The following is a 111238-nucleotide window of genomic DNA, read 5'->3' as shown; positions in this document are numbered from 1 at the left end:
GTCTTGGCGCCGGGTTCAAGCCAGATGGAATTGCCGATGCTCAAGCCAGTCGGATTTCCGCTACTCATGAGAGCACGCATCGTCGGCACGTCGTTCGCATCCGTTGCAAATGATGTCCACTGTCCGCCCGAGCAGCTGCCGTAGAGCGAGTCGTTGGTGATCTGAAATGTATAGGCTTGCCCAGTCGACGGATCGATCGCCGGCGCCCCAGTCTGGGCATTCCAGTACAGGTCGAAAAGGCATTTGTCCAGCGCCACGGGGAACAAACCACCTGGCCCCACATAGCCCGGCGCCGAAACCACCGCCACCGCAGTCGCAGTCACGGCGGTGGTGTACACGCCGAAAAGGGGAGCAAAGAAAAATACCAGTTGCCCGCCATTCAATCCTGTCGCGCGCGAAACGGTGACTTGCACCGCCGGGCTATCGTACGCGCCGGGTGTGATAGTCGAAGACTGCATGCCGGCGGGAGACCGGGTCAAATTCCAGTAACCGCTCTGTACCGTCGCATTAGCCAAAACTATGTGATCCGAAGCATTGAGCTTGACAGCGCTGGCGGCAGCGGCAACAGCGGCGCTCCAGCCAGGCGCCGACGTTCCGGAAGACAGCGCGCTTGCTCCCGCGAGGGCGGCGGCATCCGCCGCGGTCTGCAACTGGTCCTGGGCGAGATAGTAGTGCCCGATATCCACTGAAAACGCTGCGAAAGCCAGCGCCATGAATACAAAAAAAACCAGCACAAAGCTTATCGTCCCACCCTGACGGCGACGCTGGGCAAGCCTGCTGGTGGCCCGGTTGTGTGTGACGCAAGGCGCGTGGCGCGCGGGAAGCATCGGGGTGGTCATGGCCTATTCGTAAATCATGACGGCTGTTGCATTCAGAACGACGGGGGCAACCAGGGCACTAAACTGCGAGCCGAGCAGCAGACCCTGATAGGTGTACGAAACCGCGACCTGAAGTGTGCTTCCGGAGGTCGCTCCGTTCGATTGCGTCACCGTGACGGTTGGCGAGGTTGCGCTCCCGCCAGAGACCAGGCTGTTCTGCGCGTAGGAGACTGTGAGGGAGGCGATCTGGCTCGTCGTCAGCGGTGGCACCTGGACTACGATGCCGGCTCTGGCGCCCGCACGGGCCGCGTTCGTAATGACGGCGTCGTCATAAAAAATCAGATTGACGTCGATGATTCCCACCAGAATCATGACCAGAAACGGCAGCAGAATGGCGAATTCGATTGCCGCCGATCCTCGGCTCGCGCGAGGCACCCGGCTTGCACGGTTAGGGTAGGGCATCGACATTCCGGGTTTCATCGCACGGTCATAGATGGATTCGTGCCGGACGCGGTGTCGCTCGACGTCGCGCCTGAGCCTGTCGACGCCGGCGTCGCCGGCCTTGCCATCCGGTCGCGTTGAATCTCATAGAAGCGAAGGTTGTCCTGTACGGAGGCTTTCGGCAGATCCTGTCCGAGGATGGCCGCCGCTGCTTCCGGATTGCCGAGCAGGCCGTACGCGAGCGCGAGATCCTGGCGCGCCTGAGGCGGCGCACCGGGATAGCGCGTCACGTCGAGCAATACATTCGCGCCGTCACGCGGATTGCCCCCCAGCGTCAGCGACAATCCAAGGTTGACGCTCAGGCCCGGATCGCCAGGGCTGGCCTTGAGCGCCTGCCGCAGCACGGCTTGCGCCGCGATGTGATCGCCCTTCAGATCGAGCGCCGCACCGAGGCCCGCTGAAGCGAGCGGCTCGTCAGGCTTCAGGGCCAGTACTTTTCGATAGATCGAGATCGCATCGTCAAAGCGCCGCTGACGAATGGCCACGCGCGCGGTGCCGATCATCGGCGCGGTCGCACTGGGGGCGCTCTGCAGTGCCCGCTCGTAGTAGACGGCCGATCGAGTGAAGTCGCCCACAGCGTAGAGTGTGTCGCCGAGGCCAGTCAGGCCGGCAACCGAGTGGGGGTCGGCGGCCACGACCTTTTCGTAGAGCGTCGTGGCCAGCTCCACGTTGCCCGAGTCGAGTGCCGTGCCGGCAATGCGAAGCTCGCCCATGCGGTCAGGCATCTGGTTGCGGGGCTCCACATGCGCTTCTGAGACGCGATATGTCGTCGTGCAGGCGCCCGCCGCGACAAGTGCGCCGGCGCAGCAGCAAGCCAGCCTGACAAGCCGTGCCACCCGGCGCACCGCGCGTCGGTGCGCCGCGAGCACACGAAGGTCGATTCGCAGTTCTATGGTTTTCATTGTTTGGCGAAGAACTCCAGAACTTGAATAACTGCCGGACCGGCTGCAATGACGACAACCGCCGGCAGAATGAACACCATCATCGGCAGCACCATTTTCGGTGCGAGCTTGGCGGCCTTCTCCTCGAGCCCAACGATATGGGCCAGTCGCTCGGTACGAGACAAGGTTCGCAGCGCCTGAGTGATCGGCGTGCCATATCGCATTGACTGTGTCAGCGCGGAAATCAGCGCGCGAATTGACGGCAGGTCGATCCGCTCGGCAAGCCCGCGCAGCGCACGCTCGCTGTCGCCGGATAATTTCAGCTCGTCGGCGGTCAGCGAAAACTCCTCCGAGAGCGGCGGGCAGATGGAAGCCAGTTCATTGGCGACCCGGCGAATGCTCACCGCCAGGCTGTTGCCGGCATTGGTGCAGATCACCAGCAGGTCGAGCGCGTCGGGCAGACAGGACGCCATGGCGCGACGGCGCCGTTCGGCAAGCAACGCGAGCACATATTCCGGGACGATCATCCCGACCATGAATACGAACACCATCAGGATTGCGCGCGCGGCGGCATAGCGGCCGACGACGGGCATGTGCGAACCCAGCATGACCGCCAGCGTCGCACACACAATGCCAAACAGGAACTTGACCGCGACCAGAACGGGAACGGCAAGTTTTCCGCGGTGACCGCCGCGGACCATCTGTCTGCCGAGTTCTGCGCGATACTTCGCGTCGAACAGCGGCAGCTTGTTCCCCAGCGTCGCCAGGCGTCGCATCAGCTGCGCGCGCAGTCTGGGATCGTCGCCATCCACGTCGACCGGCGCACTGTCCAGGCGCTGGCTGAATGCCGCCTCGCGCGCGCGTTCGGCTATCCTGCCGCGCCTGCCGCCGCGCTTCACGGCCCACCATAGCGCTAGCACGCCGAACCATGCCAGCAGCATCAGAAGGTTGAGCAGTGTCTCGAAGCTGGCTGGGCTCATCGTGAGGTATTGAGTTTGGACATCCCGTTGATCACAGCGATGCCGACCACGACTGAGATCGACGCGAACGTCAGCAGCTTCTGCCCGGTGGGCCGGTCGAACAGCACCATGACGTAAGCGCGATTCAGGCCGTACAGGCCAAGCATGATGACAACCGGAATGGCGGCTAGAATCCGGGTCGTGATCCGCGCTTCCGCGGTCAGCGCCTTCGTTTTCATGCGGATCTCGCCGCGTGTGCGGACAATGGCGGCCAGGTTTTCGAGCGTTTCCCCGAGTTGGCCGCCCGTCTCACGCTGCAAAAGCAGGCACACGCAAAAGAACGAGAAGTCAGTGACTTCGATTCGACGCATGGCCACCGCTAGCACTTCTTCCAGGTCGATCCCAAGCTGCAGCGCGTCGCCCATCAACCGGAATTCGTGACGAAGCGGCTCGGGACATTCGTTGGCAGCCGCACCGATGACGTGGGTGACAGGCACGCCCGCGCGCACCGCTCGCACGATCATGTCGATCAGGTCCGCGAAGCCATCCAGGAAGCGTCGCCGGAAGCGGGCGACAAGAAAACGATAGGCTTGCACCGCGGCAATGAGGGAAAGTGCGGGCGGCATCAACAGTTTGACGACGCCGGGAAGCGGCATGAAACGCGTCATTGCCAGCGCGAGGAGCGCACCAGCGATCGCGGCGCCGATCACGATACGAAGGCCGCTCGCACCGGCGACCGTCCTGATGCGGGTGATTTTTGGCGCGAGCCAGCGGCTGACGGCATTGCCGCGCCGGTTCACCTTGAAGAGGGACGCGTCAAAGCGGCCTGCAGCCGGGGCGAGCCCCCCGTCCTGAACCAGAAAAGATCGAAGCATGCGCGCCCTGATCCGCGCGTCGGGCCGGTTGTTTCGCATCTCCTGAACGGTAAGCACAAGCAGGCCGAGCAACAGCGCGCAAGCGAACGAGGAGAGGGTGACGAGGTCGATCGGCGTCATGGTGCCATGGCCTCCAGCAGCGCGTCTTCGACGCCGTAATAGGCGGCACGCTCGCAAAAAGCAGGTCTGAGCGCCGCCGTTTCGAAGACACCCTTGACTTCTTCGTTGTAGGCGCTCGCGTCGTACCGGAATGTGAAGAGATCCTGGGTGATGATGACGTCGCCTTCCATGCCGACCAACTCCGTGATGCGCGTCACGCGCCGCACGCCGTCGCGCATCCTTTCGATCTGCACGAGCAGATGGACCGCACTCGCAATCTGCCGCCGGATCGACATGAGCGGCAGATTGCCGTTCGCCATCATGACCATGCTCTCGAGCCGGGTGATCGCGTCGCGCGGGGTGTTCGCGTGGATCGTCGTCATCGAGCCGTCGTGGCCAGTGTTCATTGCCTGCAGGACGTCGAACGCCTCCGGCCCCCGCGTTTCGCCGAGGATGATCCGGTCTGGCCGCATCCGCAGCGCGTTGCGCACCAGATCGCGCTGGGCGACGCCGCCAAGCCCCTCCGCATTCTCAGGGCGCGTTTCGAGGCTGACGACATGCGGTTGCTGCAGCTGCAGTTCGGCTGCATCTTCGATCGTAATCACGCGTTCGCGATCGCCGATGAAGTGGGACAGCGCGTTCAGCAAGGTGGTCTTGCCCGAGCCGGTGCCGCCCGACACGATGATGTTGAGGCGGCACGTGCTGGCGAGCTTGAGAACATTGCTCATCTGCACCGACATGTTGCCCTGCTGCGCCATCCGATGCAGCGTGATATTGCGCTTCGAAAACTTGCGGATCGCGATACAGGCGCCGTGAATCGCCAGCGGTGGCAGGATGACATTGACCCGGCTGCCGTCGGCAAGGCGCGCATCGACCATCGGACTGCTTTCGTCCACCCTGCGGCCCACGCCGGCCGCGATGCGCTGTGCCACGTTGACGACGTGGGCGTTGTCGCGGAACTTGTACGGCGTCAGTTCCAGCCGGCCATGGCGTTCGACATAGACCTGATCGGGGCCGTTGACGAGCACGTCGGTCACGCTGTCGTCCGCGAGAAGCGGCTCGATCGGACCCACGCCGAACATGTCGTTGAGCAGTTCGCTGACAATCTGGCCCTGCTCCGAAATCGTGATATTCAGCCGCTCATGCGCAGCGATCTCCAGGACGAGCTGTTCGACGCCGGGTTTCATCTGCTCGCGCGTCTTCCCGACCGCGGCAGACGCGTTCATCGAGGTGAATACGCCATTGCGGATGATCCTGAACAGGTCCGAGCGGACCAATGCCTCGTTACCCTCCGCTAACGCCGGGCGCTCCGGCAAAGTCGCGAGCGCTGCGTCCGCCCGGACGGGAGGCACAGCAATTAGCCTCGCGCCTGTATCTGCCTGGGTCTCAAGGGCGTCTGGCTGGGGTGGCTGCTTTTGCCCGAACATCAGCGTCTCCTGATTCCGAGCTTCTGGAGAAACGTGCGCTCGGCGGCCATATGCTGGCCGGTGAGATCACTGCCAATACGCCTGATCGCCTGATTGAAACCGTTGGCCGCTTTTTCGTCGGGCGCCTCGCCGAGATTCTCGGCGATCGATACGGCCTTCACTTCGAACGGCACTTCATACAGGACGGTGCGTCCGACGGCCGCCATGAAATCGGCGGGCTGCACCTTGCCCGCGGTCACGGCATTGGGGCTATTGAGCAGCAGCGAAGCAGCCGGATTGTTGTCGCGGTCCTCGATGTAGCGCAGCAGGCGGACTGTCTCGCGTGCGGAATGCACCGAGCGGTCGGCAACGAGGTAGACACGCGATGCGTGGTTGAACGCTTCGCCCGCGAGCGGATCGGCGTGGTTTCCCACATCGAGCATCACATAATGGAAACTGTCGTGAAGCACCTCGAGCACGCGCTTGAGCGCGCCAGCCTGGAACGGCCTTGGGGCACCGTAGTCCAGTTCGGAAGACAGGACGAAAAGCCGGCTCCCCTTCGCGACGAGCGTGCGTTCCACATACTGCGGATCCAGCCGGTGCACGTTCTGCAGCACGTCCATCAGGCCGTTGTTGCTCTGGATGCCAAGCATGCTGTTCGCGGCGCCGCCGTACACATTCAGGTCGACGTAAGCGACCCGGCGATGCGTGTCTTCGGCCAGACGGCGGGCGAGATTCAGGCCGATGGTCGTGACTCCAACGCCGCCTCGCGATCCGACGAGTGCAATCGTCTTGCCGGCACGGTTCTGCACGACGGGATTGATCTTGCCCTCGGCGACGCTGACCGTCCGCTTGAGCAGTTCGACGGTCAGCGGCTTGACCAGATAGTCGCGTACCCCGAGCTTGAGCAAATTGCGAAAGAGCCCGACGTCGTTGCGCTCACCCAGCGCCACGACCTGAACCGATGGTTCGCACACTTCGGCGAGCCGCCCCAGGTCCGAGAGCGGCATCGCCGAGGCATGCAGGTCGACCAGCAGGAATAGTGGCGAGCGTTCGATCTTCGAGAGGTAGAGAATCGCGTCTTCTATACCGCCGATCGCCACGTGCGCGTGCGGCATCGCCTGCTCGAGCACATAGTTTTTTAGCACCTGTTCCGTGTTGTGATCCGCTACGAACGCAATGAAGTCGACGGCCCGAATCGCTGTCGTGCCTTTGCGGAAACTGAAATCTGTGCTCATGTTGACCTTAGGTGAGTTTCACACGCATCAACGGGAATCACGCGTCGTCGTCTTGTCGAGCGGTGTCACGTGCTCGGTCTGATAACGGTGCACCGCGCTTGCCGCCACGGCGGCGTCGGCCGGTCCGAGCGATTCGGGCTTGACGATGTCCTGCGGATAGGCAAGCTGTGCCGCGAGGTTCGTATAAGTCGCGCAGCCCCACGCCATGTCAGGGCGCTTCCAGCCGGCGTCGGTCAGGATCGATGGGCGAGCCAGACTGGCACAATCGGGCGGCACGGCAAGCTGCCCGTCGAACCGGATGACCGACGCGTCAGGCATCGATCTCGGTGCCCTGAAGCATCCGCTGACGCCGGCCGTGACACTGCAAACCAGCATGAGCGCAATTAGTCGTGCAGAAATCATGGCTGTTTCGCTCAATATCAATAGACATACCCGGCTGCACCGACGAGGCGCGGTTGCCCGGACGGGGTAGAAGCCTCGCCGGACTCATGTCTGAAGCTGTACTCGACATCGCTGCTCGGCGACATGAGTGAATCGAGTGGCGTACGAAGCCTGGCTGGATCTGTCGGTTCGACGAGATAGGGCGTCACGATGATGACGAGCTCGGTCTTGTTGTTCAGGTAATTGGTCGACGAAAACAGCTTGCCGAGAATCGGAATCGATCCCAGGCCCGGCACCTGCGAAACGATGTCGGTCGTGTTGGTTTGCAGCAAACCGCCGATGGCGAAGCTTTGCCCGCTTGCGAGCTCGACGGTGGTGTCGGCTCGGCGCACGCTCAACCCCGGCACCGTGATGCCATTGGTGGTGACACTCGCGGTCGTGTCGATCTGACTGACTTCCGGGCGGACTTTCAGGCTGATGCGGTGCTCGTTGATCACCGTCGGGGTGAAATCGAGTTTTACGCCGAACTGTTTGAACTCCACGGTAACCGAGCCGTTGTTGGTCTGCGCTATCGGAATTGGAAATTCGCCGCCTGCGAGAAAGCTGGCCGTTTGCCCGGACAAGGCCACGAGGTTTGGCTCTGCAAGAACAGTCAGCAAGCCCTCCTGGCTCAATGCGTCGACCATTGCCTGAATGCTCGTGCCACGGCCCCTCTGAACCGTACCGAAGCCGAAGACAGCAGCTGCGGAGAATTGCCCGACCGTCGAGCCGACCGATGCCCAGTTGATCCCCAACTGCTCCGTGACGTTCCGGTCTACTTCGGTGATGCGAACGCGCAACTGCACCTGAAGCGGCCGATCGATTGTGATGCGATTGACGAGCACTTCCTTGTCGGCCAGATAGGGCGAAATCGTCTGCACCACGGCATCGGCATCGGCGGCCGACGGCGCCTCGCCTGAAACCAGCAACGAACCGGGACTGGCTGTCAGTTTCACGTGCAGGTTCGGAAAGCGCGCGGCGATCGCGCTGCGCAGCGAATCCATGTCGCGGCCGACAACCACTGTCCGTTGAAGCAGTGTCTTGTTGTCCGCACCTAGCACGTACAGTGTCGTTGTACCTGCCTTCTTGCCCAGCACGAAGACCACCTTCGGAGAGGGCACGTGGACATCCGCGATCGTGGGGTCGGCGACGAACACAGCGGTCGCGTTCTCGCCTAGACGCACGAGGGTGCCCTTGCCGGCGTCCACGGCCAACGCTCCCTGTGAACGCAGAGGCCTGTCAGCCACGGTGGGGTCCGGTCCCGGCGGCAGGGCCGCGCGAACAGGCGCCTCCTCGCCGTAGACGGCAAGCGCGCTAGCCCCGCTTATCACGGCGCAAGCCGTGAGCTTCAAACCGATGCCACCAGGACTCAAACCCGGACTCAACTTTGTTGTCATGGCGTTCCATCCTTGCGAGTGGACGCTATGCCCTCTCGGCGCGTCAGTGCAGTGCTGGGAGAGACGGCAGTGGCGGTACGTTGTTTCCTGCGGTACCGCTTGACTGTGCGACGCTGGACGGCGCGTCGCTCCTGTCGGAACCTCTGTATATCGTCACGGTGGGCGGTAAGGCCGATCCGGAACGGGTGGCAATGAGCTGAGGGCCTCGTGCTCGCGGCAGATCGCGCACGGCGCGTGAAATGTCTCCGGCCCAAACGGGCGGCGGCAGTGAGTCGGCCGGCACGGACGCGGCAGGATCCCGGGAAACGGTCGCGAAGCTGCGCAAGGCGAGCGACAGGCTGCCGAGGCGCGCGGCGACGGCAACGACTTCGCCCATCCGTGGCGTGACCTCAAGCGTCACAGTGCGGGCGCGGTTGGTGACATCCGGGGTATCGCCGCTCTTTGGACGCTGTATTTCCGAGCCGACCGCAAGCACCCGAACATGCTCGACGACGGTTTCGCTCGACACGGCGAGGTCTGGCGAATCAGTCCGGCGGTCCATCTGCTGCGTCAGCAACAGGTCCACGTAGTCGCCGGGCTGGATCAGTCCGGCATTACCCGATACGTCGTCGACGGCGACCGACACTGCTCGCATCTCAGGTTTGAGCGTGGCGGCAAGAAAGCCGGGGGCGCTTGGCAGGATGACGTCGTCAGCGACAACCAGGGTCCCGTTCGTTATCGGGCGACGCAAAAGCGCCCCCTTGAGTTCAACCGCGCCGGGTGCCCCGTAGACAACGGCATTGGGGGGAGTGTCGGTGACGGGCAACGGCTTCCAGGTAAGATCCTCGTCCCGTAGAAGCAGGCCCTGCGGAAGATCGGCGGCACTGACACGGACCTTTTCGGTGCTGGGCACGGCCGTCGGCGCACGCGCCACGCTTGCGACCACGACCCGAACGATCAGGGCGATCAGAGTGGCGCAGGCAATAAGCAAACCCACTTTGATGATGTTGGACATAGAGACGCCGTCCTACCGCATCGAAAGCAAGGGCAGCACGGAAGGCAACACGATGAGTGAGCCGCCCCCGAGTGCAAGCGCTACACCATAGGGCACGCCTCGCGCTCCCGAAAACATGGCGAGCGTGCGCATCGAGGGCGAGTTCTGCTTCGGGTCCATGTGCCGCGTGGCAAGACTGATCAGGGAAATGCCCAGCCCGATGACCGAGATGAGGGTCAGGGCTGGCAAAGCGAGACTCCGTCCAAGCCACAGGAAGACAATCGACGCCAGCTTTGCGTCGCCTCCACCCAGCACATTCGCCGCGAACAAGGCGGCGCAGACCACCAAAACGGCAAACGCCAGCAGCAGATGGGCAAGCACATCGCCGATGGGCATGCGGATGACGACAGCGTTGATAAAAAACAGTGTGCCGATCATCAGGATCATCCTGCTCGGGAGGCGGCGACAACGCACATCGAAAGCCGCGAGCCACAGCAGCACGCAAAACACGACGAGGCGGATGGCGATAGATAGTAGCGACACAATCAGCACGGCTCCCGAGAACATGAAGATTGGGTGGAGGCTGCGAAAAGCAGGTGCGTCGAGCCTCCCGGTTGCGTGAATTACGCTTTGTTCTGGGATGCCGTGACACTCGTGAACAAACTGGTAAACATTGTGCTGACGTTGGTGTTGAAGGCGGCCGCCATGCCCCCGAGTGCGAGGACGACGATGCCCGCCAGAACCGCGTATTCCATGGCGCTGACGCCACGCTCGTCACGAACAAATGCTTTCAGAAAGGTGTGCATTTTTTTCTCCTGTAACAAGAGGGAGGGGCAGCCTAAATGAATGAGTAACTGGCCCGACGTGAAAAATCGAACGGTCTATTAAAACAGTCTGATCCCATGAGTAAGCGGCGTATGGCGCCATTCGACGGTTAATGGAACAATGAGCATGCGCGAAGGGAAACACCTCCCGGATTAAAATTAGACATCCTTATTTATATGCGTGTTGAATATTATTCGGTCATGTCTACATCCGGCGCTCTCCTGGGTGCCTATGAGAAATAAAGAATGCTTACATTATGTCCGCACATTGGCCGCAGCCAGGAAGCCAGCGTCTTGCCTGTTCTCATCGTATAGTAGGACAATTTGTGAGAAAGAGAACATTTCTGTTTATAAAACGCTTGCTCAACAGAAGTCTCGAGTTCCGGGCGGAACTACACGGACCTTGAACCGGGTACTGTAGTGATTCACGTGGTAGCCGCCGGCAGCGTGGCTCACTTAAAGCCGCGGGAACGACACCCGACTCGCGCAGCCAGCCTTGCACCGCTTCGACCATCGCGGCCGGTGGATGATCCCAAGCTTGTTTCGCCCATCATCGTGAGCATGCGGATGCTCTACGAGTCGGCGGATATTCGGGCGATGCTGGAGCTGATGTACGGACTGTACGATGAGGAAGAGATGACCTGCATGCCGCCGCACGGCGGGTGAGGGCGAGATTTGCCCGTTGCCGTATCCGCCTGCCGCACCCGCCTGAAGCAGGCTGCGGCAGGCAGCTGGCTATTACTGCTTGATGCCTTCCGTCTGAATATGCAGCGTGGTCTGCATCTTGAAGCCATAGGTCTTGCCGAAGTCGATGCCGAAATCGTCGCGATTGAACGTCGCGGTCGACTCGGTGCCGCACACTTCGCGCTTGATCATCGGGTTCATGACGCAATTGAACGATACGATCTTCAGGTTGACCGGCTTGGTCACGCCATGCAAGGTCAGCGTGCCGATCACTTCCACGGGCTTGCCGCCGTCGAAGCGGATCTGCGTGCCCTTGTAGGTGGCGGTCGGGTACTTGGCGACGTCGAAGAACTTGTCGCTGACCAGTTCCGCGTCGAGCTTGTCGTTACCGATATCCACCGAGCTCAGATCGATCGTCACGTCCGCCGTGCCGGTCTTCGCCGCGCGATCCAGCACCACGGTGCCGCTGTTCTTGTTGAACTTGCCGCGCCAGATCGACAGTCCGCCGAAGTGGTCGGTTTCGAAGCTCGGGTAGGTGTGCATCGGGTCAAGTTGATACGTATCGACGGCGGCCATTGCGTTGAACGACATGGCTGCGGTCAGCGCGCCTGCGGCGAGCAAAAGTTGCTTTTTCAAGTGATTCTCCAGGTTTCAGAAAGGGATGCGACGCTTCGCTGTGTCCAGTTATTTCTTCGAAGCGACAATATGAAATTTGATGACGACTTCGTCGGCGACAACCGACGTGTCTTTCCATTCGCCCGTACCGACATCGAACTGCGAACGTTTGATCGGCAATGCGCCGTCGAAGGTTTGCGTGTTGCCCAGGCTGGCGATGGTGACCGGCACGACGACGATCTGCGATTTACCTTTGATGGTGAGCTTGCCGGTGACCTTGTACTGGTTGCCGCCCGCCGGCGCGATCGCGCTCGAGACGAACGTCGCGGCCGGATAGGCCGCGCTATCGAACCATTCCTTGCCCTGGGCCTGCTTGTTGTAGTCGTCCGCGCCGAGGTCGTAGCTGCCGGTGTCGATCGACACATTGGCGTTGCCGGCGGCCGGCTTGGCCGGATCGAAATTCAGCTGCGCCGAAAACTTCTTGAATTTGCCGTCCACCGGCACATTCATCTGCTTCGTCGTTGCAATAACGCTGCTTTTGCCCGTGTCGACATCGGCGTGCGCGAGACCTGCACCGAAGAAAGAGACGGCGGCGACGCCGGCCAGAACGGCGTGATAAAAATTTGATTTCATAGTGGTACGCATCCTATCGAATCCAGGCGCGCAAATTGCACGCCGATGGGAATTAGATTGCCAACAGGCTGTAGCTAATTGCCGGCTACTCGCCGGTCATTCGTATGTTATTTGAGGAACGGAATCATCCGTGCGAGTAATCCGTCGCGGTCGACGAATTGATGCTTGAGCGCCGCGAGTACGTGCATGGCCACGAGTGCCAGCAACGTGTAATTGAGCAGCACGTGGACCGTGCGCAGGCCTGCCTTGAGCGCCTGGTCAGGGCCGATGAGGGTGGGCAGCGGCACGATGCCGAGGTACACCACCTGAATGCCCGAGGCCGAGCTATAGAAGTAGCCGGACAGCGGAATCGCCAGCATCAGAACATAGAGCGCGCCATGCACGAGATGGGCGGCAGCCTTCTGCCACGTGGGCGTAGCGCTATCGAGCGCCGGCGCGCGGTGAGTGGCGCGCCACAGCACGCGTGCCACGGCCAGCACGAAGACGGTCACGCCGATCCACTTGTGCCACGAGAAGTACTTCAGCTTGGTCGGCGTGAAGCCATGGATATCGGTCATGATCCAGCCGATATAAAACCCGCAGATGATCAGTAACGCGATGAGCCAGTGCAGGGCGACGGCCGGGCCGCTGTAATGCTCGATATCTGAAGGACGGGGTTTCATGGGTTCATGCTCGCTATTCGTGGTGCTGGCCGCGTGCGGTGTGTCGCGTGTGAATGCGGATAGTAGAGATGTCAATAGGAGCCGACTAGCCGGGGAGAAGAGAACAGATTGTTCTAGCAGTGACGTTAATGTGGATGGAGTGAACGTGCGCGGCGGCCTGAATGGGATGGCACACGAGGCGCCCCACTCCCCGGCGGCATTTCGGTCATGGGTTATGCTGCAAACTTCACTACCGCGCTCGCGCGCCATCAGAATCCAGGGACCTGCTTGGTGAATTCCGTCTTCCTGTCTTGGGGTATCGCCATGGCCGCCACGGCCGGCGTCATCACCCGTCCGTTCAAATGGCCCGAGGCGGTGTGGGCCGTCGCCGGCGCGTTATTACTTGTGTCGTTGAAGCTGCTTCCCGTCGATCTGGCAATCGAGGCAGTCGGCAAAGGCACGGACGTCTACCTCTTCCTGTGCGGCATGATGCTGCTCTCGGAAGTCGGGCGTCGCGAGGGTCTGTTCGACTGGGTCGCTGTATTCGCGGTCAACCACGCCAAAGGCTCGCCGAGGAGGCTCTTTCTGCTGGTCTATCTGGTCGGCGTGGTCATCACCGCCTTCCTTTCCAATGACGCCACCGCGGTCGTTCTCACGCCGGCCGTATTTGCCGCCGCTAAAAAAGCGAAGACCCATCCACTGCCCTTGCTCTTCGTCTGCGCGTTCATTGCGAACGCTGCGAGCTTCGTGCTGCCGATCTCGAACCCGGCCAACATCGTGCTGTACGGCAATCACACGCCCGCGCTCGGCGCCTGGCTGATGCGCTTCACGCTGCCTTCGCTGCTGTCGATCGCTGCGACCTATGTGCTGCTGCGGTGGACCCAGCGCGAGGCGCTCGCCGGCACCTGCGAGGCCGATCTCGAGCCGCTCGAGTTGTCGTCGAGCGGGCGCGTTGCGCTTGCGGGTATCGCGGTGACGGCCGTTGTGTTGCTGACGGTTTCCGCCTTCGATGTCCCGCTTGGCCTGCCCACCGCGATACTCGGCACGCTGACCGCCGCGGTCGTGCTGATTCAGGAGCGCAAATCGCCGTTGCCGATGATCCAGGAAATATCATGGAGCGTGCTGCCGTTGGTCGCAGCCTTGTTCGTGCTGGTCGAAATGCTCGATCACACCGGCGTCATCAAGACATTCGTCAATCTGCTGCAAGACGCGACACAACGCAGCGAGCTCGCGACGGCCGGCTGGGCGGGCAGCATCATCGCGATCGGCAGCAATCTGATGAATAACCTGCCGGCGGGTCTGATCGCGAGTTCGACCGTGACGCAGGCGCATAGTCCGGAGCGCGTGATCGATGCGTTTCTGATTGGCGTCGATCTGGGGCCGAACCTGTCGATCACCGGCTCGCTCGCAACGATCCTCTGGCTCAACGCAATTCGCCGTGAAGGCGAAGACGTGAGCTTCATGAAATTTTTGAAAGTAGGCGGAGTGGTGATGCTGCCGGCCCTCACGCTGGCGCTTGCCGCGCGAATCCTGATTTTCTGATGAATCGGGCGCAACACGCGGCGGCGGCCTTGACGCCGCGTGTCATCCGCGCCCGCTCAGCGATTGCCGTCGATCGCCGGTGGTGCGCTGGCGGTCAATCGCGTCTTCGCTCTTCGCCGTCACCGTCACCGTCACCGTCACCGTCACCGCCAGCGTCATGGCCAGGTGCCCGTCGAACGCATGCGCGGCATGGCCGCCGGCGTTTGCGCGGACTGCTCGAGTGAGCGCAGCGCGGCATCAAGCCGCGCGAGGCGTGCGCGCTGGATCGGCATCAGCGATGTTTTAGGAAGCGTGCCCAGCCGATTGCGCCAATACGACAGCGGAATGCGATCGTTGGCGGAGATCAGCTTGAATACGTGTTCGAGATGGGCAATCTCTTTGTCTATATCTTGATAGCTCATCTAAATTCCCGAAAATGAAGTGGATGGACGATGAACCATGCAGGCGGGATGCCGCCAGTTGGACAGATATGTCTAACCAATGGATGCGCCTGGCGTTGGTGAAGGTTCCAGCAAGTGCCGTGCCCGCACTCCGCGAGGGTGAGTCGGCATCCAGATTTCAAATGCCCCTTCGACACCAGCGCGCCGATGGTCCAGTTCATTGCGCAACTCAGTGCGCTGCGCAGGCAGAACAAGGTGTTATCGCGCGGCACGGGGATGGCCTGTCGGGACTTGCATTCGGCACATTTAACATTTAACGCGGCACCGCCATGACGGGCTGCGCGTAGCTGACGGCAGGAGCGGGCACGATCGCGTAGCTGGTCGGCTCGGGCACCACGACCGTCGTGTACGCGGTGACAGGTTTTGTCGGCAGCGGCACGGGCGTGCCAACCGCGACAGCAACGGCAACGGGAGCCGGCGGGGGCGCCACCACATAGACCGGCCTGACCGGCGCGTAGTAATAGACGGGGCGTGGCGGCGGCGCGTAGACCACGGCAGCGGGCATATAGACGACCACCCGGGCGAACGCCGTCGACGACCAGGCGAGACCGATGGCGGTGAAGGTAGAGGCGCAGACGAGGCGAATACTCACTTGATGCTCCTGAGACGTTTTGAACGGCGCGGCGCGTCTTCCGGTGAAGAGGCAATGCGGCTGGTTCGGATTGCTTGAGAGTCCGCCCGAACCGTTGAGGCGTTTGAGGCGCTTGAGCTGCTTGAGCTACTTGTTGCGCCGGCAGACGAAAGATACGCAAACCGCGTTCGAAACGGCAGCGCGAACTTATTTCATTCAATGTCGCGCGAAAGTGGGGCAGGAGATAAGCGTGCAGGTGTATGAAGCGCATGTTGTGTTGCGGCGCCGGCGCACATGCCTGCCGCGTCGGCGCTACGAAAACCATGACATACGGCGACATGATTCTGAAATTGCCTTGCGCCGGTGCTTCCTCAAGAATTCGGCCTGTCATCGAACGGATCGCGGCGGTTTGCAGGCGACGCACGATGGCTCAATCGAAGGAGTCAGTCATGAAAAAATTTCTCGCCGTTGTGCTGCTGTGCTGCGCATCCACCGTCACGTTCGCCCAAACGGCCGCACCGCAGGGCGCCAATCCCCAGCGCATGGAGCGCATGGCGCAGCAGCTGCAATCGCGCTTTGCGAATGCCAACACCACGCACGACGGCAAGCTCACTAAAGAGCAAGCCGCCGCGGGCATGCCGATGGTCGCCAAGCATTTCGATGAGATCGACACGCAGAAAGCGGGCTACATCACCTTGCCGCAGATCGCGGCATTCATGCAGGAACGCGGGGCAGCGCACTGAGCCGCGCGAGCATCGGCGGGATCGTAGGACCTTTGACGCCCCAACTCAAGCGGCCTGGTGGACCGCGTTCAACGATCCGGTGCTGAGCGTGCTGGCCACCTAATACCCAAGCTGGCTGCTGCCGGTGGCGGTGGTGCTCGCCGTGCCGCGGGCCTTGCCCGGTACAGCCGGTACGTTTGCCGCGCTCGGTGCGGCCAATAATCTGTACCCGCAGATTGGCCTCGTGCTGTTCATCCCGTCGTTCTATGTGCTATTGCATCCCCAGGCCGAACGGCACGCGGCGCGTCATACGCCGCCCGACGCTTAAACCGAGGAGCTTTCATATGGATCGCCCCGCCAAAATCATCGTGCTAGACGACGAAGCCGAACTGCGCAACATGCTGCAGCGTTTCCTGCGCAGCCACGGCTTCGACGTGCGGGTCGCGGAGGACGGCAAGCGGCTCGACCGTTATCTGGAGCGTGAGCCGTTCGATCTGCTGGTGCTCGATCTGATGATCGGCGAAGAAGACGGCCTCGCCATCTGCGCCCGTTTGCGCGAGCAAGGGCAGACGTTACCGATCCTGATGCTAACCGCCAAGGGCGATCCGCTCGACAAGGTGGTCGGCCTCGAAACCGGCGCCGACGACTATCTCGCCAAACCGTTTCTCCCGCGCGAACTGGTAGCGCGGATCAATGCGCTGCTGCGCCGCCAGAAGATCGCCTCGGGCGACGTCACCGTCACCGCGCAGAACGTGCGCTTCGGCGATTTCAGTCTCGACGTCGGCAAGCAGCAATTGTCGCGTGCTGGAGAGTTACTGGAGCTTCACTCGGCGCAGATGCTGCTGCTGGTCGCGCTGGCTTCTTCGCCAAACCGGCCTGTGAGCCGTGACAACCTGCTGGCACGCGCTCGTGGGCGCGAGCACGATGCGCTCGATCGCAGCATCGACGTGCAGGTGCTGCGGCTCAGGCAGATCGTCGAGGACGATCCGTCGAAGCCGCGCTTCATCAAGACCGTGTGGGGCGTCGGCTACATGCTGGTCGCGGACGTCGACTCATGACGCGCGCGTGGCTGCAAAGGGCGCTGCCGAAAACGCTGTTGGCGCGCAATATCGTCTTGCTCATCGTGCTGGTCATGCTGAGCCAGGTGTGTGCGCTCGGCGTGTTGCTGCACTATGTGCAGCGGCCTCGCGTCGAACGGGCGGCCGCGGTGTTCGCCACCTACGTGACGACGCTCGATAACCTGCTTCAGGCTACGCCGCCGGACGCGCGCGCCAAATTGACCGCACGCCTCGACGCTCGCGCGCAACGACCCGCCGAAGCCGCCGTTGAGCCGCCGCCCAGTCTTTTGCGCGCCTATCGCACTTATCAGCGCAACGTGTTTCTCGACAGCTTGCGCGAGCATCTGCCTGCCGACATGCCCGCGCTCTGGCAGTCCGAGGGCGGTCAACGCTTGTGGATTCGCATGCATGCGCCGGCCGATGCGCCGCACACGCCGTACTGGATCGCGCTGCCGATTCCTGATGACGCGCAAGGCGCCGGACTCGACGCCGCGATCCTGCTGTCGCTCGGTTTGGGCGCACTGGCGGCGCTGACCGGCTACGTAATCCAGCGCCACCTTAACGAGCCGCTCCAGCGGTTGACGCGGGCGGCGCGCCGCGTGAGTGCCGGCGAGACGCCCGCGCCGCTGCCGACCGACGGGCCGACCGAGATCGCCGCGGTAAGCAGCGCATTCAATCAGATGACGCATGCGCTGCAACAAGCCGAAGCGACGCGCGCACTGATGTTGGCAGGCATCTCGCACGACATTCGCACGCCGCTCACCAAACTGCGGCTCTCGATGGCCATGGCGATGCCGGACGGCAGCGACAGCAGCTTTGTGGTCGCCGCCGAGTCATATCTGGACCAGATCGAAACGATCTTGCAGCAGTTCATGGACTACGCGGGCAGCGGCGAGCGCGAAGCGGCCGAACCCGGCGATCTCAATGCGCTGATCGAACGGCTCGCCGGCGATTTCGCAGGGCTGGGGCACGAGTTCGCGCTGTCGCTCGCGGTTTTGCCCGCGATTGCGTATCGGCCGATCAGCATGCTGCGGCTCCTGATGAACCTCATGCAGAACGCGATCGTATATGGCGGCACCGGGCTCGCCGTGCGGAGTTGGGCCACGGGCGAAGCCGCGTATGTCGCAGTCGGCGATCGCGGCAAAGGGCTTTCCGCAGAGGAATTGGAGCAGCTCAAAGCGCCGTTTCAGCGTGGCCGCAATGCTCGCGCGCATAGCGGCGGTACTGGGCTTGGGCTTGCGATTGTCGAGCGGATTGCGCGGCTGCACGGCGGCAGCCTGCAGTTTCATGCGCGCGAGGGCGGCGGCCTGGAGGTGTGGGTGGTGTTGCCGCTCATTCCCTATCCAGCCACGCGTCCAGCCCCACCCGGAAAGCTACGCCCGCGATAACCGGCACGGTTAGCATGAGAATGATGCCGAAGTTGGGAATCTCGTCGCCGTAAGTGATCGGACCGTAGAGCACGACCGTCGCAACGATCGCGAAGACCGCGACGCCGACCGCGACCATCAGAAGATTGCGCGACACAATGGACAGATCCTTGCGTTTCGCCTTGCCCGGCGTGGCGCTGGCAGTGGGGACTTCGTCGTGTTGGGCGGGCATGATGGTTCTCGTGACTGGAAGAAGGGCGGCAAGTGCGCTGAGCCGGTAGCCGCGTTGAGGCAGGCACAGCCCTAACATCAATATAAGCCGCATCGCCATCTTACCCAACGGTCAGTTACTGCTTGCCCGAAGCGAGCTGCTCGTTGCGCTCAGCGAGAAACCGGATCAGACCGTCCACACCACTTTCCTGGATCTTGTCGCTGAACTGCTGCCGATATGTCTGGATCAGCCAGACGCCGAGCACGTTCAGGTCATACAGGCGCCAGCCCTGCGGCGTGCGGTACAACCGGTAGTCGATCTCTGCTGGTTCGCCGTTCCTGATTGCAATCGTGCGCACCACCACGTCCGTATCGGTTGGAGCGAAGTGTATCGGCGGGTACTCGATCCGTTGATCAGGACGGAGCTGGCCGATAGCGCCCGAATAGGTGTGGATCAGGAGCATCTCGAACTGTTCGACCATTTGCTGCTGCTGCGCCGGCGTTGCCGTGCGCCAGTAGCGGCCCATCGTGAGCGACGTGGTGCGGCGAAAATCGGTGTAAGGAATGATGTCGCGGTTCACGATATCCATGATGCGGGGAATATCGTCCGGCTCGATCGCGCGGGTGCGCACCTCGTCGAGGATCTGCTGCGTCGCGGTCTTGATCAGAACCTGCGGCTCCGATTGGTCGACTTGCGCGTACGCCGCACCGCCAAACGAGAGCAAGGCTGCGCAAAAAGTCACTAGAAAAAGAGTCTTCATGTCGAGAATCCTGGCTGGGTGCATTGGCGTGCTGCTACGCAAGTATCGTCTATCTACGCCAAACATGTCGCGCCGGCACTCGTCACTGTTGAGAGTCGGAGGCTGGCCGGCCCGCTGATACAAATTTTTACAATCTCTCAAACGCACGCCCCTTGAGCCTTCTGGTCCCCGTCGGAAGACAACCGAAAGCAACCCTTCACAGGACTTTCCCATATCAATCCTTACCTTTCGTAGGGCACGGTCGTTCCCAATCAACATACGAGGCGAAGAATGGACAAGATCAGGAAGTGGGTTGGAGTCGGTGCAATATTCAGCGCGAGCGTGCTGGCGTTCGCGAGCATGGGCGCGACAGCGCAGGATCATGATGGCGATCACCACAACCAGCAGTACACACATATCTTGCTGATCAGTGTGGACGGGATGCATGAGGCCGATCTGGTCAATTACGTCAGGACACACCCGGGATCGACCTTCGCGAAGCTCGTCAAACATGGTGTCGAGTACACCCATGCTTCGACCTCCAGGCCCTCGGACTCGTTTCCAGGGCTTCTGGCCTTTGCAACCGGCGGCAGCCCCCTTAGCCACGGCGTATTCTATGACGATACCTATGACGCTACCCTGTATCCCCCGGGCAGTAATTGCATCGGCACGCCCGGCACGGAAGTAAGCAACTTCGAAGCACTCGATTGGGATCTCACCAAGCTGGACGGCGGATCGCCGCCACCCGGCGCAACGTTCGATCCACGCAATCCTCACATCAATCCCGCGAACCTCGCGCTGCGCAAGACCGCCAACGGCTGCGAGCAGGTCTGGCCGCATCTATACATGAAGCACCATACGAACACGATCTTCGAGATCATTCATGAGGCCGGTTTGCGCACCGCATGGTCGGATAAGCACCCGGCCTACGAGATCCTCAACGGGCCGTCGGGGTTGGGACTGGACGAACTCTACGCCCCCGAGATCAACTCGACCTCCCTACAAGCGAATGGCTATCCGAACGCGCCTGCGACCGCGGATTGGACCGCCGACCCGACCTATACCCGGACGTACGACGGCTTCAAGGTCAAGGTCGTCCTGAACTGGATCCACGGACTGGATCAGACCGGGACGAAGCAGGTCGGTGTGCCGGCGATCTTCGGCATGAACTTTCAGGCGGTCAGCGTCGGACAGAAGGTCACGGCGGCCATGGAAGGCACCACCACGACCCGTGGTGGCTATCTTGACGCAGCCGCGACCCCGACAGTGCCGTTGGAGCAATCGCTGGACTTTGTCGATGCCTCGCTGGGTCAGATGTACGATGCACTCAAAGCGGGCCATCTGCTGCAATCGACACTGTTCATCGTCGGCGCCAAGCATGGCCAGTCGCCGATCGACGTCACGAAGCTTCACATGCTTAGTGGTTCGAAAAACGCTTATGCGACCGCCGACGTGAGCGACCCCGCCACCCTGCTCACCAATGGCGGCGTAGCGGTCGCCCAGGAAACGGCCGACGACGTGTCGCTCTTATGGCTCAAAAACCACGGCGATAGGGATCAGGCAGTATCGATCCTCAGCGCTGACCAGGGGAGCGTCAATTCCACCCGCATCCAGACGCTCTATGACGGCGCAACCTTGAAGTCGATCTGGGGCAATCCTGCGGAGGGCCGTGTTCCCGACATCATCATCCAGCCGATCCATGGGACGATTTACAGCGGGAGCGCGGCAAAGCTCGCCGAGCACGGCGGCCTTTCGGATGACGATACGAACACGCTGTTGGTGGTCTCCAATCCGAAGCTGGAAAAGAAGGAGGTCGATACGCCTGTGACGAACATGCAAGTGGCGCCGACCATTTTGAAAGCGCTCGGCCTCGACCCACACAAGCTCGTGGCCGTTCAGCGTGAAGGCACCCATAGCCTTCCGGGCCTCGAGACCAATGGGGACGACGATTCGGAGTAACGGCAGTGCAAGCGCCGGCAGTCACTTTTAGCTTCAGGCTGCCGGCGCAACTGTCTCTTCATGGCCGGCCACTACCTGACGACGCCAGCTTCAAACTGCCGCAGTTCACATCATGCCGCCGGCGGCGCTGCCTGTGCCGCCAGTGCCGGCTGCAGGTGTGGACGTCGTTGTGAGCGGATGGGCGAGACCCGCCGCGGACAGCAGCGCGACGGCAACCGGATCGGGCATGCCATTGACGTCGATGGCGCCTGCTGTCGCCAGCGCGCCGAGATCGCTGTCGACACCTGCTTGCCCGACGATAAACGGCGTCGTCAGAAACGCCGGAGCTGTCAGCGTGACTGCATAACGCTGCTGCAGATTCGTGACGACTGCCGATTGCGCAGCCAGTACATCGGTTTGATTTGCCAGCGCCCGCTGGAACTGTGAGTTGCTCGGGAAGCCCGCAATCAGACTGGTCTCGCTCGTGCCAAGTTGCGCAGCGAGGTAGACGAGCATCAGTTCGGTCTCGGGCGTCGTATTGGACGTGCCGTCGACAAATGCCAGCGAATGCAGAGTCGTGCCGCCGGAGGTCACGGTGAGGATGCAGGGAAGCGTGGCGTTGAACGTAATGCTGTAGTGTCCACCACCGTCTGACAGGGTGGAGCCCGAACCCGACGCACAACTGAAGCTAACCATTGCGCTTGCGAGCGCCTTGCCGATGGCGGCCGTGCCGGATAGGGCGACGTTTGGCATCCCGTTTCCGCTGCCACAGCCGTCGAGGCCGAAGCAGCTGCTTCCGCTGCACGCGACGAGTGTTGCGAGCGAAGCCCCGCAAAATGCGGCCAGCACCGGACGAACGAAACGCGCATCGTGAGTGTTCATGGCCGCCTGCCGTTGATAGAAGGGGAGAAGGCGAGCCGCCCCACGCAAAGGGACTGGCGCTATTTTCAATTTTAGCGCCTTATGCCCGGAATCGTTTGTCGCATCAATGACATTCACCGCGTTATCCGCCACTGCGGTTATTCGCGATCGGTCGTTTCAGCGTTCTGCGAATCAGCCGATGCGCTGTACTACACCGACGGCAAAGGCAACGTGGCGATGCCGCTGGTAACGAGATCAAAAAACCGCATCCATCGCCGCCGCAGGGCCAGGTCAAAAGCAGGACTCAACCTCGCCGTCCGAGCTCGACGCGATTCGGAATACTCTTTCATCACCCGCGCTCCCGCCCGGCTTGAGCGTACCGCTGTCATTCATCGGCAAGGCTCTCCTGAGAGAGGCCTGCTGCCACGTGTGCGGCTCACAGATTCAACATTAATCGGTACCGTGATTGCTGGCGGACGTGGGGCGTAGCCGCTTTGCATGGCACAATTGTCCCGGGCTGCCGCTTCTCGCTAAACTTACGACCCGTTGTCATGCGTACCAACCAACTATCAGGCCGTGTTGCCACCGTAGCTGTCGTGTTGTCGCCAGCTCTAATGTTGTCAATTAGAGGGGGCACTGGCTATTGCTTTTTCGTTATTTTCGCGCTTGCTCTAGCCTATCTTGGCCAAGCCGAGCATCGGCGTCGCGCGGCGGCGCTGTTTCGCGAGCACCGGCTCTTCGTCCTGGGTCTGATCGGCATGCCGGCCGTCGTGCTGTTCCAGATAGCAGTTTTGCGAAGCGGCACGTTCCCAGCGCTCGATCCATTCCTGCGGCTGGCTCTCGTCGTCCCGAGTTTTTTCTATCTGGGGTCGCTGGCGTTCCGGCAACTCCGCCTTGTGCAATGGGGATTTGTGGCGGGCGCGCTGGGCGCCGGCACCTGGGCCATTTACGCGCACTTTCATCCAGCCGTCTGGGTCTTTCCCGATCGCCTCGGCAATTCGTTTACCAACCCGATCCCTTTCGGCGACACGGCATTGCTGCTCGGCTTCCTGTCGATTGTGTCGATTACGCGAGGCAGGCGTGCGCACGCAGCTGAGGTGGCGATCAAGATTGCGGCGTTTCTGCTCGGCGGATACGCGTCATATTTATCGGGCTCGCGCGGCGGCTGGATTGCGGTGCCGTTGCTCGTATGGGCATCCGTCGGCGGCCGGCACTGGCTAGCCGGCAGGTGGGCACGCATTGCATTGGGCTGCGCGATCGTGGCGTTTTCCGTGGCACTCGCGTCGACCAGCATTGTCCGTCAGCGGGTCGACGCGATCGTGTCCGACGTCAAGGGGATACAGCAAGGCGACATCGATACTTCAGTTGGCCTGCGCCTTGAATTGTGGCGCGCGTCCGCGCTCCTGTACTCGCGGCATCCGGCGTTTGGCGTGGGGCGCGGCCGTCTGGAGGAAGCGCTGAACGCGCTCGCCCAGCGTGCCGAGGCGCCGCGAGCGATCGTCAACGCGGGAGCACATAGCGATTTCTTCTCGACGCTTTCCCAAATGGGAACTGTCGGTGTGGCGGCACTGCTGCTTCTGTACGTCGGGACCTTCACGCCGTTCTGGCGGAACCGGCTTAGTGCGGACGGCGAAATCGCTACCGCATCGTATCTGGGACTCGCCGTGGTTGGCAGTATGATCATCTTCGGATTGACGATCGACGCGTTGACGCTCGTGATGAGCGCAGCCTTTTTCGCGCTGAGTGTCGCAACACTGGCTGCGTGGATCGAGGCGCGAAAGCGCGAAATCGGCGAAGCGGACAACTCAAGTCCGCTGAAGCTGAAACGGCCTCCGCGAACGATTCTCGTGGCCTGCCCGCGTCGCATAGGCGATGTGTTGCTGGTGACGCCGCTTGTCCGGTCGATGAAGACGCAATGGCCCGAGGCCGAGATCGATATGATCGTGTTTCGCGGCACGGAGGGGGTGCTTGAGCACAATCCAGACCTGCGCCGAGTCATTACTTGCGCCCGGCGCGCCCCGCTGCGTGAGCGAATTGCCGACGCTGCGCGGATATGGCGGCGTTACGATCTCGCCTGCGCAGCCATCGACTCCGATCGCGCACTCTTTTATACGTGGTTTGCCGGCCGCAAGCGGATCGGGCTCGTCAATGCCGATCGTGTGACGTGGTTCGCCCGCGCCATGCTTCACCGTATCGCGCTCGACCGGCAACTGCAGGCACACGTGGTGTCGAGCACCCTCGAACTCGCGCCGCTGGTGGGCGTGACGCCGCGCGGGGAGGTGGTCGCACCGGGCATCCGTCTCGATCCCGAGCGCAGAGCCCGGTTCGAGGCGCGCTTCAATGCGCCTCCCGGCGCGATGCCGGGGCAGCCAATGGTCGTGCTGCACGTGTGCCCCATGTACAGGTATAAACAATGGACCGTCGACGACTGGGCCGCAACGATCCGCTGGCTGCGTGCGCAGGGCTTTGCCGTCGCGCTGAGCGGAGGGCCGGCGCAGGCCGAGCGCGAATATGCCGGGCAGGTGGTCGCGGCGGCTGGCGAGCTGGTCCTGAACCTTGTCGGTGAGCTGACGTTCGGCGAAACGGCGGAAATGATCCGGCGTGCGAATCTCTTTATTGGCCCCGATACGGGGACCACACATGTTGCTGCCGCATGCGGCACGTTGACGATCGCGCTGTTCGGCCCGACGGACCCCGTTCGGTGGGGGCCGTGGCCATGCAACTGGCCGGTGGGTGAACAACCATGGGCTCGACGCGGCTCAGGCCTGCGCGGCAACGTGTACCTGTTGCAGGGGGAGGGCGAGTGCGTTCCGTGCCGGCAGGAAGGGTGCGGCGGGCATACGGAAAGCACAAGCGATTGCCTGACCGGCCTGCGGGCAAGCCGCGTGGTTGCTGTCGCTGCGCAACTGCTTGGTATACCCGCGCCGACACAGATTCAGATCGTCGACATCAGCCGATAGATACGCCGCGTGGGCGTCGGCGTTCGGCAGGTCACACCTTGCGCAATGAACGCCGCCAGTTAGGCAGTCCGCGCTTGCACGTCGCCAGGGCAAACACGATCACGTACATACCGTGCCCTGGCTCTTCGGCACAACAGTTTCGGCGAACGTCACGCAATGCAGGGTCGCTGCGGTCGCGCGAAAATCGTCGCCTCCTGGTAACTCGTTCAATGAATCGAGTCCCAGGTGCTGACGAGACTATGCGAATCCATCCAGTCGTACGACTCACTGCTGTGCGCCCACGCCCAGTTCCTTGCCGCCTCGCGTTTTTTTCCGACCGCCTGTGCGGCCTCTTCGGATGGCGAACCTTCGTCATGCTTATCGTTCATGCGCTCGCCGCGGCCGATGTTTATCGAGTTTGATGAGTCGTATTTCATTGAGCTTCCTGTTTGAGAGTGCTGTCAACACGCATCAATCCTGCTCCACCAGTTCGTCGCGCATCAACGCGGCGAGAAGCTCGGCGAAGCGCTCAAGCGCCGCGACGGAGCCGTGCACTGTGCGGTACTCCTGACGTCCAATCTTCGCGTCAAGAACCACCGTCATTCCCGATTTCCGAGCCAGATCAAGGATGTCCATCTGCTGCTCCACATCGTTGAATCATGCGATTCACTTAGCACTCTGATGCGTGTGAACGGTTTGTCCACGCAATGCATTCTAAGCACTATGCGCTGGACATCAACGCAGCCACGATGAATTCACCGTTTTCAAAACAACAACAATAGAGACGGTAGCCGGATGCTGCGAGGTTCCATCCGCATGCCGAATGCGATGAAATATAAATCGTCGGAAGATTGGCCGCGAAGTTATCCGCGATTGGATCGGCCACGGTCATCGCTTTCTGGCGGTGGCGATCAGTCGTGCCGTTCGCTGGCACTTTCGGTTTCAGTTCATTCCGAGAGTTCGCGCCGCAGCTGCGAGATATCGAGCGGCTTGCCGAGCAGCCGTGCGCCTGGGATGGTGTCGCCGATCTCGGCGCTCTCGCCGTAGCCCGACACCAGCAACACGCGGATGTCCGGCTGCTGACCTAGCACCGCGCGCGCCAGGTTGTCGCCGGACATGCCGGGCAAGATCAGGTCCGTAAACAGGACGTCGAAACGTTGCGCGGGCACGAGCCGCAGCGCTTCTTCGGCGCTCGCGACCGCGGTGCAGTCGAGACCCAGCGTGCCGAGCAGGTCGCTGAGTGCGTCGCGCGAATCGGCGTCGTCTTCGACCAGCAGCACGCGAGCCGGCGTGCCGGGTTGGCGTGCCGGCGGACTGGCCAGGGAATCCGCCAGCGCACTTGCCGGGGCGTTGGCGAGCAAGGTTTCACCCGAAGAGGACGGCTCAGTCAGGCCTTCGCGCGGACCGGAAGCTTCGGATGCGCTGGCCGGATCGTAGACCGAGCGCGGCACGCAAGCGGCGATCTGCCCATCGTTCACGCTGGCGATTCCAGCGCGCAATACGCTGCGCACCTTGCGCGCGAGATCGTCGCGCCGGTATGGCTTGGAGAGCAGTGTGATGCCGGCATCGAGCTTGCCGTGATGGACGATCTCGTCGCGCGTATAGCCGGAGGTGAAGAGGGTCGGCACGGTGGGCGAGCGCGCCGCCGCACGCTGCGCCAGTTCCACGCTTTTCACCTGGCCGGGCATCACGACATCGGTAAACAGCAGATCAATCGGCACGTCGCTATCGATGAATTCGAGCGCCGCGTCGCCGCTGGATGCGGTCAGCACTTTATAGCCGAGTTGCGCGAGCATTTCGACGGCGGTCAGGCGCACATCCGCATCGTCTTCGACCACCAGAATTGTTTCGCCGCCGCCCACCGGCGCCGCGGTCTGATCGACGGTTTCGGCTGTTTCCGGCTCGCAGCAACGCGGGAAAAACAGCGAGACGGTGGTGCCGCGTCCCACTTCGCTGTCGATCACCGTATGGCCGCCGCTCTGCTTGACGAAGCCGAACACCATGCTCAAGCCCAGACCGGTGCCATGGCCGTCGGGCTTGGTCGTGAAGAACGGTTCAAACACGTGCTCCAGGATTTCGGGCTTCATGCCGGTGCCCGTGTCGGTCACCGAGAACACCACGTACTCGCCGGGCGAGAGCTCCGGCTTGCCACGGCAAAACGCGTGGTCCAGCACGCGGTTCGCCGCGCGCACAGTGAGCGTGCCGTCCGCTTGCATTGCGTCGCGCGCATTGATCGCGAGATTGAGCAGTGCGTTTTCGAGTTGATTGCGATCGGCCTGCACATGCCAAAGGTCGTTGCTCAACACCGTTTCGATCTTGACGGTCTCGCCGAGCGCGCGGTGCAGCATCTCGCTCATGCCGGCGAGCAGGCGGCGCGGGTTCAACACGGTAGGCGAGAGCGGCTGGCGGCGCGCGAAGGCGAGCAGATGCGCGGCCAGTTTCGCGCCGCGTTTGACGGCATCGGTCGCGGCGGACAAGCGCCGCAGCGTGGCCGGACTGCCATTGGCATCGGCGGCGAGCATCTGCAGATTGCCGTTGATCACTTGCAGCACATTGTTGAAGTCGTGCGCGACGCCGCCTGTGAGGCTGCCGATCGCTTCCATCTTCTGAGCCTGGCGCAACTGCTCTTCGGCTAGCGCCCGTGCCGCGACCTCGTCGGCGACGCGTTGTTCGAGCGTTTCGGTCAGTTGGCGTAGCGATTGTTCGGCGATCTTGCGTTCATGGATGTCGATCAGCACGCCGGGAAAGCGGGTCGGCTCCCCATGGTCGTCGAACTCGCACTGGCCGTTCGCCTGCACCCACATATAGTCGCCATCGGGGCGGCGAATCCGGTACTCGGCGCGAAACGGCTGGCCGGTGCGCATCGCTTCGACCGTCAAGCGGTCGTTGAGCGGCTGGTCGTCCGGATGGATCACTTGCGCCGTGGCATTGCGTTCGAGTCCTTTCGCGGCCTCTTCCAGCGGAAAGGAAAAGGTGCGCGCGAAACGTTCGTCACCGGTGACGATGCCGGTGCGCACGTCGAGCACCCATGTGCCGAGCACGGCGCCGGTATTGAGCGCGAGTTGCAGCCGTTCGTTGGTCTCGCGCAGTTCTGCCTCGGCATGTTGCCGCCAGCGTTCTGTCAGTACGCGCGTGGTGGTTTCGACGACCATCGCGAGTACGCCCGCGGGTGCGCCGCTGTCGTCGGCGACCGGGCTGTAGTAGAGGTCCATCCAGACGTCTTCAGGCTTGCCGTCGCGCAGCAGAACCAGTTCCTTGTCGCGATACGACAGGGTGCCCCCGGCAAGACATGTCGTCATCACGTGACGGTTGAAATCGGCGACCTCCGGCCAGCCGTGTTCGACCGGGCAGCCGAGCAGATATGGATGCCGTCCGCCCGCGAATATCGCGTAGGCGTCGTTGTAGATCATGTAGCCCGGTTTGCCCCATAGCAGCACGAGGGGCACAGGCGAGGCGAGCAGCATTTGAACGGTGGCGGTCAGACTGCGCTGCCAGTTTTCTATCGCGCCGAGGCTGGTCGCGGTCCAGTCGAATTCGCTGATGCGCCGGGCCATTTCCCCGTTCCAGCCGGGGCAGCCGTGGTCTTGTGCCGGAAATGGCATTGCTGCGCTCCACAGAGATCACGTCAATGAGTGTGTTCCCACTCTGCTGGCGCGCATGGCGCGCGTGGATGCTCAGCAGGAGGCGGGATGAATCTTCTGCCGTGCACCGCGGGGCGTGAAGCTAAGCTGCCGCGCGGCTGCAATAATTGTAGGCTACAACGCTTGGCCGGTGACCTGATCGAGGGTGCTTTACGGGTTTTGCCGAACGGATGCGCGCTGAGGGGTTGGCAAGTTTTACCTCGGGGGTCTGGCGGGGCTATGAATAGCGGAAAGAAGGGCGTGTGTTGGTGGGGCTGATTGGTTCTATCTGCTAAACATCACACGAAATGGGCTGTCGCCCGCCCCGCACAGGGGCGACGCTAACAGACCAATAAGAATTCAAGGAAAGGCCAAAGAAGCCAGATCAAGGAAAGGCCAACGCCGTAGGCGTACAGACAGCAAGCCCCGAGCAGACAAAAAACCAAAGAGCGGCACCGCCATAAAACCACCCTCGATGCCGCCGCCAAAGGCAAAAAGAAATTAATTCGACAATGACAAATAAGGCGAACTGAGCGGCGTAGGCGGGAACGGCTGCAAGCCCGTCTGCTTGCTAAAGCTATACCGCACATAAACGGCTGCAAGCCACTCGCGATATTCATAAGCATTGCCGAGCGACGCAGTTGCCCCAAACGCCAACTGCGGTGCCAGTTGATACTCTCCCACTGCGCCAAGCGAATAGGAAACCCCGGTCTTGCTCTGCCCAGGATAAACCGCACCACTATCCACACCCGTGCCGATGAGTTTGGCTTCCCCCGCCGCGTCGCTCTGACGGTTGGAACCATCATTGAGCGGGAAGTAGTTCGACGTGTCCTGACGATAATGCTGCACGCCGATCGATCCCTTCACGTCGTAGGTAAACGCACCACTGCGCCCGGTCCATTCCACCGGCAAATTCAGGATCACATATTGTTGCGGACTGAAATACCCGCCTTGACCATACGTGAAGTAAGACAGATTGTTGTTATAGCGCATCATCGTCGTGTTCACACCGATGGTCAGCGTCTGATCGGCATCTTTCAACAGGCGCGTGTAGACACCGCCGCCGCCCTTGACGGCGTCATTGCTCGCAACGTGATTGCCCTGGTAGTACTGGTACGCGGCATTCACATACAGACCGCTGGTGCCGTCATCCCATGCAAGGCTGCCAAGGCCGCCATTGGAGGTGACGCCACCCCATTCAAGCCCTGAGCCCGAGTCACGCGCGCCAGCGTAGGACAGCAAACTGTCGGTCACCGCCCGGCGCGCAACAGCCAGCGAATAAGAAACCTTGTCTGTAATGCCGCCGCTGTATTGCAGGCCGGCCACGATGGTCTTCTCGGGGAAACCGAGCGGCGTCACACCGATATCGCCGCTAAAACCACGGCCCTCGTAGCCGAGCGACAACCCCACGCCGCTGGCAGTCTGGCTGCCGTAGATGTTGTTGCCAGCAACCGCCGCCGTCGCCGACGTGCTATTGGACAGCCCCGCGCCGAACCGCGCGAGCGTCGATACATTGCCCGAGGCGGTGCCCGCATCCAGCGTAACCGGGGTCGCCGTCACGACGATATGGCCGTTGCCGGCCTTGATACGCCCCTGAATGGGCGCTTCGATATCCGTCAGCGTCGACAGGCCGTCTTCTCCCGAGCGGTTGCGGAACACAATCCCGCCCGACACGGTGCTCGATTGCTCGCGATTGACCTGCGCCAGTTCTTCGGCGACACCGAGCGTTTGCGTGTTGGCTACGTTCGGTTGCGCGTAGTTGCCGCCGTTGCCGTTCGCGCCGGGTTGTTGGGGGTAATACGCCTGCGCATAACCGGTCGGCGGCTGCGGGATGTACGGCTGCTGTTGCTGCGCGTAATAACCCGAGCCCTGGCTCGGATACGGCTGATAGGGCTGCTGACCATAGGCCTGCTGCGGCGGATACGGGTGGTAAGGCTGCTGCGCGTAACCTTGTTGCTGCGGATAAGGCTGCTGGCCGTAATAGGGCTGTTGTTGCTGTTGCGGGTAGCCTTGTTGCTGCTGTGAATAGCCTTGCTGCTGCCCATACGGCGCCTGCGCATAAGCTTGCGCGTTGCGGTTGCTGTTTGACGTGCCGGGCTTCTTGCTTGCCGAGTGTTTCGTGCTCGTGGCCGAACCCGTGTAACGCGGTTGTTGCGTCGAACCGGCATTAGCCTGCGCTTCACGTGCCGCAGGCGACATCGGCCACGGCGTGGTTGCATAGCCGTCGGGCACCTGCTGCTGGTATTGCGCCTGTTGCGGATATCCACCTTGTTGCGGGTAGCCTGCCTGTTGAGGATAACCCGCCTGTTGAGGATAACCCGCCTGTTGAGGATATCCGGCCTGCTGCGGATAACCGGATGGCTGCGGGTAACCGGCCTGTTGCGCGTAATCCGCCTGCTGCGGATACGCCGGGTTGTACTGCTGCTGCGGGTCCGGCTGCATTGGTGGCATCTGCGTTTGCATCTGCGCCTGGCCTTGACCCGGATACGGCTGCAACGGCGCGCCCGACTGGCTCGATCCGTTGCTCTCCTGGCCGTAGCCGCCCGTGTTGGCGCCGGGACGCGGCGCGTTATAAGGAACGGCGGTAGGCGCGGCGTTCGGCGCGGCATTGGGCAAATACGGCTGCGCAGGGGCCGTATAAGGCGCGACATAAGGCGCGGGCTGCGAGGGCGGCGGATAGTTCGGCACGGTCTGTGACGGCAAGGAGGACTGCGAGTACGGAAGCGATGCACGCGCGGCATTGAGGCCGCCGCCGGCAAACGCGGCGTTGTCGGCGTCGGTCGGCGAGATCGTTGCGGTTTTACCTTCGAAGGGATTGGTGCCGGGCAGCGGCGTCGCGCCGATCCTGCGCATCGCGGCTTCCCAGCCGCGCGGCACGTTGCTCGATGCATCGGCGCGCGGCGCGTTGGCCATCAGCGGCGTATTGGCCGCAACCAGCGAGCGTTGCAGATAAGTCGACGCGAGCGACAGCTTGCCTTCGGCGCGATACATGCGGCCGACCGTCGCCAGCACGCCCGGATCGCCAGGCGCCGCAGAGAGCGCCTGATCGGCGAGCGATTCGGCGTAGCTGAACTGTTTCGCACCGACCGCCGCAGGGATGGTCGCCTGCAGCAGGTTCAGGTCGTCGGGCTTGCGCTGCAGCGCGACGCGGTAACTGGCGAGTGCGTTACGGTCGTCGCCGGCGCTCGAATAGAGGCGGCCGAGGGCGGCTTGCAGATCGGGATTGTCGGGCATCGCCGCCAGCCACGGCGCGATCACGTCGTAGGCGCTGGCAAGGTCGCCGCGCTGACGCACCGCGTCGCATTGCTTGATGACGATCCCCAGATTCAGATTGCCGAAATCCGTGCGCTGCTGCGGCGTCAATGGCATCGACGCGAGCCGCCGCATCACCATGCCGAGTTCGGCTTCCTGCTGCGTGGCGGACAGAATGCCCGCGTATTGCAGCAGCAAATCGGTGTTGCCGGGCGCCGCGTTCATCGCGCTGCGCACGAGGCTCAACGCGCGATTCGGGTCGCCGGCCTGCTGATACGCGGCGGCGATTACGCCGATCAGTTCGGGGCTATTGCCGGCAACCGGTTCGGCCGCGTACAGCGTCGCCAGCGCGTGTTGCGACTGGCCGTTGCGCGCCATCCGCGTCGCGAGGTCGGCCTGCTGATGCACCCACAAACGGTGCTGCAAGGTCGTCATCGCGTCCGTGCGTTGCGCGGGCGGAATCCGGTCGAGTTGCGCGAGACCGGCTGCCCAGTCCTGCGTTTCCGCCGACAGCAACGCGCTCGCATACAACGCGTCGGTCATGTCGGGATGCGCGGCGAGCAGCCCGTCCATCATGCTGCGCGCATTCGCAACGGCGCCTTGGCGCACGTAAATGCGCGCGAGGTCCAGACGCAGCCAGGGATCGTCGGGGTCGTTCAGCAGCGCGTCTTCGAACAGGCTGCGCGCGCTGCCGAGATCGCCGCGCGCTTCGGCCGCGCGTGCCTGCGCGGCCTGCGCTTCGCCACGCAGACGGTTGATGCCGCCGGCCTTGGACTGTTGTTCGCCGTTCAGCTGATTGGCGAATTGCAGCGCTTCGTCGCCGCGGCCTTGCGCGGCGAGCGCGCCGACGAGGCCGCGAATCGCGTCGGGATTGTCGGCCTGGCGACGCAATGCCATCCGGTAGGCCTGCTCCGCGCCGACCGGGTCGCCGTTCGCCAGCAGCATTTCGCCGAGCAGCACCTGCGCGGTGACATCGGACGGATTTAGCGCGATCGCGCGTTCGAACAGCGACTTCGCCTTCGCGACCTCGCCATTGCTGCGCGCGCCGATTGCGTCGCTGGTATAGGTCCAGTAGGTCGCGCTATCGAGCGCGGTTTTCCAGCGCGCCGGATTGCCGCTGCGCGACGCGCGTTCCAGATAGTTGCGGGCTTCGGCAAAGCGTTCCTGCTTCAACGCGGCGATACCCATGCCGCCGAGCGCGTCGGTGTCGTTCGGACTGCTCGCGAGGACCGACGAAAACTTCGTGCGTGCCGTGCCGAGGTCGCCACGATCGAGCGCGGCGAAACCGTCGGCGATGGTGCGGCCGCGGGCGTCGACGGCGGCATTTTCCTGGGCGCGGTCGCGGGCCGCCTTGTCCTGCTGAACCATCGACTCGAAGCGCGCCTTGACCGCGGCGTCGTCGGGTGCACCTTGCAGATAGGCTTCGTACAGCGCGGCGTCGGAGGGCCGTGCGTCGAGCCATAACAACGCCTGGCGCCAGCTCTTCTTCGCCGACGCGCCGACCGTGCTGTCGCCGGCGAGCTTCTGCAGCCGTGCGATACCGTCGCGGCGCGTCACATCGCGATACGTCAGATGCTGTGCATAGGCGAGGGCGTAGCGCGGATCATCGGGGTTGTCGCGGGCAAGTTGTTCGAGGCCGCGGCGCGCCTGATCCCAGCCTTGCGGCGTGGCGGAGAGCGCCTGGTAATACTCGAGCTGCAGTTCGGGCGTGGCCGGTTTGCCGTTCAACGCGCGCTGATACTGCTCCACCGCGCTCGCGCTCTGACCGCTTTGCGCAAGCCGCCGCGCGTCGTTGACAGTCTGGTCGCGCAGGCTCGATTCGCCGAGACGCCGGCCCAGTTCGTCCAGATTCGGATAGTTCGGCGCGACCGCTTTCAGACGCGCCAGATACTGCTGCGCGCCCGCGCCGTCCTTGCGGTCGGCGAGCACCATGCCCATGCCGTAGAGCGCATCGGGTTGATTCGGGTCGATGCGCAGCACTTTCTGCCACGCCTGTTCGGCGAGGTCGCCGCGGTGATGCGATTGCCAGTACTTGCCCTGATCGATCAGCACGCTCAGCGGATCTTTCGATGCCTGCGCCAATGCGTCGGGCGAGGCCGTCGCCACGCAGCAGACGGCCGTGAGGCTCAGCGCGAACCGCAATGAAAACGCGAGGGCGCTCAGTCGCATGCATTTCTCCAACTGGGCACCAGACGGCCGGCTTCGTCGAAACGATAGCGGCCGTCGATAAATCCGGTGCCGAACAAGCCCAGCACGCGATCGTAGTAGACAGGGTCGCGGCCCGGCGCGCTGGTGTCGAGCACGGCGAGATGGGTCCGCGCGAGACCGAGGCCGCGCTCGTCGCCGAGCGCCTGGAAGTACGGCGCGAGCGCACCCCAGTAGCTCAACGGTCCTTCGCCGCTCGCGGTGCCGGTGGTCGACGCAACCTTCTCGGGCGGGATGCCGGTTTGCGCAACCTTCGCGCGCATGCCGCCGAGCGCCGCGAGCCAGGGTTTGGCGAGCGGATCGGCGGGCGAGGCGAGGCCGGCCCACAGATAGACGCGGATCGCGTCGTAGCTGCCGGTGTCGCCTTCTTTCGGATCGACCACGAACTGGCCGTTCTGCCAGGCGGCCCAGTCGGGCGCGAAGCCTTGCGGCGCTGTGGTCCTGATCAGCTTGTAGGCGCTGTCGGCGAGCCTGGCCCACGGGCCGTTCGGCATGTCCCTGGCCAGCGCGCGCAGCACCGGCAAGGGCAGGTAGCTCGGATTCAGGCGCGTCACGCCGCCATTCCTGAAGCCTTGCGGTCCGGGCAGCAGCATCGGGCCGACACCGGGCAGCGTGGTTATTTCCTGGCGAGCGATTTGTGCGGCGAGCGCCTGACCGAGTTGCGTATAACTTGCCTCATGCCAGAGGCGGCCGGCTTGCAGCAGATCGTAGGCGATCCACAGATCGGAGTCGGATGCGGAATTCTGATCGAGCACGCCGAACGAGCCGTCCGGTTTCTTGCCCCACAGCCACGACGGCAGCCGGACGTTTTGCGCGTCGAACTGATTGCCCGCGAGATTGGCGCGGGTCCAGTTGAGCAAGCGGTCGAAGGTCGCGCGGTCGTTCGCGGCCAGCGCGAAGAACAGGCCGTACGATTGGCCTTCCGAGGTGGTTTTCAGCTGTGCCGAGGAGTAATCGATCACGCGGCCATCGGCCTGCACGAAGTGTTCGACGAACGTGCGGTAGGCCGGCCAGTCGGAGTTGCATGGACCGGCCTGGCCGGGCGCCGGGGTGGTCTGCGCCACCTTGGCGATACTGGCGGAACTCGTGGTCGCTGCAAGCGCGAGGCCAACGCCAAGCCCCAAGGCGAGTGTCATAGAGATCTTGTTGATTCGAACCCGCATACCAGTCCTATCAGTCCCTCAGGCGGCGCGCGGCGATCGAACGCAGCGTCCGGTAGAACAGGCCCGCGATGATCAGCGCGGCGAGCACGCCGCCCAGCATCAGCAACAGCGGATGCGACGACAGCGCCCAGCGCAGATACTCCTGCGGCGACAAATGGCCGACATAGTACGCTTCGCCGTTCGACGTGATGGTGACGGTGCGGCCGTGGATCACGGCCATCGCGCCTTGAATTCCCTGCAGCACGTCGGCGTCGAGCAGGGCGGCGGACAGATCGGCGTCCGACTGGCCGGCCGCGCTCACCAGCGCGACGGCGCTGCGGTTCTTGTGCAGCGGCGATTCGAAACCGGTCAGGAGCGCATCGCCGTTCGAACTCACGAGCGTCAGATCGGCGCGCGCCGGCGAGCGTTCGACACCGCGCTCGCCATGCCACCAGTCCTCGAGCTTGAAGACCACGTCCGAGAGCGCGAAAGTGCGCGAATCGCCGTCGCTGGAGAACGGCATCGATTTGGCCCAGCGCTGCAGCAGCGGTTGCTTGCCCGGCGCGCCGAAAATCAGCAGGTCCTTGTCGGCGTACTTGTCGACGTCGTCGGCCGTGCCGACGGTGACGCCATTCACCGGGTAACCCGTCGATGCGCCCATGCGGCCCATGGTCATCAGGTACAGGCTGTAGTCGCTCGAATCGGCCTCGTCCGGCAGGATCACGGCGGTCTCGGAGAGGTCGGCCATCCGCGTGAAGGGAAAGCCGCTGTTGGCGAAGGCGGCCAGATCGGGCAGGGCCATGTAATGCGGGAACGACGACAGGTCGATGGTCGAGTTCGGATCGATTGCGCCGACTACGTTATCCAGCAGACGGCCGTGGCATTCACCGGTGTTCGGAATATCGTAGAAGAAATGCAGACGCACTTGCGCGCGCGGCGTCAGCAGCAGCGGCGGAATATGGAGCGTGCGACTCGCTTCGGCGGTCCTGTCCGGCAACACGCGCGCGAAGTAATGGCTCAAGTCGAACACTGAGGCCGATTCGGCTGGAATCGGCAAAGCCTGCACGAAGCCGTCATTGACGCTGACATTCAGCGACGAACGGTCCCGCAGCGGACGCACCGTATAACGGTAGCGCAGATCGATCGGCGCGCCCTTGGTATGCCACATGAACAGATCGGGCGGGACGCGCAGATTCACGCGGACGGCGTCGGCGTCGTAGCCGGACACGGTCAGGTCGCGCGGGTCGGCGAGTTCGCCGAAACGCACCGGACGGTTGGTCGGCAGCCAGTTCGGCGCGTCGTACGGCGCGCGCGGCGCGAGTTCGTTCAACTGGGTGATCGTCGCGCTCGGGCCGCTCAGCGTGTTCTGGCCGATGCCGAGTGCCTTGGCGGCGGTTTTCAGTTCGGCTTCGGTGCGGCCGAGCACGAGCAGCAGCTTGCCGCGTGCCGGCGCTTCGCGATCCATCACGGCGATCGTCGGGCCGGAGATCGCCGGAATCGTCACGCCGGCCGGGCGCTGGTCGTCGGTCGCGAACACCACCGCGTTGCCCGACAGCGGCGCGTGATCCAGTTGCGCCGGAAACACCGCGCCACGATAGCCGGCGAGCGCGCCGAACCATGACGCGACGATGCCGCCCGCTTCGAGCGTAGCGGCGCCGGGTTTTTGCGGGAACACGAACGGCAGCTCGAGACGGCGCACGTCGCGGCGGTCGAAGAACGGCTGCGGCAATGCCGCCAGGTCCGGCTTGCTGGCGAGCGACGCATAGGTCAGATCGAGCGAACTGGCGTTGCTGACGGTGGCCCACAGCGACGAATTCGCCGGGTCTTCGCAGCTCGTCGTGTAATGCCCGATCAACTGCACGTTCAGATGGTTGAATTCGGTGATGAAACGCGGATCGATCGAGACGTCGCGCGCCACCAGCATGCCGGCCTGTTCGTGCGGCACGGGCAGCGTCGCGGCGACTTCGCCGTTCACCAGCACTTTCAGCTGGGAAATATTCGCGAGCAGCGCGGGCGAATAGCTATAGACCAGATGCAGGACCGCGCCGGTCACCACTTCGTCGCCGCGCACGGAGAAGGCGACGCCGTTCTGGCCGTCGGTGCCGCGCAGTTGCAGCGGATCGTGCGCGCCCAGGTCGGCGAAGGTGAGCGTCTGACGCCGGCCGCCCGGCACCAGCGTGCCCGGTTCGGCGGTGGTCGGCGTTCTGATACCCAGAGCTTTCACCGACGACGCGGCGAGCGCCGGCGTGGGCGTGGCCAACTGCGCTTGCGCGAGCGTGTTCGGATCGTAAGGGATGGCCGCGCTCGGCGCGGACACACTGCCCGCGCCAACGGCGACGCGCGCAGCCGGCGCGTCCTGGGTCACTGCCGCCTGGCCGGCTTGCGGCGCACTCGCGCCGCCGATGGCCGCCGCGGCCACTTCAGCCGCCGAAGCCAGCGGCGCCGCCAACGCGGTCTGCAACGCGAGCCAGCAGGCAAGCCCGCGCATCAACCGCTGCGAGCGGGGGCGTCCAGACAGACGTGCCTTCGGTTCCATCACACTGCGCTCGTGATTCGAGCGTTCGACGTTTGACTTCGCCATCCTGTTGCCCATAGATCAGTCTTTGGTTTTTAGCTTCTTGACGTCCACCGGACGGCTTTTCATCGCGCTTCGAAGGTCGGCATAAAGATGCTCGAAGAGCCCCGCAATGCCGCGTGCGCCGACCGTCAGCACATGCGACAGACCGCGCAACGGCGTGTCCTGCTGACGCCCTTCGGCCCAGCCGGTCCACGCGTCGGCGCGCGCGAAGGTGGTCTTGACGAACTCGTATTCCTGCTCGCGCGTCATCGCCGAGAAGCGCAGGCCCACGCGGCCCGGCTCCGTGAAACCGACGGTGGCGGGGAAGGCGTATTCCTCGTCGCCGCGAAACAGCGACACTGTCACGTGTTCGTGCAACGGCACTTCGATTTTCGCCGGCAGCGCCACGCCGACGCCGCCTTCCGAATAGTCGATGGTTTCGCAGGCAAGCGTGCGGCCGGTCGAGAACTTCAGCATCACGGGCATCTGCATCGCCACGCGGTGCACGGCGCGAATCTGCCGGCGCTCGCTCGCCGCGGCCACGCTCGCGCCGAGTATCAGCATGTTGTAGGTGGTCCAGCCGAGGTTCAGGATGGTCGTGTTCACCACGCTGCGGATGTGCCAATTCAGATAGATATGCACGATACCCACGACAAAGCCGATCAGGTTCAGCAACAGCAGGAACAGATACGGCCGCGAGATCGCCCAGTCGAAGTAGTTCTTCTCGATCTGGCCACCCTTGGCCGTCACGTTGAACTTGCCGAGCTTCGGATTGATCAGCGCGAGCAGCGTAGGCGCGGTGATGTACGACGCCAGCACCGATTCGTACACTTCGGCCCAGAACGAATGGCGGAACGAGCGCTGCATCCGCGAGTTGGTGATGCTCGCGTGCATCATGTGCGGCAGTGCGTAGATCGCGATCGTGCTGGCGGCGGCTTCGATCACGTGCGCGCCGAAGAACAGATACGACAGCGGTGCGGTGAGGAACACCAGACGCGGGATGCCGTAGAAGAAGTGCATCATCGCGTTCAGATAGCAGAGCCGCTGGCCGAGTTTCAGGCCCTTGCCGGTCAGTGGATTGTCGATCCGGAAAATCTGCGTCATGCCGCGTGCCCAGCGAATCCGCTGGCCGATGTGGCCGGAGAGACTTTCAGTGGCGAGACCCGCCGCCTGCGGGATCGCCAGATACGCGGTGGTGTAGCCGAGGCGGTGCAGCTTTAACGCGGTGTGCGCGTCTTCGGTAACGGTCTCTACTGCAATGCCGCCGATCTCTTCGACCATGGTCCGGCGCAGCAACGCGCAGGAGCCGCAGAAGAACGTGGCGTTCCACAGATCGTTGCCGTCCTGCACGAGGCCGTAAAACAGTTCGCCTTCGTTCGGTACCTTGCGGAAGGTGCCGAGATTGCGTTCGAACGGGTCGGCGGAGAAGAAGTGGTGCGGCGTTTGCAGCATCGACAGCAGCTTGTCGCGCAGGAACCAGCCGAGGCCGATCTGCAGGAACGAGCGGGTCGGAATGTGATCGCAGTCGAAGATCGCGAGGTATTCACCCTGGGTGATCTTCAAGGCTTCATTGATGTTGCCGGCTTTCGCGTGGCGGTTGTGCGTGCGGATCGTCCAGTTGACGCCGACCTCCTCGCAGAACGCCTTGAACTCGGGACGGCGGCCGTCGTCGAGCACGTGGATCGAGATTTTCTCGGCCGGATAGTCGAGCGCGAGCGCGGCGAAGATGGTCGGCTTCACCACCGAGAGCGGCTCGTTGTAGGTCGGGATGAAGACGTCGACGGACGGCCACAGGTCGCGCGAAGCGGGCAGCGGCATCGGCGTGCGCTTGAGCGGCCAGGCGGTCTGGAAGTAGCCGAGCAGCAGCACGAGGGTCGAATAGACCTCGGCCGAGACCAGCAGCAGGCCCCACGCGGCGTCGAGCGGATGTTCCCAGTACGTGGTCGAAGTGAGCCGCCAGTACATATAGCGGCCCGACGTGACCACCGAGAGCATGATCATCACCATCGTCGCGTAACGGCCAGGCAGGCGGCGGAACCACAGGGCGGTGATGAAGCAGCAGGTTGCGAACGTCAGTTGCTCGTAGAACGCGAGCGGCACCGTGAACACGAAGTACAGCATCATCAGCGCGAACAGCGTGACCAGACCCGTCACAATCCGGCTGTTCCAGAAGCGTGCGTCGACGAAGCGTTCGAGCCGCGATGGCTCGGCGCCTTCGAGGCCTGGCGATGAAGGCGTAGTCATGCGACGTTCCTCGGCGAGACGGCGATCGCATCGACCGCCGCCGTCAGCCAGTTGCCGCACGAGCGAAAATCCGCGGCTGCCTGGCTGAGTGGATCGTAGTGAATCAACGTGGTGTCGCAGGCGAGCGCTTCGCTCACGCCTTCGTCCAGATGGATCACGCCCGGGAAAAGCTTGTCGCCGAGCATCTGGCGCAAGACCTTGAGGACGTCTTTGGTCAACTGGCGCGACTGGTCGATCTGGTTGATCACATAGCCAACGCCGCCGAACTCGGGACGCGGCGCCGCATACGTTTCAATCAGCCGTTCCATTAACGGAATGGCCGCGTAAGAGGCGGCGTCGGCCAGCACCACGTTCAGCGCGAAGGTGGCCGCGCATAATGCCGTGCGTACGTACACGGACGAACCCGGCGGCGTATCGATGATGACGATGTCGGATGCATCGAGCCGCAGCGTCTGCAGCGACTGCGCGAGCCACCCCGGCTCCTGGTCGATACGCGCTTCGAAGCGGCGGCGGTCGTCTTCGAGCAGCGCGCCATAGGGCAGCACGGTCACGCCGTCTACGCCGTCGAACATCACCGATTGCCATGGATCGCCCGTCAACGTGGCGCGCGACAAGCCGTCGATGCTGTCGAGCGGCACGCCGAAATGCAGGCGCAGCGCGTTCTGCGGATCGAGGTCGAGGGCAATCACCCGGCGGCCGCTAGCGGCCAGCACGGAAGCGAGATTGGCGGCGAGGGTGGTTTTACCGACCCCGCCTTTGGCAGACACGACTGCAATGACCTTCATGAGCGACGAGGGCCGTTGATCAGCCACGAGTTGGAGGCGGCGGGCGTGACGGCGCGCGGTGCGCCCGCCGGCGCGGCGGCCGCTTGAGTGGCTGTGCCGCGCAGACGGTCGAAGACCGATTGCAGCGGTGCGGATTCGCTTGGCGGGGCGGCGGGCCGCGGCGGCGCGAGTGTGGGTTCCGGGGCGAACAGTTTGCCAAGGATCGAAGCGGGCGGCTTCGGCGCAGCAGGCGCAATCGTGGGGGTGTGGGCGGGTGCCTGTGCCTGTACCCACGCCTGTGCCCACGCCTGGGCAGGCGCGGGAGCAGGAGCAGGCGCAGGCGCTTGAACCCACGCGGGCGCGGCTTCCGGGTGCGGCGCCGGCGCGGTTTCATCTTCCGTATCGGGCGCGCCGAAACGCGAAGCGCCGCTCGAAGCGGCAGGCTGAACAGTGACGACGACCGGCGGGATGTCGCGCCTATGTGAGCGGGTGAACAGCGGCGCCTTCGCGCGCGTGACGGAGGCGGCGTCTTTGGGCGTCGTGTCCTGACGATCGGCAGTGGGCGCCGCGTCTTGCGCCGATGCCTCGCTAGCAGCGACTGCACGGCGTTGGCCGATCGCCGGAATCGCCGGCTGGGTCAAATCCAGCGTCACCAGCAGCGGCCAACGTGTGCGCGCCGAACGCGCTTCGTTTTCGCGGCCGATTTCCTGGTACGCGTTGGCGTCGCCCCCAAAATGATCGAATAGTTTCTCGATGTCGCTCGATGAACTCATAGTGCCGCCGTCTTGTACATGACTTGCCTTGCCACGATCCACACGCTTGCTCGCGGCGCCAGAACTGATTTCAACTTCACGATTCGCTCAGACCGGATGCCGGCCCATTCGAAACTCGATCGCGGTGTCTGTGCCGTACTCGCTGGTTTGTGCGACCGACAGGCCGTGCGCGCCCAACGCGCTCAACCAGGTCTGATAGACGCCTTCGAGAAACGCCGGGGTCCACGCGAGCGCCGTGTTGCCGAACGCCTGCAGCGGCGCGCAGTAATGAAGGATGCGCAAAGATTCGGCTTCGTCGGACAACTCCACGAAGCCCCAATCCATCCCATGCCAGACCAGATTCAATGCCTGAGCGAGTTCCGCCGTCGACCCGCAAGCCGGCAACTGATGCGCCGCGGCAAACCGGCAGCCGATGCGGTACATCAGTTGGCGCAGTTCGTCGCGGCCGATCTGCGCTTCGAACTCTGTTGCCAAAGCGGTCAGCATGCCACGCCATTGTGGCGAGATCTGGCGTTCCAGCAGGTAATCGAGAATTGGGACCATATTTTCCAGGAAAGGGCCGTTGCTTCAGCCGTGTATGAAAATGGGCACCGACGGTCAAATACAAGTGAACGTGTTAAGGAAAGCCGCGCGTTGCACGCGTCTTAGGTTATTTTTACCGAATTGTCCAGTCTGTTCGCCACACTTCGCAGGAGTCTACTTAAGACATTAACTTTTAGCCACTTTACATTCGTCGGAACTATGGGTGCAAATTGGGGTGGGTGGCCGCGTAGCCCCTCGGAGCGGGGCGCAATTCTATTTGCGGGCAGGCTAAATATTTGTCAGACGGTTGCCGTTATACATCGGACGAGTGACCGGAGCCAGTCTGATATCTATCAATATGCTTTCCACCTCAACGAAGCAACTGTCCGATTCCGGTTTGCGCGACCGTTTTCATCGACGATCGCTGGAACACCAGCGTCCACTTTCGACCGTGGCGATGGCGTTTACTGTTGTCGCCTTCCTGTGTTTCGTGGGGGCGCGCAACATGGTCGCCGGCCCGGCGACGCCGCTCCCCTACCGGCTCGCCTGTGCGCTGATGCTTGCCCTGCTGGCGATAGCGATTCCACGCACCGGCTCGACCCGGATGTTCGGCGCAATCGGTGTCGCGTACGCGCTGGTGCTGATGGCCGGGCTCGCGCTGAACGTTTCCGGCGTCGAGCAACCGTTGCTGTGGGCACTGCCGGCAATGGTGGCAATCCCGATCTGCGCCGCGCCGCTATGGCTCACGCCGCTGCATTTCTTCGCCGGCAGCGCGCTGTTCTATGGGGCGGCGCTTGCCTTGCTGTTTGGCGAGCCGCACACGCATGACGTCGACGTCGTCGTGTGGATGTGGGTGGTGGCGATCGGCATACCGGCTTCGGTTGTGTTTCACTTCGTTTTCTACCGGTTCCGGCGCAACCACTTTCTGCTCGAGAGCCAACTGGCGCAACTCGCCGCGACCGATCCGCTGACCGGCCTGCAAAACCGCCGCGCGTTTGTGAAGCAGGGCGAGCGCCGCCTCGAAACCATGACGCCCGATGCGCGGGTCAGCGCTATTTTTCTCGACATCGACAGTTTCAAATCGCTGAACGACCGCTTCGGTCACGCGATCGGCGACCACACGCTGTACCAGGTCGCCCAGGTGCTGATGGAGGAGACCTCCGCGGACGACAGCGTGAGCCGGATCGGCGGCGAGGAGTTCGCGGTGCTGCTGCGCGACGGGCTGGCCGGCGCACTGGCGCTGGCCGAGCGCCTGCGCTGTGCGATTGCCGCGATCGAGCGGCCCGACGGCCATCTGACCGCGAGCTTCGGCGTGGCCGAACACCGCAGTGGCGAAAACATCATGGTGCTGCTCGATCGTGCCGATGAAGCCTTGCTGCGCGCCAAGCATTCGGGCAGAAACCGCGTGTGCGCCGAACGTGCGTTGCCGTTCGAGGCGCCGCACATGCTCTCCGATGCTGCGCATGAGGAGGATGGGGCGGCTGCGTTGCGGCATCGCTGGGAGGACTATTACCTGACCTCGCACTTCCAGCCGCTCTATAGCTTGTCGCATCAGAAGCAGGTGGGGTTCGAGGCGTTGCTGCGCGGCGAGCAGGACGACGGCACGCTGGTGCCGCCCGTTGTCCTGTTCGCGCCGAAGCCGTCCCGCGACGAAGGCGCGCTCGATCGCGCGAGCCATGCCGTGCATCTGGCCAATGCGCGCGAATCGCTGCCCGGCGGTGCGTGGCTGTTCCTCAATATTTTGCCGGCCACGTTTATCGCCGAAGGCTATGCGGATCAGCTCGCCATGATCGTGCGGGCGGTGGGGCTCGAACCGGAGCAGGTGATTCTCGAGATTCTCGAATCGCATGGCGGCAGCGTCGACGACATGTCGCGGGCGGCGGCTTTGTACCGCGAGCATGGCTTTCTGATCGCCGTCGACGATTTCGGCGCGGGGCAATCGAACCTCGACCGGTTGTTGCGGATCCGGCCGGATCTCGTGAAGCTTGACGGTGAGCTGATTCGCGCAACCAGTCACGGTTCCGGGCAGCCGATCTTGCCGAAGCTCGTTTCGCTGTTGCATCAGGCGGGGATGCTGGTGGTTGTGGAGGGCGTAGAGACCACTGAGGAATTGATTCTTGCTGTTGAGTCGAATGTGGATTTCGCGCAGGGGTATCTGCTCGGGCGGCCGGCGACCGAGATTGCGCCGCCGGAATCGGTGCATCGGCGGATCGATGATGCTTTTGATGTGATTGCTCAGGGGAGGGCGCATCAGCATGCGTTGTTCGAGTCGGAAGTGGAGCCTTATCGGGTTGCGTTGAGGCTTGCTGCGGATGGTTTGGTGGCCGGTGTTGCAATGCGGGAGGCGTTTGCTTTTCTGGCGACGTTTGATCGCTGTATCAGCTGTTTTATTCTCGATGATTCGGGTAGGCAGATTGGGGCTGAGGTGCCGGGGCCGGCGTGGAGCAGCGATGCGGCTTCGCTGCAGCCTGTCGCGAATCCGCGGGATGCAAGGTGGGATCATCGGCCTTATTTTCGTAATGCGGTTTTGTTGCCTGGGGTGGCTGTGGCTAGTAATCCTTATCTTTCTTTGGCCAGCGGCCGGCCTTGTGTTGCGGTTACCTTGGCTGTGCAGTTCGCTAGTGGTAGGGCTGTTGTTGGAGTGGAGCTGGATTGGTCGGTGGTGGGGTTGCCTTGGCCGGCGGGGGATTAAGGTTTTTTTTGCTTTTTTGCTTTTTGCTTTTTTGCCTGCGGCGCTTTGGCTGTTTGCCTAGGGCGTTGGCCTTTCCTTGAATTGATATTGGTTTATTAGCGTCGCCCCTATGCGGGGCGGCACTCACTTTCTTTGCCGCCGCAAAGAAAGTAAGCAAAGAAAGCGGCTCAAACCGCTAATGCTAAGTGGGCACCGTGGTCTGCACGGGGTAGTGGTGCATCTGGAATCCGGGCCCTCGCACCTTCAGGCACCAGTGACAAAGGATTCATCAGCTCCCACTCCGCACTACGTGCGTCGCGGACAGGTCTGCATGGGAAACCACAGGCTTCGCCCCGGCTCAATAAGCCCGTGTCCGTTCCCACCGCCACAAACGTCGCGCCCGCCGCCAGGTACTCGGCCGCAATGGCCGAATCCGGTACTAGTACACCCGCCGCTTTGCCGGCGTCCCGCACCTTCCCGATATCCGCTTCCATCTCGATGCCCGCGCCAACGCACTCCCCATGCCACGAATGCCCCGCGGCGGGTAGCGCGTCGCCGCGACGGCGTTCGGTGCGTGCTCGTTGTCGATCAATAGCCAGTCGAAACCGGCCGTGGCCAGCAACTCGGTCACGTGTGCGTCGGCAGGCGCCGCCCATAAGCCGAATTGCGGTTTGCCTTCGGTCAGCGCGCGCTTGAATGTGTTTTGCAGTAGAGACATGTCGGCACACTCAAATGAAGTTCAAACCAATGCCGCCCAGCGGACCATAGTCGACATGGAAAGTGTCGCCCGCTCGTGCCGGGATCGGGCTCGTGAACGAGCCGCTCAGAATGACGTCGTTTGCGTTCAATACCTCGTCATACGAAGCGATCTTGTTCGCGAGCCATGCAACGCCAATTGCAGGGTGATTCAGCACGGCCGCGGCAAGTCCGCTTTCTTCCACAGCCCCATTCTTGTAAAGCAATGCGCCCACCCAACGAAGGTCGACGTCCAGCGGGCGCACCGGGCGGCCGCCCAACACAATGCCGGCATTCGCCGCGAAGTCGGAGATGGTGTCGTAGACCTTGCGCGGCGCCTTCGTCTCACGGTCGATTTGCTCGATGCGCGCGTCAATAATCTCGACCGCAGGGCTCACGTAGGCCGTGGCATCCAGAACATCGAACAGCGTGACGCCAGGGCCCTTCAAAGGCTTGCTCAATACGAAGGCCAGTTCGACTTCCACGCGCGGTGCAATGAATCGGTCGGCGCGGATGTCCTGGCCGCTTTCGATGAACATGCTGTCGAGCAGCGGCGCATAGTCGGGTTCGTCAATCTGCGACGAACGCTGCATCGCGCGTGAGGTCAGGCCAATCTTACGGCCCTTGATCACATGCCCCTCGGCCAGTTTGAGCTTCACCCACTCGCGCTGAATCGCGTAACCGTCCTGTACAGTCATCCCGGGATACCTGGCCGAAAAGTGGCGCAGCTGGGTACGCGTTTTCTCGGCGTTGTCGAGCTGCGCCGCGAGATCGCGGATAGTCTGTTCGTCTAGCATGATGGATTCTCTATGAGCAGCCGACAGGCCCGGCTGCTCGGGCCGGAATATTAGGCCGGAATATCAAGCTCAAATCCCAGGCACAGATCGCAGGCACAGATATCGGGCACAGATATCAGGCACAGATATCAGGCACAGATATCAGGCACAGATATCAGGCACAGATATCAGGCACAGATATCAGGCACAGATATCAGGCACAGATATCAGGCACAAGTCTCAGGCACAAGTCTCAGGCACAAGTCTCAGGCACAAGTCTCAGGCACAAGTCTCAAGCCCAAATCTCAAGCCCAAATCTCAAGCCCAAATCTCAAGCCCAAATCTCAGGCCTTTAGCCGCGCGTGCAAGTTATTGTGCTTCCACGTTTCCGCTTCGCTGAATTCATTGATTTCCAACGACAACGCCAGCCCGTGTTGTTGAAACTCAGCGGCGAAGTGCTGTTTGATCGCTTCAAAAAGCGCCTCTCCGGTCGCCTTTTTAGTGGCGTCCGAGCGGCCCGGGGCGATCTTCAGGTTCGCGTGCAGGAAGGCGGCGTCGGCTCTGCCGTCGGCGATGCAGTAATGATCGCAGCGCAAGGCGCGCACGCGGATGCCGCCGAGCGGATAAACGCGTTGTTCGTTCTCGCGCTGTGCGCCGAGGCATTCAGCGAGTGATGCGCAAAGCTGCCCGATGCTGTCTTCATCAGCAAGATTGGCGCTGTATTCGAGTGTCAAATGTGGCACGGCAGGTTCCTTTTTCAGAGTTTAAGCAGGCAGGGGCGTCACGGGGAAGATCGCATTGATCTGGCCGGTGCCCGAACTGCCGAAATACGGCGTAACGACTTCAACCTTGCCGTCGTAACGATCCCAGCCGAGCGCACCGAGCAGCATCGCGGTGTCGTGCATGCCGCCTTCGCCCCAGCATTTCTCGTTATACAGCGGCAGCATCTCGCAGAAGGTCTTCCAGTCGCCGGCTTCCCACAACTCGACCACCTTGCGGTCCATCTGTTCGAGAAATGGACTCCACACCTTGTGCATGAATTGCTCGGCGGTGCCGTTGTTGGCGAAGTGGTGGCTCAAGGACCCGCTCGCCAGAATCGCCACGGTGCCGTCGTAGCGTTTCTCGATGGCCTTGCGTACCGCGAGGCCGAAGCGCGCGCTGGTTTCGAGGTCGTGCCACATGCACCAGCCGGCTACCGACACGGTCTTGAAGTGCTGGTCGCTATTCATATAGCGCATAGGCACCAGCGTGCCGTATTCGAGCTCGAGCGTGGTCTCGCTGTGCGCACGGCATTTTACGCCCATTTCATTGGCGACTTCCGCAATCAGATCGCCGAGCCCGACATTGCCAGGATACGCGTACGGCATGTTCTTGATGAAGTGCGGCAACTCGTTGCTCGTGTAGACACCCTCGAATTTCGGCGCGCAATTGATGTGGTATTCGCTGTTCACCAGCCAATGCACGTCGAAGACGACGATCGTATCCACACCCAATTCGCGGCAGCGTCGCCCGATTTCATGGTGGCCGTCGATCGCGGGCTGACGGCAGCCTTTGTGCGGGCCGTCGAGTTCGGACAGATATAACGACGGGACGTGAGTGACTTTTGCTGCTAACGCGAGTTTGCCCATCGCGGTCTCCTATTCTGTGTGGCGCGAGGCGTGATGCCCCCGCGCGCACATGACCGGCGTGTCAGACGCCCCATCGCGGAATGTGATGCGAGCCGAGCGACACGCACACGTTCTTCGGTTCGAGGAACACTTCGTAGCTCCACGTGCCGCCTTCGCGGCCCACGCCTGATGCCTTGGTACCGCCGAACGGCTGGCGCAGATCGCGCACGTTCTGGCTGTTGACGAAGCACATGCCCGCGTCGACAGCTGCGGCGACGCGATGCGCGCGGCCAGTGCTCTCGGTCCAGATGTAGCTCGACAAACCATAGGAAATGTCGTTGGCGAGTTTGACCGCATCGGCTTCGTCGTCGAACGGAATCAGGCAGGCAACCGGGCCGAAAATCTCTTCCTGGGCAATCCGCATGCGGTTGTCGACGTCGACGAACACGGTCGGTTGAACGAAGTTGCCTTTGCGCATGGCTTCGGGCAAGTCGGGCGTGTCGAGTCCGCCGCACGCGAGCGTGGCGCCTTCTTTGGGACCGAGTTCGATATAGCTGTGGACTTTGGCCAGATGTCCCTGGCTGATCATCGGGCCGACGATCGTGCTGTCGGTCAGCGGATCGCCCACGGTCAAGCGTTTTGCGCGTTCGATGAAACGTTCGGCAAAGCGCGCGTAAATCGAGTGCTGCACCAGAATGCGCGAACCCGCCGTGCAGCGCTCGCCGTTGTTCGAGAAGATCATGAACACGGCGGCGTCGAGTGCGCGCTCGAAATCGGCGTCGTCGAAAATCACGAATGGTGATTTGCCGCCCAGTTCCATCGAAAACTTTTTCAGGCCGGCCGTTTGTACGATGCGGTTGCCGGTTGCCGTCGAGCCAGTGAACGACACCGCATGCACGTCCGGGTGCGCCACCAGCGGTTCGCCGGCGTCCTTGCCGAAGCCATGCACGACGTTCAGCACGCCGGCAGGAATGCCGGCCTCGAGGGCGAGATTGCCGAGCATCGAGGCAGTCAGCGGCGCCAGTTCGCTCATCTTCAACACGGCGGTATTGCCGAACGCGAGGCAGGGCGCGACCTTCCAAGTGGCCGTCATGAACGGTACGTTCCACGGCGAGATCAGCGCGCAGACGCCGACCGGGTGGAACAGCGTGTAGTTCAGGTGCGTATCGGTGGGATACGTATGACCGTCGACTCGGGTGCACATCTCCGCGAAATAGCTGAAGTTGTCGGCGGCGCGCGGCACGAGTTGCTTGCGCGTCTGCGAGATCGTCTGGCCGGTGTCCTTCGTTTCGGTCTCCGAGATGTCCGGCACGTTCTTCGCGATCAGTTCGCCGAGCTTGCGAATGACTTTTGCGCGCTCCGCCGCGGGTTTGCCGGCCCACGCCGGAAACGCCTGTTTGGCCGCACGCACGGCGGCGTCGACTTCTTGCGCACCGCCGCGGGCCACTTCCGCGAGCACGTCCTGCGTCGCCGGATTAACCGTCTCGAAGTAGTCTTTCGCGGTGCTCGGTTTGCCGTCGATCAGGTGTTCGATTCGCATGCCTTGTCCTTTCTTTGGTCCCATAGCGCTTACCCCGATCCCATATAAAGCCGCCGATCAGGCGCGGCCGAAGTCCGCGTCGGATGCAATCGTATTGACGAGACGGCCAAGCCCGTCGATTTCGCAGACCACTTCGTCGCCCGCATTGACGTTGACGATGCCTTCCGGCGTGCCGGTCAGGATCACGTCGCCGGGTGCGAGGGTCATGAAGCTGCTCAGGTATTCGATCAACGCCGGGATATCGGTGACGAGATCGCGCGTGTTGCCGTGTTGCTGCCGCGTGCCATTCACGAACGTGCGCAATTCGAGTTGCGTGACGTCGTCGACATCGGCGGCGTCGACGAACCAGGGACCGAGCACCGTGCCGCCGTCGCGATTCTTCACGCGCAGGTTGGGGCGGTAATAGTTTTCCAGATAGTCGCGGATCGCGTAGTCGTTGGCGATCATGTAGCCGGCCACATGCTGCATGGCGTTTTCGCGCTTGACGTTCTGCGCGGTTTGGCCGATCACGACAGCCAGCTCGCACTCGTAGTGCATAAAGGCGACATCGGCGGGGCGGCGCGTGAAGCCGCGGTGACCAATCACCGTGCCCGGGCCTTTGAGAAAGACCAAAGGTTCTTCCTGCTTGTTGAACTGCAATTCCTTCGCGTGCTCGGCATAGTTCAAACCGAGCGCGAAGATCGTGCCGACCTCGATCGGTGCGAGCCACACCACTTCATCCTCACGACGCACGCGGCCGTCGGCGAGGCGTACGCCGTTGGCGTCCGGATAAGCTTCGTGAATCGCGCCTGCATACGCAACACGGCCACGCATCATGGCTGTTCCCCATCTTGTTCTTCTGCACCGGCAAACGATACTTCGAGCGGCGCCAATCCGCCAATCGATAGCGTGGCCGTGTCGCCGATATGGGCGATGGGAGAACCATAAGGCACGCCGAGCGTGATGACGTCACCGGCGCTCAGTGTCATGAAATCGGTTACGTCCGCAATCAATTGCGCGGCCTTGCGTACCGACGATGCAGTACTCGCCGTGAAGACCTCACGTCCTGGAAGCGAAACCTTGATCGTCAGATCGTCGGGCGTAGCAATATGACGCGCTGCAACCACCGCCGGTCCGATCACGCAAAAGCCGTCGCGTGCCCGGAACCGTACCGAGGGCCGGTACACGCTCGCATGCGGCACGCTCAGGTCGGCGACCAGCGTGTAGCCGGCGATATAGTCGAACGCCTGGCCGGCGCCGACGCGTGTTGCAGTGCGGCCAATCACGATACCCAGCGAAGCGCCGACTTCCACACCCAATGCATCATCAGGCACGACGACACGTGCGCGATGACCGGCAAAGCTATTGCGCGGCTTCAGATAGAGAATCGGCGCTTGCGGCGGTGCTTTATACGGTGTGGCATGCACCGCATCGCCCAATGCTTCCAGCGCAGCGCGGTCGTTCAGCAAGGTTCCATAGACAGCGCCGGAAACGGGCGCACGGCAGGCCATGCCGCGTGCGAGCAGCGCGGCAACAGTGTCCGCATCCACGTCGCGAGGCAGCGCGTCGCCTTCGGGGTGCAACAGGTGATCGGCGAGTGCAAACATAAATTAGCTGTCTCTCGGAGAAAACACTAACATATTAGTAGTATTGCGCTTGATATCATCCACGGTCAATAGCCTGTCGGCTGATCGCGGGTTTTCCCTTGATTTTCGACGGCTGCCTTTAACTTATCCGCCATGTCCGCTTCCGCTTCTACCCGAGTTCTGCACCGCAATCTGCCGATGTTGCTGCTGCGCGCCAGAGAAAAAATGATGGAGCGTTTCCGCCCATTGATTACCGCGCACGGACTGACCGAACAGCAGTGGCGCGTGATTCGCGCACTCAATGAGCACGGCTCGATGGAGCCGCGCCACATCTCCGAGATCTGCACGATTTCGAGCCCGAGCATGGCCGGCGTGCTCGCGCGCATGGAGAGTATGGAACTGGTGACGAAGGAGCGTTTCGCGGAAGACCAGCGCCGCGTGCTGGTGTCGCTCACCGACACGAGCGTGGAACTGGTGCGCGTGATCTCGAAGGATCTCGAAGCGCACTATCGCGAGCTGGAGCGTAAGGTAGGGCCGGAAATCGTCGAGCGCGTGTATCGCGCGGTCGACGATCTGCTTGCCGGCCTTGAGGAAGAGGATGAGTGAAAGCCGTGGCTCAATCGCCCTTGTCGGGCGCAGCCCGTTTTCGGGGCCGCACGGGTGCGGTTCAGAGTTGTTCGGTCTTTTCTTTACCGGCTCAGGCGGGCAGCAGACTACCGATACTCGTCGATTTCGATAGTGCCGCCAAGCGACTCCATCATTACGAGAATATCGTCAGGGACGTCGGGTACACGATCGCCTGTCTCGTTGTGCCAATAACAGAAGAACCGCATGCGCGCGTCGGTTCTCGCGATGGTCGCGCGCAAGTCGTCCCGAGGCAGTCCAAGCCGCTCGACCAGGTACCTGAGGTGCGGCTCAAGTCGGTTGCTCCTTACTGCTGCTTCACTGCTAACGCTCCAGTAGCCGAAGCGCCATCTGTTTTCGCTGACACGGCCTGACGGCAAGACCTTGAGTTCGCCCTTCACGCCGGAGCGATCTGGCAGCACATTGAAATACGCGGTCCAGAAATCTGGGGGTTCGGCATCCTGATAGATTGAAAAAGACGCGTATGCGAGGGGGGTATCCGTTGACATTGTGGCTTGTTCCTTAAGGTGCATAGACATGCATGTTGTCGATTTTTCCGCCGTTGAAATACACGTCTCCGTTGTCATGCCAGATGACGTTGTCGTCTCCACTCGACACTTTCGCCATCCGCCGAAACCGCGTTGTACTCGGGAAACTGCGCACCAGTCGCGCATGCATGATTCGGCAGGATGCGCAATGCGTGAGCGCCACGTCGATACAAGGTAAACTGCTTCGTCCGTAACGAAGTCGACAGCTTGACCCGCTAAAGTGTGCGCTTGAGCGAGGTGGGGCAGGCAATGTCTGCCGTCCATCGAATCCATGTCGCTTCCATTTGAAGAGAAGTCCAATGCCGTTGTCACATGGACCGTCGAGCGGTCCCTCAAGCGGTCCCTCAAGCGGTCCGTCAGGTGCCGCTGACGGGTCGGCCAGCATGTCGCATGATCCCGCCTCTCGTCCAGCTGAAGGCTCGCAACATAGTGCCCTGAAACAGGGGGTATTTCTGCACACGGGCTGGCGCAGCGCCGGAACGTGGATCTGGTCACGCCTGCGCGCACTCGATTCCGTGACCGGATTCTATGAACCGTTCAGCAACGTGCTCGCCGATCTGAGCCTCGCCGACGTTTCCGCATCGCGTCCTACCTTGACTTCCGGGCATCCGCCGCTCGCCGCGCCGTATTTCGAAGAGTACCGGCCGTTTCTGCAAGAGGGGGCGCGCGGCGTAGCCGGATACAGGAAGCGCTTCGGCACGGATCGCTTCTCACCTGTACCCGACGCGGAATTCCCCGCGCTGCAGGCCTATTTGGCCAACCTGTGCGAGCGCGCCGCCGGGCAAGGCAGCGTACCCGTCTTCAAGTTTTGCCGTTCGTCGGGCCGGCTGCCGTGGCTCAAGCGCGCCTTTCCGCAAGCCATGCATGCAGCCGTGCTGCGAAATCCCGCATCGCAGTTTGCCTCGGGGTGGCTGCTCAATCAGCAATGGAGCAATCCGTTCTTCGTGGCCGCGCCGTTTCGCGTGCTGGGTCTGAATCAGACGGAGCCGCTGGTCCGGCAGGCCATCGAAATCTGCGGCGTGAGCTTGCCGCCTGTTGTGCCGGCTTCGGATGACGCCTACGCCATCGCATGCGAACAATATGCGCGCACGGCGGAAGGCAGCAACGCGTATCGGGCGTTCGTCGCGTTGTGGATTCTTTGTGCGTTGCGGATGGCGGACGGCGTCGATCTGATGATCGACGTCGACCGGCTGGGACAGTCGCGTGAGTATGCGGCCGGATTGCGCGCCGGGTTCCAGGCGCAAACCGGTTTGTCGCCTGACTTCAGCAGCGCGCGCGATCTGGTCGAGGAGACGCGTCGCAGCGCGGCGCGCATGGTCGGGATCGATGGCCGCTCGATGCGGGCGGTTCATTCCGCGGCGCTGAAATTCCTCAAGGCGCAAAGCGGAACGGACGCCGCCTTTATCGAACTCATCCGCGAGAAGATGGTGCTGGCCAACGAATTGACGGAGCAATGGCGCTGAATGTTCGATAGGAACGCGGCAGTGCGAATCGTCGCGTACTTGTGCCGGGCGTGATTTCAGTTATCAGCACCTAATGCGGCTCTAACGCTCTAACGGCCGCCGGGACCGCCGTCCGGATTGCGGCGCCATGGCGCGTCGGAGAAGTACTGGTCCGGCTTGAAAAATACCGCGCTGCCCGTTACCGCGACCAGCTTGCCGAGCCTGCCTTCTTCGATCGGTTGCTTCGCTCGGGCCATGATTGGGCTGTGAGCCCGGTGATGACCGACCAGCATTTTCGCGCCGGAGCGCTCGACCTCGTCGACGAGCGTCTCCGCTTCCTCAACCGTGGACGCGAGCGGTTTTTCGAGCGGCTACGGCGATCCGGGTCCGGTTCATGGATAAGCTTTCTCCGGTGGCAGAAAGAGCGGGGTTATACGAGCGCTTTCTTGGCCTCAGCCATGGTCTGGGCCCGCTGCAGTTCGTATTCGTGCTTGTCGATCGGAACGGCATTGCGTTCGCCCAGGTCGCTCAGCTTGACGCGGAAGTTCTCGCGTGCGCTCCAGGCCGTTACCGCTGCAACGATCGTGATGCCGAAGGTGATTGCGCCGATGGTGAGCGGAACATCGTGCGATCCGGGCGGCGCCACATAGGCGAACAGTGCCGGCAGCAGCGCGGTAATCGTGGTGCCGATGTTCTGGCCGATCGCCATCGCGGACACGCGTGAGCGGGTCGGGAACAGCTCCGGGAAGAAACTCGGAAAGATGGCGTTATAGCCTTGATAGATGATGCCCCACATGAGGATCGACATCACCATCGCGAGCGGCACGTTCCTGATGCTGATCGCGTAGAGATAGCCGAACGAGAGCAGCCCCGCGCCGAGCGCGCCGACGATGATTGGCAGGCGGCGGCCGATCCGGTCGGACAGATTGCCCACGTAGGGAATCACCAGCACGGCGACGATGTTGCCGATTACCGGAATCCACAGATAGACACTCTTGGAAAAGCCGATGCCGTACGATGGCTGAACCGCATACGCCGCGCCGAAAATGGTGGCGACGACAGGGATCACGTTCATCAGCGAGCAGCCGACCACCCGCAACATATCCCCCCAGTTATAACGGAAGGCTTCGACGATCGGTGACCTGGGTATGGCGCCGCTGGCGTCTTCCTTGGCGAAAGCCGGCGTTTCATTGACCTCGCGGCGAATGATGTAGCCGGCAATCAGCACCACCGAACTCAACAGAAACGGAATCCGCCAGCCCCACGAGTTGAACGCGCTCTCTTCCATGAAGTAGGCGAGTGGCAGGAACACGGCCGCGGCGAGAATCTGCCCCGCTTGCACGCCTTGCAGCGTGAAGCTTGCGTAGTAGCCGCGCCGCCCGAACGGTGCATGTTCGAGAATCATGGAGCTCGCGCCCGAGATTTCGCCGGCCACGGCAAAACCCTGGATCAGGCGGAGAACGACTAGCAGTGCCGGTGCAAGCAGGCCCACCTGGCGGTAGGTGGGCAGAAAGCCGACCGCCATCGTCGAGAGGCCCATCAGGAACATGCATACTAGCAGGACGTTTTTCCGGCCGTGCGTGTCGCCCCAGTGCCCCAGCACGACCGCGCCGATGGGCCGCGCGACATAGCCGACGCCATAGGTCGCGAGCGATGCGACGATGGCGATCTTCGGATTGCCGGATGGAAAGAACAACTGAGGAAAGATAAGGGCCGCTGCCTGCGCGTAGATGAAGAAATCGTAGTATTCGAGCGCCGAGCCGATCCAGCCGCTAGCGGTCGCCTTGCGAGCCTGCGAGCGACGCTCGCGGCCGCCTGCCGATGCATTCGTTTCCATGTCGTCTCCTGAACAGAAATGTTTTGATCAGCTTCTGTGGCTGCCTCATTTGCGTCTTTAAAGTGAATTTTTGCAAGCCAGGACTTATCGGGAAGCGGCTGTCAATTGCCGCCGGCGGTCCGGTGCGGGTGCCGAAATGCACTGCCGCGTGGATAGATCTGCCAGTGAGACCGGGTTAACCAGTACTTTGGGATCCATAGTATTTCGTCTGATCAGCTTCGCTTGCCTGATCCAAGCGCACTCGTCACGCATGGCGTGGGCGGCATTTGAGCGGAGCCTGGCGTATGGAGGCCACCCGGATAGGGTCACGAATGGAAGCCCTTTCCTGAGGTTGCACCGGTCAGACTGACCAGCACAGTTGCCATACGAAAAACAATACAGTGAGGCGCGGTTTTATTGTGCTGTATCGGGAATATGGCCGGCACCGTCGATACAGTTGGCGGGTCCACCCTTGCGGCCTTTCCCGAACACGAGGTAACGAAATGAATGCAGTGAACGAACAAGCGAAGTTGTCGGTGCAGCAGTTGGGCCATTACATCGGCGGCGCGCCGGCTGCGTCGATTAGCGGCCGCTTCAAGGACGTGTTCAATCCCGCCACGGGCAAGGTGACCGGCTCGGTCGCATTGGCGTCGGTTGAGGAAGTGGATGCGGCCGTGCAGGCCGCCAAGGCCGCCTTTCCCGCCTGGAGCGAAACCGCGCCGATCAAGCGCGCCCGCATTCTGTTCAAGTTCAAGGAGCTGCTGAACCAGCATCACGACGAACTCGCCATGCTGATCACGCGTGAACACGGCAAGGTGTTCACGGACGCGCAAGGCGAAGTGGTGCGCGGCATCGAAGTGGTCGAGTTCGCCTGCGGTATTCCGAACCTGCTGAAGACCGATTTCACCGACCAGATCGGCGGCGGCATCGATAACTGGAATCTGCGTCAGGCGCTGGGCGTGGTAGCGGGGATCACGCCGTTCAATTTCCCGGTGATGGTGCCGATGTGGATGTTCCCGGTGGCGCTCGCTTGCGGCAACACGTTCGTGCTGAAGCCGTCGGAGCGTGACCCGTCGGCGTCGTTGCGCATTGCTGAATTGCTGAAGGAAGCCGGTCTGCCGGACGGCGTGTTCAACGTCGTGAACGGCGACAAGGTGGCCGTGGATGCGCTGATCGCGCACCCGGACGTCGCGGCGCTGTCGTTTGTCGGGTCCACGCCGATTGCGGAATACATCTATACGGAAGCGTCGAAGCGCGGCAAGCGTGTGCAGGCGCTCGGCGGCGCGAAGAATCATCTGGTGGTGATGCCGGACGCCGATCTGGACCAGGCGGTCGACGCCTTGATCGGCGCCGCCTACGGTTCTGCAGGTGAGCGCTGCATGGCGATTTCGGTCGCGGTGGCGGTTGGCCATGTCGCCGATGAACTGATCGAGCGCCTCGTGCCGCGCGTGAAGTCGCTGGTGATCAAGAACGGCGAAAACCTCGACGCCGAAATGGGTCCGTTGGTTACCGCCGAACATAAGGCCAAGGTGGCCGGCTATATCGATTCGGGCGTGGCGGAAGGCGCGAAACTGATTGTCGATGGCCGCGCGCATCCGGTTGCGAATGAAGACGGCTTCTTTATCGGCGGGACGCTGTTCGACCAGGTCGGCACGCAGATGAAGATCTACAAGGAAGAGATCTTCGGCCCAGTGCTGGCCGTTGTGCGCGTGCCCGATTTCGCGAGCGCGGTCGAGTTGATCAACGCGCACGAGTTCGGCAACGGTGTGTCGCTCTTCACGTCGGATGGCGGCGTGGCGCGCGCGTTCGGCCGGCAGATCCAGGTGGGCATGGTCGGCATCAATGTACCAATCCCGGTGCCGATGGCATGGCACTCGTTCGGCGGCTGGAAGCGCTCGCTGTTCGGCGACCACCACGCGTATGGTGAAGAGGGCGTGCGTTTCTATACGCGCTACAAGAGCATCATGCAGCGCTGGCCGGATAGCATCGCGAAGGGTGCCGAGTTCACGATGCCGGTCGCCAAGTAAGCAATAAAGCAGCCCTTAAACGCCAGCGGACGAATCTTCTTCCGCTTCGCTCAACACGGCATTCTGCACCGCCGTGGCAGGGCTGACATAAGGCGGCGCCTGGCGCGGGTCGTCGATGCTGTAGCGCAACCGGCCCGCCTCGACATACACGCGCAGCTGCCGATACTTCACCAGATAGATCAAGCCGACGATCGCCGCCGCGAAACCCGATGCAGCGCCGACCCCGAGCGCCCAACGCGGGCCGAAGCGATCCGCGACCCAGCCCACGACCGGCGCGCCGAGCGGCGTGCCGCCAAGCGCGATGGCCAGCAGGATCGCGATCACCCGGCCGCGCATGGCCGGCTCGGTGCTAAGTTGCACGAGGCTGTTCGTCGACGTGGTGAACGTCTGCGTCGACACGCCGATCACGACGAGTGCAAGCCCGAACAGCACATAGTTCGGCATTAGCGCGGCGACCGTGCAGCCCACGCCGAAAATCGCCGCTGCGCCGAGCAGAAGGGCCATGCGAGGTTTCGCTCTGCGTGCGGCGAGCAGCGCACCGGTCACCGAGCCGACCGCCATGGTCGAGCTCAGCACGCCGTATTGACTCGCGCCTGCATGAAAGGCGGTGACCGACATGGTGGAGATGAAGATCGGGAAGTTCAGCCCGAAAGTGCCGATCAGAAACAGCATCAAGAGCGCGGCCTTCAGATCGGGGCGCGTCCACACATACTTGAAGCCTTCCACGAAGCTGCCGCGTGTGCGTATCGCACGCGGTTTCAGATTCAGTTCGCTGAGGTGCAGCATGCGCAGCGAACCGAGCACGGCGACGAAAGAGAGCGCGTTGATCAGAAACACCCAGCCGGTACCCACGGAGGCGATCAACAGCCCCGCGACCGCGGGCCCGATCATGCGCGCTGCGTTGAACGAGGTGGAGTTCAACGCGACCGCGTTCGACAGGTCGGCTTCTCCCACCAGATCGGAGACGAAGGTCTGACGCGCCGGTGAATCGAACGCGGTGACGCAGCCGAGCAAGCCCGCAAACACATAGACCTGCCATAACTGGACGAGGCCGGTAACGGTGAGAAGCCCGAGGCATAAGGCCAGCGTGCCCATTGCCGCCTGGGTGGCGAATAGCAGCTTGCGGCGGTCGAAATGATCGGCCGCATAGCCGGTTAGGGGCAGCAGGAGCATTTGCGGCCCGAACTGCAGCGACATCACAATGCCTACGGACGTTGCGTTGTGATGTGTGAGTTCCGTGAGCACGAGCCAGTCCTGCGCCGTGCGCTGCATCCATGTCCCGATGTTGGAGACGATCGCGCCGCTGGCCCAGACCCGGTAGTTGAACGTGCGCAGCGAACGGAAGGTGCCGCTCACCGGGACATCCCCGTGTGAACGATCTGCGCCGTGCAACAGTTTAAACGCGTGGTCATGCGCGCGATGTCTCGAGCAGATCGAGGACGTCCTGTGTCGTGCCGGTTTCGCCGAGGCGCGGGAAGATTCGCGCGACGCTGTTGGTATGAGCGTCGAGGTTCATGTCCGTCATCGCGTCGACTGCGAACGTGACGTTGAAGCCGAGTTCGTGGGCGAAACGCGCGGTGGACTCGACGCCGATGCTGGTGGACACGCCGACGAGCACGATCTGCGTGACGCCTTGTTGGCGCAGATACGCTTCGAGATCCGTGTTCGTGAATGCGCCCCAGGTGCGCTTGGTCACCAGATGATCCGACGGCTGCCGATTCAGTTCGGGCACGAGATCCGCAAAGCCTGCGGGGAAATCACCGGTAGGACGCGACTGTTCCGCGCGGCCCGGCGCGCCGGCCGTCACGTTGACGAGCACCACCGGCAGACCGTGGCGGCGAAATGCATCGGCCAGATCAGTGGAGCGCTTGACGATCTCGCCGATGGGGTGGACGGTGGGCAGCGCGACGATGCCTCGCTGCAAATCGATGACGACCAATGCGGTCTTTGCGTCGAGCGTGGTGAGAGCCATGGTGTTTTCCTGAGCGTTACGAGTCGATGAGGCGTTTGAGCAAGTCGACGCCAATCGCGAGTTGTTTCTGTTCGGCGGCGGAGAAACGGGTCTGGATCGTACGGAATAGCCAGTCTTCGCGTGCCGCGCGGCTTGCCTTGATCTTCTTGCGGAAGGCGGGCGTGAGGGAGAGAACGGTTTGCCGCCCGTCGTTCGGGTCTGGAGTACCGCTCACGAGTCCGGCAGCTTTCAGAACCGAAAGCGTTTCGCCCATGGATTGCGGTCGCATACCCTGAAGGCGCGCGAGCGTAGTGACCGTTGCTGGACCTTCGCGTTCCAGCAGGCCGAGCACCTGCACCTGCGACGGCGTGAAATCGCCCACATGCGCTTCTTCGCGCAACCGGCGGCGCAGTTTGCCGACGAGTACGCGCAGGTCTTCCGCCGTGGCGTGCAGGGCGTCCGGGTTGGACGGGGGGCGGGTGGGCTGAGAGTCGTTGCTGGACATACCGGCAGATGTGAAGGTTACCTTGGTAGGTTACCTTCGCATCTGCCGGGAGTCAAGTTGCGGAAGTTGGCAGCGGAATGCGAGGGGGCCGTGCATTCCGTGTCTCGCTTTAGTGATCGAAGGTATCCAGCGGAGAGCCGGACGACATCGGTCCGCTTTTCCGTGATGGACTTTTCCGTAACGGATTGAGGCACTCCTTGGGCCAGCGCACCTGTGGTAAAAATCGCGGCGAACTCGCACAAGCTCAGTGAGCACGCAACCTTCGGTTGACGAAGCGCCACACGGCGCTCACCAGCAGCGATCCTACACCGAGCGAGACACCCAGCAGCACGATCGAACTCATATGATCGCGCACCAGCGGCACGTTGCCGAACAGATAGCCGGCCGCTACCAGCGACACGATCCACAGCGCCGCGCCGGCCGTGACGAACGACACGAAACGTGCAAACGTCATGCGCGAAACGCCGGCGACGAACGGCGCGAAAGTGCGCACGACGGCAATGAACGGCGACAGCAGAAAGGTGAAGCCGCCGCGTGCTTCGTAAAACGCATGCGCTTTACGCAGTGCATTCTTGTCGAGCCAGCGATAGTCGGCGGTATAGACTTTTTCGCCGATTGCACGGCCGATCGCATAGCAGGCAATGCTGCCGGCCACGGTGGCGGCGAATAGCACGGGGATCACGAGCCATACATTCAGCGCGCCAGTGGCGGCGAGACCGCCACAGATGAAAATCAGCGGATCGCCGGGCAAAAAGAATAACGGCAGGAAGCCGATTTCGACGAACACGACTAGAAACAGCATGGCGTAGACGGCGGTGCCGTATTGCACGATCAAACCGCTCAGGTGCTGGTCGAAGTGCAGGGCGACCTGCAGCACATGCATGAGATCCATCTTGGTTCGAAAAGGATTTGGGTGTTCAGGAGTTTAGTCCCGTGGCGGCGCGGACACTTGTTTATTTCAAAGGGGTGATGTCAATATCGGGGCGTGTCTTTCAGAATTGCCTCTAAAAAAACCTACGAGACGCTTATGCAACACGCTTCCAACTTCACGTTCCGCCTGGCCGCGCCGCACGATGCGCACACTATCCGCGCGATCGAATTCGAGGCCGGCCAGCGCTTTGCCAGCGTCGGCTTGACAGGTATCGCCGATGCCCCGCCGATGGAACTGGAGTTCGTCAACCGCAAGATCGACGCGCAGCAGATCGTCGTCGCCGTGGATGCCGATGAGACTTGTGTGGGATTCGTGATGTTCGAGCCACAGCCCGCGCGTTTCTATGTTCAGGAGCTCGATGTGCTCACTTCACATGCGGGGCAACGTATCGGCGCTGCGCTGATCGAGCAGGTCGCGCAACTCGCGCGCGCGCAACAGATAACGCAGCTCACGTTGTCGACGTTTCGCGAGGTGCCGTGGAACGCACCGTACTATCGGCGGCTCGGCTTTCGCGATATCGAAGAGACCGATCTCGATGTGGTGCTGATCGCGCGGCGCGACGCGCATATCGCGCGCGGCCTCGACGAATCGAAACGGGTGTTCATGCGGCGTGACCTTGAATGACCGCGGGCGTGACCGGATAGTGTTCCGGTCACGCCCGCCGCGTGGTCTCGCAGCGTACTGCGCTGCTTATGTTCCAGCTGGTTTCGACCGCTTATTCGACGGTTTCCAGCGCCGGATAATCCACGTAGCCGGTTTCGCCGCGTGCATAGTATGTTGCCGGATTCGGCTTGTTCAGCGGTGCATTCGTCGCGAAGCGGCGCACCAGATCCGGATTCGCGATGAACAGTTGACCCCACGCCACCGCGTCCGCTTCACCCGCGTCGAGCACGTGCTGCGCGGTTTCCTTGGTGAACTTTTCGTTCGCGATGTACGGGCCGCCGAATGCCTTCTTGAGTTGCGGGCCGAGGCGGTCGTCGCCGAGCGCTTCGCGGGCGGCGATGAACGCAATCTTGCGCTTGCCGAGTTCGCGCGCCACGTAACCGAAGGTAGCCGCCGGATCCGAATCGCCCATGGTGTGCGCATCGCGGCGCGGTGCAAGGTGCACGCCGACACGGTTCGCGCCCCAGACGTCGATACAGGCATCGGTGACTTCGAGCAGCAGGCGAGCACGGTTTTCGATCGGGCCGCCATAAGCGTCGGTACGCTTGTTGGTGCTGTCCTGCAGGAACTGGTCGAGCAGATAGCCGTTCGCGCCGTGCAGTTCCACGCCGTCGAAACCTGCCGCCTTCGCATTTTCGGCGCCCTTGCGGAACGCTTCGACCACCCCGGCGATTTCGTCGAGCTCGAGTGCGCGCGGCGTCACGTACGGACGCTCCGGACGCACCAGGCTCACGTGGCCTCGTGCCGCGATCGCGCTCGGCGCGACCGGCAATTCGCCATTCAGGAACAGCGGGTCCGAAATGCGGCCGACGTGCCACAACTGCAGGAAGATCTTGCCGCCGGCTGCGTGCACGGCGCTCGTGACGATCTTCCAGCCTTCCACCTGTTCCTGCGACCAGATGCCCGGCGTTTCGGCGTAACCGACACCTTGCGGCGTGACGGCAGTGGCTTCGCTGATGATCAGGCCTGCCGTGGCGCGTTCGGCGTAGTACTTCGCCATCAGCGCGTTCGGCACGCGGATTTCTTCGGCGCGTTGGCGCGTGAGCGGCGCCATGATGATGCGGTTCGGCAACGTAATGTCGCCAATCTGGAGCGGGTCAAAAAGAGTCGGCATATATGAGTTCACCTTGGGTGGGAGGCGCGAGGCCCGAACCTTAAAAAAACTGGATGATGAAAGAGCCGCGGCGACGCTGACGACGTGTTCAGAGCCCGGTGTTCATGTACTCGAGAAAGGCTTGAATGACGGCCTCGTTGCGTTTGAAAAACACCCATTGACCGACCCGCTTCGACGTGACGAGACCCGCGCGTTGCAAGGCGGCGAGGTGCGCCGACACGGTGGACTGCGACAGTCCGCAGCGCGCGTCGATCTTGCCGGCGCACACGCCGTGATCGAGCGTGAATTCCTGGTCTGCGAAATGCGCGCGCGGCTCGCGCAGCCAGCCGAGAATCTCCCGCCGTACAGGATTGGCAAGCGCTTTGTGAATCGCGTCGATATCGAGCGTCATGTGGGGCAGTTTTCAGGTCATCAACTTCAGGTCATCAACAACAGGCAGGCGTAGCGCCGGTTAGCGGCCACGCATCTGCATCGCGACAAGGCGAATCATATATCGGATTTTGACGATATGCATGAAACCATTACGGCCTGTGGGGTCGATAAGTATGGGCGTACAAAAAGGTCCCCACTTTCGAAAATCAGATTGCAACACACAAAAAAGAACGTATCTTTTGTCTCGCAATATGAAAAAATCGCCCAGGTGATTGATTTGTTTCATTTCGGGGTGTCAGATTCGCCGGTGCGGGTGAACAACACACGATAGCCGGCATTCGACCGGGACGCATCTGCTGCAATCGGGCGTTGACCTCAGCGTCATTGCGCTGTGGCTTGGACACGAAAGCCCGGCCACGACTCACATGTACGTCGAGGCCGACCTCGCGATGAAGGAGCGCGCGCTCAATACTTTGCAGCCACCTCACAGCAAAATCCCGCGATATCGACCGCCCGATCGCCTGATGCAGTTCCTTGAAAGCCTGTAATTATGCGCAGTTCACACCACGGACCCGCTATGCATAGCCCACTGCGGAAGGACAAACGAGTCTCCGTGGCGCGGAACTGCGCATATTCCCGAGATCGTCATAGTAGGTCGATTCCACGACTACACCCTCGAGCTCACCACGGTGAGGCGCAAGGGCAGCAAGGATTGCCTCGAGATCATTCGGCAGGCGTCGCTGCAACGCAATCCGGTCTTCGGCATCACTGACCACCACCACACTGTTGTTCTAGTGCAGGTCTATTCCGCAGAACTTCATGTCGGCCTCCGTCAGGTAAAAACGGCTTGTCACACCCTGACTCCACCTCCGCGCAGCTCGCCACGACGTCGAGGCCCACTACATGACTATCAACGCCGTAGCAAGGTATGCAAATGCGGACCACTCGCCGCACTGAAATCGCTGGCGAGAACCCCGCGCGGGATGCCTGGCAAAGGCGGCAATCGTGCGGCCGAGCGTAAAGCAAACGAGGCGACTTGGTTCAGCGCACGTAGGTGGTAGGGCCGGCGGCGTTGGCGGGCAGGAACACTTCGGAACGGGCACCGTTGCGGTCGATGATGATCGAACGGGGGCGCACTTCAAAGAATTTGGCGCCTCGCATGATGGTGCTGCCGAGCGACACAGCGTGCGGCGGTTCGCCACCGGCGCTGACGATGGCTGCGGCGCCGTCCCTCAGTGCGAGGATGCCGAACAGGCGCACGTCCTGGTTGGCGCTGCGCTGAAGCTGGCCGCCGAACAGCGTGGCCGCCTGCTCGACCGAAACCGGTGCGCGTCCGGCGGCAACCGGCAACGGGCCGCCGGACAGCGACGTGAGCGTGACGATCCAGTAAGTGAGCGTCGCACAGAACGCGGCGAAGAGCGCGAGCGACAGAAGGTGGATTGGGATGGCGTTCATGCGAGCATGTCGGGCCCACCACACGGCCTCACGCTCGGCGTTCGACATTGCATCAGGCTTTCGCGGTCGGCCACGGTCACGTTTTTCCGTGGTGCCGGTTACCTTGTAGTTTGCCGGTGGACGCATGATCCATCCTTACCTGGTTAACCTCATCAAATATGAGCAAGCGGCTAGGCTATTCTGCAATGTCTTGCTCAAGTACGATTGTGCCTCGGCTGCCGTCATGAGCTGCTGCAAGCCTTGCCAGATCGTCCTCGCTATAGGTTCCCGGTCGCCCTTGCCGGCAAGGAACCCGTTGCAGCATCCGGCCACACCTGTTCATGCTTCAACACTCATCCATCGGCGCAACCGGAGCGAGCGACAGCGGTAAGGCGTGCTATCCCCGCCAAGTTCGAGTAAAAGATCTAGCGGAGTTGCCTGCGGCGCCACCGCTAGATCAGCTCGCATCCCTCCCGGGCCTCACCAGTCAATCAAGATAGCGGCTTGCTTGCGCCTAAAGGCTTTGCAGGAAGGGTCGCCGCCTGCTTGTCCGCCACGCGGGCACAGCCGCCAGCCCGGCTTGTACCCGCGCATCGCCGCGCCGGCTGAACTAACTATTCCGATCGCAGCTTAGTGGCTGAACAGTCACTACCATGACTTGGTTGGCAGGGGTAGCTTGCATTTCTGTGGGCATTGGGGCATAGGATCCCACGGGTGAGACAGGATGTTGAGGGGAGCCAGGAATTTGCCGTACGATTTGTCCGGTTCCTGGCAGGGCACTGCCTGGCAGCTGGTTTCGGTGACGCCAGTCAACGTTACTGCGCCTTTTGCCAGGTCATTGCCAGTGGTGGGCGTGCTACCAGCACCGCTAAAGGTGATACCCGCACCCGCGAGAATGTTGCCCTGGAAGGCAGACGTCGTCAGTGTCGCGGCATCGGCGACCCACCAATTCACATTGCACGCCGCCCCACTGTTGATCATGACCACCGAAAAGTTGGTACCGGTAAGGGCGCCGCTGCCAGCGGTGCCGACTTTGAAAATCCAGACCGCGTTCGGGTTGCCCTGTCCGTCGAGCGTCAACGTGGCGCTGGTGAACGTCACGGCTCCGGTGCTGCAGTAGACCCCTGGAGTGAGCGTTTGCGTGGTGCCTGTCAACACTCCGGTGCACGGAATGGCCGCGTAGTTACCATACGCGGTGTTGAAGTCAGATACAACCTGGGCCGGAACCGGCGCGGTGACCGCTCCCGTAATCGTGCACGTAGTCTGTACGACCGAAGCCGGAGCACCTGTGGAGCCCACGGCTCCGCTGATCGTGGAGTTGGTGCACGTCACCGCCCCCGCACCGCCAGGCGCTGCACTCAGGACTGCGAAGGCCGATGCTGTACCCAGTCCTGGTACGGTTTGGGCCCGTGCCCACGAAGATATGGAAAGTAACGCGACCAGCGCAACCAGCCACGCGGCGAGATGTTTTTGAAAGTGATTCATAGCGGGTACCTCAAAAGGATTCCGAAACAAATAGAAAAATTACATGCGGGTATGAACCGAGTAGCCAACATTCAATAACACGTAATACACAACTCGACAGCACAGGCTAGCGACGCATGAAGCGTTATTTACTTTCAACGACTTGAGAATGGTTCGAGACCACAGTGACGCACAGCTATCACATGCACCGCTACGGCGCCTCTCCTGCCATCCAATGTTCCAGCCAGTTGAAGGCTGGGGAAATTGCCGAGGAGGTCATGCGCTGTAATGGCGTTTGGGCGATAACTCAAAAAAAACAATCAAAAATTTCCAGACGATTTATTGCGTATAAAACGTGATGGCTTGCGATTCGCAAAAAAGCGTTACGCGTCTTTGCGTGGTTGCCATTTCTTACATGTAACCTGCCAATTGCGAAATAACTATAGGATTTTTAAGCCGGAAATTTCGGACATTTTTTTGGGCGTTTTTTAAATATACGTGAAAGTGCATGATCTGGGCGTTGGGTATTCGCCAATAGCATCCGCAAAATCCGCCAATGTAACGCTGTCCGGTGATCAGCCTCGCTCAAGAAACCAGCTGATGGAGGAATCGAGCGCCTCATCGAACCCCACTCGCTCGCAGCCTTCATCGAGCCGGTCCCGATAAATTCTCTGCGCGCCGTGTCCGCACGTGCGACCGAACATTCGCACGATCAGCGGATGAAGCAATGGCTCCCGTGTCGGACAGAACAGGCGATGTACGCTAGCCAGAGCGCGCGCAACCGCATCGGCCACGTAAAACGGCAGGTTCAGGACAATCCCTTTGCCGTTGATGGCATGCCGGAACCGTTCAATCAACTCGGCCCAGGTTCTGCGTTGCACAAAACAGCACTGAACTCTCTGACCGGGTAGAGGCGGATGAGCCGACCTGAACGTACCCGCGGATCGTGTTAGATTGCTCTTACGACGCCTTCACCGGACCTTCGCATCGATACCCGTTCCATACTGGGATGATTCACGCTGAGGCGGCTTTACCGGTCGCCATCGTTCGATCGTTGCCACCGGAGATAAGGAGCAAGGTCGCCGATGCCCTCCATGAGCACGTCGAAATCGCCGGGACGTCGCACTTGAGCTCGGCAGCCGATCGCGAAACGAGCCACGCGTTCAAGGCTCATGTCAGAAGGCAGTGGATCGTGCTTGCCTCGCTGTCTTAACGAAAGATCGACGAATCCGGGGTGCCACATGCAGGGTGTCGCCAAGACGTCAACAAGGTCTCGCGCCGCAAGGCTCGCGAGGCTCGCATCTCTAGCGCTCGCATCGGCTGCGATGATTGCCGCGCCGGGGCATGCTGAGGATACGCCGACACCGGCGAGCCATCCAGCGCCGGCAGATCAGTCCCCCGTCGCGATCGCACAGGTGGCGAGTCTGCCTGTCGAGCGCCAGGTAGCCTGGCTAAGCCGCGCCGCGCAAGGCGGTGAGCTCGAAAGATTGGACGACGCGCAACTGATCGAACTCTTTCGAGCGCTCGCGCCCGAGACGCTGTCTCGCTACGTGGAGACGGGCAGCACACTCTACCGGGAATGCGAGTTCCAGATGTTCAGTCAGCAACGTGTGAAAGGCAAATGGCAGACGGAGTCTGCTCACATGCTGGTCCGCTATCGTCAGGAGCCGCGGCAAGTCTACGTTAAGTGGCTAGCTGACGGCAGGAATGCCGGGCAGGAAATGATTTATGACGAGAAGAAGGATCTGGACAAGCTTTACGCGCATCCGGGTGGGATCCTGAACCTCGTGTCCTTTTGGGTGCCAATCGATGGCGCTCGCGTCAAGGCGCAATCGAACCATACCGTGCGTGAACTGGGCATAGACTATTTCACGGATCTGTTTCTGGCTGAGCTGAAGAAGTATCGCGCGGCAGGTGTCGAGAAGCCCTCGAAGATCGAGGTGCTGAACGATCATGATGCGCGGGTAGTGGCGTTCACGTGGGAAACACCTACCGGGCGGCCCGACTTCTACGCAAAGAAGGAGCGGCTCGGCCTCGACTTGCGGCAACCCTTTTTTCGCACGAGCGAAGCGTGGGACAACGATGCCGGACTCCTGGAGAAGTTTTCGTTCACGGACGTGACGCCGAAACATTTCGACGACTCGGTATTCGATCCAAAGAATCCGGAGTACAAGTTCTGATCGAACGATTGCGGCGAGCGCCGGCGGTTTGGGGATCGGGCTTGCCGTTGAGCCATGGCCGGTGGCCGTTCCAGCGCGCCGCGACGTGCCACCCTGCGCGCGAACTATAATTCGAACGAGGTCCAGGCGAGTTCTACATCCCCGCCCATTTGTCTGGTGCATTCACGCAAATGCCGCTGGTGGCTGATATCGTTAAGAACAATTCTGCGAAAACGGTGCAGTTTCTGGACGGGATGTCGGGGAGCGGGACATGGAAAACGAGCAACATTCCAGAGAAAATCACCTGCTTTCGGTTCTGCCGGAAGCGGAGCGGGCGCGCGTGGCCCCGCATCTCGTAGCGGTCGAGATGCCACTGGGGCAGGTCGTGTACGAGTCAGGCGATCGCCTCGACTACGTGTATTTTCCGACAACGTCCATCGTATCGCTGCTCTATGTGATGGAGGACGGCGCGTCCGCCGAGATTGCGATAGTGGGCAACGAAGGGATCATCGGTATTGCGCTCTTCATGGGCGGTGAAACCACGCCAAACCGGGCAGTCGTGCAAAGCGCAGGCCAGGCGTATCGACTGGATGCACGCATCCTGAAAGAGGAATTCCATCGCGCTGGTCCGGTGCAGCGGTTATTGCTGCGCTATACCCAGGCATTGATCACCCAGATGGCCCAGACCGCCGTCTGCAACCGGCATCATTCGATCGACCAGCAATTGTGCCGCTGGCTGCTGCTCAGCATGGACCGCCTGCCGTCAAACGAGTTGAAGATGACACAGGAACTGATCGCCAACATGCTTGGCGTGCGCAGATCCGGCGTGACGGAGGCGGCGCTGAAACTGCAGGGCGCGGGACTGATTCGCTACGCTCATGGCCACATCGAGGTTCTGGATCGACCGGGGCTCGAAATGCGCGTGTGCGAATGCTACAGCGTGGTGAAACGGGAGTTCGACCGGCTGCTGCCTGATCTGAAGGCGATATAAAACACGTATCTTTCCTGCGCGGACGGGCAGCGCAGGGCTACCGCAACACCCCCTGTAGCATTCCCGGCGAATACGGCTGGCGCGCTTTACCAGGGCGGGCACGCAATTGAACCCTGGCGTGAAAGGGGGAAATTTTTCGTCCGCGCCCGGACCGCTGCTGAACAGAATGCCGCGCTTTGGCTGGCCTGTTGCAGAGGGTCATGTGGATCGCGCCGAGCGATTTCGTGGCCGGTCAAAGTGCAGTTGGACTGACAGCCCGGGAATGCCCCCAGCGCGGCCGCATCCGGCACGCGGCAATCGCGAACTCCGGGCGTAAAAAAAGGAATCCCGATGTCCACCACCGTACCGACTGCGTGGCAAATCGATGCCAGCCTCACACTACAGGGCGGGTCTTTTCCGGGTTGTGCGGATGCCGGTCAGCATCACATTTAATTTGCGAAGATACCTCGCGAAAGGCCTGAAGATTCCGGGCACGTGGCGAGAGAGCGGCGACGGGCTCGTTGTAACACGGAGTCGGAAAGGAGAAGTTCCATGTTGGGAACAATATTGATAGTTTTGCTGGTGCTGGTGTTGATCGGTGCGATACCGACCTGGCCGCACAGCCGTTCGTGGGGCTATATGCCAAGCGGCGTGCTGGGTGTGCTGCTGGTCGTCGTTCTCATATTGCTGCTTCTGGGCAGAATATAAGATAAGAGCGCAAAAATTCGTGTCTGGATGATCCGCTCACGGGCAGTCGTTGTCGAACCGTGCCATCAGAGAACGAGTGGCCTGCACGCGTCGACAGGTTCAGTCATCGGTCATTTTCAAGGAGCAATGTCATGAACAAGGCCAGGGAGTCCCTGAAGGCATTATCAGAGTTCAGGTACGCGCCTGAGTAACGGCTGCCACCGGTTTTGATGCGACGGCGCGGGCGGCTTTCGCCGGCGCTCCGGACAGCCAGACGCATTGACGCGCGAAAACCGCGAAAGAAGAGGGCGATGTCGTGCGAATCGACATCATCCCGTCGAGCGAGGTCAAGGCCCGGCGCTATGCAACGTTGTTCGCTACGGCAAGTCCCACCACCGCGTCGGTTCTTTAGCAGTAATGCGGCATCGTCCCGGTACGAGGGCGCTAACTGGGCTCTGACTTCAGGTCCGCTAGCGCAGGTCTGAGACGAACGGGTACGGTGCCATACCGCGAGCCACGCGGGGCAACATGGATTCGACGTGAAGCCGCACACCTGGAGACATCCGCGGCTCGTGTGAAAAGGTTGGCTCGCCTCACACCCTGTACGGTAGCGTGCAGACGTGCAAAACCGGTCAGCACACACTTGTGGCGGACCATAAAACAGCCCCCAAGGACCACGATGCTCCACCATCAATTCGAAGAAGACCTGACGCACCTCGAACGGATCATTCCGCTTCTTATCCCGGGAAGTCCACTTGGGCTATCGTACTGGCGGCGTCGCATTACGTCGCTATCGACGCATCAGCGTCTGGTGCCCGATGGACGGACCCGGGTGTCCCGACTGCTCAGGTTGTTCGATAAAATCGAACGCACATCGACATGACGTTGCCCCGCCACTTCGTATTTTCCAGCATGATCGATGTCGCATTCGCACCGCAGGTCTTTCCATTGAGGCGAGCGAAGAACGCAATGCCGCGATGGAAACCGAGGGTATGAGGGGACCGAAGCGTTGAACGCCAGACACGCTACGTCATGCTGGTCAAGATCGTTAGCAGGGGTAGCGAGACGGGCATCAATGCATTCATCAGGCCGCGCGTCAAAAAACGAGGCTCAACATGTCAGCTCATCCAGTATCTTTCCGGTGGTCCGTTGGCACGCCCGACGCACGCCACGTAGACGTGAACGATGAAATGATGGAATGCTCGCAGCAACGAGCCCCCATCGCTTTTTCCAGTCATTCTCCTCCGGCCGCCCATCGTTTCGACGCGCTACGACGCAAGGACGAAATTCTTGCGATGGTGGCGCACGAGCTTCGTGGACCGTTGACGCCGATGCAACTGGCCGTCCACCTCATTCGCAGGGCGTCGGCGGATCGTCCGGAGGTGTTACGGTCGATCGACATGCTCGACCGGCAGATCACACAGATTAGCCGGCTTGCTGAGGACTTGATGGATGCCACGCGGATCGACCGTGGCGCGCTCCGTGTGAGCAAGGCCCTCATCGAAGTCGTTGCGGTTCTGGCCGGCCCGCTCACCGCAGCCGCACTGGCTGCAGCCCAACGCGGCCAGACGCTCACCGTGCAGATTGCCGACAGGGCACTACGCATTGAAGGCGATCCTGTGCGTCTCGCACAGGCCGTCGATAACCTCCTGCATAACGCGGTGAAATACACGCCGGAAAATGGTTGCATCGCCGTGAACGTGCTCGCGGACGGGAAGGACCTCGTCGTATCCGTGAAGGACAATGGCCTGGGCATATCGGGCGCGCTCCTGCCACATATCTTTGACCTCTTCGCTCAGTCCAGCAGAACGATTGCGGCGAGTGCCGGCGGTCTTGGGGTGGGTCTTGCCGTGGTGAAGGCGGTCGCCGAATCGCATGGCGGAACGGTGTCGGCGACCAGTGCCGGCCCCGGTACGGGCAGCGAATTCACGCTCAGGCTGCCGATCGTGCTCGAACGGCGCATGGCTGGTGAGCCGGCGTGACGGCGGGCATGTGCGACCCGCCTTATTTCAGGTTGCTGAGCTTCGCGAGGGCAAGCGTTTTGACCGAATGCCAGGCCGTGTCTTCAGAATCGAAAAAAGTGTCGAGCGTAGTAGTGGGTTCGTTGCCTTTCGGGGCGCCCTTGGCAACGATCCAGAGCGTCGCCACCCAGCCGTCGGCAATGTGATCCTTGACGGTCATATGGGCGTCGTGCGTGTCGCTTGAGATGATTTTGTCTGCCATAACGCAGTGCTCCTGGTTAGACGACGGCTCCATCCGGTCCGATCGCTGCCGGATACAGTCGCTTTTCATCAATGAACGGCGGGGCCGCTACATTCCGAACTTGTGCTCCGAAATGTATCTGTCGCCGTATGCAAGCGCGGCCGCATGGCCTTCCTCGCAGGTCGCGAAAATGCCGACGGCATAGTGCTGGTCGGCCGAAGGAAGGCAGCCTTCCACCGCATGGCGAAGACGGAAATCAAATTTGCCATCTTGCAGTTCCAGACACTCCGGTGTGAATGTATGGATACGGGCTTGATACAGTTTCTGAATATTTTGTCTCATGATCTACTCCTGCCTGCAGTGCGTTTCCATGCATGCGTTTTCCGTTGTCTCAACGAAGCGATCGCGACATCGCGCAAGATCGTCTAACCGCGCTGAGAACGGTCATCGATCCCGGAGTGCGCGGATTGGGCGAGAACGGCGGCCTGCGCGAGGCATCACTCCGCGGCAACGCGCTCGTCCTCATTGGCATCCGACCAATACCCGTGCTTACCGTAAAACCGGTGCAGCACGACTTCGTAATGCCGGTCGATCGGCATCGAGTCGTCATACGCGGGGCTGTTCTGGATCACGCCGCGAGTGAGTGTCGTCGACACTGCAGACTCGAACCAGTCGACTCCGTCTATCCAGTGAATCGCGATCAGCACGGCTTTTCCGCCGGGCCACCAGTTGTGTGTGTCCACCACCAGATAACGAATTGCCCAGTCGGTGTCGTCGTAGATGAGGTCCGACACATGGCCGATGCCGCCGTCGGCTGTCTTGAGGTGGTAGCCCTTGACCTCGTCGGTACTGCGCAGATGAACGTCCGGAGGCGGCTGGTCTGTGTGCAACGTCGGCTGTGACGGCGTATCGAGCAGCGCGTCCGGCGGGACGCCGGTCGGATCGTAGGCAGGGTAGGCGCCCATGCCCCACAGGTTCGGGCCGCCCCAATACGTCGGATAGCTGTAGTAACGCAGGTATTCGATCTCGTGCTGCCGCGATACGGGCTTGTGCGTGTCGAGAACCGGGCTGTCCCTGACTTGCTGCCGGGAAAGGCTGACGTGCACGACACTCGACCCAGGGTCCGTGTGCTTGACCGAATACGGCGACACCAGCACTTGGCGATCGTTGAGCCAGTTGCCCGTTTCGACCACCAGATAGCGGACGCCCCAGGATTCGTCATCGAAATAGGCCTGGCTGACCGAGCCTATGTCGCCGTCGGATGCGTGAACGGTGCTTCCGCGCAAGTCTCTTATGCTTCGCAACATGATTTCTCCGCAACATGAAAAGTCTGGGCTCGCGTCAAGCGGCGAGCCCCAGAGTCCATCTTTTTAAAGCGACGTGAGCCGGGTAACTTTCGTGCCTTCCAGCGACGCGCCGGCCATCAAGCCACTATTGGTCAGAACGAACGCGTCGACCTGTCCGGTAGCGGTGCTGGTGTCGAGATTGCCGTTCACGCCCACTTTCAGCACGGCTACTGACGCATCGCCGCCAGCTGACCAGCCGTCTCTGCTGCGGAAGCGGTTGAGCGACTCGTCGGTCATGAACAGGATGACGATAGAGGTCACGCTACACTGAAGCGCGCGAGAATGCGGTACGACAACGTACAGTCGCGTGTCTATGTTCGACCGCACACTCGATGCCGATCGTCGGCCCTGCGAAAATTCAATTCGCGGGGCTTTCCAGCAAGGCCCGGCAATGCCGCGCGATTTGACGCTCTTCCTCCGTATGCATCACGCGGACCTTGGCTACGTGATGTCCTGGCGACAGACCGAGGAAGTCGAGTTCCATACAGATCCTGTCGCGTATCTCAGGGCTGTGCTCGCCGATTCCGCCCGTGAAAACCAGCAAGTCGATTCCGCCCAGAAGGGCCGCGTAGGCGCCGATCGACTTTCGCACGGCCGTCGCAAACACCTCCACGGCGAGCGCCGCGTCGCTATCGCCATCGGCGCTTCGTCTGAGCAGCGCCTGCATGTCGCTTTCGCCTCCAGCAAATCCCGCGAGACCGCTTGCGCGGTTCAGCAGAGTCTCCAGTCCGTCTGCATCGAGTCCCTCGACGCGCATCAGATAAAGCAGCACGCCTGGGTCCAGGTCGCCGCTGCGCGTGCCCATCGGTATCCCACCTGTCGGCGTAAGACCCATCGACGTATCGACGGACTTCCCATCGCGCAACGCGCAGAGGCTCGAACCATTGCCCAGGTGAGCAAACACCGTTCGAGCCGGCAAGTCGGCACCGAGTCTGTGCACGAGCGATTCGTACGATAGCCCGTGAAACCCATAGCGGATTACGCCCGCATCCGCATAACGGCGCGGCAGCGGAAGATGCGCCGCGCGCGGCGGCAGCGTGCAATGAAAGGCCGTGTCGAAGCAGACGAAATGCTGCGCGTTGCCGAAGATGGCCGATGCTTCGTCGATCAGCGTCAGCGCCGGCGGAATATGCAACGGCGCAAAGTGCACCGCTTCCTGCAACTGCCGCTTCACCTCAGCGGTCAAGCGCCGATGGGTCCGCACATTCGGGCCGCCATGCACCACCCGATGCCCCACTGCGACGGGCCGTCCATAGCCATGCTCGTCGAGCACCGACGCGAGCTTTTGCAAGGCGTCGGTTTGCGATTCCATCACGGGCGACATCTGTACGTCGACGTTGCTGTCGCGGGACTTCATTTGCAGGCTACCGCCCGCGCGGCCGATGCCGTCCGCGCTGCCCTCCAGTAGCGGCGCCTCGTCGTCCGCAGCGACGCTGAACAGACCAAACTTGAGCGACGACGAGCCGCTGTTCAGCACGAGAATATCGCCTGTTTCCGGGTCTGTTCGTGTCATCGGGCTACCCCGTCCATGTCCAGTTCCGAATCGCTTCGCTGTCGATGCCTTCGGTGTGCGCATACGCGAGATGTTCGATGATCTGCCCGCGGAGCCACTCCTTGGCGTGGTCGCCGACGCCTTGCAGGCACGCAACGCGATCGATCACGTCGATAGCCAGCGAAAACCGGTCGACCTGATTGACGATGGCCAGTTCAAGCGGCGTGTTGATGTTACCTTTCTCCTGATAGCCGTGCACATGCATGTTCTCGTGGTTCGAGCGCCGGTAGCTGAGCTTGTGGACGAGGGTGGGATAGGAGTGGAAGTTGAAGATGACCGGTCTGTCGACGGTGAACAGCGAGTCGAAGTCGCGATTCGACAGACCGTGCGGATGATCGGTATCCGGCATGAGCCGGAACAGGTCGACCACGTTGACGAAGCGGATTTTCAGATTGGGGAACTGTTCCTTGAGTATCTGCACGGCGGCGAGCGATTCCATCGTCGCGATATCGCCGGCACATGCCATCACGACGTCCGGCTCGACGCCCTGGTCGGTCGACGCCCAATCCCAGATGCCGATGCCCTTCGTGCAATGCGTGACGGCCGCGGCCATGTCGAGATACTGCAAATGCGGCTGCTTGTCCGCGACGATCACATTGACGTAATCGCGCGAGCGCAGGCAGTGGTCGGCGATGCTCAGCAGACAGTTCGCATCGGGCGGCATGTAGATGCGCACGACGTCGGGGCTCTTGTTGGTGACGACGTCGAGAAAACCCGGATCCTGATGCGTGAAGCCATTGTGATCCTGACGCCAGACGAGCGACGTAATCAGCAGATTGATCGACGGTACCGGTTGCCGCCATCTCAGTTCGCGTTTTGCCTTCTCCAGCCATTTTGCGTGCTGGTTGAACATCGAATCGATCACGTGCACAAAGGCTTCGTAGGTCGCGAAGAGGCCGTGCCGACCGGTGAGCACATAGCCTTCGAACCATCCTTCGAGCGTGTGTTCGCTCAGCATCTCCATGACGCGGCCATCGACCGACAGTTCACCGCCGTCGTCATCGTCGGGTCGGGTCTCGGCGAGCCACGTTTTTTCGGACGCCTCGTAGATGGCGGTCAGTTTATTGCTGGCGGTTTCGTCCGGACCGAATACGCGGAAGTTGGTCATATTGCGGCGCATGACGTCGCGTAAAAATTTCGCGAGCACATCGGTCGGCGGCATGTAGCTTGCCGCGGGCGCTTTCATGTCGACCGCATAGTCCCGAAACGGCGGCATATCGAGTGCTTTGCACAACAGGCCGCCGTTCGCATGCGGGTTGGCGCTGATGCGGCGTGTGCCGGCAGGCGCCATCTCGCGCAATTCGGCGACCAGCCTTCCGGCCTCGTCGAACAGTTCTTGCGGCCGGTAACTTTTCATCCAGCTCTCGACCAGCTTCAGACTGGTCTCGTTCGTCGCGGGATCCGCAATCGGCACCTGGTGCGCGCGCCATGATCCCTCTACCTTGTGTCCGCCGACCTCTTTTGGGCCGGTCCAGCCCTTCGGCGTGCGCAACACGATCATCGGCCAGCGGGGGCGTGTTGCGTCACCGCTCGCGCGTGCTCGCTGCTGGATCGAGCGAATCTCGTCGATACAGCGTTCCAGCGTGCCAGCCATTTGGCGATGCATGGTCTCGGGATCGTCTCCCTCGACGAAATACGGCCGGTGTCCATAGCCGACCAGAAGCGCTTCGAGTTCATCGCGAGGAATCCGCGCGAGAATCGTCGGATTCGCGATCTTGAAGCCGTTCAGATGCAGGATTGGCAGCACGGCGCCGTCGCGAACCGGATTCAGAAATTTGTTCGAATGCCATGACGTCGCGAGCGGGCCGGTTTCCGCTTCGCCATCGCCTATCACCGCGGTAACGATCAGATCCGGATTGTCAAAGGCTGCGCCGTAGCCATGCGAGAGGCTGTAACCGAGCTCGCCGCCTTCGTGAATCGAGCCCGGCGTCTCGGGTGTGCAATGCGAACCGATGCCGCCTGGAAAAGAAAACTGCCGGAAGAAGCGGCGCATACCCTCTTCATTTTCGCTGCAGTCCGGATAGATCTCCGAGTAGTGGCCTTCCAGATAGCAACTGGCAAGCGTCGCGGGCGCGCCGTGCCCTGGGCCGGAAATGTAGATGACGTTGAGATCGAGCTGCTTGATAAGCCGGTTCAGATGCACCAGTACGAAGCTTTGCCCCGGATCGGAGCCCCAATGGCCCAGCAGCCGGTTCTTGATGTGTTCGGGTTTCAGCGGCTCGCGCAACAAGGGATTGTCGCGCAGGTAAATCATGCCGGCGGCGAGATAATTGCACGCGCGCCAGTACCGGTCTATTTTGCGCAGCGTGTCGGCAGTTAGCGAGGATTCACCATCGGCGACATTGGACATATCAACACTCCTTGAGGCGAACCCCGTGAGCGGGTGATTTTTCTCGAGTGCGGCTCATCCGTGCACCGGGCTGCGGTGAGGTATCGAAGATGCAACGGCCGGCGGCCGAAGTCGGTACGCTGCCGTACCGGCATCCGGGTGAAGAGGCGGGCAATGAGGAATTCGGCGCGGTTCGGGTGCATCATGGCGATGCGCGCCCTCTACCGTACCTGCATCCAACTGACACTCATCCGCCATCATGCCGATTAACTATCTTCGAGGATTCGCCAGTCCGCACCGGACCGACGTGACCAATCGGCGTCTCGGGCGCTGGCTCGCGTTCGTTGCCGGCGCGGCCAACGCGGGCGGCTTCCTGGCGGTCGGACAGTACACGTCGCACATGACCGGTATCGTGTCGTCGCTGGCCGACAATCTCGCGCTTGGCGATTTCGGCCTTGTCGTGGCGGGGCTCAGTTCACTCATTGCATTTCTCACCGGCGCCGCCACGTCGGCGATCCTGATCAACTGGGGACGGCGCCGGCACGCGCAAAGCGTGTATGCGACGCCGTTGTTGCTGGAGGCAACGTTGCTGCTGGGCTTCGGGTTGCTCGGCTCGAATCTGGAACATCACCGGCTCCTGTTCGTGTCCGCCACGGTAGGTGTGCTGTGCTTCGTGATGGGTCTTCAGAACGCGATCATCACCAAGATTTCGAAAGCCGAAATCCGTACGACCCATGTGACAGGCCTGGTTACCGACATCGGTATCGAACTGGGAAAGCTGGTCTACTGGAATGCGCCAGATTCACGAGCGCCACGCGTGCGCGCCGATCGACAGAGACTTGCGCTGCTGGCGTCACTGCTTGGGATGTTCTTCGTGGGCGGCGTGACGGGCGCGTTGGGATTCAAGCACATGGGCTTCATCGCAACGCTGCCGCTCGCTGCCCTGCTTCTCACACTCGCCTTCGTGCCGTTGCTGGACGGCATGCGCGGTGCCAGTCATGTTGATAAATGACGCGATAGGGTTGTTTTTACTGATCTGAACGTTACCGTACAGACTTACCGTATTGCACATGAGAACGTGGCTTCTCAACGAGACGACGAAGGAACGTGGCGCGACGATCCTCATGCCGACTTCGATGGTCGACAGTCTGAATCCGCCGCTGGCGTTCGCCATTGCAGGCAATGCCTTTGCCGATCCCGTGGTGACTCCGCTCAAGACCGCGGCGTAGAAGATCCGGACGGGTTTAGCTGTGAATCTCGCGAGCGTCACAGGCCGTCACGTCAAAGTGACGCAACGCGCGTTTGCGAGCGCCGCATTTACCGTCCGCGTCCACCATGTCCTCCGCCGAAGTAGCCACCAAAGCCGATCCCAACATTGACGGCCGGAGCCGCGTAATAGCCGGGGGCATAGCCGTAGTAGGCGGGGCCGGACTCATAGGTGGGCCCTGGATCGTAGCCGTAACCATACGGCGGGGCCACGACGCAGCCAGCAAGGCCCGCAGCGAGCATGAAAATACTGAAGAGGCGGATCATGATGGTCCTCCTGTTTAAACGTTGGAGGGACCGGCGGTCGCGTTAGTTCGGCCGGCTGGCTACGGTGCATTGCAGCCCCGCGTGCCTTACATCGTCGCATCGAATCGGCCGTTATGTCTGTACGCTGGCGGCCAGTGGTCGGACACGCTAAAAATCGCGACCTTCCGCGCGGAGCATTCAAGGCAGCGGCGCACGTTCTGTGGAAAGGCGTGTGGCTTTGCCGCAAGCGGCGATGGCCACACCTCACGCCGTTACTCCGGCCTCTTGTCACCCGCCAGATCGTCTGTCGAGCGTAGCACCGCGTTGGCCGTAACCAGCAGACCAGCATCGTGGTTGCGCAGTGCTGCATCGACTGCGTCGAAAGCCTTCTTCAGTTCCTCCTGACCCGTCTTCGCCGCCTTGCTGCATTCCAGAATCGCTTCGGCTTCCTTTTTCAGTCGCTTGACGAGCTTCGCGGCACACCGGCTATCGAGCGTCCCTTCGTGGACGAACTCGCTGATCTGTGTTGTCAGCGCCGCCAGTGTCGCTTCGGACGTTTCATTCAAATCGCCGCTATCGTCAGAGATGGATTTCTTGCTCATCAGGGTTCTCCATGTAAGCCCGCTCGTACAGAGCAGAATCGAAGTGGTCGCTGAGCGCTTGCCAGTAAAAATAGCGACAGGATTCCAGTCGAGCGGGGCAGTCCGATGCTGTGTGTGCAAGGGCATCCGGCATTTGACACCCGTCGCCACGACACTACGCGAATTTCGCCGTCAACTCGGTACGCTAGCAGGCAAGGACACAAGAATCGCTCGGTCCCCAGCGAAGAGGTTCCGGTGACAGGGCAGGTTCGACATCGCCTGGACGTTCGCCCACTCCGGTACGGGACCGTACTGACATCGCCGGTAATTGAGTAAATCGTGTAGTCGATCTCTCGTGATCGGCATGACGAGGCGGTCAAGACGCACGAAATACTCACGTCCGATTTGCCGGGCGCGATGACTGGAGTCTTCACGACTGAATGGCAGACATGAACCCGCTCATGCAGCTTCTTCTCACCGCGCCCGTTTTAACGTCCCTGGATTTCTGGCAGTAGGCTCGGCCCGGAGCGACTGTGAGACGGAGAATCGCAGTTGCCCATTTCCCGTACGTGAAGAATCGGTAGCTGCCTCGGGTCACCCGGATACGGCCGAATATGTCGCGCGAACAGTTGCTCCTTCAGTTGCAGGACTGGTGCAGTCTTGCAGAGCTGAGCGGTATCAATGCCCTTGAGGCGTTTTCGTCGCGTCTTCGCCAGTACACCTGACGGATAGTGCCGGTCCTGCTGCCAACCGTTGCCGGGGTGCCGTGCGCAAGATAATCGCGCAATCTACGGCGACAAGGCAGCCGGTTTACCCACAAGTCGGACACTGGAATCGGCCGCGCTCAGTCAAGGTCGAACAGCGCTCGATCGGCAGGACGGGATAGCGCCTCATCCATCATCTGCCGGAAGTCTGCTTCTTCCCATTCGCCGCTATGTACTCTGCGGAGCACGGTCTCGCCGACGAGCATCGCTTTGCGATGCCGGTCGGCCTTGCTCTGCCTGCACTGCTGCCGGCGCCCTTTGTCCGATGCCCTGCCAGCTTCCTTCAGTTCCTTGAGCCGTCGATCGGTCACGGCCAGGCGCTCCTTCAGGCGATCTCTCATTCGGGCCATGGCTCAATCTCCTGTGTGGTACACGGTCATTCTATGCCCACCACGTGCTCGCGCCAGAAATGAAAGGAACCGGGCCGGCGTCGCTTTGGGTGGGCGTATCGCCTAAAATGTAAGCATGGTCGAGACCTGGTAAGGAGGCTGCCATGGCCGAGTTAATCACGGGAGTGTTGTTTGGGGTGATCGTGTTGGTCATTGCGGCAATATTGGTAGCTGAGCATTACAGACGCGAACGCCCTAGGAATCAGCAACTCCGCTGGCTGGATACGCATTTCATACGGGACTGGCTGCACCATAGACCTTGATGGTCCGACCAGAAATGAAAAACCCGCACCGTGCGGGGTCCAATTTTTGGTCCGGCGTCGTCCGCAGCGCGAGGCGGCGGTCGTCGATGACGATCGCGCGCTTCCAGTGCCGGGTCTCGCTATCCGAGAAATGGGCGGAATAGGACGCATGCACAGATTCGCAGGTACGCGTTGTGGTGGACGTGAGATAGAGCTGCCTTCCGATATGGCCCTCTCGGTCTTTCTTGAAAAGCATTGGGATCCAGCCATAGAGCGAAACATCTCTGGGATCTGTTCAACATTGCAGAGCGGGTCTTGACTTTCGGTCTGACAGACGATGAAAAGGCAGTGCAGCGAGCAATTCTTGATCGGTTCAAGTTGCGAAGAGAAACAACGCTTCTCGAAGTTTGTCACCGAACTGCGAGTGTGTATGGCATCGATCGCGCGGATTGTGTTGCAGCTACCTCGAACCGCTCGCAAGAGATAGTCCTAACAACGCCCCACACAACGAGCCATATTAGCTGGTCGCTCAACATCAACGACGATTCCGGCATGCCGATCGATCAGATGGTTGCTTCCAGCATCGCCTCGCTAAGGTTATCCACAGAAAATGTTCATATCCTTGTGGACAAGTTCTGGGCGAAGCCGCCAAGTGATTGAGCGCAGAGCGATTTCTGAATGGGTACGGCGAACACGCACAGCACATCCAGACACATCCAGGTGAGCCGCCGGCAACGCGCCACTCATTCCACCGGAGAGGCCAGCAGCGATACCGGCACGCCATGGCAACTCACCTGGGCCACGAGCGCCGCGCCGAGATCGGCGCTCGTTTTGGTGTGAGCATCGAATGACGACACTTCCTTGTCGACCCGCAGAATATTGATCGGCCACGATGCCCGGGCGAGCCGTTCGTGCGCGAAAGCCCCGACCCATAGCGGGGTGGTCGATGCACCGTTCGCTACGGCATAGCCGCTCGGCCAGAAGCGCAGGACGTCGCGTTCGTCGCGGTTGTCGCCGGGACGCATGAAGACCAGCGACGAAGGCACGCCATTGTTCAGCTTCGGCAATACCGGGAGCGCTACCGCCGCGACATTCGGCGAGGCTAGCGAGAGCAAGCTGTGCGCGGAGAGGTCCGTGCCCTCGACCCATCCCTGCGCGCGCAGTTGCCCCTTGATCGAATCGAGGTTCGATACCCATTGCAGCGTGAGCGGTTCCTTGCGGTCACCGCCCATATCCGAGCGATAGCAGGGCAGTCTCTTCCACAGCGACACGGTCCACTGCGCTTGAGTGATCAGCACGGGCGGCGGGCGCAGCGCATTGTCAGGCGGCGGCGCCGGCGGCTTGACGCTCAGTTGCACACCCACGCTCACGAGCATCACCACCAGAACCACGACCGGCATGAAGCCGCGTGAGGGTGGCATTTCCGGATGCCGCAACATCGCCGTCAGCGAGACGATGGCGACCCAGATGTACGCGAGCGCGGCGCCGCCGATCGCGTCGGAGACCCAGTACCTGCCGAAGTAAAGTCCCGACAGCGCGACCACGATCACGACCACCGTACTTGCAGTCGCCACGAACAAACCTTCCAGCATGCCGACCCGTCGCGCGAGCAGGAACGCGAGGAAGCCGTAGACGATCACCGTGGCGGCGACGTGATTGCTCGGAAACACGTAGGCGTCGGAGATGAATTCATTGGGTGGCGCGCGGCGCATCGCGAACTGCAGTGCGAAGATCAGCAATTGGGAAAACACGACCGCGCCGAGCCAGTAGCCGATAGTGCGCCAACGCCGCTCCAGCAGCATCCACACCACCACTGTCACGACCAGCGCCGTCAGCGTGAAGACGCTGCCGAGCGTCGCCAGTCCTGCAAGGACAGTGTCGCTCCAGGGCGTGCGGACCGATTGCAGGAAGTGATAGACGGACAGGTCGACGTTGACCAGCGGATCGCCGCTGATGACGTCTTCGAGGACGCCGAAGAAGAGTGCGCCCGCCGCCAGCACCAGCAGCGATGTCACCACGACGCTGCTGGCATCCGGCTGTTCGGGGTCCAGCAGTTGCCGCGCGAGCCGGCCGAACGGGCCTGGGTGGCGGCAGGCCCAGCTTCCCAGATAGCGTCCCGCCGCGCTCGACCACGCACTGGCATGCGAGAGCAGGAAACCCATCGCGCGAAAGCTCAGCCAGACGATGCCCACCAGCAACGCGATGATGACGACGAGACGGAACGACACCGCGCCGGCCAGCAGCACGGAGGCGCCGAATACCACCCCCGGCAGGATATGCGCGGGAGCCCATATCAGCGCCGACAGCACATTCATTGCGTAGAAGCGCACCGGCGTCATGCACAGCATCCCCGCCACGACCGGCACGATCGCCCGCAATGGTCCGATGAAGCGGGCGAACACGACGCTTTTGGCTCCGTGTTTCTGAAAGAAGCGGTAGCCGGCGTCGAGTACCTGCGGGTGTTTGCTGAACGGCCAGAGCTGGACGATCCTGTCCTTGTAGCGGTTGCCGATCCAGAAGCTCATGCCGTCCCCGGCGACGGCGCCGGCGATCGCCCACAGGAACACCCAGCCGAGGCTCAGTGAACCTGTGCCGGCCAGCGCACCGGCGAGAAACATGGCAGTGCTGCCTGGAATGAAGGTGCCGATGACGGCGATGGCCTCCAGGAAGGCCGCAAGAAAGATGACCGTGAGTGTCCACGCCGGATGGCCGGCAAGCAGATGCAAAAGGTGGATGTAGGCGTGCTCCATCGTGCGCGATCAGCCGTTCTGGCGTAACGGTTGATCATAACGCGCACGGCGTTTCCCCACATTCGTGCATACCGGCATCCGGTGACATGCCGACGCGAGACTTCACGAAGCGGTCAGCGAATCGCCGGATACGTGAACCCGCTCGCCGATCTGGACGTTCGGCTGCGTCGGGTAGCTGAAGTTGCGGTAGCTGCCGTCCTGCATGCGCACCTGGACCTGATAGGTAGTCTGCTTGCGCACGGCATGCTCGATCCCGTTGCCGGCAAGGCCTCCGCCGACAGCGCCCGCGATGGTGGTGAGAATCTTGCCGCGTCCGCCGCCGATCTGATTGCCGACGAGTCCGCCGGCGACCGCGCCTCCCAGTGCGCCGAGTCCGGTGGTCGGCTCAGGCGCCTGGACCGTATTGATGGCGACGACTTCGCCCGCATAAGGATCGGCGACCGGCCTTGCCGGCGCGGATTCATACGGCGCCTGGTAACCCTGATCATTTGCGTACCTCGGCGTGTCCGCGGCAGGCGTGCTGTGCGTGTGATGGACGCGCGGACGTGCGGGTGCGGCTTGCTGGACGGCTTGCTGGGTTGTTTGTTGAGTCGTTTGCTGAACTGGGGCCGATTGGGTCGCGACGGCCGGAGCGCTCGCAACTTGCGCCGCGACCGTGGTGGCCGGCGGCGCGGGCTCCGTCACGGCGTGCGAGGTAGGCAGAAGGCCTGTCATCGCCGCAATGCCGGTGGCGCTCGCCAGGATAACGGCCGCGGCTGCGCCGGCGACCAGGGGGTGAATGCGGCTGCGCTGTGGATTGCTGGGATTGAGATTGGTGTTCATTGCGGGCTCCGCGGGTAGATGCCTGCAATAACGCGGCAGCAGCGCGGGCGGTGTACGCCAGGCGCACGCTGCTTTGTAAGCATTTGTACAAGTTGCTCACGAAGGTCGGCTCGTTCAGATTTCGTCGATAAATTCGTCGAGGAAACGCTGCGGACGATTGTGGCGAATCTTCGCCAGACGCGCGCCGGTCGTCGCCTGGAATCCGGATGCCAGTTTCAACGGCTTCGTGTGGAAATGGTCGAGCGTGTACGCCGTGTCGTCCAGATTTCAACGATGAACAAACGTGGCAGGCGGGCAGTCTTACTGTTTGACCGGGTTCCTTCAAGAGCGTCTTTTGCTCGACATCGCTACGATGGTGTAGGTAGCTCGGCCGGGCAATTCGACAGCATCACGGAGTGGGTTATGAAAATCGTGGCAAAGGGTGTTTTGACTTCGGCGCTGGTGATGGGTCTGGCGAGTGCGGCTTATGCCCAGTCGGCAAACCTTGGTGCCAATGGGGTGGGCGGTTTGCAGGCAGGTGGGGCCAACGGTGCGGGCGCGGGGCAGGGAATGAATCTGGGGGCGGGCGCAGCCGGCCTGAGCCCAACGCCGGGCGTGGGTACGGTGGGCAGTTCCCCTGCGATTGGCGGACCCGGCGGCATGGGATCGGACCCGGTGCTCAACAACATGCGGGCAAACGGCACCAGCCTGAATATGAGCCCGGATCCGCGAGCGCCGAACGTGACGGGAAAAGCGTTCGGGCAGTAGTCGTCAACCAGCCCGAACCAGTTGCAGAACGATGCGTTTCGCCGACGCGAGATGTTCCACCGTCATCGATCGCGCGAGTCGTGCGTTGCCAGCCTCGCATGCTTCGAGAATCTTGAGATGCTCGTCCTGAAAGGCGGGTGTGTCGGCGAGCAGCGTGCCTTGCAATCGTTCGTAGCGCTCGACCTGAGTGCGTAGTTCGCGGATCGCTTTCAATTGACGGCCGTTGGCACACGGCCGGTACAGCAGCTCATGAAACTCGCGATTCAGTTCGCCCTGTCGTTGCGCTGTATCCGCGTCGCCCAGAAGCCGATGAACGAGTTCGGCGCGCGATAACGTCTCACTGTCCATGCGTTTGACCGCGTGGAAGATGGCGTCTCCTTCGAGCAAACCGCGCAGGCCGTAAATCTCATCCAGGTCGGATTCCGTCAGGGTTCGCACGACGGCGCCGCGATTGCGCATGAGTTCGACCAGTCCTTCGCCCTCGAGCTTTTGTATGGCTTCTCTCATCGGCACCCGGCTCACTCCGAATCGATCGGCGAGTTCGCGCTCGACCAGCCTTGCGCCGTCCTCCAGTTCGCCGCTCGCGATCAGTTCGCGTAGCGAGACGGCGATGGAGTCAGCCGTCGAATCCAGTTTGTGGTCCATGTGTTTCTGTCGGTTGCCGTTTGGAATAATGGTATACCAAAATTGCTATGCGCATATAGAATGCATTCGTTGCGAATTCAATTCCGGGTCAACAGCAAAGGAGATTGGCATGGCATACGGCGAGCACAAATACGCGATATCGGTGCAATGGACAGGCAACCGCGGCAGCGGCACCGCGGGATACCGCGAATACGGCCGGGACCACATCATCGCGGCGGGAAGCAAGCCCGATATTCCCGGATCATCTGACGCGGCGTTTCTCGGCGACGCGAACCGGTGGAATCCGGAGGATCTGCTGGTCGCCTCGGCGTCCGCCTGCCACAAGCTCTGGTATCTGCATCTTTGCTCGGAGGCGGGCGTCGTGGTTCTGAGCTATCGCGACAACGCCGAAGGCACGATGCTCGATAGTCCGGAGCGGGGCCGCTTTTCGCGGATCGTTCTACGCCCGCACGTTGTGATTCGGGCCGGCGGCGACCTCGATTTGGCCGGGCGTTTGCATCACGTGGCCCATGAGAAGTGCTATATCGCGAACTCGGTCAACTTTCCGATTCTGTGCGAGCCGGAAATTGCGACGGATGCGGCGTGACGGATGTGTGGCCGTCACCGGCATCCGGCCGAGAGATCGCAACGTAACTGATTGGGCGAAGCAGTCTGCGGCGCCGGCAGTTCTTCCAGGGGCGGCATGCGCTACGTATTGCGTGCTTCTTTCGGACGCTGTTGCGGCTGGGCGATGAGGATCCGGCCTTGCGATATGCCCAGATCCACGACGTTAATGCGCAACTAACGGTCAAGTCCGGCCAGCACCTCCCAATAACGCGGCGGCCGGCTCGATGAAACTGAAGACGGCCACCGCTCGCGTACTACGCACCAGCTATGCAGTGAAGAGACCGGCTATGCCACTTAACGATTGCCGTCAAGCAGATCGCCGAGCAATTCGTCGAATGCGGCTTGGGCGTCTTCGAGTTCCTGCAACGCAGCGTCGAAGGTTTGCAGCGCGAACTGCGAAGGCTGGCCGCTGCCGGCCGGCGGGAATTGCGATTGCAGCGACGCGAAGGCCGTCTTTACTCGCGTGGTTGCGGTCAAAACGCGCTCCATCGCGGCTGTTTCTTCGGCTCTCGCCTTTTCGTGATCCATGAAAACTCCGGGTTCGTCTGGTCGGCTCGCGCCGTGTCAAATGGGAGACTATGCCATGTCCGTGTTCAGGACAGCGGCAACCCGCCGTTAGCCTTGACTTCCCGCAGCGACAATGCCGATTCCACCGACGTCACGCCCGGCAGGCTGCGCATCTCGTCGCGCATGAACGTGCCGTAGTCGTCGAGATCGCGCGCGACCACCTGCAGGATGTAGTCAGCGCTGCCCGACACGTTGTGGCACGCCAGAATTCGCGGGATTGCCTGCACCTCGCGTTCGAAACGGGTGGCCACCGCGCGGTCGTGCACGGCGAACCGCACGTAGACGAACGCAACCACGCCGAGGCCGAGGGCGGAGCGCGAAAGCATCGCGCGGTACTGGTCGATATAGCCGTCGTTTTCAAGGCGCTTGAGGCGGCGGGCACAAGGCGTCTCGCTCAGGCCGACCATCTCGGCCAGCCGTGCATTCGACATGCGGCCGTCGTTCTGCAGCGCGGCGAGGATCGCGCGGTCTGTTTTATCGAGCTCAGGTGTCATGGCGTGGGACGCTTACTGTGCGTTAGCGGAAAACATGGGTTCGAGGTGGAATATTAGCGTATTCCTCCAAAGATGAAGCCCATGCCTCTGTATTTCGCCAGCAAACCCTCCGCCGACGATAGCAAGATAGAGCCCTTAAAAACAAGAGGCTTCTATGATTTCCGCACACCTTCTGGTCGTCTATATTGCTGCGTTGTTCGTGGTCTATGCCGTGCCTGGGCCGGACATGGCGCTGGTTCTGCAGACCAGTATCGGACGTGGCGTGCGCAGTGGCTTCGCAGCGGCCGGCGGGCTGGGCGTGGCGCGGGCAACGCACGTCACGCTGTCGGCATGCGGGGTGGCGGCGCTGTTGCGCAGTGCGCCCTGGCTGTATGACGTGGTGCGTTACGGTGGCGCGGTTTATCTCGCGTGGGTTGGCATTCAGATCTTCCGGTCGCCTGTATTCGCGTTGCCTGAAGGCGGCGTGGCGGGTGTCGAGTCGCAGCCGTTGCGTGCCGCTTTCGTGAAGGGCCTGCTGACCAACCTGTTGAACCCGAAAGCGCTGCTGTTCTGCTCGGTGCTATTGCCGCAGTTCGTGCGTCCCGAGGCCGGACCGGTTGCGCTGCAGATGGTCGAACTAGGTCTGGTGCTGCTCGCTATCGGCGTGTGTTTCGACGGCATCTACGCGATCGGCGCGGCGCGCATCGCCGGCTGGATGCGGGCTCATCCTCTCGCGCAGACACTGCAGCGTTGGACTTTCTCGGCGGCATTGATCGGCTTTGCCTTGCGGCTCTCGCTGGACTGACTGACGGCCGAATTTGCCGATGTCAATGCAGGGTGATGCGACGCTCATCACAGGTAGCGAATAGGGACCGGATGTGACGGCCGGCGCATGGGCCATGCCCGCGCGCCAAGTGTTTGTGTTAATAAAGCCGGTGGACAGCCGCGCAGGGTCCCGCGACAACACAACCATTCGCTTCTCTATCTGTCGATGAAAACCTTTCTGCTTTATGCCGTGACCGCCATTGCCGAAATCGTCGGGTGCTATTTGCCCTGGCGTTGGCTGAAGGAGGCGGGCTCCATCTGGCTGCTGGTTCCCGGGGCGTTTAGCCTCGCATTGTTCGCCTGGCTGCTGACGCTGCACGGCACCGCCGCAGGCCGCGTGTATGCGGCTTACGGCGGTGTGTACGTGGCGGTGGCGATCGCGTGGCTATGGTGCGTCGACAAAGTGCGCCCCACGCTGTGGGATGTGGCCGGCGTGGCGTTCACGCTGGCCGGCATGGCGATCATCGCGTTCCAGCCGCGCATGTGATGCTACTTGCGCACTACAACGCACGCCTTCTTACTTGATGCCGCCCAGATAGTCGAGCTTGCCAAGTTCGACGCCGTTGTGACGCAGAATGTCGTACGCCGTCGTGACGTGAAAAAAGAAGTTCGGCAACACGAAACCGAGCAGATACGACAGCCCCGTGAACTCGACCGGGCCGTTGCGCATTTTCAGCGTGATCGGACGTTCTTCCGAGCCGTCGATTTGTTGCGCATTGAATTCCTTCAGATAATCAATCGTCTTTTGAAGGCGGGCATCGAGTTCTTCAAAGGTCTGTTCGACGTCGTCGTATTTCGGCGCTTCGACGTCAGCCAGGCGTGCGGCGCAGCCCTTCGCCGTGTCGCTCACGATATAGACCTGGCGCACCAGCGGCAGCATGTCCGGCGCGAGCCGGGCGTTCGCGAGCACGGACGGGTCGATCCGTTTCTCGGCAGCGTGCGCCTCGGCCTTGCCGAGGATGACTTGCAGGTTGGTCATGCCGCGCACCAGCACGGGCAATGACGCTTGATACATCGAAATTGACATGAGGTTCCTCTACTTCTTCGATCGTGGGCGAGGGCGGCGCGCGAGGCGCTGCAACGGTTGGATTGCCGCTTCAGCATCATAGCGCGGCCGCTGCACGATGCACATTAATCCAACCCGGCGTTAGCCATTCGGACAACTGCCGCGCACGCCGGAACTGTGTTCGAATGCATAGGTCGGACGGTTTGGCGAAGTCCTTGAAACAGCAATCCGCCGCCGGTCGCGAGGCGGTGAGTTCGTGCAGGTGAGTGCCGTACGCGGGATCGACCTTGCACCCCGCGCCGTCACGCTAACAGGAGTATCGACACCATGGTCAATAGACAACCGCTGCCGGGAAGCGAGCGAACGGTCGAGCAAGGTTCGACCGTCGTTGGGCAATGCGATCCGGCAGAACGGATCGAGGTTTTCGTAATGCTGCGCCGTCAGCGGCAGGCCCAATTCGACGCGCTGATGAGCAAGATCGAAGCGGGCGACCCGAGCGTCAAGCCGCTATCGCATGAAGCGTTCGCAAAAGATTACGGCGCCGCGCCGGACGACATCGCCAAGGTCAAAGCCTTTGCCGCCGCCCACGGCTTGACAGTAATGCGGGAAGATCCGGCAGCGCGCCTCGTGTTGCTGAGCGGCACGATCGCGCAGTTCCAGACCGCGTTCGGCGTCAAGCTGGAACATTACCAGCATCACACAACGGGCCAGTTCCGCGGCCGTACCGGCACGATCAGCGTGCCGGACGATCTGCACGGCATCGTGCAAGCCGTGCTCGGGCTCGATAACCGGCCTCAGGCACGGCCGCACTTTCGCATCCGGCCGCCGTTCCAGCCGGCCAAAGCGCATCAGGCGTCTTTTACGCCGCCGCAGCTCGCATCGTTGTATCAGTTTCCGCAAGGCGACGGCAGCGGCGAATGCGTCGGCATCATCGAGCTCGGCGGCGGGTACAACACGTCCGACCTCAAGAGCTACTTCGCGAGCCTGGGCGTGGCTTCGCCGGCTGTGAAGTCGGTTGGCGTCGATCAGGGTAGCAATCAGCCGAGCGGCGACCCAAACGGGCCTGACGGCGAAGTCACGCTCGACATCGAAATCGTCGGTGCGATCGTGCCTGGCGCGACGATCGCGGTCTATTTCACGCAGAACAGCGACGCCGGTTTCATCGACGCGGTGAGCCGTGCGGTGCATGACACGACTAACCGACCCTCGGTTGTCTCGATCAGTTGGGGCGGCCCGGAGTCGAGCTGGACCAGCCAGTCGTTGCAAGCTTTCAACAGCGTGCTGCAAACGGCGGCGGCCTTGGGGGTGACTGTCTGCGCGGCGTCGGGCGATAGCGGCTCGAGCGACGGTTCCGGCAGCGACCAGGTCGACTTTCCGGCGTCGAGCCCCTATGTGCTGGCATGCGGCGGTACGAGCCTGACCGCGTCGGGCACCGCGATTACGCATGAAGTGGTGTGGAACGACGGCGCACAGGGCGGCGCGGGCGGCGGGGGCGTGAGCCGGGCCTTTCCGGTGCCGGTGTGGCAACAAGGTCTGTCCGCGACTTCATCGAGCGGCGGCAAGACGGCGCTCGGCGGCCGCGGCGTGCCGGACGTGGCCGGCGATGCATCGCCCGTCACCGGCTATAGCGTATTGATCGACGGCACGCAGACGGTGATCGGCGGCACCAGTGCGGTCGCACCGCTATGGGCGGCGTTGATTGCGCGGATCAATGCGGCGAAGGGGCAACCGGCCGGTTTCATCAACCCGAAGTTGTACAAGGCGCCGGGCGCGCTTAACGACATCACCCAAGGCAACAACGGCAGCTTCGCCGCGTCGCCGGGCTGGGATGCGTGCACGGGACTCGGCAGCCCCAATGGTCAGAAGGTGGCGGCGGCACTATAGTCTGATGAGTCGCGGGCGGGTTCGGGTGACACCTGGCTCATTGCCAGCTCAGGCGCTCGCCAGCCCGCCGCGCTTGTCCGAAAGTGCCCCCTGTTCGGGCTGCAGGCAGTACGGCGCGTGGCTTCAAGAGACGCAGGCGGGACAGGAATGGACAGGAATGGACAGGACAGGACAGGACACACAAGAGACATCAGAGACATCAAGACGTTACCGAACCCATGGAGCGATCATGACGAACACCGAGTCAGCTTCCGTTAGTCCGCAGTCTTCACACAACGCGCATGCTTCGTCCGCAACGGCCGCCGCGGGTGCGTCGCACAAAGCAGGCGATCAGCCATTTTTCGATCCGGTTGCATATGGCAACGGGCCGGACGACTCCGTCACCGATATCACTGAAACGGCCGCGCTGACGCACCATTCGACTACGATCGGCGGCCAGAAGATCAACTACACAGCGACGGCGGGTCACCTCGTGATCGTCGACCCGAGCAGTTCGCAGCCCGAAGCCAAAATGTTCTACGTGGCGTTCACGCAGGACAATCAGAAGGAGGAAGCCCGCCCGGTGACTTTCTTCTACAACGGCGGGCCGGGTTCGTCTTCGGTATTCGTGCTGCTGGGCTCGTTCGCGCCGCGCCGCATCAAGACGTCGATGCCTGGCTTTACGCCGCCCGCGCCGTACTCGATGGAAGACAACCCGGATAGTCTGCTCGATAAGAGCGACCTCGTGTTTATCAATCCGGTCGGCACCGGCTACTCGGCGGCGATAGCGCCGAAGAAGAACCGGGATTTCTGGGGTGTCGACCAGGACGCGGACTCCATCAAGCAGTTCATCAAGCGCTTTCTTACCAGGAACAATCGCTGGAATTCGCCAAAGTACCTGTTCGGCGAGTCTTACGGCACGGCGCGCAGTTGCGTGCTCGCGTACCGGCTGCATGAAGACGGCGTCGATCTGAACGGCATCACGCTGCAATCGTCCATTCTCGACTACACGCAATCCGGCAACCCGGTCGGCGCGTTGCCCACAACCGCCGCAGACGCGTGGTATCACAAGAAACTCGGCATTGCGCCGCGGCCGACCGACCTCGGCGCGTTTGCGGAAGAAGTGGCGCAATTCGCGCGCACCGACTATCTGGCGGCGCTGCGCAAGTTTCCGACTACGGATTCCGCCACGGTCGAAAAACTCAGCGAATTCACCGGTATCGACAAAACCACTTTGCTCGCCTGGAGCCTCGATATTGCGTCGTATGACAGCCGCGGCAATTCGCTGTTTTTGACCACGTTGCTGAAAGCACAGGGTCTCGCGCTCGGCGAGTACGACGGCCGCGTGACGGCGATCAACACCGGCATCGCCGGCAAGATCGACCCGAATTCAGGCGGCAACGATCCGACCATGACGGCAGTGACCGGCGTCTACACGACAATGTGGAACGTGTATCTGAACGAGCAGTTGAAATACACCTCGAATTCGGCGTTCACGGACCTCAACGACCAGGCATTCCAGTATTGGGACTTCAGCCACATCGATCCGACCGGCGCGCAGAAGGGGCTCGACGCGAAGGGCAACATCATTCTGTACACCGCCGGCGATCTTGCCGCCGTGATGGCGCTCAATCCTGACCTGAAGGTGCTGTCGGCGAACGGTTTCTTCGACTACGTCACGCCGTTTTATCAGACCGTGCTCGACCTGCAGCAAATGCCACTTGTCAGCCAGCAGGTCCGGCAGAATCTGTCGGCGCGTTTTTATCCGTCGGGGCACATGGTCTATCTCGACGGCGGTTCGCGTACCGCGCTCAAGGCGGACCTTGCCAAGATGTATGACGCGACGGTGTCCAATACTCAGGCGCTCGGGCGCATCCGCGCCTTGCAGGCTCGGGTGGCGAAACCGGGTTGACGTAGCTTGCCGTTGGAACCGTGCATGAGCGGCGTGCAGACAGCGGCGTTGCATTTATCCTGTGGTTCGATGCGGTCTTCAACGTGTATTCCTGCACGGCAAGACCGCACCGGCAGACACCTGCAAGCGCGTCTGGAGCATCTTCGCCAATTTGCGCAGGGGCGCCTGTTCCGGGCAGGAATATTGGATGTGTTTTAATTAGTCCGCGAATTGAACTATAGCGTGCCGCCACCGGCGCGCCGACGAATGAACGCAGACATTGCAGACAGGCGTTGCCTCATCCATTACCGCGACCCAACCAGCAGCACATATCAGGCGATTCCGTCGACGCTCGCGCGCCGGCGCAGCACCGCGCGTCCGGCCCGCAAGATGCGTATCGCTTTCCTGCTCGGCATTGCCGCGGTACTGGCGTTGCGCGCCGATCAAGTCTGGGCTCAGGATTCAGCGATGCTCGACGAGCGCGTCACGCAGGAGTCAGTCGGCGAAACGATTTGCCGACTTGGCTATGCGGACACAGTCGCCCCGCCGTTCGATGAACTGATGGCCCACAAGGACCGCATGCTTGCCGAACGCGGCATCAATGCCGACAACGGTCCCGCTTTCGCGCTGGACAGACGTGTGCCCATTGTGCTCGGCGGCTCGCCGAACGCCCCCGCCAATCTCGATCTTCTGCCGTGGGCAGGCCAGCAGGGCGAGCGCCGCAAGGCGCGCGCCGCAGTCATGCTCAAACGCTGCGTTTGCGAAGGGAAGCTGAGTCTCGCGGAGGCGCAAGCCGCGATTGTTGGTAACTGGTCCATGGTCTATTCCGGCTTCAGCCAGACGTCGTGCGATGTGGGCCGTCTCGATGTCGCGACCGGCGACAACACCGGGCGAGGCGAAGGTCGCGGCAGTGCGCCATGAGGTGGGCGAGTGCGGCCAACGTGCAAGCGGCGGACTGATCCCGACGATCAGCCCGCCCTTTGCGCACGTCCCCCGCAGGATGCCGGCGGCGATGCGTGTCGCGGCCCGGTTTTTGCAGCCAGTGTCCGCGTCTGGCGCATGTGCCGGGTCTGCACCACTGAATGAATATGTGCTTTGCTATTTTTACCGCTGTTTATTCAGGTACAGTGCATTAACGGAAGTTTCAAAGTCCGTCTTTCACGACATTGTGTCGCATCGCTTTTGTTGTCGATTGTGGCTATCCTGAAAACAGGACGAAATTCGAAGGGGAGATTTAAATGATTGCCTTCTATCTGTCATTGGCTGCTTTGGCTGCGGCCGGCGCCGCATTGATCCGCCAACTCGCGGCGGCTCAGGCGAAACAGCGTGCCGCGCTGCGCCCGGTGCGGGTGCATGCCGCGGATCGTAGTGCGCACCGAGGGTAGGCGGCATGAACCTGATCGTGCGCAATATCGCGGAATCGTGCAGCGAGCAGGAAGTGCGGGAATTCCTCAAACGTGAGCTTGGGCATTACGCGAAAAGCGTCGAGGTGGTTGACGCCGGGAAACCCAGCGCCTACGCCACGGTCGCGTTGGACGCGGACGTGCCGTATGTGGGCGAGGTGATTGCGCGGCAGATTCACGGCAAGCATTTGGGCGGTTTGGCACTCGAGGCGAGCGCCGATCTGTTTGGCGACGGCGAGTCGCCGCCCGCTCACTGAGCCTGTCGCAGGCGCCTTTCCCGAATGCGTCGAGTGTTCACCGGCCAATCGAATGGCGTGTAGGGCAACGCCCGCTTGTGCCGCGTGGCATCGTAGAAGCGCAAGACCGTCTCGCGCGCGGCATCGCTCAAGGGTTTGCCTTCCAGAAAGTCGTCGATATCGTCGTAAGGGATGCCGTACGCGTCCTCGTCCGGCCGTTGTGGGCGCAACATTTCGAGGTCGGCGGTCGGCACCTTGTGCGCCAGTGCTTCGGGCGCGCCCAACGCTTTGGACAGTGCCCGCACACGTCGCTTGTTCAGACCAGTGAGCGGCAGCACGTCGGCGCCACCGTCGCCGAACTTCGTGAAAAATCCCATTACCGACTCGGCCGCGTGGTCCGTGCCGATCACCACGCCGGCCCGGGCGCTGGCTATCGCGTATTGCGCAATCATTCGCTGCCGCGCCTTGATATTGCCGTGGACGAAATCCTGCTGTGAGTCGTCGTTAAATTGCATGCCGCTGTTATCCAGCGCGGCAAGCATCGCGTCGGCCGCGGGTTTGATATCGATGGTGAGATTTTCGTCCGCGCGAATGAAACTCAAGGCCTGCTGCGCGTCGGCTTCATCTTTTTGCACGCCGTAGGGCAAACGGATTGCGACGAAACGCGCGTCGTAATGTTCGGCACGCAGCCGTTCGACCGCGAGTTGCGCAATTCGCCCGGCGGTCGTCGAATCGACGCCGCCGCTAATGCCAAGCACATAGGTTTTCAGTCCGTTACTGCGCAAATAATTCGCCAGAAACGCGACCCGGCGCTCGATTTCCTGCGCGGCGTCGAACTCGGCGGCGACGTGCATTTCCGCTGCGATGCTTGCCTGGCGTGCGGCTGGGTCTTGTTGTGTCATATTCCTCTTTCCTCCATATGCGGTGGCGCGAGTGTCAGCCATGAATGCTCGCGCAGATTGCACGAGCGGCGGGCCCACGGACGGGACGGTTCTGCGGGTATGTCGTGACAAATCAGTTTCGCGGTTTTATCGCGGATATTGGCTTTCAATGTACTTTGTGCTGCTTTTAAACCGCTGCGCAGATCGGTAAATATTGACGGTCAATACGGTGATATTGGTGAATTGGTCGATTCTTCATCGACAGATGCCAAGGTGCTTAGTACCATCTTCGTTCCGAGCGCCGCATGAGCCGGCGAGCAGTCAATAATAATCAGGTTTGCTCGAACACGCGATGAACTACCCCAATCGGCCTGGCCAGCCTGCACCGGACCGTACTACTTCCGCATCGGTAGACCGTCGAAGCGACGTGGTGTGTATGTCGGATTTACTCTCTGCACCGTGTTCCGCAGGCGTACTTCGTTCAGTACGCTATCTGACGCGCGTGTTGGGGGCTGTCTTTTGCGCCGTGTCATGCGGTGTCGCGATTGCGGCTTCTGCCTCTGCCTCGTCTTCTGCTTCTGCTTCTGCTTCTGCATCTGCATCTGCATCTGCATCTGCCTCGGCCTCGGGTTCAGTCACCGCGTCGGCCAGGGCATCCGCATCCATAGCGGCGAAGCACCCGGCGCGCGCGGTCGACGCGTCGGCCGTTGCCGCACCCGACGCGGCCGGCGTGGTTGACCCGCGTCGCGCGTTCCTGTTGCGCGGCGTGTTCGCGCAAGACGTGACGCGTCGGCTGAAAGTGCCGGCCGTCGAGCAGCGCGCCTATGCCGACCGTCTGCAAACGGCGCTGGGCGAGCACATGCTCGGCAATCTGTCGGGCGAGTATGTCGTGATGGCGGACCGCAACGCCAACGTTCAGGCGCTGTTCATCTATTTCCGGGCAACCCCGGCCGATAGTTGGCAGATGATCGGCGCGTCGCCGGTTTCAACGGGGCGGCCCGGTGAGTACGACCACTTCATCACACCGCTCGGCGTGTTCGACCACACGCCGTCCAACATGGATTTTCGCTCCGAAGGCACGTTGAACGAGAATCACATCCGCGGCTACGGCAAGCGCGACATGCGGATCTTCGACCTCGGCTGGGCCCAGGGCGAACGGGGTTGGGGCAAGGGCGGCATGTCGCAGATGCGTTTCCAGATGCACGCCACCGACCCGGACCGGCTCGAGCCGCTGCTCGGTATTCGCCATTCGAAGGGCTGCGTGCGGATTCCTGCATCGCTTAATATATTTATCGACCATTACGGCATTCTCGATGCCGAATATGCAGCGCTCGTTGAGTCCGGTAAATCGCTGTGGGTGTTGAAAAGCGATCGCCAGATTACCCCGTGGGCGGGACGCTACATCGTCGTGGTGGATTCGGCGCGCAAGAGTCGCCCGGTCTGGGCACCGGCCCCAGGCAGCAAGGCGCGCGCAAAAGTGCCGGCCGGCGCCGATACGGCGGATTGATCCGCGGGCCGACGGGCGGGCGAGGGGAGCCTTCAAGCCCTCACGACCGCGCCAGCAGCACGCCCACCAGTGCCACCGCAAATCCAGCGATCTGCACCGGCAGCAGCGTTTCGCCGAAGCCGGCATACCCTTCCAGCGCGGCGAGCGGCGGCGCGAGAAACATCAGCGCGGTGGCGCGCGCAGCGTCGCCGCGCCTGACCATCCACACCAGTAAGGTGACGCTGATTCCGGACAGCATCACGATGCCCCACGCAAGCGACCCCCACAAAGTGGCCGATGCAATCCAGCGATGCTCGCCGAGCGCCAGCGCAAGAATCGCCGCAACGACCGCCGCGCCGAAATTCTGCACGGCACTTGCACTGCGGATATCGGCCTTCGCCAGCGAAGTCTTCTGAAACAGCGTGCCCGCGGTGATCGCGCCGACCGCGACGATCGAAATGAACACGACCAGCCACGGCGGCGCGTCGCCATGCGGGACGGACGGCGCGGTCGCGGCGAGTTTCGGTTCGAGGACCAGCACGACGCCGGCGAGACCGAGCGCCATGCCGGCCCAGCCGCGCCGCGACAGACGCTCGCCGAACAGTGGCGCTGCGACGGCGGCAGTGGCGAGCGGCTGCAGCGCGCCGAGCAAGGCCATCACACCGGCGCTCAAACCCTGCGCGACGGCCCAGTAGCCCGCGCCGAGATAGACCCCTTGCAGCAGCGCGCCCGCGAGCAGGTGCTTGCCGAGATCGCGGCCGGTCGGCCACGCGGCGCGTGTGGCGAGCGCGGCAAGCGCGAATATCAGCGCCGTGCCGCCGAAGCGCGCAAGCAGGAACAGATTGGGATCGGCATAGGGTGTGATCGCCCGGGCGACCACGAAGCCGGTCGACCATAACACGACGAATAAGGCGGCGATTGACGAAGCGAGCATCGGAGGCGGGTGACGTGAAAAGCCGCCATCTTGCCGGGATACGCGAAGCTCGTCTTGTTCGAAGCTGCAATCGCGGGTGAGTGTTAAAGGAGATGGTCCGAACCTCGTTTCGCGGCTTCTTCGGTATCACCGCGCCGGCAAAGCTCGCCGACAAAGCTCGCCGACAAAGCTCGCCGGCATCACCACGCCGGCATCACCACGCCGGCATCACCACGCCAACATCACCACGCCAACATCACCACGCCAACATCACCACGCCGGCATCGCCCGCATCAGAATGTCGGCTGCACTCACAGCGTCACCACATTAGCAGCACCGTTCCCGCGCCGAGCACTCCACCGCACACCGCGCATGCCCACAGCAGCACACGCGTACGTCGATATTCGCGGCTGATATCCAGCAACAGTTGCGCATTCTGCCGCGGCGTGCGGGCGCGATCGTGCTCATGCTGCAGGTAGCGCACGGCCAATTGCGGCACGCGCGGCAGCATATGCGCCAAATGCGGCAACTCGCGCGCGATGCGTTTGATCCAGCCGCGGTGATCCATGTCGCGCCGCGCAATCCCCGCCAGCACGCTGCGTGCGACATTCCACGTATCGACGCCCGGATGCAGCGCGCGCGCCAGCATCTCCGCCTGCTGGAACGAGCGTTGCGCGCTGGCGAGCGGGCCGGACACGGCGCCGTCGAACGGATGCACCGCGTGCAGCAGATGATGAAATAGCGGACCTGCCGAGCGGTCTTCCGGGGCGGCTGCGAAATGCGCTTCGGCGCGCGTGCGCAACTCGGCTTCGAGCATTTCCGCGCGCGTGTCGTGCGGCACATGCCCGGCATCGCGATGCAGTTCGGCAAGCCGGCCGTAGTCCTGGTTGAACAGCGCGGTTGCGCCGTGGACGAAGAATTCGCGTTCGCCGGTCGACAGACTCGACATGATCGAAAACTCCGCCAGCACGAGGCGTCCCAGCGTGTCCGGCTCGACGCTCACGCGCACCCGGCGTGCATCGAGCGTCGCGTGAAAGAAGCCGTGCTCGAACGCCTGTTCAGTCACCACCTCGACGATATGCGTGGCCAGAGGCGCGACTTTGACGTGATGCGCATGCAGGCCGGGCAGGTCGCTGGCCGGCAGGGTGCTGACGCGTTGCATCGTCAGCGTGTAGGTGGTGCACAGGTCCCAGATCACCGTCGGCACGACGATGCGCGCGTCGCCGTCGAAATGATGGCCGGTCTGGCTCAGATTGGCGGCTTCGGCGCGCAGGTCGAAGCGGCGCAGAATGTCGTCGGTGAAGGTTTGCGCCAGCGCACGCAGTTGCAGGCGGCGTGCCGAGCCGGAAAGCTTCTCCAGCCAGCGCGCGACCCAGCGTAGAAGCGCGAGTTCGTCGCCGATCTGTTGTAACAGATCGGCGCGCACCAACTTGATGGCCACTTCGCTATGGCCGTTGACCGGCACGACGAGTCGCGCGAAGTGCGTCTGTTCGGCGAAGCCGCCGCGCACCGGCACCAGATCGACCGCGCTGAAGATCGTAGCGAGCGGCCGGCCGAATGCGCGTGCCAAAGCCTGTTCGGATTCCTGCGGCGGTAGCGGGGTTTCGAGGTGATCGATCGCGTCGATGGCATCGTGAAGGGTGCCGGTCGCGAGTTCGGGCCGTTCAATCAGGGTCTGCGCGAAGCGGCTCGCGAGCGGCCCGAGCGCGGGCAAGACGCCGTGCAGGCGCTCGCCACCGCGCCCGGACGCATGCACGCGGCCGACCAGTTCGATCATCCAGTGCACTTTGTGGTCGGACGGCGCGGCAAGCCAGATCAGGCGTGCGCCGTAACGCAACGCGTGGAACAGGAGCAGTAAACGGCGAAACAGTGGCGGCATCGGCAGTTCGGTTGACGGACCATGCGGCATCGACAGGCGTCGGCGGCGCGGCTAAGGCCTTCAGGTTAGCAGGTAAGCGCGCCAGGAGGCGCATCCCCGCGCCGCGCGTAATACAATACGCCGGCCTTCCACCCGTGGCGAAACCCAAGCGTGCCGGCTTCCGGCCCTCAACAGATGCTCGCAGAACAACGTCACCAATACATCCTGGCGCAAGTCGCCAAAACCGGCGCGCTCTCGGTCGCTGAACTGGTGCGCGAACTGAATGTGTCGCGTGAGACGATCCGCCGCGATCTGAACGCGTTGGCCGGGCGCGGTCTGCTCGTCACGACCCACGGCGGCGCGCTCTCGAGCGACCGGCGCGAGCCCGACCTCGATACGCGCGAAGCCGCCAACGCCGGCGCCAAGCGGGCGATCGGCGAGCGCGCGGCCGAGTTCGTGCCGGACGGCGCCTCGCTGATCATCGATTCGGGCAGCACCACGCAAGCGGTGGCGCGGGCTTTGCTCGACCGGCATCGCCTGTCGGTCTATACGAACGACTGGCGTATCGCGCTGCTGCTCGGGCGCCGTAACGATAACCGCGTGACGCTGCTCGGCGGCGAACTGTCGGATATCGAAGACGCCACCTTCGGCCTCGACACGGTCCATCAGCTGACGCAGTACCACGCGGACTTCGCCTTCATCGGCGCGGGCGGCATTTCGCCGGACGGCTTCCTGACCGACTACAGCCGCATGGCTGCCGAAGTGCGCAGCCGCATGATCGCCGCCGCCGACATGGTGGTGGTGGTCGCCGACCACTCGAAGTTCGGGCGCGTGACGCCGGTGCGTATCAACGGCATCGAATCGGCGCGTTATCTGGTCACCGAACTGGCGCCGGAGAAGGCGCTCGGCAAGGCGATCACGGCGCATGGGCCGGAAATCCTGATCGCCTGAACAGCCGCGCGTTCAGCGGGGACTCCGCGACGTCCACGTCACTTCACTCGAATCCCAAGCCGTTTCAGCGCACGGCCGATCGCCGCCACCGCGTTGTGCAACTCATTCGCATCGATCGCGCCAATGCAACCCACGCGGAACGTTTCCACTTGCGTGAGCTTGCCCGGATATAAGACGTAACCGGCCTCGCGCACCGCAGCATAAAAATTGGCAAAATTCCACGCCGGGTCGCGCGGCGCATGGAACGTGACGATCACCGGCGCCTGCACTTCGGGCTTCAGAAACGGCTCGAAGCCGAGCGCTTTCATGTCGTTCACCAAGGCCGCACAGTTCTGCGTGTAGCGCGCGCCGCGCGCCGCTTGTCCCCCTTGCGCGATGAACTGATCGAGTGCCTGACGCAAAGCCGCGACCACATGAGTCGGCGGCGTGAAGCGCCACTGTGTCGTCTTCTCCATATAGACGTATTGATCGTGCAGATCCAGCGCAAGCGACGGTGAGCGCCCTTCGCTCTGTTCCAGCACGCTGTGCCGCACAATCACGAATCCCATCCCCGGCACGCCTTCCAGGCATTTGCCGCTTGCCGAGATCAGCGCGTCGATGCCGCCGCGCCGCAAATCGATCGGCAGCGCGCCGAACGAACTCATCGCGTCGACGATCAGGCTTTTGCCGTGCCGCTGACACACCGCGGCGATATCGTCGAGCGGATTTAGCAGACCGGCGCTCGTTTCCAGATGGACTTGTGCGACGTGGGTGATGCGCGAATCGAGATTGAAGGCGTCTTCAATCGCGGCGGGGCTGACCGGTTCGTCCTCGCGCAGCGCCAGTTCGACATAAGCGATCCCCATGCGCTGCAATATGCGGATCAGACGGGCACAATATGCACCGTTGTTCGGAACCAGCACACAGCCTTGCCGCGGCACCAGCGTGCCGAGCGCCGCTTCGACCGCAAAGGTGCCGCTGCCTTGAAGCGGCACGCATACATAGTCTTTTTCGCCATGTACGATTTTCACGAGATCGGCGCATACGCTATGGGTCATGCGGTTGAACGCGGCGTCCCACGAACCCCAGTCGCGCAGCATCGCCTCGCGGGTTTGCGGCGAGGTGGAGAGTGGCCCCGGGGTCAACAGGATTGGGTCGTTTCCAAGGATCACGCAAGCCTCCGTCATCAGATGAATGTTCGTCGCCCGGCAGGGTGACGAAAAGATTGATTTGGATATTATTGGCGAATTGTGTCAATTGTTGGAATTCGACAGAATCGTCATGGCGTTGTCACGGAAACCTGTGATCCTTGCCGTGCCCGTTCAGGCATGGCCGGCAGCGCGAGTCTCGTAGGTGAGCTGTAAGTCAGGCTGGAGAAGAAGCGGCAAAGTTGTCGGCAATCTGCAATCCGTGCGAATTTGGACGAAACTGCACGACAACTGGCTGCGGGCAACACGCAAGCGGCACGGCGCGCGCCGCCGTTCAATCACAACAGGTATCGGGTTATCCCGACCGTCTGGTTTTTTGCCTTTCGGAGAGAGTGACATGACAAAGACGAATTCCCTTCACGCCACGGCTGGCCTCGCACGCAAACTGTTGCCGGCGCTGATCGCCGCGGCAGCATTCGGCGGCACGGCGATGCAGGCTCATGCGGCTGACGCAGTGGTGCTGTACACCGCCGACGGCCTCGAAAACCTCTATAAGGATGTGCTGCCGGCCTTCGAAAAGAAGGAAGGCGTGAAGGTCAACATCGTCACGGCAGGTAGCGGCGAAGTGGTGAACCGCGCCACCATCGAGAAGGATCAGCCGAAGGCCGATGTGATCGTCACGTTGCCGCCGTTCATCCAGCAAGCCGACCAGAGCGGCCTGCTGCAGGCTTACCAGAGCGCCAACTACAAGAACGTGCCGGCGATCGCCAAGGCGCCGAACGGTTCGTGGGCGACTTTCGTGAACAACTACTTCTCGTTCGCGATCAACCCGGACGTCACCAAGAACCAGCCGAAGACCTTCGCCGACTTGCTGCACCCGGACTACACCGGCAAGGTCGCTTACTCGAACCCGGCTACGGCTGGCGACGGTATGGCCGTGATCATTCTGACCACGTCGCTGATGGGCGAAGACAAGGCGTTCGACTATCTGAAGAAGCTCGAAGAAAGCGCCAAGTTCCACACCAAGGGCACCGGCTACCTCGACGTGCTGCTCTCGCGTAACGAAATCGCCTTCGCCAATGGCGACCTGCAGATGGATCTGGACGATGCAGCCAACGGCGGTCTGTCGCTCAAGCCGATCTTCCTCGCAGCCAGCGCTGGCGGTAAGCCGACCACCTTCCAGCTGCCGTACGCAATCGGCCTGATCAAGAATGGCCCGAACCAGGCAGAAGGCAAGAAGCTGATCGACTATCTGATGTCGACCGACGTGCAAGCCAAGGTGCCGGACATCTTCGGTATCCCCGGCCGCACCGACGTGCCGCTCGCCGGCAAGAACGGCGAGGCAGTCAAGAAGGCGATCGCCGGCGTGACGCTGATCCCGGTGGACTGGACGCAAGTGATGGCGAAGAAGGCTGACTGGACGGCACGCTGGAAGAGCGACGTGATCGGTTCGTCGGGCAAGCAGCTCGAAGTCGTCAAACCGAAGTAAGCCGGACAGTTCGCCATTGAGTCAGGCGGCGCCCCTTGCATGCGTGCGGGGCGCCGTATCAGCATTAATCCAGTTGGAGGATGAACCCGGTGAATACGGCCAGTCTTGCTCACCGAGGCGCGCTTGGCGCCTCACCGGACGCGCTCGACGCCCCGCGTTCGAACACGCCGGGCGGCGTGCAGATCGACCATCTGACGGTGCGTTTCGGAACGCGCACCGTGCTCGACGATCTGTCGCTGACCATTCAGCGCGGCGAATTGCTCACCGTGCTCGGCCGCAGCGGGTGCGGCAAGACCACGCTGTTGCGCTTCATCGCCGGGTTCATTGAAGCGGACGGACTGTCGGGCACCTTGACCGTTGCCGGGCACGACCTGACGCATGTGCCGCCGCATAAGCGCAATCTCGGCTTGCTGTTTCAGAGTTATGCGCTGTTCCCGCATCTGTCGGTGTTCGATAACGTGGCTTTCGGGTTGCGCGCGCGCCGCACGCCGTCGAAGGATGTCGCGCGACGGGTTGCCGATGCTTTGAAGCTCGTGCAACTGGGTGACGCCGGGCATCACATGCCCGCGCAATTGTCGGGCGGCATGCAGCAGCGTGTGGCGCTCGCGCGCGCGCTCGTGATCGAGCCCGATGTGTTATTGCTCGACGAACCGCTTTCCGCACTCGACGCCAATCTGCGCGCCTCGGTGCGTTCCGAACTGAAGGCGTTGCACGAGCGTTTGCCGAATCTGACGATCGTCTGCGTGACGCACGATCAGGACGACGCGCTGGTGCTGTCCGACCGCACGCTGCTGATGCGCGAAGGCCGCATCGCGCAACTTGGCACGCCGCAACAGTTGTACGACACCCCGAACGACGGTTTCGTCGCGCGCTATCTGGGCGCGGCCAATCTGTTGCCGGCGCAGGTCGCATTCAGCATGGGCGACGTGCGCTACAACGAACGCGAGCGGGTGGCCTGTGTGCGGCCGGAAGCGCTGCGCATCGTGCCGCTCGGCGAAGGTCAGTTGCATGGCGCGATTACGTCGGTCGAATGGTACGGCGCGGTGTTGTCGGTGTCGGTCGCTTTGGACGCGTTACCTGACGAGCCGGCGTTCGTCACCATGCAGCGCGGCCAAGGCATGATGCCGGAGAAGGGCGCGCGTGTTTCCCTGCGTTATGAGGCTGACGATGTCGTCCTTATCAACCCCTGATACACCCGATTCGGTGAGCGCGGCCGCTGCCGAAGCTCGCCGCAGCGCGAGCGCGGCCTCGCACACGGCGGCGGTGAAGCGTCGCGAACGCGCGGCGCAATGGCACCTGCTGTTCCTTGCGGTAGTCGTGCTGGGTCCGCTGGTGATCTATCCGCTCGTGCGTCTGGTGCTGCTGAGTTTCACCGGTCCGCACGGTTTGAGCCTGCAGGCCTATTCGGCGTTCTTTGGCAATCCGGAGACGCGTGGCGTGGTCGGCACGACGCTGTGGATTCTGTTCGTGAGTGCCGGGCTCGCCTCGTTGCTCGGCATCGGCCTCGCGGCGCTATTGTTCTTCAAGCCGTTTCCCGGCGCGCGCCTGGTGACCCGTTTCCTGGAGCTGTTCGTCGCGTTCCCGTCGTTTCTGGTCGCCTTCACACTGATCTTTCTGTACGGCTCGCAAGGCTCGGTCAGCATCGCCTTGCAGCAGCTGTTTCATCTCGAGGCGCCGCCACTCAATTTCCTGTTCGGCGTGGGCGGCGTGATTCTCGCGGAAGTGGTCTTCTACGCGCCGTTCGTCGTGCGTCCTACGCTGGCGTCGTTCGCCACGCTCGACATGCGTCTGATCGAAGCCGCCCGCAGTCTCGGCGCGAGCGGCTGGATGGTCGCGTTCAAGGTGATCCTGCCGCTCGCGTGGCCGGGCATCGCCGCGGGCACGATCCTGTGTTTTCTGCTGACGTTGAACGAGTTCGGCATTCTGCTCGTGCTCGGCAGCGCGCATCTGATCACGCTGCCGGTCGCGATCTACAGCTCCGCGACCGTCGACCTCGATCTGCCGACCGCCGCCGCCGGCGCGGTCGTGATGCTGATCATGTCTTTGTCGCTGTACGCGTTGTACCGCGAGGTCAACAGTCGCAAGGTGAAAGGAGCGGGCCATGGCCGTTGAACTCGACCCGACCGTTTTGCCGGTCATGCACAAGAAGGCGCGGCCGGTGCGCCGCAGTCTGCCGGTGCGCATTCTTGGCAGCCTGCTTCTCGGCTTTGCCGCGTTGCTGTGCTTCTGGCTGTTCGTCTTGCCGGTGCTGGTGGTCGCGCTATCGAGCGTGGCCGGGCACTGGTCGGGCACCATCCTGCCGGACAGCCTCAGCATGCGCTGGTTCGAACGGCTGGGTTCCAGCGACTTCGACGCGCTGAGGACGAGCCTCGAAATCGGCATGGGCGTCGCCGTGCTCGGCACGATTCTCGGGTTGTGGCTGGCGTTGGCGCTCGAAGGACGCGACCGGCGCGGTCTCGGCGCGTTCGTCGACACCATTGCGATGATGCCCAACGGCGTGCCGAGCGTGGTGCTCGGCCTGGCCGTGCTGATCGCGTACCACAAGCGTCCGCTCGATCTGTCGAGCTCGGCGGCGATCGTCGTGTTCGTGCAACTCGCGCTGGTGCTGCCGTTCTGCTACCGCTGCGCAGCCGCTGCGTTGCGTCCCGAACTGACCATTCTGCGCGAAGCGGCCGCGAGTCTGGGTGCGCCGCCGTCGATGGTGCTGCGCCGCGTCGTGCTGCCGCAACTAGTGCCGGCGATCCGCGCGAGTCTCGCACTCGGCTTCGCGCTCTCGCTCGGCGAACTCGGCGCCACGCTCACCGTGTACCCGCCGGGCTTTGCGACGGTGCCGATCGTTGTGGTCGGTCAGGTGGAGCGCGGGTATTACCTGCCGGCCTCCGCGTTGTCGCTGATTCTGTTGATGGTCTCGCTTGCTGCGCTGCTGCTGATTGCGGCGCGTGTCCCACGCCGTCGAGTGGACTGACGAGCGCCTCCTGATGGTAGTGCTTGCATGACTTGACGGCGCGCAAGCGCATATCCCTATCAATGTGGCAAAATTTGTCAAAATGACCGAATATATGCAAACTGCTTCTGTCGATCCGATTGAGGTTGTGCGCAGGCATTCGCTGACGACGCTGGTTCGCGACGAAATCGAACGGCACATCATCGAAGGGTTGCTCGCGCCTGGCGACAAACTCAACGAAGCCGACTGGGCCGCGCGTCTGCAGGTATCGCGTGGGCCGGTGCGCGAGGCGTTTCGTGGGCTGGAACAAGCGGGCCTCGTGCGCACCGAGAAAAACCGCGGCGTGTTCGTGCGGACGGTGTCGCTGGCGGAAGCGGACGAGATTTACGCGGTGCGTGCGGTGCTCGAAGAGGCGGCGTGCCGGATGCTGGCTGCGCGTATCGATGCACGCAAGCTTGCCGCGTTGCGCGAGCGGTTCGACGCGATGCGCGCGGCGCTCGACGCCCAGGATCACGATGCCTACGCGCGCGTCAATGTGGCGTTTCACGACGCTATCGTGGCGGCATCGGGCAACGGCAAGCTGTATGAGACGTATCGAAGGCTGGTGGGCGAGTTGAGCCTGTTTCGCCGCGCCGCGCTGGTGGTGCATGCCGACGCGATGGAGCGCTCTCTCGCCGAACATCGCGCGATCCTGACGGCGCTGGCCTCGCGCGACGCCGAACATGCCGCCGCGCTGATGCATGCGCATGTGAACGGCGGCCTGCAGCGCGCGCGTGAGGCATGCGACCTGGCGGGGCCCCTCGGCGCGGTGCAGATGTCGGCAGTATCGGACGATTGAGACTGGCTGCAACGGATTGACTAGAGCACGCGTGCTCTCAACGCATGGAAGGTAACGATGGCAAACGCAAGCGAACGTACGATCGAAGTCAATGGCCGCAGCTACCGGCTGCCCGCGCAACCGACCGTCGTGGTGTGCGTCGACGGCTGTGAATACGATTACCTCGAAGCCGCGGTCGCGGCGGGCGTAGCGCCTTTCATCGGCAAGATGCTCAAGAGCGGCGCGGCCTTCAAGGGCGACTGTGTGATTCCGTCGTTCACCAACCCGAATAACCTCTCGATCGTGTGCGGCGTGCCGCCCTCGGTACACGGCATTTGCGGCAACTACTTCTGGGACCCGGACGCGAACGGCGGCGAAGGCGCGGAAGTGATGATGAACGATCCGGCCTATCTGCGCGCGGGGACCTTGCTGGCCGCCGCGGCGGAAGCAGGCGCCGCGGTTGCCGTAGTCACAGCGAAAGACAAGCTGCGCCGGCTGCTCGGCTGGCAACTGAAGGGCATCTGCTTCTCGGCGGAAAAAGCCGACAAGGTGACGCGCGAAGAAAACGGCATCGACGAAGTGCTCGACCTGGTCGGCTTGCCGGTGCCGGATGTGTACAGCGCGGGTTTGTCCGAGTTCGTGTTCGCCGCCGGCGTGCGGCTCGCGGAAACCCGCAAGCTCGACCTGATGTATCTGTCGACCACCGATTACATCCAGCACAAATGGGCGCCGGGCACCCAAGGCGCGAACGCGTTCTACGCGATGATGGATGGCTACCTCGCCAGGCTCGATGCGCTCGGCTGGGTGATCGGCCTGACCGCCGACCACGGCATGAACGCCAAGCACGACGAGAAGACCGGCGAGCCGAACGTGATCTATCTGCAGGACGTGCTGGACGATTGGCTCGGTGTTCGCCGCGCCCGTGTCATCTTGCCGATTACCGATCCGTATGTCGTGCATCACGGCGCGCTCGGTTCGTTCGCGACGATTTACCTGCCGCACGATGTGAGCGTCGCGCAGGTGATCGAACGGATCGGCGGTTTGCAGGGCATCGAAGTGGTCCTCGACAATCGCGCCGCATGCGAGCGCTTCGAACTGCCGAACGACCGCGTGGGCGATATCGTCGTGGTCAGTACCCAGCACGTGGTGCTCGGCACGCGTCGCGATGAACACGACCTGTCCGGACTGACCGTCCCGTTGCGCTCGCATGGCGGGATCTCCGAGCAGGAAGTGCCGCTGCTGTTCAATCGTCGCGTCGAGGGACTGCCCACCGATAAACGGCTGCGCAACTTCGATATCTTCGACGTCGCATTGAATCACGTGTCGGCATCATGAACGCCGTGCTGCGGGACCATCCGGCATTTCGTGCGGAAGCGCTGCGGCTCAAAGGCGAGCGCGCGACGCGCTCGCGCACGCTCGACGTGTTCGACCCTTTCACGGGGACACGGGTGGGCACGGTCCCGCTGGCGAGCATCGACGACGTGCGTGCCGCGTTCGAATACGCTGCCGCGTATCAGGCGAAGCTCACACGCTACGAGCGCTCACAGATTCTCGAACGTGCGGCGGCATTGCTGCGGGAGCGGACCGAGGAAGCTTCGGACCTGATTTCGCTCGAGTCGGGTTTGTCGAAGCAGGATTCGCGCTACGAGATCGGCCGCGTCGCCGATGTGTTCAAGTTCTCTTCGATCGAAGCCTTGCGCGACGACGGTCAGAGTTTTTCCTGCGATCTCACGCCGCATGGCAAGAAGCGCCGTGTGTTTTCGCAGCGCGAGCCGCTGGCGGGTGTGATCGTGGCGATTACGCCGTTCAATCATCCGATGAACCAGGTCGCGCACAAGATTGCGCCGGCAATCGCGACGAATAATCGTGTGGTGCTCAAGCCGTCGGAGAAGGTGCCGCTGTCGGCGTTGTACCTGGCGGACATTCTGTATGAAGCGGGTTTGCCGACGCCGATGCTGCAGGTGCTGACCGGCGATCCGCGCGAAATCGCCGATGAACTGATTACGCATCCTTTGGCCGATCTCGTCACTTTCACCGGTGGCGTGGCGATCGGCAAATACATTGCGGCGAAGGCGGCTTACCGGCGCGTTGTGCTGGAACTGGGCGGCAACGATCCGCTAATCGTGCTGGAAGACGCCGATCTCGATCGTGCGGCGACACTAGCCGTGCAGGGTTCGTACAAGAACTCCGGGCAGCGGTGTACTGCGGTCAAACGAATGCTGGTGCAGAAGAGCATTGCGGCAGACTTCACCGATCTGGTCGTGGAGAAGACGCGCGCATGGACCTATGGCGATCCGTTCGACGCGTCCAATCAGATGGGCACCGTGATCGACGTCGCCGCAGCGCAACTATTCGAGGCGCGTGTGAACGAGGCCCTCGCGGGTGGCGCGCGCTTGCGCATCGGCAATCAGCGCGACGGCGCGCTTTATTCGCCGACGGTGCTGGATGGCGTCGACCCGTCAATGACGCTGGTGCGCGAGGAAACGTTTGGCCCGGTGTCGCCGATCATTACCTTCGACACGCTCGACGACGCTATTCGTATCAGTAACGGTACGCCATTCGGGTTGTCGTCCGGTGTGTGCACGAACCGGCAGGACGCGATCACGCGCTTCATCAATGAATTGCGCGTGGGGACGGTCAACGTGTGGGAAGTGCCGGGATACAGGATCGAACTGACGCCGTTCGGCGGCATCAAGGATTCCGGGCTTGGCTATAAGGAAGGTGTTCAGGAAGCGATGAAGAGCTTCACCAATCTGAAGACCTTCTCATTACCGTGGGAGTAAGAACGTGGCATTGAGTCTGAACGACATCCGTTCGTTATATGAGCAATATGGCAAGCTCGCCTATAGCGGTGAACCGGTGACGCAGCTTGAACATGCGCTGCAGAGCGGCGCACTGGCGGAAGAGGCGGGTGCCGACGATGAACTTGTCGCCGCCGCGTTTCTGCATGACCTCGGTCATCTGCTGAATCTGCAAGGCGAAACGCCGACGGAGCGGGGCATCGACGATCTGCATCAGTATTTCGCGCTGCCGTTCTTGCGGCCGGTGTTGTCGGACGCCGTGTTGGAGCCGATCCGGCTGCACGTCGACGCCAAGCGCTGCCTATGTGCAATCGACGATGCGTACTTCGGCCAGCTTTCCGCCGATTCGGTGCGTAGCCTGGAATTGCAAGGGGGCATCTTCAGCAAGGAAGATGCAGAGGTGTTCCTGCAAAGGCCCTACGCTGAAGACGCCTTGCGCCTGCGCAAATGGGACGACCGCGCCAAAGAAGAGAGCCGCGCGACGCCGGGGCTCGATCATTATTTGAGCGTGGTCGAGCGGGTGATGCAGAAGCACGTGGCTGCCTGAACGAGGTGGTTTTCGGCAGAGCGTCGGGGAGCTTGTTGTGCCACTCGTTTTCAATTCTCGCGCCATTTCTGGCGCAGTCCATGCATATCAAAATAACGCTTGCAAGGGGCCGTGCGGCTCGCTAGAATCTCGCTCTTTCGTGCTTCGGACACCGGGGCACGGGAGGCGGGAGAGCCAGCAGTGGCAAGGCTTTGCGCGAAGTGAGCGGGTTGAAAAGTTTGAAAAAACCTGTTGACGGCGTAGCGAAAGTTCTTCATAATCTCGTTTCTCTGCTGCTGATGCAGCGACGCAGAACGAAGCGGTGCCGGGTGGTTGAGGTTGGCGGCGGTTCGGTGGTGAATGCGTACTTGATCTTTAAAAATTAACAGCCGATAAGTGTGGGCGCTTGATGCGCGACGCGCCGGTGGGTTCTTCGGAGTCTGCCGGGAAGCGAAAGTATCAAGTCTCACACTAGTATTAAAGGAAGGTTTTCCTGCTGGGGTGGATTCACGCCGGCAGGATGATCATTCGTCAGTACGTTGAGTGAGCGACCGGGTTCGCAAGAGCCCGAAAAACAGTAACAGGTTTGAACTGAAGAGTTTGATCCTGGCTCAGATTGAACGCTGGCGGCATGCCTTACACATGCAAGTCGAACGGCAGCA

The 111238-nt window shown here is 62.1% G+C and carries 106 protein-coding genes, 1 rRNA gene and 7 pseudogenes (1 of these 114 cut by a window edge); 45 read left to right on the top strand and 69 right to left on the bottom strand.

Annotated features, from left to right (window positions below; all coding sequences use genetic code 11):
- The 12 genes from P3T22_RS17470 to P3T22_RS17415 all read right to left on the bottom strand — a co-directional run.
- A protein-coding gene (locus P3T22_RS17470; RefSeq protein WP_429325599.1) for a TadG family pilus assembly protein crosses the window boundary here: on the bottom strand, positions 1 to 839 show its 5' portion. It extends 235 nt beyond the left edge of the window; the window shows 839 of its 1074 coding nt (coding positions 1–839); the start codon lies at positions 837 to 839; its stop codon lies beyond the left edge, outside the window.
- Between the two features lie 3 nt (positions 840 to 842).
- Positions 843 to 1286 (bottom strand): TadE/TadG family type IV pilus assembly protein, encoded by a 444-nt coding sequence (locus tag P3T22_RS17465; protein WP_429325598.1) that lies wholly within the window; start codon positions 1284 to 1286, stop codon positions 843 to 845.
- Between the two features lie 8 nt (positions 1287 to 1294).
- Complete coding sequence (locus tag P3T22_RS17460; protein WP_429325597.1) at positions 1295 to 2221, bottom strand: tetratricopeptide repeat protein; 927 nt, start codon at positions 2219 to 2221, stop codon at positions 1295 to 1297.
- Positions 2218 to 3180 (bottom strand): type II secretion system F family protein, encoded by a 963-nt coding sequence (locus P3T22_RS17455; protein ID WP_429325596.1) that lies wholly within the window; start codon positions 3178 to 3180, stop codon positions 2218 to 2220. Before P3T22_RS17455 ends, P3T22_RS17460 begins: the two co-directional genes overlap by 4 nt.
- Positions 3177 to 4154 carry a type II secretion system F family protein gene (locus P3T22_RS17450; protein ID WP_429325595.1) on the bottom strand — a complete coding sequence of 326 codons (978 nt, stop codon included), beginning with the start codon at positions 4152 to 4154 and terminating at the stop codon, positions 3177 to 3179. The genes P3T22_RS17455 and P3T22_RS17450 overlap by 4 nt, the downstream gene beginning before the upstream one ends.
- The gene (locus P3T22_RS17445; protein ID WP_429325594.1) at positions 4151 to 5560 is read right to left on the bottom strand and encodes a CpaF family protein; all 1410 of its coding nucleotides are present in this window, start codon (positions 5558 to 5560) and stop codon (positions 4151 to 4153) included. The genes P3T22_RS17450 and P3T22_RS17445 overlap by 4 nt, the downstream gene beginning before the upstream one ends.
- Positions 5560 to 6777 carry an AAA family ATPase gene (locus P3T22_RS17440; protein WP_429325593.1) on the bottom strand — a complete coding sequence of 406 codons (1218 nt, stop codon included), beginning with the start codon at positions 6775 to 6777 and terminating at the stop codon, positions 5560 to 5562. Before P3T22_RS17440 ends, P3T22_RS17445 begins: the two co-directional genes overlap by 1 nt.
- A gap of 27 nt (positions 6778 to 6804) precedes the next feature.
- Positions 6805 to 7095: a CpaD family pilus assembly lipoprotein gene (locus P3T22_RS17435; RefSeq protein WP_429325592.1), complete on the bottom strand. Its 291-nt coding sequence runs from the start codon at positions 7093 to 7095 to the stop codon at positions 6805 to 6807.
- A 101-nt stretch (positions 7096 to 7196) separates the two neighbouring features.
- Positions 7197 to 8594, bottom strand: a complete 1398-nt coding sequence (locus P3T22_RS17430) for a type II and III secretion system protein family protein (protein WP_429325591.1) — start codon at positions 8592 to 8594, stop codon at positions 7197 to 7199.
- 43 nt (positions 8595 to 8637) lie between these two features.
- Positions 8638 to 9588, bottom strand: coding sequence for a Flp pilus assembly protein CpaB (gene cpaB / locus P3T22_RS17425; RefSeq protein WP_429325590.1), 951 nt, complete (start codon positions 9586 to 9588; stop codon positions 8638 to 8640).
- Between the two features lie 12 nt (positions 9589 to 9600).
- The gene (locus P3T22_RS17420; RefSeq protein WP_429325589.1) at positions 9601 to 10119 is read right to left on the bottom strand and encodes an A24 family peptidase; all 519 of its coding nucleotides are present in this window, start codon (positions 10117 to 10119) and stop codon (positions 9601 to 9603) included.
- A gap of 71 nt (positions 10120 to 10190) precedes the next feature.
- Positions 10191 to 10373 carry a Flp family type IVb pilin gene (locus P3T22_RS17415; RefSeq protein ID WP_429325588.1) on the bottom strand — a complete coding sequence of 61 codons (183 nt, stop codon included), beginning with the start codon at positions 10371 to 10373 and terminating at the stop codon, positions 10191 to 10193.
- Positions 10374 to 10907: 534 nt separating this feature from the next.
- Between P3T22_RS17415 and P3T22_RS17410 the strand changes: the two are divergent.
- Positions 10908 to 11057, top strand: a pseudogene (locus tag P3T22_RS17410) (LysR family transcriptional regulator); the annotation flags it as partial.
- A 72-nt stretch (positions 11058 to 11129) separates the two neighbouring features.
- Here the strand turns inward: P3T22_RS17410 and P3T22_RS17405 are convergent.
- From P3T22_RS17405 to P3T22_RS17395, 3 genes are all read right to left on the bottom strand, one after another.
- The gene (locus P3T22_RS17405; RefSeq protein ID WP_429325587.1) at positions 11130 to 11711 is read right to left on the bottom strand and encodes a YceI family protein; all 582 of its coding nucleotides are present in this window, start codon (positions 11709 to 11711) and stop codon (positions 11130 to 11132) included.
- 48 nt (positions 11712 to 11759) lie between these two features.
- A complete protein-coding gene (locus tag P3T22_RS17400; protein ID WP_429325586.1) occupies positions 11760 to 12323 on the bottom strand; it encodes a YceI family protein in 564 nt (187 codons plus the stop codon).
- A gap of 107 nt (positions 12324 to 12430) precedes the next feature.
- Complete coding sequence (locus P3T22_RS17395) at positions 12431 to 12985, bottom strand: cytochrome b (RefSeq protein WP_063498659.1); 555 nt, start codon at positions 12983 to 12985, stop codon at positions 12431 to 12433.
- A 270-nt stretch (positions 12986 to 13255) separates the two neighbouring features.
- Here P3T22_RS17395 and P3T22_RS17390 point away from each other — a divergent pair, with 270 nt between their 5' ends.
- On the top strand, positions 13256 to 14506 hold the full coding sequence (locus tag P3T22_RS17390; protein ID WP_429325585.1) for an arsenic transporter: 1251 nt from the start codon (positions 13256 to 13258) through the stop codon (positions 14504 to 14506).
- Between the two features lie 155 nt (positions 14507 to 14661).
- On the opposite strand, the gene P3T22_RS17385 is transcribed toward P3T22_RS17390, so the two are convergent.
- Positions 14662 to 14907 (bottom strand): hypothetical protein, encoded by a 246-nt coding sequence (locus tag P3T22_RS17385; protein ID WP_429325584.1) that lies wholly within the window; start codon positions 14905 to 14907, stop codon positions 14662 to 14664.
- A gap of 292 nt (positions 14908 to 15199) precedes the next feature.
- Positions 15200 to 15538 carry a hypothetical protein gene (locus tag P3T22_RS17380; RefSeq protein ID WP_429325583.1) on the bottom strand — a complete coding sequence of 113 codons (339 nt, stop codon included), beginning with the start codon at positions 15536 to 15538 and terminating at the stop codon, positions 15200 to 15202.
- Positions 15539 to 15966: 428 nt separating this feature from the next.
- On the opposite strand from P3T22_RS17380, the gene P3T22_RS17375 reads away from it, so the two are divergent.
- From P3T22_RS17375 to P3T22_RS17360, 4 genes are all read left to right on the top strand, one after another.
- Complete coding sequence (locus P3T22_RS17375) at positions 15967 to 16260, top strand: EF-hand domain-containing protein (RefSeq protein ID WP_429325582.1); 294 nt, start codon at positions 15967 to 15969, stop codon at positions 16258 to 16260.
- A gap of 124 nt (positions 16261 to 16384) precedes the next feature.
- Positions 16385 to 16567 carry a hypothetical protein gene (locus tag P3T22_RS17370; RefSeq protein WP_063498663.1) on the top strand — a complete coding sequence of 61 codons (183 nt, stop codon included), beginning with the start codon at positions 16385 to 16387 and terminating at the stop codon, positions 16565 to 16567.
- Positions 16568 to 16583: 16 nt separating this feature from the next.
- Entirely contained in the window at positions 16584 to 17297 is a 714-nt protein-coding gene (locus P3T22_RS17365) for a response regulator (RefSeq protein WP_429325581.1), read from the top strand.
- Positions 17294 to 18685 carry an ATP-binding protein gene (locus P3T22_RS17360; RefSeq protein WP_429325580.1) on the top strand — a complete coding sequence of 464 codons (1392 nt, stop codon included), beginning with the start codon at positions 17294 to 17296 and terminating at the stop codon, positions 18683 to 18685. Before P3T22_RS17365 ends, P3T22_RS17360 begins: the two co-directional genes overlap by 4 nt.
- On the opposite strand, the gene P3T22_RS17355 is transcribed toward P3T22_RS17360, so the two are convergent.
- Both P3T22_RS17355 and P3T22_RS17350 read right to left on the bottom strand, forming a co-directional pair.
- Positions 18630 to 18896: a hypothetical protein gene (locus tag P3T22_RS17355; protein WP_429325579.1), complete on the bottom strand. Its 267-nt coding sequence runs from the start codon at positions 18894 to 18896 to the stop codon at positions 18630 to 18632. The two genes, P3T22_RS17360 and P3T22_RS17355, sit on opposite strands and share 56 nt — an antisense overlap.
- 115 nt (positions 18897 to 19011) lie before the next feature.
- Positions 19012 to 19635, bottom strand: coding sequence for an MlaC/ttg2D family ABC transporter substrate-binding protein (locus P3T22_RS17350; protein WP_429325578.1), 624 nt, complete (start codon positions 19633 to 19635; stop codon positions 19012 to 19014).
- Positions 19636 to 19905: 270 nt separating this feature from the next.
- Here P3T22_RS17350 and P3T22_RS17345 point away from each other — a divergent pair, with 270 nt between their 5' ends.
- Positions 19906 to 21573, top strand: coding sequence for an alkaline phosphatase family protein (locus P3T22_RS17345; protein WP_429325577.1), 1668 nt, complete (start codon positions 19906 to 19908; stop codon positions 21571 to 21573).
- 105 nt (positions 21574 to 21678) lie between these two features.
- Here P3T22_RS17345 and P3T22_RS17340 read toward each other — a convergent pair whose 3' ends face one another.
- A complete protein-coding gene (locus P3T22_RS17340) occupies positions 21679 to 22434 on the bottom strand; it encodes a hypothetical protein (RefSeq protein WP_429325576.1) in 756 nt (251 codons plus the stop codon).
- A gap of 530 nt (positions 22435 to 22964) precedes the next feature.
- Between P3T22_RS17340 and P3T22_RS17335 the strand changes: the two are divergent.
- Positions 22965 to 23972, top strand: a pseudogene (locus P3T22_RS17335) (O-antigen ligase family protein); the annotation flags it as partial.
- A gap of 255 nt (positions 23973 to 24227) precedes the next feature.
- Complete coding sequence (locus tag P3T22_RS17330) at positions 24228 to 25373, top strand: glycosyltransferase family 9 protein (RefSeq protein ID WP_429325705.1); 1146 nt, start codon at positions 24228 to 24230, stop codon at positions 25371 to 25373.
- 206 nt (positions 25374 to 25579) lie between these two features.
- Here the strand turns inward: P3T22_RS17330 and P3T22_RS17325 are convergent, their stop codons facing one another.
- The 11 genes from P3T22_RS17325 to bcsD all read right to left on the bottom strand — a co-directional run bounded on the left by P3T22_RS17325 (position 25580) and on the right by bcsD (position 42452).
- Positions 25580 to 25741 carry a hypothetical protein gene (locus P3T22_RS17325; RefSeq protein WP_429325575.1) on the bottom strand — a complete coding sequence of 54 codons (162 nt, stop codon included), beginning with the start codon at positions 25739 to 25741 and terminating at the stop codon, positions 25580 to 25582.
- Between the two features lie 82 nt (positions 25742 to 25823).
- Entirely contained in the window at positions 25824 to 25988 is a 165-nt protein-coding gene (locus P3T22_RS17320) for a hypothetical protein (protein WP_429325574.1), read from the bottom strand.
- 85 nt (positions 25989 to 26073) lie between these two features.
- A complete protein-coding gene (locus P3T22_RS17315; RefSeq protein ID WP_429325573.1) occupies positions 26074 to 26286 on the bottom strand; it encodes a hypothetical protein in 213 nt (70 codons plus the stop codon).
- Between the two features lie 13 nt (positions 26287 to 26299).
- Complete coding sequence (locus P3T22_RS17310; protein WP_429325572.1) at positions 26300 to 28954, bottom strand: response regulator; 2655 nt, start codon at positions 28952 to 28954, stop codon at positions 26300 to 26302.
- A 519-nt stretch (positions 28955 to 29473) separates the two neighbouring features.
- On the bottom strand, positions 29474 to 34393 hold the full coding sequence (locus P3T22_RS17305) for a cellulose synthase subunit BcsC-related outer membrane protein (RefSeq protein ID WP_429325571.1): 4920 nt from the start codon (positions 34391 to 34393) through the stop codon (positions 29474 to 29476).
- The gene (gene bcsZ, locus P3T22_RS17300; protein ID WP_429325570.1) at positions 34384 to 35592 is read right to left on the bottom strand and encodes a cellulose synthase complex periplasmic endoglucanase BcsZ; all 1209 of its coding nucleotides are present in this window, start codon (positions 35590 to 35592) and stop codon (positions 34384 to 34386) included. The genes P3T22_RS17305 and bcsZ overlap by 10 nt, the downstream gene beginning before the upstream one ends.
- Before the next feature lie 10 nt (positions 35593 to 35602).
- Complete coding sequence (bcsB, locus tag P3T22_RS17295; RefSeq protein WP_429325569.1) at positions 35603 to 38164, bottom strand: cellulose biosynthesis cyclic di-GMP-binding regulatory protein BcsB; 2562 nt, start codon at positions 38162 to 38164, stop codon at positions 35603 to 35605.
- Positions 38165 to 38167: 3 nt separating this feature from the next.
- Positions 38168 to 40372, bottom strand: coding sequence for a UDP-forming cellulose synthase catalytic subunit (gene bcsA / locus P3T22_RS17290; RefSeq protein WP_429325568.1), 2205 nt, complete (start codon positions 40370 to 40372; stop codon positions 38168 to 38170).
- On the bottom strand, positions 40369 to 41157 hold the full coding sequence (gene bcsQ / locus P3T22_RS17285; RefSeq protein WP_063498677.1) for a cellulose biosynthesis protein BcsQ: 789 nt from the start codon (positions 41155 to 41157) through the stop codon (positions 40369 to 40371). The genes bcsA and bcsQ overlap by 4 nt, the downstream gene beginning before the upstream one ends.
- Positions 41154 to 41909 (bottom strand): cellulose biosynthesis protein BcsP, encoded by a 756-nt coding sequence (gene bcsP, locus P3T22_RS17280; protein WP_429325567.1) that lies wholly within the window; start codon positions 41907 to 41909, stop codon positions 41154 to 41156. Before bcsP ends, bcsQ begins: the two co-directional genes overlap by 4 nt.
- Positions 41910 to 41996: 87 nt before the next feature.
- A complete protein-coding gene (bcsD, locus tag P3T22_RS17275) occupies positions 41997 to 42452 on the bottom strand; it encodes a cellulose biosynthesis protein BcsD (RefSeq protein ID WP_063498679.1) in 456 nt (151 codons plus the stop codon).
- 337 nt (positions 42453 to 42789) lie between these two features.
- Here bcsD and P3T22_RS17270 point away from each other — a divergent pair, with 337 nt between their 5' ends.
- The gene (locus tag P3T22_RS17270; protein WP_429325566.1) at positions 42790 to 45123 is read left to right on the top strand and encodes an EAL domain-containing protein; all 2334 of its coding nucleotides are present in this window, start codon (positions 42790 to 42792) and stop codon (positions 45121 to 45123) included.
- Positions 45124 to 45452: 329 nt separating this feature from the next.
- Here P3T22_RS17270 and P3T22_RS17265 read toward each other — a convergent pair.
- The 7 genes and pseudogenes from P3T22_RS17265 to P3T22_RS17235 all read right to left on the bottom strand — a co-directional run.
- Positions 45453 to 45820: pseudogene (locus P3T22_RS17265) on the bottom strand (aldolase/citrate lyase family protein); the annotation flags it as partial.
- 10 nt (positions 45821 to 45830) lie between these two features.
- The gene (hpaH, locus tag P3T22_RS17260; protein ID WP_429325565.1) at positions 45831 to 46634 is read right to left on the bottom strand and encodes a 2-oxo-hept-4-ene-1,7-dioate hydratase; all 804 of its coding nucleotides are present in this window, start codon (positions 46632 to 46634) and stop codon (positions 45831 to 45833) included.
- Between the two features lie 323 nt (positions 46635 to 46957).
- Positions 46958 to 47356, bottom strand: coding sequence for a 5-carboxymethyl-2-hydroxymuconate Delta-isomerase (locus P3T22_RS17255; protein WP_429325564.1), 399 nt, complete (start codon positions 47354 to 47356; stop codon positions 46958 to 46960).
- A 21-nt stretch (positions 47357 to 47377) separates the two neighbouring features.
- Complete coding sequence (gene hpaD, locus P3T22_RS17250) at positions 47378 to 48241, bottom strand: 3,4-dihydroxyphenylacetate 2,3-dioxygenase (RefSeq protein WP_429325563.1); 864 nt, start codon at positions 48239 to 48241, stop codon at positions 47378 to 47380.
- A 61-nt stretch (positions 48242 to 48302) separates the two neighbouring features.
- A complete protein-coding gene (gene hpaE / locus P3T22_RS17245; protein WP_429325562.1) occupies positions 48303 to 49760 on the bottom strand; it encodes a 5-carboxymethyl-2-hydroxymuconate semialdehyde dehydrogenase in 1458 nt (485 codons plus the stop codon).
- Positions 49761 to 49817: 57 nt separating this feature from the next.
- Complete coding sequence (locus P3T22_RS17240) at positions 49818 to 50576, bottom strand: fumarylacetoacetate hydrolase family protein (protein ID WP_429325561.1); 759 nt, start codon at positions 50574 to 50576, stop codon at positions 49818 to 49820.
- A complete protein-coding gene (locus tag P3T22_RS17235) occupies positions 50573 to 51346 on the bottom strand; it encodes a fumarylacetoacetate hydrolase family protein (RefSeq protein ID WP_429325560.1) in 774 nt (257 codons plus the stop codon). The genes P3T22_RS17240 and P3T22_RS17235 overlap by 4 nt, the downstream gene beginning before the upstream one ends.
- A gap of 177 nt (positions 51347 to 51523) precedes the next feature.
- Between P3T22_RS17235 and hpaR the strand changes: the two genes are divergently transcribed.
- The gene (gene hpaR / locus P3T22_RS17230; RefSeq protein ID WP_063498687.1) at positions 51524 to 51931 is read left to right on the top strand and encodes a homoprotocatechuate degradation operon regulator HpaR; all 408 of its coding nucleotides are present in this window, start codon (positions 51524 to 51526) and stop codon (positions 51929 to 51931) included.
- A gap of 107 nt (positions 51932 to 52038) precedes the next feature.
- Here the strand turns inward: hpaR and P3T22_RS17225 are convergent, their stop codons facing one another.
- The gene (locus P3T22_RS17225; RefSeq protein WP_429325559.1) at positions 52039 to 52458 is read right to left on the bottom strand and encodes a DUF4279 domain-containing protein; all 420 of its coding nucleotides are present in this window, start codon (positions 52456 to 52458) and stop codon (positions 52039 to 52041) included.
- A gap of 422 nt (positions 52459 to 52880) precedes the next feature.
- Between P3T22_RS17225 and P3T22_RS17220 the strand changes: the two genes are divergently transcribed.
- Positions 52881 to 53960 (top strand): hypothetical protein, encoded by a 1080-nt coding sequence (locus tag P3T22_RS17220; RefSeq protein WP_429325558.1) that lies wholly within the window; start codon positions 52881 to 52883, stop codon positions 53958 to 53960.
- 101 nt (positions 53961 to 54061) lie between these two features.
- On the opposite strand, the pseudogene P3T22_RS17215 reads toward P3T22_RS17220, so the two are convergent.
- Together P3T22_RS17215 and P3T22_RS17210 are read right to left on the bottom strand one after the other, a co-directional pair.
- Positions 54062 to 54307: pseudogene (locus P3T22_RS17215) on the bottom strand (gfo/Idh/MocA family oxidoreductase); the annotation flags it as partial.
- Positions 54308 to 54369: 62 nt separating this feature from the next.
- Entirely contained in the window at positions 54370 to 55776 is a 1407-nt protein-coding gene (locus P3T22_RS17210) for an MFS transporter (RefSeq protein ID WP_429325557.1), read from the bottom strand.
- A gap of 482 nt (positions 55777 to 56258) precedes the next feature.
- Here P3T22_RS17210 and P3T22_RS17205 point away from each other — a divergent pair, with 482 nt between their 5' ends.
- Positions 56259 to 57782, top strand: a complete 1524-nt coding sequence (locus tag P3T22_RS17205; protein WP_063498692.1) for a CoA-acylating methylmalonate-semialdehyde dehydrogenase — start codon at positions 56259 to 56261, stop codon at positions 57780 to 57782.
- Between the two features lie 15 nt (positions 57783 to 57797).
- Here the strand turns inward: P3T22_RS17205 and P3T22_RS17200 are convergent, their stop codons facing one another.
- The 4 genes from P3T22_RS17200 to P3T22_RS17185 all read right to left on the bottom strand — a co-directional run bounded on the left by P3T22_RS17200 (position 57798) and on the right by P3T22_RS17185 (position 61130).
- Positions 57798 to 59138 carry an MFS transporter gene (locus tag P3T22_RS17200; protein WP_429325556.1) on the bottom strand — a complete coding sequence of 447 codons (1341 nt, stop codon included), beginning with the start codon at positions 59136 to 59138 and terminating at the stop codon, positions 57798 to 57800.
- Between the two features lie 52 nt (positions 59139 to 59190).
- Positions 59191 to 59754 (bottom strand): isochorismatase family protein, encoded by a 564-nt coding sequence (locus tag P3T22_RS17195; RefSeq protein ID WP_429325555.1) that lies wholly within the window; start codon positions 59752 to 59754, stop codon positions 59191 to 59193.
- Positions 59755 to 59770: 16 nt separating this feature from the next.
- A complete protein-coding gene (locus P3T22_RS17190; RefSeq protein WP_063498695.1) occupies positions 59771 to 60238 on the bottom strand; it encodes a MarR family winged helix-turn-helix transcriptional regulator in 468 nt (155 codons plus the stop codon).
- Between the two features lie 244 nt (positions 60239 to 60482).
- The gene (locus P3T22_RS17185; RefSeq protein ID WP_429325554.1) at positions 60483 to 61130 is read right to left on the bottom strand and encodes a VTT domain-containing protein; all 648 of its coding nucleotides are present in this window, start codon (positions 61128 to 61130) and stop codon (positions 60483 to 60485) included.
- Between the two features lie 135 nt (positions 61131 to 61265).
- Here P3T22_RS17185 and P3T22_RS17180 point away from each other — a divergent pair, with 135 nt between their 5' ends.
- Positions 61266 to 61793, top strand: a complete 528-nt coding sequence (locus tag P3T22_RS17180; protein WP_429325553.1) for a GNAT family N-acetyltransferase — start codon at positions 61266 to 61268, stop codon at positions 61791 to 61793.
- A 91-nt stretch (positions 61794 to 61884) separates the two neighbouring features.
- Here the strand turns inward: P3T22_RS17180 and P3T22_RS17175 are convergent, their stop codons facing one another.
- Together P3T22_RS17175 and P3T22_RS17170 are read right to left on the bottom strand one after the other, a co-directional pair.
- Positions 61885 to 62946 (bottom strand): alkene reductase, encoded by a 1062-nt coding sequence (locus P3T22_RS17175; RefSeq protein WP_429325552.1) that lies wholly within the window; start codon positions 62944 to 62946, stop codon positions 61885 to 61887.
- An 88-nt stretch (positions 62947 to 63034) separates the two neighbouring features.
- A complete protein-coding gene (locus P3T22_RS17170; RefSeq protein WP_063498699.1) occupies positions 63035 to 63337 on the bottom strand; it encodes an ArsR/SmtB family transcription factor in 303 nt (100 codons plus the stop codon).
- Positions 63338 to 63641: 304 nt separating this feature from the next.
- Here P3T22_RS17170 and P3T22_RS17165 point away from each other — a divergent pair.
- Positions 63642 to 63866: pseudogene (locus P3T22_RS17165) on the top strand (tyrosine-type recombinase/integrase); the annotation flags it as partial.
- Positions 63867 to 64359: 493 nt separating this feature from the next.
- On the opposite strand, the gene P3T22_RS17160 reads toward P3T22_RS17165, so the two are convergent.
- Positions 64360 to 64773 (bottom strand): type II secretion system protein N, encoded by a 414-nt coding sequence (locus P3T22_RS17160; protein WP_429325551.1) that lies wholly within the window; start codon positions 64771 to 64773, stop codon positions 64360 to 64362.
- Positions 64774 to 65400: 627 nt separating this feature from the next.
- A complete protein-coding gene (locus tag P3T22_RS17155; protein ID WP_429325550.1) occupies positions 65401 to 66237 on the bottom strand; it encodes an ice-binding family protein in 837 nt (278 codons plus the stop codon).
- Between the two features lie 164 nt (positions 66238 to 66401).
- On the opposite strand from P3T22_RS17155, the gene P3T22_RS17150 reads away from it, so the two are divergent.
- The 6 genes from P3T22_RS17150 to P3T22_RS17125 all read left to right on the top strand — a co-directional run bounded on the left by P3T22_RS17150 (position 66402) and on the right by P3T22_RS17125 (position 72014).
- Entirely contained in the window at positions 66402 to 66575 is a 174-nt protein-coding gene (locus tag P3T22_RS17150) for a hypothetical protein (protein WP_429325549.1), read from the top strand.
- A 360-nt stretch (positions 66576 to 66935) separates the two neighbouring features.
- Positions 66936 to 67127 (top strand): hypothetical protein, encoded by a 192-nt coding sequence (locus tag P3T22_RS17145; RefSeq protein ID WP_148662289.1) that lies wholly within the window; start codon positions 66936 to 66938, stop codon positions 67125 to 67127.
- Positions 67128 to 67541: 414 nt separating this feature from the next.
- Entirely contained in the window at positions 67542 to 68396 is an 855-nt protein-coding gene (locus P3T22_RS17140) for a DUF1571 domain-containing protein (RefSeq protein WP_429325548.1), read from the top strand.
- A gap of 250 nt (positions 68397 to 68646) precedes the next feature.
- Positions 68647 to 69366 carry a Crp/Fnr family transcriptional regulator gene (locus tag P3T22_RS17135; RefSeq protein ID WP_429325547.1) on the top strand — a complete coding sequence of 240 codons (720 nt, stop codon included), beginning with the start codon at positions 68647 to 68649 and terminating at the stop codon, positions 69364 to 69366.
- A 531-nt stretch (positions 69367 to 69897) separates the two neighbouring features.
- Positions 69898 to 70053, top strand: a complete 156-nt coding sequence (locus P3T22_RS17130) for a DUF3309 family protein (protein ID WP_082855267.1) — start codon at positions 69898 to 69900, stop codon at positions 70051 to 70053.
- A 1094-nt stretch (positions 70054 to 71147) separates the two neighbouring features.
- Entirely contained in the window at positions 71148 to 72014 is an 867-nt protein-coding gene (locus P3T22_RS17125) for a sensor histidine kinase (protein ID WP_429325546.1), read from the top strand.
- A 22-nt stretch (positions 72015 to 72036) separates the two neighbouring features.
- On the opposite strand, the gene P3T22_RS17120 is transcribed toward P3T22_RS17125, so the two are convergent.
- The 6 genes and pseudogenes from P3T22_RS17120 to P3T22_RS17095 all read right to left on the bottom strand — a co-directional run bounded on the left by P3T22_RS17120 (position 72037) and on the right by P3T22_RS17095 (position 77482).
- The gene (locus P3T22_RS17120) at positions 72037 to 72255 is read right to left on the bottom strand and encodes a hypothetical protein (protein ID WP_063498707.1); all 219 of its coding nucleotides are present in this window, start codon (positions 72253 to 72255) and stop codon (positions 72037 to 72039) included.
- 87 nt (positions 72256 to 72342) lie between these two features.
- The gene (locus tag P3T22_RS17115) at positions 72343 to 72576 is read right to left on the bottom strand and encodes a hypothetical protein (protein WP_429325545.1); all 234 of its coding nucleotides are present in this window, start codon (positions 72574 to 72576) and stop codon (positions 72343 to 72345) included.
- Positions 72577 to 72731: 155 nt separating this feature from the next.
- Complete coding sequence (locus P3T22_RS17110; RefSeq protein WP_063498709.1) at positions 72732 to 73541, bottom strand: PRC-barrel domain-containing protein; 810 nt, start codon at positions 73539 to 73541, stop codon at positions 72732 to 72734.
- A 63-nt stretch (positions 73542 to 73604) separates the two neighbouring features.
- A pseudogene (locus P3T22_RS17105) lies at positions 73605 to 73835 on the bottom strand (YSC84-related protein); the annotation flags it as partial.
- Positions 73836 to 73938: 103 nt separating this feature from the next.
- Positions 73939 to 75093, bottom strand: a complete 1155-nt coding sequence (locus P3T22_RS17100; RefSeq protein WP_429325544.1) for an acetate/propionate family kinase — start codon at positions 75091 to 75093, stop codon at positions 73939 to 73941.
- Between the two features lie 4 nt (positions 75094 to 75097).
- Positions 75098 to 77482: a phosphoketolase family protein gene (locus P3T22_RS17095; protein WP_429325543.1), complete on the bottom strand. Its 2385-nt coding sequence runs from the start codon at positions 77480 to 77482 to the stop codon at positions 75098 to 75100.
- 238 nt (positions 77483 to 77720) lie between these two features.
- On the opposite strand from P3T22_RS17095, the gene P3T22_RS17090 reads away from it, so the two are divergent.
- Positions 77721 to 78473: a YoaK family protein gene (locus tag P3T22_RS17090; protein ID WP_063498712.1), complete on the top strand. Its 753-nt coding sequence runs from the start codon at positions 77721 to 77723 to the stop codon at positions 78471 to 78473.
- A 70-nt stretch (positions 78474 to 78543) separates the two neighbouring features.
- Positions 78544 to 78690: pseudogene (locus P3T22_RS17085) on the top strand (slipin family protein); the annotation flags it as partial.
- Positions 78691 to 78778: 88 nt separating this feature from the next.
- Here P3T22_RS17085 and P3T22_RS17080 read toward each other — a convergent pair.
- Together P3T22_RS17080 and P3T22_RS17075 are read right to left on the bottom strand one after the other, a co-directional pair.
- The gene (locus P3T22_RS17080) at positions 78779 to 78994 is read right to left on the bottom strand and encodes a hypothetical protein (protein ID WP_063498715.1); all 216 of its coding nucleotides are present in this window, start codon (positions 78992 to 78994) and stop codon (positions 78779 to 78781) included.
- A gap of 251 nt (positions 78995 to 79245) precedes the next feature.
- Entirely contained in the window at positions 79246 to 79575 is a 330-nt protein-coding gene (locus P3T22_RS17075; protein WP_429325542.1) for a hypothetical protein, read from the bottom strand.
- 593 nt (positions 79576 to 80168) lie between these two features.
- Between P3T22_RS17075 and P3T22_RS17070 the strand changes: the two genes are divergently transcribed.
- Positions 80169 to 80279 carry a DesA/ISL3 alpha bundle tail domain-containing protein gene (locus tag P3T22_RS17070; RefSeq protein ID WP_420488505.1) on the top strand — a complete coding sequence of 37 codons (111 nt, stop codon included), beginning with the start codon at positions 80169 to 80171 and terminating at the stop codon, positions 80277 to 80279.
- 119 nt (positions 80280 to 80398) lie between these two features.
- Here the strand turns inward: P3T22_RS17070 and P3T22_RS17065 are convergent, their stop codons facing one another.
- The gene (locus P3T22_RS17065; RefSeq protein WP_236721068.1) at positions 80399 to 80668 is read right to left on the bottom strand and encodes a hypothetical protein; all 270 of its coding nucleotides are present in this window, start codon (positions 80666 to 80668) and stop codon (positions 80399 to 80401) included.
- Between the two features lie 596 nt (positions 80669 to 81264).
- Here P3T22_RS17065 and P3T22_RS17060 point away from each other — a divergent pair.
- Positions 81265 to 81609: a hypothetical protein gene (locus P3T22_RS17060; protein ID WP_429325541.1), complete on the top strand. Its 345-nt coding sequence runs from the start codon at positions 81265 to 81267 to the stop codon at positions 81607 to 81609.
- Positions 81610 to 81692: 83 nt separating this feature from the next.
- On the opposite strand, the gene P3T22_RS17055 is transcribed toward P3T22_RS17060, so the two are convergent.
- On the bottom strand, positions 81693 to 83699 hold the full coding sequence (locus tag P3T22_RS17055) for a VTT domain-containing protein (RefSeq protein WP_429325540.1): 2007 nt from the start codon (positions 83697 to 83699) through the stop codon (positions 81693 to 81695).
- A gap of 102 nt (positions 83700 to 83801) precedes the next feature.
- The gene (locus P3T22_RS17050; RefSeq protein ID WP_429325539.1) at positions 83802 to 84521 is read right to left on the bottom strand and encodes a glycine zipper 2TM domain-containing protein; all 720 of its coding nucleotides are present in this window, start codon (positions 84519 to 84521) and stop codon (positions 83802 to 83804) included.
- Positions 84522 to 84923: 402 nt separating this feature from the next.
- Here P3T22_RS17050 and P3T22_RS17045 point away from each other — a divergent pair, with 402 nt between their 5' ends.
- Positions 84924 to 85268, top strand: a complete 345-nt coding sequence (locus P3T22_RS17045) for a hypothetical protein (RefSeq protein WP_429325538.1) — start codon at positions 84924 to 84926, stop codon at positions 85266 to 85268.
- Between the two features lie 3 nt (positions 85269 to 85271).
- On the opposite strand, the gene P3T22_RS17040 is transcribed toward P3T22_RS17045, so the two are convergent.
- Positions 85272 to 85913: a GntR family transcriptional regulator gene (locus P3T22_RS17040; protein WP_063498719.1), complete on the bottom strand. Its 642-nt coding sequence runs from the start codon at positions 85911 to 85913 to the stop codon at positions 85272 to 85274.
- Positions 85914 to 86022: 109 nt separating this feature from the next.
- Here P3T22_RS17040 and P3T22_RS17035 point away from each other — a divergent pair, with 109 nt between their 5' ends.
- Positions 86023 to 86499, top strand: coding sequence for an OsmC family protein (locus P3T22_RS17035; protein ID WP_429325537.1), 477 nt, complete (start codon positions 86023 to 86025; stop codon positions 86497 to 86499).
- Positions 86500 to 86813: 314 nt separating this feature from the next.
- Here the strand turns inward: P3T22_RS17035 and P3T22_RS17030 are convergent, their stop codons facing one another.
- Both P3T22_RS17030 and P3T22_RS17025 read right to left on the bottom strand, forming a co-directional pair.
- Positions 86814 to 87047, bottom strand: coding sequence for a hypothetical protein (locus P3T22_RS17030; RefSeq protein ID WP_063498721.1), 234 nt, complete (start codon positions 87045 to 87047; stop codon positions 86814 to 86816).
- Between the two features lie 65 nt (positions 87048 to 87112).
- The gene (locus P3T22_RS17025; protein WP_063498722.1) at positions 87113 to 87580 is read right to left on the bottom strand and encodes an Lrp/AsnC family transcriptional regulator; all 468 of its coding nucleotides are present in this window, start codon (positions 87578 to 87580) and stop codon (positions 87113 to 87115) included.
- A gap of 154 nt (positions 87581 to 87734) precedes the next feature.
- Here P3T22_RS17025 and P3T22_RS17020 point away from each other — a divergent pair, with 154 nt between their 5' ends.
- Positions 87735 to 88364 carry a LysE family translocator gene (locus P3T22_RS17020; protein WP_063498723.1) on the top strand — a complete coding sequence of 210 codons (630 nt, stop codon included), beginning with the start codon at positions 87735 to 87737 and terminating at the stop codon, positions 88362 to 88364.
- Between the two features lie 186 nt (positions 88365 to 88550).
- The gene (locus P3T22_RS17015) at positions 88551 to 88871 is read left to right on the top strand and encodes a YnfA family protein (RefSeq protein ID WP_429325536.1); all 321 of its coding nucleotides are present in this window, start codon (positions 88551 to 88553) and stop codon (positions 88869 to 88871) included.
- A 30-nt stretch (positions 88872 to 88901) separates the two neighbouring features.
- Here the strand turns inward: P3T22_RS17015 and P3T22_RS17010 are convergent, their stop codons facing one another.
- Entirely contained in the window at positions 88902 to 89411 is a 510-nt protein-coding gene (locus tag P3T22_RS17010; RefSeq protein WP_429325535.1) for a DUF1993 domain-containing protein, read from the bottom strand.
- A gap of 306 nt (positions 89412 to 89717) precedes the next feature.
- On the opposite strand from P3T22_RS17010, the gene P3T22_RS17005 reads away from it, so the two are divergent.
- The 5 genes from P3T22_RS17005 to P3T22_RS16985 all read left to right on the top strand — a co-directional run bounded on the left by P3T22_RS17005 (position 89718) and on the right by P3T22_RS16985 (position 94804).
- Positions 89718 to 91274, top strand: a complete 1557-nt coding sequence (locus P3T22_RS17005; protein WP_429325534.1) for a S53 family peptidase — start codon at positions 89718 to 89720, stop codon at positions 91272 to 91274.
- Positions 91275 to 91503: 229 nt separating this feature from the next.
- Positions 91504 to 93165, top strand: a complete 1662-nt coding sequence (locus tag P3T22_RS17000; RefSeq protein WP_429325533.1) for a S10 family peptidase — start codon at positions 91504 to 91506, stop codon at positions 93163 to 93165.
- Positions 93166 to 93411: 246 nt separating this feature from the next.
- The gene (locus tag P3T22_RS16995; protein ID WP_429325532.1) at positions 93412 to 94065 is read left to right on the top strand and encodes a hypothetical protein; all 654 of its coding nucleotides are present in this window, start codon (positions 93412 to 93414) and stop codon (positions 94063 to 94065) included.
- A 317-nt stretch (positions 94066 to 94382) separates the two neighbouring features.
- Entirely contained in the window at positions 94383 to 94529 is a 147-nt protein-coding gene (locus P3T22_RS16990) for a hypothetical protein (protein ID WP_181448459.1), read from the top strand.
- Positions 94530 to 94534: 5 nt separating this feature from the next.
- Entirely contained in the window at positions 94535 to 94804 is a 270-nt protein-coding gene (locus P3T22_RS16985; RefSeq protein WP_063498727.1) for a hypothetical protein, read from the top strand.
- On the opposite strand, the gene nadE is transcribed toward P3T22_RS16985, so the two are convergent.
- Positions 94798 to 95685: an ammonia-dependent NAD(+) synthetase gene (nadE, locus tag P3T22_RS16980; protein WP_429325531.1), complete on the bottom strand. Its 888-nt coding sequence runs from the start codon at positions 95683 to 95685 to the stop codon at positions 94798 to 94800. The genes P3T22_RS16985 and nadE overlap by 7 nt on opposite strands.
- Before the next feature lie 415 nt (positions 95686 to 96100).
- On the opposite strand from nadE, the gene P3T22_RS16975 reads away from it, so the two are divergent.
- Positions 96101 to 97171, top strand: coding sequence for a L,D-transpeptidase (locus tag P3T22_RS16975; RefSeq protein WP_429325704.1), 1071 nt, complete (start codon positions 96101 to 96103; stop codon positions 97169 to 97171).
- A 40-nt stretch (positions 97172 to 97211) separates the two neighbouring features.
- On the opposite strand, the gene P3T22_RS16970 is transcribed toward P3T22_RS16975, so the two are convergent.
- Both P3T22_RS16970 and P3T22_RS16965 read right to left on the bottom strand, forming a co-directional pair.
- Complete coding sequence (locus P3T22_RS16970; RefSeq protein WP_429325530.1) at positions 97212 to 98084, bottom strand: DMT family transporter; 873 nt, start codon at positions 98082 to 98084, stop codon at positions 97212 to 97214.
- 298 nt (positions 98085 to 98382) lie between these two features.
- A complete protein-coding gene (locus P3T22_RS16965; RefSeq protein WP_429325529.1) occupies positions 98383 to 99942 on the bottom strand; it encodes an ABC1 kinase family protein in 1560 nt (519 codons plus the stop codon).
- A 174-nt stretch (positions 99943 to 100116) separates the two neighbouring features.
- Between P3T22_RS16965 and P3T22_RS16960 the strand changes: the two genes are divergently transcribed.
- Positions 100117 to 100872 carry a DeoR/GlpR family DNA-binding transcription regulator gene (locus P3T22_RS16960; protein WP_063498730.1) on the top strand — a complete coding sequence of 252 codons (756 nt, stop codon included), beginning with the start codon at positions 100117 to 100119 and terminating at the stop codon, positions 100870 to 100872.
- A gap of 38 nt (positions 100873 to 100910) precedes the next feature.
- Here the strand turns inward: P3T22_RS16960 and P3T22_RS16955 are convergent, their stop codons facing one another.
- A complete protein-coding gene (locus P3T22_RS16955; RefSeq protein WP_429325528.1) occupies positions 100911 to 102038 on the bottom strand; it encodes a 2-aminoethylphosphonate--pyruvate transaminase in 1128 nt (375 codons plus the stop codon).
- A 358-nt stretch (positions 102039 to 102396) separates the two neighbouring features.
- Here P3T22_RS16955 and phnS point away from each other — a divergent pair, with 358 nt between their 5' ends.
- From phnS to P3T22_RS16915, 8 genes are all read left to right on the top strand, one after another.
- Positions 102397 to 103488 (top strand): 2-aminoethylphosphonate ABC transporter substrate-binding protein, encoded by a 1092-nt coding sequence (gene phnS, locus P3T22_RS16950; protein ID WP_063498732.1) that lies wholly within the window; start codon positions 102397 to 102399, stop codon positions 103486 to 103488.
- 89 nt (positions 103489 to 103577) lie between these two features.
- On the top strand, positions 103578 to 104678 hold the full coding sequence (phnT, locus tag P3T22_RS16945; RefSeq protein WP_429325527.1) for a 2-aminoethylphosphonate ABC transport system ATP-binding subunit PhnT: 1101 nt from the start codon (positions 103578 to 103580) through the stop codon (positions 104676 to 104678).
- Complete coding sequence (locus tag P3T22_RS16940; RefSeq protein WP_429325526.1) at positions 104656 to 105600, top strand: 2-aminoethylphosphonate ABC transporter permease subunit; 945 nt, start codon at positions 104656 to 104658, stop codon at positions 105598 to 105600. The genes phnT and P3T22_RS16940 overlap by 23 nt, the downstream gene beginning before the upstream one ends.
- Positions 105590 to 106453, top strand: coding sequence for a 2-aminoethylphosphonate ABC transport system, membrane component PhnV (phnV, locus tag P3T22_RS16935; protein WP_063498734.1), 864 nt, complete (start codon positions 105590 to 105592; stop codon positions 106451 to 106453). Before P3T22_RS16940 ends, phnV begins: the two co-directional genes overlap by 11 nt.
- An 82-nt stretch (positions 106454 to 106535) precedes the next feature.
- Positions 106536 to 107270, top strand: coding sequence for a phosphonate utilization associated transcriptional regulator (locus P3T22_RS16930; RefSeq protein WP_429325525.1), 735 nt, complete (start codon positions 106536 to 106538; stop codon positions 107268 to 107270).
- 57 nt (positions 107271 to 107327) lie between these two features.
- Positions 107328 to 108584 (top strand): phosphonoacetate hydrolase, encoded by a 1257-nt coding sequence (gene phnA, locus P3T22_RS16925; RefSeq protein WP_429325524.1) that lies wholly within the window; start codon positions 107328 to 107330, stop codon positions 108582 to 108584.
- On the top strand, positions 108581 to 110032 hold the full coding sequence (gene phnY / locus P3T22_RS16920) for a phosphonoacetaldehyde dehydrogenase (RefSeq protein ID WP_429325523.1): 1452 nt from the start codon (positions 108581 to 108583) through the stop codon (positions 110030 to 110032). The genes phnA and phnY overlap by 4 nt, the downstream gene beginning before the upstream one ends.
- 4 nt (positions 110033 to 110036) lie before the next feature.
- Complete coding sequence (locus P3T22_RS16915; protein WP_429325522.1) at positions 110037 to 110597, top strand: phosphonate degradation HD-domain oxygenase; 561 nt, start codon at positions 110037 to 110039, stop codon at positions 110595 to 110597.
- Between the two features lie 50 nt (positions 110598 to 110647).
- Here the strand turns inward: P3T22_RS16915 and P3T22_RS16910 are convergent, their stop codons facing one another.
- Positions 110648 to 111046 carry a hypothetical protein gene (locus tag P3T22_RS16910; RefSeq protein ID WP_429325521.1) on the bottom strand — a complete coding sequence of 133 codons (399 nt, stop codon included), beginning with the start codon at positions 111044 to 111046 and terminating at the stop codon, positions 110648 to 110650.
- 118 nt (positions 111047 to 111164) lie between these two features.
- Between P3T22_RS16910 and P3T22_RS16905 the strand changes: the two genes are divergently transcribed.
- Positions 111165 to 111238 (top strand): 16S ribosomal RNA (locus P3T22_RS16905); the annotation flags it as partial.

The organism is Paraburkholderia sp. GAS348 (assembly GCF_050434205.1).
GTDB lineage: Bacteria > Pseudomonadota > Gammaproteobacteria > Burkholderiales > Burkholderiaceae > Paraburkholderia.
Note: the sequence above shows the minus strand (reverse complement) of the source record. Positions and strands in the feature narration are given on the sequence as shown.

Excerpts from the sequence above, each read along its gene's own strand:
- P3T22_RS17465 (WP_429325598.1), bottom strand. The coding sequence starts at position 1,286 with ATGTCGATGCCCTACCCTAACCGTGCAAGCCGGGTGCCTCGCGCGAGC.
- P3T22_RS17460 (WP_429325597.1), bottom strand. The coding sequence starts at position 2,221 with ATGAAAACCATAGAACTGCGAATCGACCTTCGTGTGCTCGCGGCGCAC.
- P3T22_RS17455 (WP_429325596.1), bottom strand. The coding sequence starts at position 3,180 with ATGAGCCCAGCCAGCTTCGAGACACTGCTCAACCTTCTGATGCTGCTG.
- P3T22_RS17450 (WP_429325595.1), bottom strand. The coding sequence starts at position 4,154 with ATGACGCCGATCGACCTCGTCACCCTCTCCTCGTTCGCTTGCGCGCTG.
- P3T22_RS17445 (WP_429325594.1), bottom strand. The coding sequence starts at position 5,560 with ATGTTCGGGCAAAAGCAGCCACCCCAGCCAGACGCCCTTGAGACCCAG.
- P3T22_RS17440 (WP_429325593.1), bottom strand. The coding sequence starts at position 6,777 with ATGAGCACAGATTTCAGTTTCCGCAAAGGCACGACAGCGATTCGGGCC.
- P3T22_RS17435 (WP_429325592.1), bottom strand. The coding sequence starts at position 7,095 with ATGCCTGACGCGTCGGTCATCCGGTTCGACGGGCAGCTTGCCGTGCCG.
- P3T22_RS17430 (WP_429325591.1), bottom strand. The coding sequence starts at position 8,594 with ATGACAACAAAGTTGAGTCCGGGTTTGAGTCCTGGTGGCATCGGTTTG.
- cpaB (WP_429325590.1), bottom strand. The coding sequence starts at position 9,588 with ATGTCCAACATCATCAAAGTGGGTTTGCTTATTGCCTGCGCCACTCTG.
- P3T22_RS17415 (WP_429325588.1), bottom strand. The coding sequence starts at position 10,373 with ATGCACACCTTTCTGAAAGCATTTGTTCGTGACGAGCGTGGCGTCAGC.
- P3T22_RS17400 (WP_429325586.1), bottom strand. The coding sequence starts at position 12,323 with ATGAAATCAAATTTTTATCACGCCGTTCTGGCCGGCGTCGCCGCCGTC.
- P3T22_RS17395 (WP_063498659.1), bottom strand. The coding sequence starts at position 12,985 with ATGAAACCCCGTCCTTCAGATATCGAGCATTACAGCGGCCCGGCCGTC.
- P3T22_RS17385 (WP_429325584.1), bottom strand. The coding sequence starts at position 14,907 with ATGAGCTATCAAGATATAGACAAAGAGATTGCCCATCTCGAACACGTA.
- P3T22_RS17375 (WP_429325582.1), top strand. The coding sequence starts at position 15,967 with ATGAAAAAATTTCTCGCCGTTGTGCTGCTGTGCTGCGCATCCACCGTC.
- P3T22_RS17365 (WP_429325581.1), top strand. The coding sequence starts at position 16,584 with ATGGATCGCCCCGCCAAAATCATCGTGCTAGACGACGAAGCCGAACTG.
- P3T22_RS17360 (WP_429325580.1), top strand. The coding sequence starts at position 17,294 with ATGACGCGCGCGTGGCTGCAAAGGGCGCTGCCGAAAACGCTGTTGGCG.
- P3T22_RS17355 (WP_429325579.1), bottom strand. The coding sequence starts at position 18,896 with ATGCCCGCCCAACACGACGAAGTCCCCACTGCCAGCGCCACGCCGGGC.
- P3T22_RS17350 (WP_429325578.1), bottom strand. The coding sequence starts at position 19,635 with ATGAAGACTCTTTTTCTAGTGACTTTTTGCGCAGCCTTGCTCTCGTTT.
- P3T22_RS17345 (WP_429325577.1), top strand. The coding sequence starts at position 19,906 with ATGGACAAGATCAGGAAGTGGGTTGGAGTCGGTGCAATATTCAGCGCG.
- P3T22_RS17340 (WP_429325576.1), bottom strand. The coding sequence starts at position 22,434 with ATGAACACTCACGATGCGCGTTTCGTTCGTCCGGTGCTGGCCGCATTT.
- P3T22_RS17325 (WP_429325575.1), bottom strand. The coding sequence starts at position 25,741 with ATGAACGATAAGCATGACGAAGGTTCGCCATCCGAAGAGGCCGCACAG.
- P3T22_RS17320 (WP_429325574.1), bottom strand. The coding sequence starts at position 25,988 with ATGGACATCCTTGATCTGGCTCGGAAATCGGGAATGACGGTGGTTCTT.
- P3T22_RS17310 (WP_429325572.1), bottom strand. The coding sequence starts at position 28,954 with ATGCCATTTCCGGCACAAGACCACGGCTGCCCCGGCTGGAACGGGGAA.
- P3T22_RS17305 (WP_429325571.1), bottom strand. The coding sequence starts at position 34,393 with ATGCGACTGAGCGCCCTCGCGTTTTCATTGCGGTTCGCGCTGAGCCTC.
- bcsZ (WP_429325570.1), bottom strand. The coding sequence starts at position 35,592 with ATGCGGGTTCGAATCAACAAGATCTCTATGACACTCGCCTTGGGGCTT.
- bcsB (WP_429325569.1), bottom strand. The coding sequence starts at position 38,164 with ATGGGCAACAGGATGGCGAAGTCAAACGTCGAACGCTCGAATCACGAG.
- bcsA (WP_429325568.1), bottom strand. The coding sequence starts at position 40,372 with ATGACTACGCCTTCATCGCCAGGCCTCGAAGGCGCCGAGCCATCGCGG.
- bcsQ (WP_063498677.1), bottom strand. The coding sequence starts at position 41,157 with ATGAAGGTCATTGCAGTCGTGTCTGCCAAAGGCGGGGTCGGTAAAACC.
- bcsP (WP_429325567.1), bottom strand. The coding sequence starts at position 41,909 with ATGAGTTCATCGAGCGACATCGAGAAACTATTCGATCATTTTGGGGGC.
- bcsD (WP_063498679.1), bottom strand. The coding sequence starts at position 42,452 with ATGGTCCCAATTCTCGATTACCTGCTGGAACGCCAGATCTCGCCACAA.
- P3T22_RS17270 (WP_429325566.1), top strand. The coding sequence starts at position 42,790 with ATGCTTTCCACCTCAACGAAGCAACTGTCCGATTCCGGTTTGCGCGAC.
- hpaH (WP_429325565.1), bottom strand. The coding sequence starts at position 46,634 with ATGCTAGACGAACAGACTATCCGCGATCTCGCGGCGCAGCTCGACAAC.
- hpaD (WP_429325563.1), bottom strand. The coding sequence starts at position 48,241 with ATGGGCAAACTCGCGTTAGCAGCAAAAGTCACTCACGTCCCGTCGTTA.
- hpaE (WP_429325562.1), bottom strand. The coding sequence starts at position 49,760 with ATGCGAATCGAACACCTGATCGACGGCAAACCGAGCACCGCGAAAGAC.
- P3T22_RS17240 (WP_429325561.1), bottom strand. The coding sequence starts at position 50,576 with ATGATGCGTGGCCGTGTTGCGTATGCAGGCGCGATTCACGAAGCTTAT.
- P3T22_RS17235 (WP_429325560.1), bottom strand. The coding sequence starts at position 51,346 with ATGTTTGCACTCGCCGATCACCTGTTGCACCCCGAAGGCGACGCGCTG.
- hpaR (WP_063498687.1), top strand. The coding sequence starts at position 51,524 with ATGTTGCTGCTGCGCGCCAGAGAAAAAATGATGGAGCGTTTCCGCCCA.
- P3T22_RS17225 (WP_429325559.1), bottom strand. The coding sequence starts at position 52,458 with ATGTCAACGGATACCCCCCTCGCATACGCGTCTTTTTCAATCTATCAG.
- P3T22_RS17220 (WP_429325558.1), top strand. The coding sequence starts at position 52,881 with ATGTCGCATGATCCCGCCTCTCGTCCAGCTGAAGGCTCGCAACATAGT.
- P3T22_RS17210 (WP_429325557.1), bottom strand. The coding sequence starts at position 55,776 with ATGGAAACGAATGCATCGGCAGGCGGCCGCGAGCGTCGCTCGCAGGCT.
- P3T22_RS17205 (WP_063498692.1), top strand. The coding sequence starts at position 56,259 with ATGAATGCAGTGAACGAACAAGCGAAGTTGTCGGTGCAGCAGTTGGGC.
- P3T22_RS17195 (WP_429325555.1), bottom strand. The coding sequence starts at position 59,754 with ATGGCTCTCACCACGCTCGACGCAAAGACCGCATTGGTCGTCATCGAT.
- P3T22_RS17190 (WP_063498695.1), bottom strand. The coding sequence starts at position 60,238 with ATGTCCAGCAACGACTCTCAGCCCACCCGCCCCCCGTCCAACCCGGAC.
- P3T22_RS17185 (WP_429325554.1), bottom strand. The coding sequence starts at position 61,130 with ATGGATCTCATGCATGTGCTGCAGGTCGCCCTGCACTTCGACCAGCAC.
- P3T22_RS17180 (WP_429325553.1), top strand. The coding sequence starts at position 61,266 with ATGCAACACGCTTCCAACTTCACGTTCCGCCTGGCCGCGCCGCACGAT.
- P3T22_RS17175 (WP_429325552.1), bottom strand. The coding sequence starts at position 62,946 with ATGCCGACTCTTTTTGACCCGCTCCAGATTGGCGACATTACGTTGCCG.
- P3T22_RS17170 (WP_063498699.1), bottom strand. The coding sequence starts at position 63,337 with ATGACGCTCGATATCGACGCGATTCACAAAGCGCTTGCCAATCCTGTA.
- P3T22_RS17160 (WP_429325551.1), bottom strand. The coding sequence starts at position 64,773 with ATGAACGCCATCCCAATCCACCTTCTGTCGCTCGCGCTCTTCGCCGCG.
- P3T22_RS17155 (WP_429325550.1), bottom strand. The coding sequence starts at position 66,237 with ATGAATCACTTTCAAAAACATCTCGCCGCGTGGCTGGTTGCGCTGGTC.
- P3T22_RS17145 (WP_148662289.1), top strand. The coding sequence starts at position 66,936 with ATGAAGCAATGGCTCCCGTGTCGGACAGAACAGGCGATGTACGCTAGC.
- P3T22_RS17140 (WP_429325548.1), top strand. The coding sequence starts at position 67,542 with ATGATTGCCGCGCCGGGGCATGCTGAGGATACGCCGACACCGGCGAGC.
- P3T22_RS17135 (WP_429325547.1), top strand. The coding sequence starts at position 68,647 with ATGGAAAACGAGCAACATTCCAGAGAAAATCACCTGCTTTCGGTTCTG.
- P3T22_RS17130 (WP_082855267.1), top strand. The coding sequence starts at position 69,898 with ATGTTGGGAACAATATTGATAGTTTTGCTGGTGCTGGTGTTGATCGGT.
- P3T22_RS17125 (WP_429325546.1), top strand. The coding sequence starts at position 71,148 with ATGTCAGCTCATCCAGTATCTTTCCGGTGGTCCGTTGGCACGCCCGAC.
- P3T22_RS17120 (WP_063498707.1), bottom strand. The coding sequence starts at position 72,255 with ATGGCAGACAAAATCATCTCAAGCGACACGCACGACGCCCATATGACC.
- P3T22_RS17115 (WP_429325545.1), bottom strand. The coding sequence starts at position 72,576 with ATGAGACAAAATATTCAGAAACTGTATCAAGCCCGTATCCATACATTC.
- P3T22_RS17110 (WP_063498709.1), bottom strand. The coding sequence starts at position 73,541 with ATGTTGCGAAGCATAAGAGACTTGCGCGGAAGCACCGTTCACGCATCC.
- P3T22_RS17100 (WP_429325544.1), bottom strand. The coding sequence starts at position 75,093 with ATGACACGAACAGACCCGGAAACAGGCGATATTCTCGTGCTGAACAGC.
- P3T22_RS17095 (WP_429325543.1), bottom strand. The coding sequence starts at position 77,482 with ATGTCCAATGTCGCCGATGGTGAATCCTCGCTAACTGCCGACACGCTG.
- P3T22_RS17090 (WP_063498712.1), top strand. The coding sequence starts at position 77,721 with ATGCCGATTAACTATCTTCGAGGATTCGCCAGTCCGCACCGGACCGAC.
- P3T22_RS17080 (WP_063498715.1), bottom strand. The coding sequence starts at position 78,994 with ATGATCCGCCTCTTCAGTATTTTCATGCTCGCTGCGGGCCTTGCTGGC.
- P3T22_RS17075 (WP_429325542.1), bottom strand. The coding sequence starts at position 79,575 with ATGAGCAAGAAATCCATCTCTGACGATAGCGGCGATTTGAATGAAACG.
- P3T22_RS17070 (WP_420488505.1), top strand. The coding sequence starts at position 80,169 with ATGTCGCGCGAACAGTTGCTCCTTCAGTTGCAGGACTGGTGCAGTCTT.
- P3T22_RS17065 (WP_236721068.1), bottom strand. The coding sequence starts at position 80,668 with ATGGCCCGAATGAGAGATCGCCTGAAGGAGCGCCTGGCCGTGACCGAT.
- P3T22_RS17055 (WP_429325540.1), bottom strand. The coding sequence starts at position 83,699 with ATGGAGCACGCCTACATCCACCTTTTGCATCTGCTTGCCGGCCATCCG.
- P3T22_RS17050 (WP_429325539.1), bottom strand. The coding sequence starts at position 84,521 with ATGAACACCAATCTCAATCCCAGCAATCCACAGCGCAGCCGCATTCAC.
- P3T22_RS17045 (WP_429325538.1), top strand. The coding sequence starts at position 84,924 with ATGAAAATCGTGGCAAAGGGTGTTTTGACTTCGGCGCTGGTGATGGGT.
- P3T22_RS17040 (WP_063498719.1), bottom strand. The coding sequence starts at position 85,913 with ATGGACCACAAACTGGATTCGACGGCTGACTCCATCGCCGTCTCGCTA.
- P3T22_RS17035 (WP_429325537.1), top strand. The coding sequence starts at position 86,023 with ATGGCATACGGCGAGCACAAATACGCGATATCGGTGCAATGGACAGGC.
- P3T22_RS17030 (WP_063498721.1), bottom strand. The coding sequence starts at position 87,047 with ATGGATCACGAAAAGGCGAGAGCCGAAGAAACAGCCGCGATGGAGCGC.
- P3T22_RS17025 (WP_063498722.1), bottom strand. The coding sequence starts at position 87,580 with ATGACACCTGAGCTCGATAAAACAGACCGCGCGATCCTCGCCGCGCTG.
- P3T22_RS17020 (WP_063498723.1), top strand. The coding sequence starts at position 87,735 with ATGATTTCCGCACACCTTCTGGTCGTCTATATTGCTGCGTTGTTCGTG.
- P3T22_RS17015 (WP_429325536.1), top strand. The coding sequence starts at position 88,551 with ATGAAAACCTTTCTGCTTTATGCCGTGACCGCCATTGCCGAAATCGTC.
- P3T22_RS17010 (WP_429325535.1), bottom strand. The coding sequence starts at position 89,411 with ATGTCAATTTCGATGTATCAAGCGTCATTGCCCGTGCTGGTGCGCGGC.
- P3T22_RS17005 (WP_429325534.1), top strand. The coding sequence starts at position 89,718 with ATGGTCAATAGACAACCGCTGCCGGGAAGCGAGCGAACGGTCGAGCAA.
- P3T22_RS17000 (WP_429325533.1), top strand. The coding sequence starts at position 91,504 with ATGACGAACACCGAGTCAGCTTCCGTTAGTCCGCAGTCTTCACACAAC.
- P3T22_RS16995 (WP_429325532.1), top strand. The coding sequence starts at position 93,412 with ATGAACGCAGACATTGCAGACAGGCGTTGCCTCATCCATTACCGCGAC.
- P3T22_RS16990 (WP_181448459.1), top strand. The coding sequence starts at position 94,383 with ATGATTGCCTTCTATCTGTCATTGGCTGCTTTGGCTGCGGCCGGCGCC.
- P3T22_RS16985 (WP_063498727.1), top strand. The coding sequence starts at position 94,535 with ATGAACCTGATCGTGCGCAATATCGCGGAATCGTGCAGCGAGCAGGAA.
- nadE (WP_429325531.1), bottom strand. The coding sequence starts at position 95,685 with ATGACACAACAAGACCCAGCCGCACGCCAGGCAAGCATCGCAGCGGAA.
- P3T22_RS16975 (WP_429325704.1), top strand. The coding sequence starts at position 96,101 with ATGTCGGATTTACTCTCTGCACCGTGTTCCGCAGGCGTACTTCGTTCA.
- P3T22_RS16970 (WP_429325530.1), bottom strand. The coding sequence starts at position 98,084 with ATGCTCGCTTCGTCAATCGCCGCCTTATTCGTCGTGTTATGGTCGACC.
- P3T22_RS16965 (WP_429325529.1), bottom strand. The coding sequence starts at position 99,942 with ATGCCGCCACTGTTTCGCCGTTTACTGCTCCTGTTCCACGCGTTGCGT.
- P3T22_RS16960 (WP_063498730.1), top strand. The coding sequence starts at position 100,117 with ATGCTCGCAGAACAACGTCACCAATACATCCTGGCGCAAGTCGCCAAA.
- P3T22_RS16955 (WP_429325528.1), bottom strand. The coding sequence starts at position 102,038 with ATGACGGAGGCTTGCGTGATCCTTGGAAACGACCCAATCCTGTTGACC.
- phnS (WP_063498732.1), top strand. The coding sequence starts at position 102,397 with ATGACAAAGACGAATTCCCTTCACGCCACGGCTGGCCTCGCACGCAAA.
- P3T22_RS16940 (WP_429325526.1), top strand. The coding sequence starts at position 104,656 with ATGTCGTCCTTATCAACCCCTGATACACCCGATTCGGTGAGCGCGGCC.
- phnV (WP_063498734.1), top strand. The coding sequence starts at position 105,590 with ATGGCCGTTGAACTCGACCCGACCGTTTTGCCGGTCATGCACAAGAAG.
- P3T22_RS16930 (WP_429325525.1), top strand. The coding sequence starts at position 106,536 with ATGACCGAATATATGCAAACTGCTTCTGTCGATCCGATTGAGGTTGTG.
- phnA (WP_429325524.1), top strand. The coding sequence starts at position 107,328 with ATGGCAAACGCAAGCGAACGTACGATCGAAGTCAATGGCCGCAGCTAC.
- phnY (WP_429325523.1), top strand. The coding sequence starts at position 108,581 with ATGAACGCCGTGCTGCGGGACCATCCGGCATTTCGTGCGGAAGCGCTG.